Origin of the sequence: Pedobacter steynii, assembly GCF_001721645.1 — a bacterium.
Taxonomy (GTDB): Bacteria; Bacteroidota; Bacteroidia; order Sphingobacteriales; family Sphingobacteriaceae; genus Pedobacter; species Pedobacter steynii_A.
The window spans coordinates 1,326,442-1,441,784 of sequence record NZ_CP017141.1; the positions used below are offsets into that span (position 1 = coordinate 1,326,442).

At 40.6% G+C, this 115,343-nt stretch carries 111 protein-coding genes and 1 tRNA gene (1 of these 112 running past the window's edge); 70 read left to right on the plus strand and 42 right to left on the minus strand.

All coding sequences use genetic code 11. The features are described 5' to 3' along the window. From BFS30_RS05315 to BFS30_RS05325, 3 genes are all read right to left on the minus strand, one after another. Positions 1-291 carry the 5' end (the start) of an alanine dehydrogenase gene (locus tag BFS30_RS05315; RefSeq protein WP_069378320.1) on the minus strand. 936 nt of this gene lie to the left of the window's left edge, so 291 of the gene's 1,227 nt are visible here — the first part of the coding sequence; it begins with the start codon at positions 289-291; its stop codon lies off the left edge, out of view. Between the two features lie 62 nt (positions 292-353). Beyond that, positions 354-770, minus strand: a complete 417-nt coding sequence (tsaE, locus tag BFS30_RS05320; RefSeq protein WP_069378321.1) for a tRNA (adenosine(37)-N6)-threonylcarbamoyltransferase complex ATPase subunit type 1 TsaE — start codon at positions 768-770, stop codon at positions 354-356. A 71-nt stretch (positions 771-841) separates the two neighbouring features. After that, positions 842-2,398, minus strand: a complete 1,557-nt coding sequence (locus BFS30_RS05325) for a bifunctional response regulator/alkaline phosphatase family protein (protein ID WP_069378322.1) — start codon at positions 2,396-2,398, stop codon at positions 842-844. 104 nt (positions 2,399-2,502) lie between these two features. Between BFS30_RS05325 and BFS30_RS05330 the strand changes: the two genes are divergently transcribed. From BFS30_RS05330 to BFS30_RS28020, 8 genes are all read left to right on the plus strand, one after another. Further along, entirely contained in the window at positions 2,503-3,726 is a 1,224-nt protein-coding gene (locus BFS30_RS05330; RefSeq protein ID WP_069378323.1) for an HD domain-containing protein, read from the plus strand. A 120-nt stretch (positions 3,727-3,846) separates the two neighbouring features. Next, positions 3,847-4,920: a UDP-3-O-(3-hydroxymyristoyl)glucosamine N-acyltransferase gene (gene lpxD, locus BFS30_RS05335; RefSeq protein ID WP_069378324.1), complete on the plus strand. Its 1,074-nt coding sequence runs from the start codon at positions 3,847-3,849 to the stop codon at positions 4,918-4,920. Beyond that, positions 4,920-6,332 (plus strand): bifunctional UDP-3-O-[3-hydroxymyristoyl] N-acetylglucosamine deacetylase/3-hydroxyacyl-ACP dehydratase, encoded by a 1,413-nt coding sequence (locus tag BFS30_RS05340; protein WP_069378325.1) that lies wholly within the window; start codon positions 4,920-4,922, stop codon positions 6,330-6,332. The genes lpxD and BFS30_RS05340 overlap by 1 nt, the downstream gene beginning before the upstream one ends. Next, entirely contained in the window at positions 6,329-7,114 is a 786-nt protein-coding gene (gene lpxA / locus BFS30_RS05345) for an acyl-ACP--UDP-N-acetylglucosamine O-acyltransferase (protein ID WP_069378326.1), read from the plus strand. Before BFS30_RS05340 ends, lpxA begins: the two co-directional genes overlap by 4 nt. An 11-nt stretch (positions 7,115-7,125) precedes the next feature. Then, positions 7,126-7,740, plus strand: coding sequence for an ABC transporter ATP-binding protein (locus tag BFS30_RS05350; RefSeq protein WP_069378327.1), 615 nt, complete (start codon positions 7,126-7,128; stop codon positions 7,738-7,740). A gap of 157 nt (positions 7,741-7,897) precedes the next feature. Next, the gene (efp, locus tag BFS30_RS05355; protein ID WP_069378328.1) at positions 7,898-8,458 is read left to right on the plus strand and encodes an elongation factor P; all 561 of its coding nucleotides are present in this window, start codon (positions 7,898-7,900) and stop codon (positions 8,456-8,458) included. Between the two features lie 149 nt (positions 8,459-8,607). Next, complete coding sequence (locus BFS30_RS05360; protein WP_069382309.1) at positions 8,608-9,177, plus strand: 5-formyltetrahydrofolate cyclo-ligase; 570 nt, start codon at positions 8,608-8,610, stop codon at positions 9,175-9,177. Positions 9,178-9,264: 87 nt separating this feature from the next. Further along, positions 9,265-9,462, plus strand: coding sequence for a hypothetical protein (locus tag BFS30_RS28020; protein ID WP_208603036.1), 198 nt, complete (start codon positions 9,265-9,267; stop codon positions 9,460-9,462). A 260-nt stretch (positions 9,463-9,722) separates the two neighbouring features. Here BFS30_RS28020 and BFS30_RS05365 read toward each other — a convergent pair whose 3' ends face one another. Genes BFS30_RS05365 through BFS30_RS05380 form a run of 4 tightly spaced genes read right to left on the minus strand, consistent with a single transcriptional unit; the run spans position 9,723 to position 13,429 of the window. Further along, a complete protein-coding gene (locus BFS30_RS05365) occupies positions 9,723-10,694 on the minus strand; it encodes a formimidoylglutamase (protein WP_069378329.1) in 972 nt (323 codons plus the stop codon). After that, entirely contained in the window at positions 10,694-11,938 is a 1,245-nt protein-coding gene (gene hutI / locus BFS30_RS05370) for an imidazolonepropionase (protein WP_069378330.1), read from the minus strand. Before hutI ends, BFS30_RS05365 begins: the two co-directional genes overlap by 1 nt. Before the next feature lie 4 nt (positions 11,939-11,942). Next, positions 11,943-12,713 (minus strand): exodeoxyribonuclease III, encoded by a 771-nt coding sequence (locus BFS30_RS05375; RefSeq protein WP_069378331.1) that lies wholly within the window; start codon positions 12,711-12,713, stop codon positions 11,943-11,945. Positions 12,714-12,742: 29 nt separating this feature from the next. Then, positions 12,743-13,429 (minus strand): peptidylprolyl isomerase, encoded by a 687-nt coding sequence (locus tag BFS30_RS05380; RefSeq protein WP_069378332.1) that lies wholly within the window; start codon positions 13,427-13,429, stop codon positions 12,743-12,745. Between the two features lie 94 nt (positions 13,430-13,523). Here BFS30_RS05380 and BFS30_RS05385 point away from each other — a divergent pair, with 94 nt between their 5' ends. The 5 genes from BFS30_RS05385 to ygiD all read left to right on the plus strand — a co-directional run bounded on the left by BFS30_RS05385 (position 13,524) and on the right by ygiD (position 16,958). After that, complete coding sequence (locus BFS30_RS05385; protein ID WP_069378333.1) at positions 13,524-13,922, plus strand: HYC_CC_PP family protein; 399 nt, start codon at positions 13,524-13,526, stop codon at positions 13,920-13,922. Positions 13,923-14,032: 110 nt separating this feature from the next. Continuing rightward, positions 14,033-14,569 carry a heavy-metal-associated domain-containing protein gene (locus tag BFS30_RS05390; RefSeq protein ID WP_167353130.1) on the plus strand — a complete coding sequence of 179 codons (537 nt, stop codon included), beginning with the start codon at positions 14,033-14,035 and terminating at the stop codon, positions 14,567-14,569. Positions 14,570-14,576: 7 nt separating this feature from the next. Then, complete coding sequence (locus BFS30_RS05395; RefSeq protein WP_069378335.1) at positions 14,577-15,389, plus strand: hypothetical protein; 813 nt, start codon at positions 14,577-14,579, stop codon at positions 15,387-15,389. Between the two features lie 82 nt (positions 15,390-15,471). Then, positions 15,472-16,044 carry a YceI family protein gene (locus BFS30_RS05400; RefSeq protein ID WP_069378336.1) on the plus strand — a complete coding sequence of 191 codons (573 nt, stop codon included), beginning with the start codon at positions 15,472-15,474 and terminating at the stop codon, positions 16,042-16,044. Between the two features lie 86 nt (positions 16,045-16,130). Further along, complete coding sequence (gene ygiD, locus BFS30_RS05405) at positions 16,131-16,958, plus strand: 4,5-DOPA dioxygenase extradiol (protein WP_069378337.1); 828 nt, start codon at positions 16,131-16,133, stop codon at positions 16,956-16,958. 4 nt (positions 16,959-16,962) lie between these two features. Here the strand turns inward: ygiD and BFS30_RS05410 are convergent, their stop codons facing one another. Next, positions 16,963-18,363: an aldehyde dehydrogenase family protein gene (locus tag BFS30_RS05410; protein ID WP_069378338.1), complete on the minus strand. Its 1,401-nt coding sequence runs from the start codon at positions 18,361-18,363 to the stop codon at positions 16,963-16,965. A 145-nt stretch (positions 18,364-18,508) separates the two neighbouring features. Here BFS30_RS05410 and BFS30_RS05415 point away from each other — a divergent pair, with 145 nt between their 5' ends. From BFS30_RS05415 to BFS30_RS05440, 6 genes are all read left to right on the plus strand, one after another. Further along, positions 18,509-19,723 carry a hypothetical protein gene (locus BFS30_RS05415; protein WP_069378339.1) on the plus strand — a complete coding sequence of 405 codons (1,215 nt, stop codon included), beginning with the start codon at positions 18,509-18,511 and terminating at the stop codon, positions 19,721-19,723. 110 nt (positions 19,724-19,833) lie between these two features. Beyond that, on the plus strand, positions 19,834-21,477 hold the full coding sequence (locus tag BFS30_RS05420) for a M14 family metallopeptidase (RefSeq protein WP_069378340.1): 1,644 nt from the start codon (positions 19,834-19,836) through the stop codon (positions 21,475-21,477). Between the two features lie 11 nt (positions 21,478-21,488). Continuing rightward, positions 21,489-23,228 (plus strand): M14 family metallopeptidase, encoded by a 1,740-nt coding sequence (locus BFS30_RS05425; protein ID WP_069378341.1) that lies wholly within the window; start codon positions 21,489-21,491, stop codon positions 23,226-23,228. After that, positions 23,229-25,601, plus strand: a complete 2,373-nt coding sequence (locus BFS30_RS05430; RefSeq protein WP_069378342.1) for a prolyl oligopeptidase family serine peptidase — start codon at positions 23,229-23,231, stop codon at positions 25,599-25,601. Positions 25,602-25,740: 139 nt separating this feature from the next. Next, entirely contained in the window at positions 25,741-26,286 is a 546-nt protein-coding gene (locus tag BFS30_RS05435; protein ID WP_069378343.1) for a peroxiredoxin, read from the plus strand. Between the two features lie 78 nt (positions 26,287-26,364). Beyond that, on the plus strand, positions 26,365-26,949 hold the full coding sequence (locus tag BFS30_RS05440; protein WP_069382310.1) for a carboxymuconolactone decarboxylase family protein: 585 nt from the start codon (positions 26,365-26,367) through the stop codon (positions 26,947-26,949). A 353-nt stretch (positions 26,950-27,302) separates the two neighbouring features. Here BFS30_RS05440 and BFS30_RS05445 read toward each other — a convergent pair whose 3' ends face one another. From BFS30_RS05445 to BFS30_RS05465, 5 genes are all read right to left on the minus strand, one after another. After that, positions 27,303-29,891 (minus strand): phosphoenolpyruvate carboxylase, encoded by a 2,589-nt coding sequence (locus BFS30_RS05445; protein ID WP_069378344.1) that lies wholly within the window; start codon positions 29,889-29,891, stop codon positions 27,303-27,305. A 241-nt stretch (positions 29,892-30,132) separates the two neighbouring features. Further along, on the minus strand, positions 30,133-31,680 hold the full coding sequence (locus BFS30_RS05450) for a DHA2 family efflux MFS transporter permease subunit (protein WP_069378345.1): 1,548 nt from the start codon (positions 31,678-31,680) through the stop codon (positions 30,133-30,135). A gap of 4 nt (positions 31,681-31,684) precedes the next feature. Next, a complete protein-coding gene (locus BFS30_RS05455) occupies positions 31,685-32,728 on the minus strand; it encodes an HlyD family secretion protein (RefSeq protein WP_069378346.1) in 1,044 nt (347 codons plus the stop codon). 21 nt (positions 32,729-32,749) lie between these two features. Continuing rightward, complete coding sequence (locus tag BFS30_RS05460; RefSeq protein WP_069378347.1) at positions 32,750-34,063, minus strand: TolC family protein; 1,314 nt, start codon at positions 34,061-34,063, stop codon at positions 32,750-32,752. Continuing rightward, positions 34,060-34,680, minus strand: a complete 621-nt coding sequence (locus tag BFS30_RS05465; protein WP_069378348.1) for a TetR/AcrR family transcriptional regulator — start codon at positions 34,678-34,680, stop codon at positions 34,060-34,062. The genes BFS30_RS05460 and BFS30_RS05465 overlap by 4 nt, the downstream gene beginning before the upstream one ends. Before the next feature lie 126 nt (positions 34,681-34,806). On the opposite strand from BFS30_RS05465, the gene BFS30_RS05470 reads away from it, so the two are divergent. Genes BFS30_RS05470 through BFS30_RS05480 form a run of 3 tightly spaced genes read left to right on the plus strand, consistent with a single transcriptional unit; the run spans position 34,807 to position 38,137 of the window. Then, positions 34,807-37,314, plus strand: coding sequence for a glycoside hydrolase family 9 protein (locus BFS30_RS05470; RefSeq protein WP_157262879.1), 2,508 nt, complete (start codon positions 34,807-34,809; stop codon positions 37,312-37,314). A 55-nt stretch (positions 37,315-37,369) separates the two neighbouring features. Then, positions 37,370-37,552, plus strand: coding sequence for a hypothetical protein (locus tag BFS30_RS05475; protein WP_069378350.1), 183 nt, complete (start codon positions 37,370-37,372; stop codon positions 37,550-37,552). A gap of 30 nt (positions 37,553-37,582) precedes the next feature. After that, positions 37,583-38,137, plus strand: coding sequence for a DUF2911 domain-containing protein (locus tag BFS30_RS05480; protein WP_069378351.1), 555 nt, complete (start codon positions 37,583-37,585; stop codon positions 38,135-38,137). Between the two features lie 69 nt (positions 38,138-38,206). Here the strand turns inward: BFS30_RS05480 and BFS30_RS05485 are convergent, their stop codons facing one another. From BFS30_RS05485 to BFS30_RS05510, 6 genes are all read right to left on the minus strand, one after another. Continuing rightward, the gene (locus tag BFS30_RS05485; RefSeq protein WP_157262880.1) at positions 38,207-38,683 is read right to left on the minus strand and encodes an anti-sigma factor family protein; all 477 of its coding nucleotides are present in this window, start codon (positions 38,681-38,683) and stop codon (positions 38,207-38,209) included. Between the two features lie 5 nt (positions 38,684-38,688). Further along, positions 38,689-39,270: an RNA polymerase sigma factor gene (locus BFS30_RS05490; protein WP_069378353.1), complete on the minus strand. Its 582-nt coding sequence runs from the start codon at positions 39,268-39,270 to the stop codon at positions 38,689-38,691. Positions 39,271-39,322: 52 nt separating this feature from the next. Beyond that, positions 39,323-39,685 carry a DUF6249 domain-containing protein gene (locus BFS30_RS05495; RefSeq protein WP_237028715.1) on the minus strand — a complete coding sequence of 121 codons (363 nt, stop codon included), beginning with the start codon at positions 39,683-39,685 and terminating at the stop codon, positions 39,323-39,325. Positions 39,686-39,908: 223 nt separating this feature from the next. Further along, positions 39,909-40,334, minus strand: a complete 426-nt coding sequence (locus tag BFS30_RS05500) for a hotdog fold thioesterase (RefSeq protein WP_083251970.1) — start codon at positions 40,332-40,334, stop codon at positions 39,909-39,911. A gap of 2 nt (positions 40,335-40,336) precedes the next feature. Next, positions 40,337-40,843: a DinB family protein gene (locus BFS30_RS05505; protein ID WP_069378356.1), complete on the minus strand. Its 507-nt coding sequence runs from the start codon at positions 40,841-40,843 to the stop codon at positions 40,337-40,339. Continuing rightward, the gene (locus BFS30_RS05510; protein ID WP_069378357.1) at positions 40,821-42,038 is read right to left on the minus strand and encodes a sensor histidine kinase; all 1,218 of its coding nucleotides are present in this window, start codon (positions 42,036-42,038) and stop codon (positions 40,821-40,823) included. Before BFS30_RS05510 ends, BFS30_RS05505 begins: the two co-directional genes overlap by 23 nt. Positions 42,039-42,128: 90 nt before the next feature. On the opposite strand from BFS30_RS05510, the gene gltX reads away from it, so the two are divergent. The 8 genes from gltX to BFS30_RS05550 all read left to right on the plus strand — a co-directional run bounded on the left by gltX (position 42,129) and on the right by BFS30_RS05550 (position 51,681). Next, entirely contained in the window at positions 42,129-43,637 is a 1,509-nt protein-coding gene (gene gltX / locus BFS30_RS05515; protein ID WP_069378358.1) for a glutamate--tRNA ligase, read from the plus strand. Positions 43,638-43,709: 72 nt separating this feature from the next. Continuing rightward, positions 43,710-44,549: a neutral zinc metallopeptidase gene (locus BFS30_RS05520; protein ID WP_069378359.1), complete on the plus strand. Its 840-nt coding sequence runs from the start codon at positions 43,710-43,712 to the stop codon at positions 44,547-44,549. Between the two features lie 219 nt (positions 44,550-44,768). Continuing rightward, entirely contained in the window at positions 44,769-45,893 is a 1,125-nt protein-coding gene (locus tag BFS30_RS05525; RefSeq protein WP_069378360.1) for a hybrid sensor histidine kinase/response regulator, read from the plus strand. 17 nt (positions 45,894-45,910) lie between these two features. After that, positions 45,911-49,507 (plus strand): response regulator, encoded by a 3,597-nt coding sequence (locus tag BFS30_RS05530; protein ID WP_069378361.1) that lies wholly within the window; start codon positions 45,911-45,913, stop codon positions 49,505-49,507. A 28-nt stretch (positions 49,508-49,535) separates the two neighbouring features. After that, positions 49,536-49,904: a response regulator gene (locus tag BFS30_RS05535; protein ID WP_069378362.1), complete on the plus strand. Its 369-nt coding sequence runs from the start codon at positions 49,536-49,538 to the stop codon at positions 49,902-49,904. A 6-nt stretch (positions 49,905-49,910) separates the two neighbouring features. Next, positions 49,911-50,735, plus strand: a complete 825-nt coding sequence (locus BFS30_RS05540) for a CheR family methyltransferase (protein ID WP_069378363.1) — start codon at positions 49,911-49,913, stop codon at positions 50,733-50,735. After that, positions 50,732-51,295: a chemotaxis protein CheB gene (locus BFS30_RS05545; RefSeq protein ID WP_069378364.1), complete on the plus strand. Its 564-nt coding sequence runs from the start codon at positions 50,732-50,734 to the stop codon at positions 51,293-51,295. The genes BFS30_RS05540 and BFS30_RS05545 overlap by 4 nt, the downstream gene beginning before the upstream one ends. A 17-nt stretch (positions 51,296-51,312) precedes the next feature. Continuing rightward, positions 51,313-51,681, plus strand: a complete 369-nt coding sequence (locus tag BFS30_RS05550; RefSeq protein ID WP_069378365.1) for a response regulator — start codon at positions 51,313-51,315, stop codon at positions 51,679-51,681. A gap of 3 nt (positions 51,682-51,684) precedes the next feature. On the opposite strand, the gene BFS30_RS05555 is transcribed toward BFS30_RS05550, so the two are convergent. Next, on the minus strand, positions 51,685-54,123 hold the full coding sequence (locus tag BFS30_RS05555) for a TonB-dependent receptor (protein WP_069378366.1): 2,439 nt from the start codon (positions 54,121-54,123) through the stop codon (positions 51,685-51,687). 242 nt (positions 54,124-54,365) lie between these two features. Beyond that, complete coding sequence (locus tag BFS30_RS05560) at positions 54,366-56,051, minus strand: dipeptidyl-peptidase 3 family protein (RefSeq protein ID WP_069382311.1); 1,686 nt, start codon at positions 56,049-56,051, stop codon at positions 54,366-54,368. Positions 56,052-56,189: 138 nt separating this feature from the next. On the opposite strand from BFS30_RS05560, the gene BFS30_RS05565 reads away from it, so the two are divergent. Further along, complete coding sequence (locus tag BFS30_RS05565) at positions 56,190-57,023, plus strand: N-acetylmuramoyl-L-alanine amidase (protein ID WP_069378367.1); 834 nt, start codon at positions 56,190-56,192, stop codon at positions 57,021-57,023. 113 nt (positions 57,024-57,136) lie between these two features. Here BFS30_RS05565 and BFS30_RS05570 read toward each other — a convergent pair whose 3' ends face one another. Then, entirely contained in the window at positions 57,137-58,798 is a 1,662-nt protein-coding gene (locus BFS30_RS05570; RefSeq protein WP_069378368.1) for a glutamine--tRNA ligase/YqeY domain fusion protein, read from the minus strand. An 80-nt stretch (positions 58,799-58,878) separates the two neighbouring features. On the opposite strand from BFS30_RS05570, the gene BFS30_RS05575 reads away from it, so the two are divergent. The 7 genes from BFS30_RS05575 (at position 58,879) to BFS30_RS05605 (ending at position 63,873) form a co-directional block, all read left to right on the plus strand. After that, positions 58,879-59,298, plus strand: a complete 420-nt coding sequence (locus BFS30_RS05575) for a cobalamin B12-binding domain-containing protein (RefSeq protein WP_069378369.1) — start codon at positions 58,879-58,881, stop codon at positions 59,296-59,298. A gap of 3 nt (positions 59,299-59,301) precedes the next feature. Then, on the plus strand, positions 59,302-60,084 hold the full coding sequence (locus BFS30_RS05580) for an enoyl-CoA hydratase/isomerase family protein (protein ID WP_069378370.1): 783 nt from the start codon (positions 59,302-59,304) through the stop codon (positions 60,082-60,084). 176 nt (positions 60,085-60,260) lie between these two features. After that, a complete protein-coding gene (locus BFS30_RS05585) occupies positions 60,261-61,661 on the plus strand; it encodes a sigma-54-dependent transcriptional regulator (RefSeq protein ID WP_069378371.1) in 1,401 nt (466 codons plus the stop codon). A gap of 6 nt (positions 61,662-61,667) precedes the next feature. Further along, complete coding sequence (locus tag BFS30_RS05590; RefSeq protein WP_069378372.1) at positions 61,668-62,708, plus strand: AI-2E family transporter; 1,041 nt, start codon at positions 61,668-61,670, stop codon at positions 62,706-62,708. 65 nt (positions 62,709-62,773) lie between these two features. Then, positions 62,774-63,040, plus strand: coding sequence for a YtxH domain-containing protein (locus BFS30_RS05595; protein WP_069378373.1), 267 nt, complete (start codon positions 62,774-62,776; stop codon positions 63,038-63,040). Positions 63,041-63,062: 22 nt separating this feature from the next. After that, positions 63,063-63,446 (plus strand): phage holin family protein, encoded by a 384-nt coding sequence (locus BFS30_RS05600; RefSeq protein WP_069378374.1) that lies wholly within the window; start codon positions 63,063-63,065, stop codon positions 63,444-63,446. Further along, entirely contained in the window at positions 63,430-63,873 is a 444-nt protein-coding gene (locus BFS30_RS05605) for a hypothetical protein (protein ID WP_069378375.1), read from the plus strand. The genes BFS30_RS05600 and BFS30_RS05605 overlap by 17 nt, the downstream gene beginning before the upstream one ends. A gap of 59 nt (positions 63,874-63,932) precedes the next feature. Here BFS30_RS05605 and aspS read toward each other — a convergent pair whose 3' ends face one another. Continuing rightward, entirely contained in the window at positions 63,933-65,678 is a 1,746-nt protein-coding gene (gene aspS / locus BFS30_RS05610) for an aspartate--tRNA ligase (RefSeq protein WP_069378376.1), read from the minus strand. A gap of 119 nt (positions 65,679-65,797) precedes the next feature. On the opposite strand from aspS, the gene BFS30_RS05615 reads away from it, so the two are divergent. From BFS30_RS05615 to BFS30_RS05635, 5 genes are all read left to right on the plus strand, one after another. After that, complete coding sequence (locus tag BFS30_RS05615; RefSeq protein WP_237028716.1) at positions 65,798-66,370, plus strand: RNA polymerase sigma factor; 573 nt, start codon at positions 65,798-65,800, stop codon at positions 66,368-66,370. Between the two features lie 2 nt (positions 66,371-66,372). Beyond that, complete coding sequence (locus BFS30_RS05620; RefSeq protein WP_069378377.1) at positions 66,373-66,903, plus strand: hypothetical protein; 531 nt, start codon at positions 66,373-66,375, stop codon at positions 66,901-66,903. Next, positions 66,900-68,300, plus strand: a complete 1,401-nt coding sequence (locus tag BFS30_RS05625; protein ID WP_157262881.1) for a hypothetical protein — start codon at positions 66,900-66,902, stop codon at positions 68,298-68,300. Before BFS30_RS05620 ends, BFS30_RS05625 begins: the two co-directional genes overlap by 4 nt. Positions 68,301-68,401: 101 nt before the next feature. Beyond that, positions 68,402-69,181, plus strand: coding sequence for a TerC family protein (locus BFS30_RS05630; RefSeq protein ID WP_069378378.1), 780 nt, complete (start codon positions 68,402-68,404; stop codon positions 69,179-69,181). Positions 69,182-69,190: 9 nt separating this feature from the next. Next, entirely contained in the window at positions 69,191-70,246 is a 1,056-nt protein-coding gene (locus BFS30_RS05635; protein ID WP_069378379.1) for a nucleoid-associated protein, read from the plus strand. A 5-nt stretch (positions 70,247-70,251) separates the two neighbouring features. On the opposite strand, the gene BFS30_RS05640 is transcribed toward BFS30_RS05635, so the two are convergent. Next, the gene (locus BFS30_RS05640) at positions 70,252-71,151 is read right to left on the minus strand and encodes a bestrophin family protein (protein ID WP_069378380.1); all 900 of its coding nucleotides are present in this window, start codon (positions 71,149-71,151) and stop codon (positions 70,252-70,254) included. Positions 71,152-71,370: 219 nt separating this feature from the next. On the opposite strand from BFS30_RS05640, the gene BFS30_RS05645 reads away from it, so the two are divergent. Both BFS30_RS05645 and BFS30_RS05650 read left to right on the plus strand, forming a co-directional pair. Next, positions 71,371-72,900 (plus strand): MFS transporter, encoded by a 1,530-nt coding sequence (locus BFS30_RS05645; protein WP_069378381.1) that lies wholly within the window; start codon positions 71,371-71,373, stop codon positions 72,898-72,900. 10 nt (positions 72,901-72,910) lie between these two features. Then, the gene (locus tag BFS30_RS05650; protein WP_069378382.1) at positions 72,911-73,168 is read left to right on the plus strand and encodes a DUF6814 family protein; all 258 of its coding nucleotides are present in this window, start codon (positions 72,911-72,913) and stop codon (positions 73,166-73,168) included. Here BFS30_RS05650 and BFS30_RS05655 read toward each other — a convergent pair. Beyond that, positions 73,165-74,349, minus strand: a complete 1,185-nt coding sequence (locus BFS30_RS05655) for a class I SAM-dependent rRNA methyltransferase (RefSeq protein WP_069378383.1) — start codon at positions 74,347-74,349, stop codon at positions 73,165-73,167. The two genes, BFS30_RS05650 and BFS30_RS05655, sit on opposite strands and share 4 nt — an antisense overlap. Before the next feature lie 30 nt (positions 74,350-74,379). Further along, positions 74,380-75,015: a LysE family translocator gene (locus tag BFS30_RS05660; protein WP_069378384.1), complete on the minus strand. Its 636-nt coding sequence runs from the start codon at positions 75,013-75,015 to the stop codon at positions 74,380-74,382. Between the two features lie 283 nt (positions 75,016-75,298). Here BFS30_RS05660 and BFS30_RS05665 point away from each other — a divergent pair, with 283 nt between their 5' ends. The 3 genes from BFS30_RS05665 to BFS30_RS05675 all read left to right on the plus strand — a co-directional run bounded on the left by BFS30_RS05665 (position 75,299) and on the right by BFS30_RS05675 (position 76,797). After that, entirely contained in the window at positions 75,299-75,634 is a 336-nt protein-coding gene (locus BFS30_RS05665) for a tRNA-binding protein (protein ID WP_069378385.1), read from the plus strand. Next, positions 75,635-76,108, plus strand: a complete 474-nt coding sequence (locus tag BFS30_RS05670; protein WP_069378386.1) for a nucleoside deaminase — start codon at positions 75,635-75,637, stop codon at positions 76,106-76,108. It abuts the gene before it with no gap. A gap of 83 nt (positions 76,109-76,191) precedes the next feature. Then, positions 76,192-76,797, plus strand: coding sequence for a superoxide dismutase (locus BFS30_RS05675; protein WP_069378387.1), 606 nt, complete (start codon positions 76,192-76,194; stop codon positions 76,795-76,797). Positions 76,798-76,869: 72 nt separating this feature from the next. On the opposite strand, the gene BFS30_RS05680 is transcribed toward BFS30_RS05675, so the two are convergent. Together BFS30_RS05680 and fcl are read right to left on the minus strand one after the other, a co-directional pair. Further along, a complete protein-coding gene (locus tag BFS30_RS05680) occupies positions 76,870-77,802 on the minus strand; it encodes a hydrogen peroxide-inducible genes activator (RefSeq protein ID WP_069378388.1) in 933 nt (310 codons plus the stop codon). 147 nt (positions 77,803-77,949) lie between these two features. After that, a complete protein-coding gene (gene fcl / locus BFS30_RS05685) occupies positions 77,950-78,894 on the minus strand; it encodes a GDP-L-fucose synthase (protein WP_069378389.1) in 945 nt (314 codons plus the stop codon). A gap of 95 nt (positions 78,895-78,989) precedes the next feature. On the opposite strand from fcl, the gene trmB reads away from it, so the two are divergent. Genes trmB through BFS30_RS05705 form a run of 4 tightly spaced genes read left to right on the plus strand, consistent with a single transcriptional unit; the run spans position 78,990 to position 80,941 of the window. Beyond that, positions 78,990-79,640 carry a tRNA (guanosine(46)-N7)-methyltransferase TrmB gene (trmB, locus tag BFS30_RS05690; protein ID WP_069378390.1) on the plus strand — a complete coding sequence of 217 codons (651 nt, stop codon included), beginning with the start codon at positions 78,990-78,992 and terminating at the stop codon, positions 79,638-79,640. A gap of 24 nt (positions 79,641-79,664) precedes the next feature. Beyond that, complete coding sequence (locus BFS30_RS05695) at positions 79,665-79,991, plus strand: MGMT family protein (RefSeq protein WP_069378391.1); 327 nt, start codon at positions 79,665-79,667, stop codon at positions 79,989-79,991. Between the two features lie 43 nt (positions 79,992-80,034). Next, a complete protein-coding gene (locus tag BFS30_RS05700) occupies positions 80,035-80,376 on the plus strand; it encodes a carboxymuconolactone decarboxylase family protein (RefSeq protein ID WP_069378392.1) in 342 nt (113 codons plus the stop codon). A 4-nt stretch (positions 80,377-80,380) separates the two neighbouring features. Continuing rightward, complete coding sequence (locus tag BFS30_RS05705) at positions 80,381-80,941, plus strand: DNA-3-methyladenine glycosylase I (protein WP_069378393.1); 561 nt, start codon at positions 80,381-80,383, stop codon at positions 80,939-80,941. 15 nt (positions 80,942-80,956) lie between these two features. On the opposite strand, the gene BFS30_RS05710 is transcribed toward BFS30_RS05705, so the two are convergent. Next, a complete protein-coding gene (locus BFS30_RS05710) occupies positions 80,957-81,646 on the minus strand; it encodes a hypothetical protein (protein WP_237028717.1) in 690 nt (229 codons plus the stop codon). Between the two features lie 169 nt (positions 81,647-81,815). Between BFS30_RS05710 and polA the strand changes: the two genes are divergently transcribed. Next, positions 81,816-84,626 carry a DNA polymerase I gene (gene polA, locus BFS30_RS05715; RefSeq protein WP_069378395.1) on the plus strand — a complete coding sequence of 937 codons (2,811 nt, stop codon included), beginning with the start codon at positions 81,816-81,818 and terminating at the stop codon, positions 84,624-84,626. Between the two features lie 77 nt (positions 84,627-84,703). On the opposite strand, the gene BFS30_RS05720 is transcribed toward polA, so the two are convergent. The 3 genes from BFS30_RS05720 to BFS30_RS05730 all read right to left on the minus strand — a co-directional run bounded on the left by BFS30_RS05720 (position 84,704) and on the right by BFS30_RS05730 (position 86,953). After that, the gene (locus BFS30_RS05720; RefSeq protein WP_237028718.1) at positions 84,704-85,384 is read right to left on the minus strand and encodes a metal-dependent hydrolase; all 681 of its coding nucleotides are present in this window, start codon (positions 85,382-85,384) and stop codon (positions 84,704-84,706) included. A 17-nt stretch (positions 85,385-85,401) separates the two neighbouring features. Next, positions 85,402-85,707: a YbaB/EbfC family nucleoid-associated protein gene (locus tag BFS30_RS05725; protein WP_069378396.1), complete on the minus strand. Its 306-nt coding sequence runs from the start codon at positions 85,705-85,707 to the stop codon at positions 85,402-85,404. A 100-nt stretch (positions 85,708-85,807) separates the two neighbouring features. After that, a complete protein-coding gene (locus BFS30_RS05730) occupies positions 85,808-86,953 on the minus strand; it encodes a M28 family metallopeptidase (protein ID WP_069378397.1) in 1,146 nt (381 codons plus the stop codon). Positions 86,954-87,095: 142 nt separating this feature from the next. Between BFS30_RS05730 and BFS30_RS05735 the strand changes: the two genes are divergently transcribed. The 10 genes from BFS30_RS05735 (at position 87,096) to BFS30_RS05780 (ending at position 97,234) form a co-directional block, all read left to right on the plus strand. Continuing rightward, entirely contained in the window at positions 87,096-88,298 is a 1,203-nt protein-coding gene (locus BFS30_RS05735) for an NAD(P)/FAD-dependent oxidoreductase (protein WP_069378398.1), read from the plus strand. Between the two features lie 140 nt (positions 88,299-88,438). Further along, positions 88,439-89,005 (plus strand): hypothetical protein, encoded by a 567-nt coding sequence (locus BFS30_RS05740; protein WP_069378399.1) that lies wholly within the window; start codon positions 88,439-88,441, stop codon positions 89,003-89,005. A 374-nt stretch (positions 89,006-89,379) separates the two neighbouring features. Further along, entirely contained in the window at positions 89,380-90,084 is a 705-nt protein-coding gene (locus BFS30_RS05745; RefSeq protein ID WP_069378400.1) for an acetyltransferase, read from the plus strand. 13 nt (positions 90,085-90,097) lie between these two features. Next, positions 90,098-91,291 carry an argininosuccinate synthase gene (argG, locus tag BFS30_RS05750; protein ID WP_069378401.1) on the plus strand — a complete coding sequence of 398 codons (1,194 nt, stop codon included), beginning with the start codon at positions 90,098-90,100 and terminating at the stop codon, positions 91,289-91,291. Beyond that, positions 91,281-92,252, plus strand: a complete 972-nt coding sequence (argC, locus tag BFS30_RS05755) for an N-acetyl-gamma-glutamyl-phosphate reductase (RefSeq protein WP_069378402.1) — start codon at positions 91,281-91,283, stop codon at positions 92,250-92,252. The genes argG and argC overlap by 11 nt, the downstream gene beginning before the upstream one ends. Before the next feature lie 70 nt (positions 92,253-92,322). Then, the gene (locus BFS30_RS05760; RefSeq protein WP_069378403.1) at positions 92,323-93,459 is read left to right on the plus strand and encodes an aspartate aminotransferase family protein; all 1,137 of its coding nucleotides are present in this window, start codon (positions 92,323-92,325) and stop codon (positions 93,457-93,459) included. Continuing rightward, positions 93,456-94,418, plus strand: coding sequence for an acetylornithine carbamoyltransferase (locus tag BFS30_RS05765; protein ID WP_069378404.1), 963 nt, complete (start codon positions 93,456-93,458; stop codon positions 94,416-94,418). The genes BFS30_RS05760 and BFS30_RS05765 overlap by 4 nt, the downstream gene beginning before the upstream one ends. Before the next feature lie 89 nt (positions 94,419-94,507). Further along, positions 94,508-95,296 carry an acetylglutamate kinase gene (gene argB, locus BFS30_RS05770; RefSeq protein ID WP_069378405.1) on the plus strand — a complete coding sequence of 263 codons (789 nt, stop codon included), beginning with the start codon at positions 94,508-94,510 and terminating at the stop codon, positions 95,294-95,296. Between the two features lie 47 nt (positions 95,297-95,343). Then, positions 95,344-96,162, plus strand: coding sequence for a pyrroline-5-carboxylate reductase (gene proC / locus BFS30_RS05775; RefSeq protein ID WP_069378406.1), 819 nt, complete (start codon positions 95,344-95,346; stop codon positions 96,160-96,162). A gap of 4 nt (positions 96,163-96,166) precedes the next feature. Then, complete coding sequence (locus BFS30_RS05780; RefSeq protein WP_069378407.1) at positions 96,167-97,234, plus strand: M20 family metallo-hydrolase; 1,068 nt, start codon at positions 96,167-96,169, stop codon at positions 97,232-97,234. Positions 97,235-97,285: 51 nt separating this feature from the next. Here the strand turns inward: BFS30_RS05780 and BFS30_RS05785 are convergent, their stop codons facing one another. Next, positions 97,286-100,180 carry a S9 family peptidase gene (locus BFS30_RS05785; RefSeq protein ID WP_069378408.1) on the minus strand — a complete coding sequence of 965 codons (2,895 nt, stop codon included), beginning with the start codon at positions 100,178-100,180 and terminating at the stop codon, positions 97,286-97,288. A gap of 182 nt (positions 100,181-100,362) precedes the next feature. Between BFS30_RS05785 and argH the strand changes: the two genes are divergently transcribed. Further along, positions 100,363-101,694: an argininosuccinate lyase gene (argH, locus tag BFS30_RS05790; protein WP_069378409.1), complete on the plus strand. Its 1,332-nt coding sequence runs from the start codon at positions 100,363-100,365 to the stop codon at positions 101,692-101,694. 27 nt (positions 101,695-101,721) lie between these two features. Then, entirely contained in the window at positions 101,722-102,975 is a 1,254-nt protein-coding gene (locus BFS30_RS05795) for a pyridoxal phosphate-dependent aminotransferase (protein WP_069378410.1), read from the plus strand. Between the two features lie 61 nt (positions 102,976-103,036). Here the strand turns inward: BFS30_RS05795 and BFS30_RS05800 are convergent, their stop codons facing one another. Continuing rightward, the gene (locus BFS30_RS05800; protein WP_069378411.1) at positions 103,037-104,617 is read right to left on the minus strand and encodes a peptide chain release factor 3; all 1,581 of its coding nucleotides are present in this window, start codon (positions 104,615-104,617) and stop codon (positions 103,037-103,039) included. Between the two features lie 116 nt (positions 104,618-104,733). After that, the gene (locus BFS30_RS05805) at positions 104,734-106,107 is read right to left on the minus strand and encodes a DUF6600 domain-containing protein (protein WP_069378412.1); all 1,374 of its coding nucleotides are present in this window, start codon (positions 106,105-106,107) and stop codon (positions 104,734-104,736) included. A 297-nt stretch (positions 106,108-106,404) separates the two neighbouring features. Between BFS30_RS05805 and BFS30_RS05810 the strand changes: the two genes are divergently transcribed. Beyond that, positions 106,405-107,118, plus strand: a complete 714-nt coding sequence (locus BFS30_RS05810) for an SAM-dependent methyltransferase (RefSeq protein ID WP_069378413.1) — start codon at positions 106,405-106,407, stop codon at positions 107,116-107,118. Here the strand turns inward: BFS30_RS05810 and nadD are convergent. Genes nadD through BFS30_RS05825 form a run of 3 tightly spaced genes read right to left on the minus strand, consistent with a single transcriptional unit; the run spans position 107,115 to position 109,133 of the window. Further along, positions 107,115-107,687 (minus strand): nicotinate (nicotinamide) nucleotide adenylyltransferase, encoded by a 573-nt coding sequence (gene nadD, locus BFS30_RS05815; RefSeq protein ID WP_069378414.1) that lies wholly within the window; start codon positions 107,685-107,687, stop codon positions 107,115-107,117. The two genes, BFS30_RS05810 and nadD, sit on opposite strands and share 4 nt — an antisense overlap. Positions 107,688-107,696: 9 nt before the next feature. Continuing rightward, the gene (gmk, locus tag BFS30_RS05820; RefSeq protein ID WP_069378415.1) at positions 107,697-108,263 is read right to left on the minus strand and encodes a guanylate kinase; all 567 of its coding nucleotides are present in this window, start codon (positions 108,261-108,263) and stop codon (positions 107,697-107,699) included. A gap of 6 nt (positions 108,264-108,269) precedes the next feature. Continuing rightward, on the minus strand, positions 108,270-109,133 hold the full coding sequence (locus BFS30_RS05825) for a YicC/YloC family endoribonuclease (RefSeq protein ID WP_069378416.1): 864 nt from the start codon (positions 109,131-109,133) through the stop codon (positions 108,270-108,272). A gap of 288 nt (positions 109,134-109,421) precedes the next feature. Between BFS30_RS05825 and BFS30_RS05830 the strand changes: the two genes are divergently transcribed. After that, on the plus strand, positions 109,422-110,135 hold the full coding sequence (locus tag BFS30_RS05830) for a hypothetical protein (RefSeq protein ID WP_069378417.1): 714 nt from the start codon (positions 109,422-109,424) through the stop codon (positions 110,133-110,135). Between the two features lie 5 nt (positions 110,136-110,140). Here the strand turns inward: BFS30_RS05830 and rnc are convergent, their stop codons facing one another. From rnc to BFS30_RS05845, 3 genes are read right to left on the minus strand one after another with little or no spacing between them, the layout of a single operon-like run. Continuing rightward, positions 110,141-110,869, minus strand: a complete 729-nt coding sequence (gene rnc / locus BFS30_RS05835) for a ribonuclease III (protein ID WP_208603037.1) — start codon at positions 110,867-110,869, stop codon at positions 110,141-110,143. A 60-nt stretch (positions 110,870-110,929) separates the two neighbouring features. After that, positions 110,930-112,183: a beta-ketoacyl-ACP synthase II gene (gene fabF, locus BFS30_RS05840; protein ID WP_069378418.1), complete on the minus strand. Its 1,254-nt coding sequence runs from the start codon at positions 112,181-112,183 to the stop codon at positions 110,930-110,932. Positions 112,184-112,211: 28 nt separating this feature from the next. After that, positions 112,212-112,448, minus strand: a complete 237-nt coding sequence (locus BFS30_RS05845) for an acyl carrier protein (protein ID WP_008241990.1) — start codon at positions 112,446-112,448, stop codon at positions 112,212-112,214. Between the two features lie 158 nt (positions 112,449-112,606). Between BFS30_RS05845 and BFS30_RS05850 the strand changes: the two genes are divergently transcribed. The 3 genes from BFS30_RS05850 (at position 112,607) to BFS30_RS05860 (ending at position 114,731) form a co-directional block, all read left to right on the plus strand. Further along, positions 112,607-113,026, plus strand: a complete 420-nt coding sequence (locus tag BFS30_RS05850; protein WP_069378419.1) for an IPExxxVDY family protein — start codon at positions 112,607-112,609, stop codon at positions 113,024-113,026. Between the two features lie 139 nt (positions 113,027-113,165). Next, positions 113,166-114,596 carry a pyruvate kinase gene (pyk, locus tag BFS30_RS05855; RefSeq protein WP_069378420.1) on the plus strand — a complete coding sequence of 477 codons (1,431 nt, stop codon included), beginning with the start codon at positions 113,166-113,168 and terminating at the stop codon, positions 114,594-114,596. A gap of 47 nt (positions 114,597-114,643) precedes the next feature. After that, positions 114,644-114,731, plus strand: a tRNA-Ser gene (locus tag BFS30_RS05860). Between the two features lie 91 nt (positions 114,732-114,822). Here BFS30_RS05860 and BFS30_RS05865 read toward each other — a convergent pair. After that, positions 114,823-115,254 (minus strand): SRPBCC family protein, encoded by a 432-nt coding sequence (locus BFS30_RS05865; protein ID WP_069378421.1) that lies wholly within the window; start codon positions 115,252-115,254, stop codon positions 114,823-114,825. Positions 115,255-115,343: the final 89 nt, after the last annotated feature.

A 115,343-nucleotide genomic window follows, 5' to 3' on the forward strand; every position in this document is an offset into this window, starting at 1 on the left:
AATTTCCTTTTTATGAAAGGAAATCCTGGCACCCTGTTCACTGTAGTCATTATCGGAAAAATTAGCACCGACGCCGGCACCGCTTTCAATAATCACCCGATGACCATTGTTGATCAGTAAGGCAACAGACAAAGGGGTTAATGCAATTCTGTTCTCCTGAAAGGAAATCTCTTTCGGAATGCCAATATACAGACTGTTGTTTTTTTTATTTGTTTCTGACAATGTCTCTTTAGGCTGTATTAGCCCTTTTTGAGCAATAGAGGCCATTCCTTCACGTAATCCTGTAGCCATTTTATTTAATGATATTTGGATTGAAATTAAGCAAAATACCTGAAAATAAGCGTATTTGGAATTTATATTTTAGAAATTGACAGTAGTCTTTCATTTTCACCTGAAACTGTAATTTCTATTTTCAGATAATGATCAGGCAGAAGTTCCTGGACTCTTTCCGGCCATTCTATCAGGCAGATATGGTCTGAATAGAAATACTCTTCATAGCCGATATCATAGGCTTCCTGAAGGTTCTTGATTCTGTAAAAGTCAAAATGATAAATGTTTCTTTCTTTTCCTTCATATTCATTAACAATAGAAAAAGTAGGACTGGATACGACTTCTGTTACCCCCAACGCTCTGGCCAGAACCTTGATAAAGGTGGTTTTTCCGGCACCCATCTCTCCTTCAAAGATAAAGATGCGCTCGTCTGCGGCAAATGCCAGCACATCTATAGCGGCCTGATCCAGGTCTGCTAAATGATTAACCTCAATTTTCATTGGAATATATTGTTTCTTTAAAAAGATGAACCCATGTCCCGGGATATGGGTTCATCTGGTATATTATGATGTTATCTCGAGCTGTAAGTTGCCACCGGAATGATCATCTCTTCCAAGGAGATGCCCCCATGCTGGAAGGTTTCGTTATAGTAGTTTACGAACTGATTATAGTTGTTCTGATACACAAAATAACGGTCTTCTTTTGCAAAGATATAGTTCGAACTGATATTAATCTTCGGTAGTTGAGCTTCATGTGGATTTTTAATTAAGAACACCTCTTTGGCGTTATAGTTAAGATTCCGGCCTTGTTTATACCTTAAATTGGTATTGGTATTCCGGTCTCCGATAACTTTGCTCGGATGTTTTACCCGGATTGTTCCGTGATCCGTTGTGATGACTAATTTTACTTTTTTCTGTGAAATCTTTTTCAGTAACTCCATTAGTGGAGAGTGTTCAAACCAGGAAAGAGTTAAAGAACGGTAAGCGGCATCATCATTTGCAAGTTCGCGAATCATTTGCATATCTGTTCTGGCATGAGAAAGCATATCGACAAAGTTATATACGATCGCATTAAAGTCATTCTGGAGCAAATTATTGATCTGATCATTCAGCGCTTTGCCATCATCATAGGTCAGGATTTTATTGTAACTGAATTTACAGTCCTTACGCAGGCTTCTTTTTATCTGATCTGCCAAAAAGGCGCTCTCATGCATGTTTTTTCCACCCTCATCATCATCATTCTGCCATAGTCCCGGGAAGCGTTTCTCCATTTCCAAAGGCATTAACCCGGAAAATATGGCATTTCTTGCGTATTGCGTGGCAGTAGGAAGAATACTGGAATAAGTGTCTTCTTCATCTAAGCGAAAATGTTCGGTGATTAATGGGTTTATGATACGCCACTGGTCATATCTCAAATTGTCAATCAGGATAAAAAATACCGGAGTGTTGTTCCCATTGATTAAAGGGAAGGCTTTTTTCTTCAGGAGCTCGTTGGAAAGCAGAGGTGCTTTCCCTTTTCCATTTACCCAGCCCAGATAATGGTCTTCGATAAATTTGGAAAATTGTGCGTTGGCTTCTGATTTCTGCATGGTGAGGATTTCGTGCATTTGGGAATCATCTAATTTTTCCAGTTCCAGCTCCCAAAAAACAAGCTTTTTATAAACCTCTACCCATTCCTCATAACTCAGTTTGTCGTTTAGCGTCATTCCCAGACGACGAAAATCCTGCTGGTAGGCCATAGATGTCTTTTCGCTGACCAAACGCTTATTGTCAATGATCTTTTTAATAGTCAGCAATACCTGTTTTGGGTTTACCGGTTTGATCAGATAATCATCAATTTTAGAGCCGATCGCATCTTCCATTAAATTTTCTTCTTCACTTTTGGTAATCAGGACAACCGGAACGTCATTGCGGATATTTTTGATTGCCGTAAGGGTTTCCAGGCCTGTTAATCCGGGCATGTTTTCATCTAGAAATACCAGGTCAAAATGCTCTTTACCAAATGCTTCGAGTGCATCATTGCCATTTGTAAAGGTGGTCACATGATAGCCCTTCTCATTTAATAGTAATATATGTGGTTTTAATAAGTTAATCTCATCGTCGGCCCATAAAATTTTGGTTTCCTGCATTATTGTATTTGTATAATGTAAATTAATCTTTCAAAAAAGAAAGTTCCCTTTCTTAGTATGGATAAAAATAGCAATTTTTGTACCGTATAATTTATTTTTAAGGATTGAACAAAAAGAAAATCATAAATGATCCCGTATATGGCTTCATTAATATCCCCTCTGAATTAGTATTTGATCTGATTTCACATCCCTATTTTCAGCGGTTAAGATATATAAAGCAACTGGGCATGACCCATCTGGTGTATCCGGGAGCGTTACACACCAGGTTTCATCATGCCCTGGGTGCAATGCATTTGATGAGTCTGGCCATAGAAGTCCTTAGAAGTAAAGGTCATCTGATTAGTAAGGAAGAAGAGGAGGCTGCTACTATTGCCATTCTTTTGCATGACATCGGACATGGTCCGTTTTCCCATGCATTAGAGCACACACTTGTGAATGGGATTAAGCATGAAGATATTTCCATGCTGTTGATGGAGAAGCTGAATGTCGAGTTTGGCGGGAGGCTGACAGATGCCATAAATATTTTTAAAGGGGATTATCCTAAAAAATTTCTTCCACAACTCGTCTCCGGGCAGCTGGATCTGGATCGTATGGACTACCTGAACAGAGATAGTTTTTTTACAGGGGTAAGTGAAGGGGTGATCAGTTTTGACCGGATTATTAAAATGTTTAATGTCCTGGATGATCAGCTGGTGATTGAAGAAAAGGGGATTTATTCTATTGAAAATTTCCTGATTGCCAGAAGACTGATGTATTGGCAGGTTTATCTGCATAAAACTGTGGTTGCAGGAGAGTACCTTCTGGTTAAAATACTGGAGCGGGCTAAGGAGCTTTCCGGCCTTGGAACCGTTCTTTTTGCAACTCCGGCTCTTCAGCATTTCCTGAAAAATGAGGTAAAAGAGGAAGAGTTCTTCAGTTCAGAAATCCATCTGGCGCAATTTTCGAAATTGGATGATCAGGATATTTTTGCTTCAGTAAAAGTATGGGCTGATCATGAAGACCGGATATTGGCACAGCTTTGTCAGATGTTTATCCGGAGGAATCTTTATAAAGTAGAGATCAGTTCTGAAGCTCCGGATCCCGGCAGGCTTGCTCGGATAAGAGAAAACACAGCCGATCTGATGAACCTGAATGCGCAGGAGGTTTGTTACTTTGTTTTTACGGATGTCATTGAAAACAGAGCTTACAACGCAGGAAGCGGAAATATTAACATTCTAATGAAAAACAATACCATCATTGATATTGCGAAAGCATCAGATTTATCTAACTTAGAATCCTTAGACAAGACGGTAACCAAACACATACTATGCTATCCCAGAATAATTTAGCATTTTTTAACAAAATAATTAACTTTTAATCCCGTTTTTAGATTCTATATAGATCCGAGACTGGATGATAACCTAAATAGGTTTATTTGTTCATATCAATTTAACACTTAACTTTGTACGATGCAATTTACTGCCAAGCAGATAAGCGAATTTATAGATGGCACCATTGAAGGCGATGAAAACGCTAAAGTAACAGAACTTTCCAAGATAGAAAATGGGACAGCTGGGTCTTTATGTTTTTTGTCTAATCGAAAATATGAGAACTATCTATATTCCACAAAAGCTTCAATCGTCATTGTAGGGAATGATTTTTTTCCTGCTCAGGCCGTTGAAAGCACTCTAATTAAAGTCGCGGATCCGTACAGTGCATTTTCTGTTTTGCTGGAAAAGTACAATGAGGTAGTGAACCAAATGAACGTTCAGTCTGGAATAGAGCAACCGAGCTTTATTCATCCCTCGGCAAAAATTGGGAAAGATGTGTTTATAGGAGCATTCAGTTACATTTGTGAAAATGTAGTGATTGGTAACGGAACGAAGATTCAATCGCAGGTATTTGTTGGCGCTGATACTGAGATCGGAGAAAATTGTCTTGTTTTTCCTGGAGTAAAGATTTACAACAGAACAGTAATGGGGAATAATATTAATATTCACTCTAACACTGTAATTGGTAGTGATGGCTTCGGCTTCGCCCCACAGCCTGATGGTACTTATTCTAAAATCGCGCAGATTGGAAATGTAGTGATCGAGGATGATGTGGAAATCGGGGCAAATACGACAATAGATAGGGCTACGATGGGTTCTACATTTATCAGAAAGGGAGTGAAACTGGATAACCTGATTCAGATCGCCCACAATGTGGATGTTGGAGCGCATACGGTTGTTGCAGCACAGACTGGTATCTCCGGAAGCACAAGGCTTGGAGAGAATTCTGTGGTGGGTGGACAGGTTGGAATTGCTGGTCACCTTAGCCTGGCAAAAGGTACACAAATCGGCGCACAGGCAGGAATAAACTTCAACACAACAATAGAGAACAAACAATGGCACGGCAGTCCGGCTCAGCCTTTAAGAGACTGGATGCGGGCATCAGTGATATTTAAACAATTGCCAAACGTTGAAAAACGTATTGCAGTATTAGAGCAAACGATCACAGAACTAAAAGCAATAATTGAACAAAATAGCACAATAGCAAAATAATGAATGTTAAGCAAAAAACTATAAAGAGCGAAGTTTCAGTACAGGGTGTAGGCCTTCATACAGGGGCGAATGTGACGCTTACTTTTTGTCCGGCACCAGAAAATCACGGATTTAAATTTCAAAGAACCGATTTACCGGGAAGCCCTATTGTTGATGCTGATTGTGATAATGTTACCGATACTGCAAGAGGTACGACTATTTCTCAGAATGGAGCGAGCATCAGTACAGTAGAACACGTGATGGCTTCATTGGTAGGAATGGACCTGGATAACGTGTTGATGAAGCTTGACGGACCAGAAACCCCGATTATGGATGGTAGTGCTGTTTTATTTATGGAGGCTTTGGAGAGCGTTGGTATTCAGCAACAGGATATTGACAGAGAATATTTTCAGATTCCTCATAACATTACCTACACAGAGCCGGATAGAAAAGTTGAAATTGTAGCCATGCCTTTAGATGATTACAGGTTTACCTGTATGATCGATTATAACTCCCCGGTATTGGGAAGCCAGCATGCAGGAATTTCCAGCATTGCTGAATTTAAAAAAGAAATTGCTTCCTGCAGGACTTTTTGTTTCCTTCACGAATTGGAATATCAACTTCAGAATAACCTGATTAAAGGTGGAGATTTGAACAACGCCATCGTAATTGTAGATAAAGAAGTGACTAAAGAAGAGCTGGATCATCTGGCGAAAATCTTTAACCGGACTGCAATGGAGGTTGCCCCTCAGGGAATTTTAAATAATATGGAGCTGCGGTATCAGAATGAGCCTGCCAGACATAAATTATTAGATATGATCGGTGACCTTGCCCTGGTAGGGGTTCACTTAAAGGGACATATCATGGCTGCCCGTCCGGGACATGCCGCAAACGTTGCTTTTGCGAAAAAGATTAAAGCAGCAATTAAAAAGGAAAAAAATAAAAAAGTGCAGCATGTTTATGATCCATCGGTAAAACCACTTTATGATGTGGTACAGATTATGGATATCCTGCCACACCGACAACCATTCTTGTTTATTGATAAGATCCTGGAACTGTCTAAAACGCATGTTGTAGGGGTTAAAAATGTAACCATGAATGAAGAATTCTTCAAGGGCCATTTTCCTGGTGCCCCGGTTTTTCCTGGAGTGATCCAGATTGAAGCGATGGCCCAGACAGGCGGTATTTTAGTATTAAGTACAGTCTCTGACCCAAGAAATTATCTGACCTTATTTTTAAAAATTGATAATGTACGCTTTAGGGCGCAGGTATTGCCTGGCGATACCATTGTTTTCAGATGTGACTTAATGGAGCCAATCAGAAGAGGCATTGCACAAATGAAAGGTGTAGGAATGGTAGGAGGAAAAGTTGTTGTGGAAGCAGAAATGATGGCCCAAATTGTAAAAGTTAAAGAAAGCGAAACCGTATCATGATACAACCCTTAGCGTATATACATCCGCAGGCAAAAATTGCCGATAATGTAGTAATTGAGCCTTTTGCAGTCATACACAAGGATGTAGAAATTGGGGAAGGAACCTGGATCGGATCAAATGTTGTCATCATGGATGGCGCCAGGATTGGTAAAAACTGCCGGGTTTTTCCGGGATCAGTAATTTCCGGTGTTCCTCAGGATCTGAAATTTGCAGGAGAGGTGACTACGGCCGAGATCGGCGATAATACGACGATCAGAGAGTGTGTGACCATCAACAGAGGTACAAAAGATAAATGGAAGACGGTGATTGGCAGTAACTGCCTGATCCAGGCTTATTCTCACATCGCACACGACTGTGAGGTTGGCGACCATTGTATCTTTTCGAACAGTACAACCCTTGCAGGGCACATTACCATTGGAAACTATGTCGTTCTGGCCGGGCTGGTGGCGATTCATCAGTTTGTAAAGGTTGGATCTCATGCCTTCGTGACTGGTGGTTCATTGGTAAGAAAAGATGTCCCTCCATATGTTAAGGCTGCCCGTGAACCACTTTCGTATGCAGGGATCAATTCTGTTGGTTTAAGAAGGAGAGGGTTCTCTTCCGAAAAAATCAATGAAATTCAGGAGATTTACAGGGTATTATTTGTGAAGCATAACAATGTTACCAAAGCATTGGATATGATTGAAGCAGAGTTTGCACCGACAGAAATCCGTGATGAGATTGTAGATTTTATCAGAAACTCGAACAGAGGGGTAATGAAAGGCTTCGGTTCAGGGAGTTAATCGAAAAATTAATGAAGATCAGCTTAAGTAAGGCCGGCAGACGATTTAATCAGGAGTGGATTTTTCGAAATTTTGATTACGAATTTCAATCTCCTGGTAAATATGCCATCCTGGGACCTAACGGCTCCGGGAAGTCTACCTTACTAAGCTTAATCCTTGGCAGTTTATCTCCCTCGGAAGGAGGAATAAGCTATCATGCTGAAAAGACCATTGCAGTAGAAGATATTTATAAGCACCTGAGTTTTGCTGCGCCTTACCTGGATTTGATCGAAGAGTTTACACTCGAAGAGACGATAGACTTCCATTTCAAATTTAAAGGGCTGTACAACAACATGACTAAGGATGCGGTGTTGGCGCTGCTTGGTCTGGAGAAATCGCAGGACAAGGCCTTAAAATACTTCTCCTCGGGAATGAAACAACGGACTAAGCTCGTTCTGGCTTTCTGTTCCGACACCCCGATCCTCTTATTGGATGAGCCAACTTCTAATCTTGATCAACAGGGAATAAGCTGGTATTTGGAATTAATCGCCAATTTTACGGATAAAAGATTAGTCATCGTAGGGTCAAATCAGGAAGTTGAGTATTCGTTTTGTCAACATTTAATACAGGTCACAGATTATAAATAACGTTTTTTTATATTTGTCATCTGCCTTTAATGGCCTTTAAACGAAGAAAAACAAGAAATAAAATATTTTTTTAATTTACTATTGTAGGATTCATAAATAGTCTTTACCTTTGCGGCACGAAAAAGGGCCCAAATGGTCGGGCACAATTTCAAAAAAAATGGCAAAAGCATCGGACGTAAAAAGTGGGAATATCCTTCGGTTTAACGGAGAATTAATTCAGGTAGAAGAATTTCTACACCGTACTCCAGGAAACTTGAGAGCTTTTTATCAGGCAAAGATGCGAAACATCAAAACCGGGAAACTGGTTGAATATAGGTTTCGCACAGATGAGGAAGTAACAATTTGTCGTGTTGAGACCAATGATTACCAGTATTTGTACGAAGATGGCGATTTTTTGGTAGTAATGGACAACACTTCTTATGAGCAGTTTAACATTCCAAGAACTTTGTTTGGAGAAAGTGTTAAATTCTTAAAAGAAGGAATGAATGTAATCATCGCATTCGAAAGTGAAGAGCCGATTATGGCACAAACACCTTCACATGTAGAATTGGAGATTACGTATACAGAGCCCGCTGTAAAAGGCGATACCTCTACAAACGCATTAAAATACGCTACTGTGGAAACAGGAGTAGAAATAAAAGTCCCAATGTTTATCAACCAGGGCGATAAAGTCAAAGTTGATACCCGTACAGGGGACTATGTAGAAAGAGTAAAATAAGAATTTTCATAGTTTAGTTTTAGGTTTAGGTTGATTGTGGCTTCGGAGTGGTTCCCGAAGCCATCTTTTTTTACCCTCTTTTTTTTACCTTGGCATCTCAGCCATCCTTTTATGGTCATTTCTTAAATCCGGACATAAAGCGTAAAGTAATGAACAAGTCAGAAATCAGAAAAACAGTGCAGCGGCAACGGCGATTACTATCGGCCGAACAGGTTCATACACTTAGTGTTAAGTTGCTTGAACAGTTTGCTGAGCTGGACCTTTCCAGCGTGAAAATTGTCCATATATTTCTCCCAATTAAGCAGAAGCAGGAACCGGATACTTTTCTGATTATCGAATGGTTGAAAAAGTACTATCCTGAGATTAAGATCATTGTTCCAAAAGCTGATTTTGACACTGCTTTGATGACCCACCATTACTATGATGGCATCGCAGATCTGGCATTGAATGAATACCAGATTCTGGAGCCTCAAAAGGCTGCAATGCATACGGGCGAGGTGGATATGGTGATCGTGCCTTTATTGGCATTTGATAAAGATGGGTACCGTATTGGTTATGGAAAGGGCTTTTATGACAGGTTTCTGCAGGGAATATCGACGCAGAAGATTGGCCTGTCATTTTTTGATGAACTGAATGTGATTGACGATATAAACGAACATGACGTCAGGCTGGACAAATGTATTACACCAAATAGAATATATGTCTTTCCTGTAACGTAAAGCTATTTTTGCGGACCCTGTGGCAAGAGCCGCGAGGCATGGGTGGTTTGTAACGAGAATGCCACACAGGTTTCAGACGGACAAGCCATGTTTACCTACCAGCTGGATCAGGAATCCGAATATACCGTAGTGGCGAGTGAAGCAGGGAAGTTTTCACAGACGGAACGTGTCTCTACCAAGGGGCTAGACCGGAGCAAAACATTATATGTAGTCTTGAAATTAGGGTTAAGTGACATCAGTACGGGGCTACTTTTGTACTTAAAATATTCATTACGACTTCGATAAATCTAATATAAGACCCGATGCAGAACCGATTCTGAATAATCTGGTAAATATTATGATCAAAAATCCCACGCTCAGAATTGAATTATCTTCACATACAGATAGCAGGGGGAAAGATAACCGATGTGCAAATGGCATTAAATGTAGCACGAGGCAAACCGGCGTACTGAAATAAAAGTGCTGAAATATTAATCAGGGGAAGTTTCTGAATGGGGATTACCTAAAACAGCAGATTTAATCGGCTCTTTTAGGTAACCTCATTTTTATTTTTGGGCTTTGATAAAATCTGTCACCAGATAGGCAATGGCTTTTGCCGTTCCGGAGCTTTGTCTTCCATCGTTGAGCTGGACTGCACCTTCACAAACGTGCATATAAGCGAGTTTCTTTTCCAGGCTATGGATTATCCTTCGGATGTCATTAATATTGAATCCTGAGGGTGTAAATGCGCTGGATAAGATGTTTTCTACACAATCAAGATCGATTTCTAACCCAATTTCATTTTCCAGATTCTCCAGCAATGGCTGAAGCAAATCTGTTATCGGTTTATTACTCTTCAGTAAATCGTCGAAAAAGAGCGCGTTTATGTTTGAATGTGTTCTGAGCTGATCCAGAATTCCCGTGTTGTTGTAATTTTGGTGGAGCCCAAAAATGGCATAATTCTTTAAAAACCCATTTTTAATGGCGTAACTGAATCCATTTCCACTATGTCTTCCTGTGGCGGGCCTCAGATCTGCATGGGCATCGATGTTCAGCACATCAACAGGTTTTTGAAGCGCAGTTGAGTAGCCTTTAATAATCGGATAGGCATTGTTATGCCCCCCTCCAATAACAATAGGTACTTTCCCCGCCGAAATGATTTCTTTAATAACCGGATATACCTGCTCGTCTATTTGTACGACAGTGTTTTCAAGCGCGCTTATCGCTGTTTCCTCAGGTTCAGGGAAATTGAAATAGCCCAGGACCAACAACTCTGCACCTGACAGAAAGGAGCTGCTCTGAGTGTTCAAAATAGCTTTAAGTGCCGGCTGCCAGGCTGTCGCAGCACCGGCTATCCCATAATTTGCCCTTACACCGATATCTTCAGGGATCCCGAGTAATACAAAGCGGGCTGAAGAGGCTTTTAACTGCTCCAGAGATGAAATTACCTGAACTTTCTCGCCAAGTTTCATTTCCCCTTCACGTTGGTTTACCAAGGCAAGAATCTGCTCTTTTCCGTATATTTGTAGCCCTTCCATTATTGGATCTGACCGTTTAGAATGATGGTTTCAATTTGCGATTGACCGAAGCTGTAGGGCAGATAGGCGAGTGAAGGCATTGGTCTGGTGATAAACAGGTTTGCCCGTTTACCTTTTGCAATACTTCCGGTTTGGTCTGCCAGCTGCATTGCTGCGGCTCCATTTAAGCTACAGGCATTGATGGCTTCTTCCGGTAACATTTTTAGTTTGATGCAACCCAGGGATGCCACAAGGTTCATATTTCCGGAAGGGGTAGAGCCTGGATTGTAATCGGTAGCCAGGGCGACAGGAACATTTGCTTGAATTAATGTTCTGGCATTCGCAAATGGGATGCCCAGGTAGAAAGAGCAGGAAGGTAATAACGTCGCAATGGTATCCCCATTTGCCAATGCAGCAATGGCCGCATCGTCTGTTGCTTCCAGATGATCTACTGAAATAGCCTGGTGTTTTATACCGACCTGAACACCTCCGGATACAGAAAGCTGGTTGGCGTGTATTTTAGGGCGCAGTCCGTATTTTGCTGCGGCATTTAGCAACTGATCAGTTTCTTCCACAGAGAAAAAACCCTGTTCACAAAATGCATCCATATAATCTGCGAGCCCATCTGCAGCGATTTGTGGCAACATTTTGTCGATAATGAGTGAAATGTATCCTGCATGATCATTTTTATAGGCTAAAGGAAAAGCATGGGCGGCCAGAAAAGAAGCTTTAACAGGAATTGGAAAGCTTTCCTTTAGTCTTCTGATCACCCGTAACATCTTTAATTCGCTTTCTACTGAAAGCCCATATCCACTTTTAATTTCTACGGCTCCGGTTCCCTGTCTGATCATGTCATTTAACCGTACGGAAGCAGATTCAAACAATTCATCCTCGGTAGCCAGCTGGAGCTTTGCTGCGGAATTTAAAATCCCACCTCCGGCAGCAGCAATTTCTTCATAACTTTTTCCGGCAATTTTCATCACAAATTCTTCTTCCCGCGGAGCAGCGAAAACAATATGGGTATGAGAGTCACACCAGGAAGGAAATACAAATCCTCCGCTTGCAGAAACAGTTTTTACGCCATTGGGTAAGTGCTGCGGTAGCTGATCCATTTTTCCGTAATCCTGAATCAGGCCCTCTTCACAGAGCAGCCAGGCATCCTGAAGCTGGGGCAGCTTCGCCATTTCATTTCCTTTAAGCAGGAGGGTTTCTTTTGGATGTAATCCAATCAGTGTTCCGATATGAGTGATTAAAAGCGAAGACATTTAATTAAGGGTTTAGCTCTAATAAAATAGGACAATGATCAGAATGTACTGCATCAGCTAGAATGCTTACTCTTTTTAAGCGCTCCAGCATTGGCTGACTTGCCAAATGGTAGTCAATACGCCAACCCAGGTTTTTTGCCCTGGAATTTGCTCTGAAGCTCCACCAGGTATAGTGATGAGGATCCTTGTTAAAATGCCTGAAAGTATCTATAAATCCATTATTCAGGAATAATTCCATCCATTCTCTTTCTTCTGGAAGGAAACCGGAAGAGTTGGCATTGGATTTTGGATTGTGGATATCAATGGCGGTATGGCAGATGTTGTAATCCCCGGAGATAATCAGGTTAGGAACTTCCTTCCTAAGGTTTTCAATATAGGTGTCGAAAAAACGCATACACTCATACTTTTTAACCTGCCTGTCGTCTCCACTGGATCCAGACGGCATATATAGGCTCATTAAGGAGAACGTGTCAAAGTCGGCTCTTAAAACACGGCCTTCTTTGTCGATCCATTCTTCACCACAACCATATTCTACGTGATTAGGCTTTATCTTACTGAAAATAGCAACGCCGCTATATCCTTTTTTTTCTGCCGGGAACCAATAATGATGGTAGCCCAACTGTTCTATTAAGCCAATAATTTCAGGAATCTGGGAAGGTAAGGCTTTTACCTCCTGCAGACAAATCATGTCGGCATCAGTAGATTGTAACCAGCCAAAGAAATTTTTTGTTGTGGCAGATCGTATGCCGTTGACATTATAGGATATGATTTTCATTTGTGTATTTTTTATGATAATGGAGTCGATTAGGGAAGAAGTTCTTTCTCCAATCTTTTCGCTTCTCTTCGTTTTAAAACTGTAACTGTCATTTTTATATCCGTCACCGGGCGGTCGTTGCTGTCTTTTTCCAGCGCTGCAATTTTATCAACCAGTTCCAGGCCTTTCACAACTTCTCCATAAACAGTATAATTTCTGTCCAGGTGAGGAGTTCCGCCGATCGCTTTATAAATATCTCTTTGATAAAGTGGAATTTTAGCTTTCAAACGGTTTGTTTCTACGTTGTCCAATTGTTCGTCTGTGAATTTTTTTCCCTGAACCAGGTAGAACTGACTTCCGCTTGATGCTTTCTCCGGATTGTTGTCTCTTGCCGCTGCCAGGACTCCTTTCTTATGAAAAAGACTGTCCCGAAATTCCGCGGGAATGGTATAACCAACGGTTCCGTTTCCCAACTGTTCCCCCGGTTTAGCATTCCTGGAATCAGGATCGCCCCCCTGGATCATAAAGTCTTTGATAACCCGGTGAAATAAGGTCCCATCATAAATTTTCTTTTTTGTGAGTTTCAGGAAGTTGTCCCGATGTAAAGGCGTTTCATTGTAGAGCATAACGATGCATTCTCCCAGGTCTGTTTTTATTTTTACATATTGATGTTTTGGCTTCGCAGCATAGGTTAAGCTAAAGCATAAACAAAGGATAATGGTGTAAAATCTTTTCATTAATTAATGATATTTAGGGCTAAGTTAAGGTAAATCTGCTTTATTAAAAGCCGGACTCGTTTTATCATACAATTATGCTTATTTTTGTCAAAAGATGAAAGCAAGGCAAAAACTTACACTGGGCTTATGTGCATTTTACCTGATGAGTATCATCGGGATTGCATTGAATATGCATTTTTGTGGAGGTCAGCTTTCTTCTGTCCGCTTTACTGAAACCGCGAAATGCGGAGCCTGTAAAGGGGCTGAAAAAACAAAGAAAAACAGCGGTTGCTGTAAGGATACTTCTGTAGAAGCGAAAGTTAAAGACAGCCATGAAGCGGGAGTTAAAGTGGCCGTTCCAAAGGATTTTAGCCTGGAATTGTTTTTAGGTCCGATGATGTCGGATGCACTCCACTTTCTCTTGCCAAACCTATTCAGCAGAACTGAAAATAAAGCTCCGCCACTCTCATCGGTGCTTTCCCTTCACGCTTTCAATTGCGTATTCAGAAATTAAATCAGGAATAATTTATCCGCCATCACAGAAATAAACTGGGAGGGTTTTGACGTATATGCCTATGTGTGGCATGGCGTCCGATGTCTAATAAAAACATAAATTATATCCTTATGAATACGATCAAAAATTTAATCATACTATCCATTCTATTATTTGCAGGAAAAGTTTCTGCACAACATATTTCTTCGGCTGAGCTTCAGGTAACTGGCTTAACCTGTTCAATGTGTTCTCAGGCTACTGAAAAGTCTTTGAAAACGCTTGATTTTGTGGGGACTATACAGCCGGATTTAAATAAAAACCTTTTTGCGATTACTTTTAAAAAAGATAAAGCCGTAAATATTGACCAGATCAGAAAGAAAGTGGAGGACGCAGGATTTTCGGTTGGAAATCTAACAGCAGTATTCAACTTTAATCAGACTAAAATAGACGATCAGGGGCTCGCTGTGGCTGAACAAAATGTATATCAGTTTTTAAATGCAAAGAATCAAACCTTAAACGGAGCGGTAAAGGCTAGTGTGGTAGATAAAAACTTCATTTCCGGTGCGGCTTTTAAAAAGAAGGCAGCGCAGGTTAAATCAGCATCCTACGTCAGTGGAGCAGGATTGGTGAATGGGAAGAAAACCCGTATTTATCACTTAAGTATTTAAGGTTCTTATGAAGTATCTTAGGTTATTACTGATCCCCATTGTGATGGCTATGGGGTTCAATGTACAGTCTCAGGAACTATATGTTTTCTCTGAGCCAGCAAGCAATATGCCGGCTAAATCTATCGGCCTGAGGTTAACCAACGAAGGAATCTTTAATCCGGATTTCGCCAGTAGAACGATTCCGGAACTTATGGTTGGTTTTAATAAAAACCTGATGATCCATGTGCAGGGATTTTTTTCTGACATGGATGGACGATTTAAGGCTGAAGGAGTGAGCTTGTACGCCAAATACCGGTTTTTATCTGTTGATGATGTGAAAAGCCATTTCAGGGCTGCGGCATTTGGCAGAATCAGCAGTAGCAGCCGGCTTACCTACACGCAAGACATTAATCTTGAAGGTGATAACAGTGGCCTGCAGGCTGGATTGATCTTTACGCAGTTATTGCATAAACTGGCTTTATCGGGAACGTTTAGTTACACAAAGGCTTTTGAACGTCAGGAGAAGCAGCTAAATGGAAGCCCTCAACCAGATCAGATGCTGGGGTATAGCCTGTCGTCCGGATACCTTTTATTGCCGGTTGTTTACAAGAATTATAACCAGCCAAACCTAAACCTGTATTTTGAGGTCCTGGGCAAAACCAATCCTCAGAATGGAAGGTCTTATCTGGATCTTGCTCCGGCAGTCCAGGTAGTGATCAACAGCAGAACACGGATTGATTTGGGATACCGTTTTGAGGTAGCTGGAAATCTGGCAAACCGATACACCAGGAATATGTATCTGGCGAGGGTGGAGTTTAATTTCTTTAATGTGCTGAAATAGACCTGAATCTTATTTCTTATCATAGGTCAACAATCGCCACCCTTATTCGTTATAGATTTGTAAATCATTAACAAACAAGATTATGAAAAAGGTATTTTTATTCCTGGTTGCCATTTCAATCAGCGTTGCGTCTTTCGCACAAACAAAATGGACTGTTGATCCAATGCACTCTTTCGTGAATTTTTCCGTAAGACACATGGGGATTTCTTTTGTAGACGGTTCATTCAATAAATTTGATGGATCTGTAGAAGCGGCTAAAGCAGACTTAACAGATGCTAAAATCAATTTTACCGTTGATGTAAACAGTGTAGATACACGTGTAGAACCTCGTGACAATCACTTGAAAACAGACGACTTTTTCAATGCAGAAAAGTACCCTGCAATGACGTTTGAGAGCACTTCTTTCAAAAAGCTAAAAGGGAATAACTATGAGCTGAATGGTAAACTGACCATTCGTGACGTAACCAAGGACGTAAAGTTTAAAGTTGTTTTTGGAGGCACAACCAAAGATCAGCAAGGGAACACCAAAGCCGGTTTTGCAGCAAGTACCACAATCAATCGTCTGGATTATAACATCAAGTTTGATCCAACAGGTATGGGGGTAGGAAAAGACGTTACCATCTCTTTAAACCTTGAATTTGCGCAGGCAAAATAATCGATTCATATTTTAATAAAGTTCAGGTATTTGCTGACATTGATGTTTGCGAATACCTGAGCCTTGTTTTCATTTAACCAGTAATCATGTCAAACTTATCTCAGTTCAATGCATTCACCCGGGATTTACCAGTGAGTGAGCAGCTCATGCCAGTTTTATTTATGGGCCATGGCTCCCCCATGAATGGTATTGAAGACAATGAGTTCAGTGCTAAATGGGCAACAATGGCTAAAGATATTCCTGTGCCTACTGCGGTAATTGTTATTTCTGCTCATTGGTTCACCAGGGGCACCCACATCACCGCGATGGATTTTCCAAAAACAATTCACGATTTCGGCGGCTTTCCAAAGGCATTATTTGATGTAGCATATCCTGCTCCGGGAAAGCCCGGACTGGCATTGGAAACGAAGAAACTGATTCATAGTGCTGATGTTGGTTTAGACCATGACTGGGGCTTGGACCATGGTGCATGGACTGTCCTCAGACATATGTATCCTGAAGCCTCGGTTCCCGTACTTCAATTGAGCATCGATTATACCAAAGATGCCCGTTATCATTACGAGCTGGCAAAGGAGCTTTATGAACTGAGAAGGAAAGGAGTCTTGATTCTTGGGAGTGGAAATATAGTCCATAACCTCAGGATGATGAATTGGGAAATGATTAATGGAGGAGGGTATGACTGGGCATTGGAAATCAGTGATAAATTTAAAGACCTAATTCTAAATGATCATCATCAACCCTTAATGGATTACCAGACACTGGGAAAGGCCGCTTTACTGGCAATTCCAACACCAGAACACTACCTGCCACTGATGTACACCTTAGGATTAAAAAATGATAAAGAACAGGTCTCTCTATTTAACGATAAAGCAGTGGGTGGATCTTTAACCATGACTTCGGTAAGAATCGGTTAAAAGGTCACATGAGTTTTCTAAGCCATTTTAATACCCAACCCTTTTTCTCGTATGGGGGGTAGATGATATGACTCATATCCATGCTGGATTGGAAAACGACAGCTCTTTCGTGCGAAAAAGTTTTAAACCCGAATTGTCCATGGCAACTGCCCATTCCACTTCCGTTTACCCCCCCAAAAGGAAGTTTCGGATTACTGATGTGGATGAGTACATCGTTTACGCAGGCTCCTCCAGAGCTGGTGTTTTTGATCACCTGATGAATGGTTTTCTTATTTCTGCTAAAAATATACAGGGCTAAGGGCTTACTCATTTTGTTGACTATTTCGATCGCCTCTTCTATGGATTTATAAGTAATTAAAGGTAATACGGGACCAAATATTTCTTCCTTCATGATTTCCGCGTGTTCAGGGAGGTTTGTCAGCAACGTAGGATGTATTGTGTGGTTTAAAAAGTCGTTTTCGCCTCCGAGAGCTAACGCCGCACCTTTATCCAGCGCATCTGCAATCAGTCCGGCAATCCTGTTGAAATGTTTTTTGTTAATGATTTTCGCGTAGCTGGAAAGATCAATTTCTCCATTCCCGAGGAAAAACATTCTCTTTACAGCATCTCTATAATGCCTGATAAATTCTTCCTGGCTAGCAACAGGTAGGAGAATATAGTCGGGAGCGATACAGGTTTGCCCTGCATTAGTCAGCTTTCCCCAGGCAATCTTTGCTGCTGCCTGTTTGAGGTCGGCGGTCTCATCAATAATGGTTGGGGATTTTCCGCCCAGTTCCAGGGTTACAGAGCTCAGATTTTTTGAGGCGGCTTCCATTACAACCTTACCAATAGCGGTACTTCCGGTAAAAAAAATGTGATCAAAAGGAAGAGATAAAAGAATACCTGAAAGTGAAGCATCCCCTTCAAAGCAACAAACCTCCTCTTCGGTAAAACAATCGTCAATAACCCGGCATATAATAGAACTGGTTTCAGAGCTTAATTCGGAGGGTTTTAGAATGACACAATTTCCGGCAGCAACGGCTGAGATCAATGGAGCCATCATTAGCTGAAAGGGATAATTCCAGGGTGCAATAATGAGACAGACTCCTTTAGGCTCATAATAAATCCTGTTCTTTGCCATTAAGCCTGTAATTGTTTTCCCTACCGACAGGGGTTCCATCCAACTGCTTAGATTTTTTATAGCGAAGTCAATTTCGCTATATATAAAGATCACCTCCGTTATGGCTGATTCAAACTCACTTTTACGCAAATCACTCTTTAATGCTGCATAGATCTCTTTTTCAAATTTTTCTATACTGGCCTTTAATGCACTTAATTTATTAATTCGTTGTGTGACATTCGTGTTTCTAAGTGTATATTTATGCGCTTGCTGAGCTTTAAAAACGGAGTTGATCGTTTGTATCATAAAAGGACTTTAGGTTTATTTAAATATACAAAATGAAACGGTCTAATACTATAAGAAAGCTTTCCCGGCATATAAAAAATTATAGATTAATGAAATGATCTGGGGGACCAGGAAAGTCCGCGATTAAAAGAAATAAAATATACGGATGAAAAAAGGATGGTTTATTGTTTTTACAATTGTTTTATTTGCTCAGTTAGGCTATAGTCAAAAGGTTAAAACCGGTGTCCTGGTAATTGGAAATGGAAGTAATGCATTGGGAGCAGGTCTTCAATCTGCCATATCTGGGGTTAATACCATTATATTGATGGAAAATCAGGATTTTGAATTGAGTTCAGGGTATGAGCTGGATAAAAATTTGTCTTCCGGATTGGAAGCTGAATTTCTGAAAAGAATGAGAAAAGCCAAGGGAATTAGCGATAGCAGCAAGGTATATGTCGATCAGACAAGTGCTAATGCGGTGATTAAAACCTGGAGTGATAGTACCAAGAACCTGAAAATTATCAGAACAAGGGAGTGGTCGAAGCTGAAGAGAGCAGGAGGAGGCTGGAGTATTGAGTTAAACGATGGGAAAATGATAAAGGCAGCGGTATTGATCAATGCTGATGCTTCAGGGAAAGTTAACGAGGCCCTGATGTTGCCGAAAATAAAGGAAATGCAATGGAAGCGGTTAAACTATAATGATAACCTGTACAGAACCAGCGTTTCTTCAGGGTTTTTTATAGAAAATTCTACCTCGAATATGGTTTCTTTATATGATTTATTGATTCCAGGGCAGGAAAACCTGGTGGTTTTGAATTCAGATCAGGAAAGTATCGCTGCAGGGCAATCGGCAGGGGCAACGGCTGCCTATTCTGCATTCTTTGACCTCAAAATTTCTCAATCTAATCTGAAAAAAATTCAGGGAGAGTTGATCAGCTATAAGCTTTCAGTCATTCCGTTTGATGATGTGGTGTATACAGATAGCAATTGGAAAGCCGTTCAATTCTTAGGTTTGTCAGGCTTCCTGAAGGGACAACTTTCTTCTGGGAAATTGAAATTTATGTCAGATAGTAAGGTGAGTACAGAAGAAATAAAAGAACCTATAAAAGAATATTTTTACAAAGCTCAAATCTGGTTTGAAGATTATAAAGCTGTGCAGATGACCATCTCATCGACTTTGGATCTGGTTTGCAAAATCGGAAACAAATCTCCGGAAAATACATTGAATGAGGTAAAAAAGAAATGGAAAACCAGCTATGGTTTTAAGACTGAATTCGAGCCCTCGCGCGGAGTTACGCGCAGGGAGTTTGCTGTGTTGGTTTACGAATATCTAAATCCCTTTAACGTAAATATTGATCCGAAAGGACGGGTGATCAGGTAAAGCCTTTGTGATGGCTTTAAACGGCCTTGTAACATTTATAAAACCTTGTTGTGCTTTGGTTTATGTGATTTCTTTTTTCTATAAATTGCAGGAATAACCTAAACCTCAGTATGAAGAAACTTTACCTTTTAAAAGGATTTTTACTCTTATTTGCTGGCCAGCAAACGGTCTTCGCTCAAGCGGATTACAGCAGTAGTGAGCGCCTTGCGCAGAGAATCACAGCCCTTTCTAAAACTTACCCGTCCTGGATTAAATCGAGACCCCTGATCAAGACGACTTCGGGAAAAGAGGTCTGGATGATGACTATTGGAACAGGAAAAACGGAACAGAAGCCGGCAATTGCGTTGGTTGGGGGAGTAGAAGGAACCCATTTACTGGGAGTGGAAATGGCCATTGGTTTTGCCGAGCAGCTACTGGCAGCTTCGGGAACGGATAGTATCAGAAATCTCTTAAATAAACAGACTTTTTATGTGTTTCCGAACATGAGCCCGGACGCCACTGACCAGTACTTTTCAAAACTGAAGTATGCACGTAGTGGGAATGTCAGAAACATAGACCGGGATCGTGATGGGAAAACGGGGGAAGATGGATTTGATGATTTGAATGGCGATGGGAAGATCAGCTGGATGAGAATTGCTGATCCGACAGGTACATTCCGGCTAAATCCTGAAGACCCACGGTCGTTGATTCCAATCGATGTAACCAAGGGAGAGGAAGGGCAGTATTTATTAATGCAGGAAGGACTGGATAATGATAAAGATGGCGTCTTCAATGAAGATGGTGCTGAAGGGGTGCATTTTAACAGAAACTCCAGCTATAACTATAAGAATTTTATTCCGGGAGCTGGTGAATTTGCCGTTTCTGAATTGGAAAACCGGGCATTGTTTGACTTCCTTTACGATGCCTTTAATATATACGCGGTAGTTACGTTTGGGCCTCAAAATAATCTTTCCTGGCCAATACAGGTGAATCAACCAGGCTTGACCAAAAGAATTGTCAACAGCTGGTCCGAAAATGATGCGAAGGTAAACAGCCTGGTCTCTGAGCGCTATAATAGAATTATTGGAGCTAAAGATGCACCTAAAACCATGGCAGAAAGCGGAGACTTTTCTCAATGGGCGTATTTTCATTACGGACGATTTAGTTTTAGCACTCCTGGTTGGTGGCTGCCAAAATTGAAGCCGGATACAACAATTAAGCAAAAGAATGTTGGGATAGAAGATCCCGTTGCCGATTACCTACGCTGGGCAAAGGGAAAAGGCATTTCCAATACTTTTACAGAATGGAGAGTGGTTAGCCATCCTGACTTTCCGGGACAGAAGGTAGAAATAGGTGGGCTTGATCCTTTTGTTCTGTCAAATCCTCCATATCAGCTCGTAGATGGGATTGTAAAAAAACATACCGATTTTGTGTTGACTCTTGCTGCTATGGCTCCTCAGATTGATCTGGTTGGCCTTAAAACAGAGAAGATAGATGGAGGATTAAATCGCGTTTCTGTGAAAGTGGTCAACATTGGCACCTTGCCAACACTGACTAAAATTGGAGAAAAAAGTTATTTTCTAAAAAAAGTGGCCGTTAAGTTAAATATAGGCAGTGGCCAGTCTGTTCTGAGTGGTAGAAAAAATCAGTTGCTGGAGGTCATTTCAGGAAAGGGCTTTACGGAACTCAGCTGGCTCATCAAAGGCTCAGGTAAAATAAGCATCGAAGCAGGGAGTCCTTCTTCGGGAAGTAAGATGATTGATGTTTCCCTTTAATTCTGCGAATCATGAAAATGAAATATATAATGCTAATGGCGGCAGGGTTGGCTTGCAGCACGATTGTTAAAGCTCAAAAACCGGAAAATATTATTGCTGCGGTGGGTAGTCCATCCAATCCAAGAGTTCCGATCAGCTGGAACCGTTATTACGATTATACTGCTTTAACGGAACTCTGTAAAAAGCTTGCTCAGGCGCATCCTGATCTGATAAAGCTGGGGTCAATGGGAAAGTCCTTTGCAGGAAAAGATCTTTGGGTGATGACCATCACAGATCATAAAGTCGGGAACCCGGATCAGAAACCGGCGATGTATATTGATGGGAATATCCATTCCAATGAGATCCAGGGAGCTGAGTTTGCACTTTATACCGCATGGTACCTGGCAGAAATGTTTCAGCAGGGAAATGCTGCAGTAAAGACCCTGTTGGCGGAAAAGACTTTTTATATTGCCCCTACAATCAATCCGGATGCAAGGGATAATTTTATTCATAAAGCAAATAGCGCTCATTCCCCGAGATCAGGATTGCTGCCTATTGACAATGATCGTGATGGTGCTTTAAATGAGGATGGCTTTGATGATCTGGACGGAGATGGGCACATTGTGATGATGCGCAGAAAAAATATAAGCGGACGCTTTAAAGCAGATGCGACTGATCCCCGCAGGATGATCATGGTTGGTGCAGATGAGCAGGGAGAATATGAGCTGTTGGGACAGGAGGGAACTGATAATGATGGCGACGGATTGGTAAACGAAGATGGGGAAGGGTTTTATGATCCAAATCGCGACTGGGGATGGAACTGGCAACCAAACTATGTGCAGTCCGGGGCCTATAAATATCCTTTTTCGATTCCTGAGAACCGTGCAGTTGCAGAGTTTGTCCTGAAGCACCCAAATATTGCTGCTGCGCAGTCCTACCACAATAACGGAGGGATGATCCTGAGAGGGCCGGGAGCTATAGAGGATGTGGATACTTATAATGCGCTCGATGCCAGGGTGTACGATGCCCTTGGAAAGAAAGGGGAAGAATTGCTTCCCGGATACCGGTATCTGGTAGTTTATAAGGATATGTATTCTGTGTTTGGTGGAGAACTCGATTGGTTTTACGGGGGAAGGGGAATTTATACCTTTTCGAATGAGCTCTGGACAAATTATTCGCTTTACAATAAGACTGAGCCAGATAATAACCTGGCACAAGCACAACAATACACTTTTGATAAAGACCTGCTGATGAGAGATGCATTCATAGACTGGCACCCTCTTAAGCATCCTCAGTACGGAGATATAGAGGTTGGAGGGTTTAAAAAAACATATTCCAGGTTACATCCCGGATTTTTGCTGGAAAGTGATGCTCACAGGAATATGGCATTCAGTGTATATCATGCCTATCATATGCCAAAATTGCAGGTTACGGAGCTGGAAGTGAAAGATCTTGGAGCCGGACTTTCGCAGGTTACTGCAGTCGTGGCCAACGAAAGGATGATCCCGACACATTCCAGTCAGGATATAAAAAACAGCATTGAGATCCCTGATGTCGTATCTTTAAGCGGAGGAACAGCGATTGCTGCGATGATCGTCAATAACAGAGATTTGAATATCACCACAGAACAAAAAAGAGATGTGGCAAATATAAAAGTTGATAATATTCCTGGAAACGCTTACGTCACTGTTCGTTGGATTGTAAAGGGAGGGACAAAATTCACCGTAAATGTTTCCAGTAAAAAGGGAGGGCAGGCCTCAAAAACAAACTAAATGAAAAAAATAACAACACTATTTCTGCTTTTAGGAGCGGCTGCGCAAGCGCAACAAATTGCTCCACTTACTGTTGAAAAGATCATGAGTGATCAAAAATGGATTGGAGTAGCTCCAACGGGTTTCCGCTGGGCTGCGGATAGCAAGACTATATTTTTTGACTGGAATCCGGACCGTAAAGAAAAAAGTGAGGGATATCGGGTTAACATATTATCCGGAAAGCCAGAAAAGGTAGATGAAAAGGCCAAAGAGGTCGCAATCGGATTGAATTATATGTTTTCTGGTAATGGTAATGGTAATTTGGGAATCGCAGAGAAAAATGGAGATATTTACCTGTACAACTTAAAAATAAAGAAAGAGCAGCGCCTGACCCGAACACTGGAAAGAGAAAGCAATGCGCATTTCCTTGGGAATGGAGAAATCGCGTTCCAGCGTGCGGAAAACCTTTTTATACTGAACCTGAATACCAATGAGACGCGTCAGCTGACTAATTTTGTAAAAGGAAAACCGGCTGGTGTTAATGATAAAAAGATGCCTTTGGCCCAGGATACCTGGCTAAAAGCAGATCAGGCGAACCTGTTTGACATCATCAAAAAGAAAAATAAAGAAAATCTTCCGGCTAAAGGAATCTTTGATAGAACCAGCGATGCTTTAAAAGAGAAGTCTCTAAAGCCGCTGTATATTGGAGAAAAGCTGTTGACTGGCGTTACCGTAAGTCCTGATGCGAGATATGTAAGCTATAAGCTGATTACCGCTCCCTCAGGAGGGGTAAATACGATTGTTCCTAACTATGTGACTTCTTCAGGATATACAGAAGACATCGCGGCCCGTACGAAGGTGGGTGAACCAATGCCAACTTACGAAAGCTTCATTTACGATCAGCAGCGGGATACGGTGTATAATGTTCATACTGCACAGATTCCCGGGATAAAGGATCTTCCTGATTATGTAAAGGATTATCCAAAACAATTAGAGGAACGTAAAAAAAAGAACGAAGACCGGCAGGTAAACCTTAGTGGTCCGTTTTGGAATGAATCCGGAACAACAGCAATTCTGGTTGCTGACGCGCTTGATAATAAGGACCTCTGGATCCTTAAACTGGATGCAGCAACCGGTAATCTCAGCCTGATCGATCGTCAAAGAGATGAAGCCTGGATCGGAGGGCCTGGTATCGGATCCAGAAATATAGGATGGGTAGACAACAATCGGTTTTATTTTCAAAGTGAAGCCAGTGGCTATAGCCATCTTTATCTGGCCAACATCACGACCGGAGAAAAGAAACAGCTGACATCTGGAAAATGGGAAGTGCAAAAACTACAACTTTCCAAAGACAAAAAGACCTTTTATATTAGTGGCAATAAAGAACACCCGGGAATTACCCATTTTTACAAACTTGATGTAAATGGCGGAAACCTCATCCAGCTCACCAGTATGAAAGGCGGCAACGAGGTGACATTGTCGCCTGATGAAAAATGGCTGGCTATCAATTACTCTTATATGAATAAGCCCTGGGAATTGTATTTACAGCCCAATAAACCAGGAGCAAAAGCGGTTCAGATAACCAGCTCCTCTTCAAAAGAGTTTAATTCTTACAAATGGAGAGAGCCAGATATGGTATCCTTCAAAAACAGATATGGATCAGATGTTTATGCAAGAGTTTATCCGGCTGCTAAACCGCATCCAAACCGCCCTGCAGTTGTATTTGTTCATGGAGCCGGGTATTTACAAAATGTTCATTACTGGTGGAGCCAATACTCGCGGGAATATATGTTCAACAACCTGCTGGCAGATAATGGGTATACTGTAATTGACATCGATTATACAGCAAGTTCAGGATATGGCAGAGACCACCGCACCGGAATTTACAGGCATATGGGAGGAAAAGACCTCACAGATCAGGTAGATGGCGTGAAGATGCTGGTAGAGAAGTACAATGTAGATCCTAAGCATGTAGGGCTATATGGAGGCTCGTACGGAGGTTTCATTACCTTGATGGCCTTGTTTACCGAACCAGATGTTTTTGCCAGTGGCGGAGCGTTAAGGTCTGTTACTGATTGGGCACATTATAACCATGGCTATACCTCTAATATTTTAAATGAGCCTTATAATGATGAGTTGGCCTATAGGCGCAGTTCACCAATCTATTTTGCCAAAGGTTTAAAGGGGGATTTGCTCATGTGTCATGGCATGGTAGATGTAAATGTTCATTTCCAGGATATCGTGAGGCTTTCCCAGCGACTGATTGAATTGGGCAAAAACAACTGGGAACTGGCTGTTTATCCTGTTGAAGACCACGGTTTTGTGGAGCCTTCCAGCTGGACAGATGAGTATAAAAGAATCTTTAAGCTGTTTGAAGCCACATTAAAAAAGTAAATAGAGAGAAACTAAAACAGGATGATACATATATAGTTTTTGTCTATATGTATATCAGTATTAAGTATCTGTTATATCTTAAATTTGGTTGCATTTGAGGGGATATAGCCTTACCTTTGTGCAACGAAAAAAAAACATTATGATAAATATAGGTCAACAATTTCCATCATTCTCGAAAACCGCTGTAGTAAGCATAGAAAAAGGTAAAGAATTCGAAACTTTAACTTCTGATTCTTTAATTAACGACAACAACCAATGGACTTGTATGTTCTGGTGGCCAAAAGATTTTACTTTCGTTTGCCCTACAGAAATAGCTGAATTTAACAACAATTATGGCGAATTCCGTGACCGTGATACTACCTTAATCGGTGCATCTACGGATTCTGAATTTGTTCACGCAGCATGGAGAAATAATCACGACGATTTACGTGGTTTGAAATTTCCAATGTTAGCGGATACTTCTAAATCTTTAGCTGAGGCTTTAGACATTTTAGAACCAAATGAAAAAATCGCTTACCGTGCTACGTTCATCATCGATCCTCAAGGTATCGTTCGTTGGGCAAGTGTAAATGATTTAAGCGTTGGCCGTAACGTTAAAGAGGTAATCAGAGTACTTGATGCTTTGCAAACTGACGAACTTTGTCCTTGTAACTGGGAAAAAGGTCAGGAAACTTTAACTGTATAATTTACTGTTCCAAATAATGAGAATCCCTGTAAAATGCATTTTTGCAGGGATTTCTTTTACCCCAAAAATTTGAATATCATGAGTGAAGTGACAGAAACCATCCAGGAATTATTAGCCGTAGTAGGTCTTGATGCTGATTATAGAAATGAAAGCCTGGTTCTTTTAGAAAAAGGAAATTCAAGATATGTACGCGATTTGAAACTAAATTTCAGTAGTACTTTTACCTCAGGACATCTGACCGATAAGGAGTGTGCCCTGATTGCATTGAGCATTGCTGTAAATAACAATAATAAAGTACTTACAGAATTCTTCGAAAAATTGGCTTTAACCAAAGAAGCAACTGCTGAAGAGATTGCTGAGGCTGTAGGATGTGCCTCATTGCTAGCCTTGAACAATGTATTTTATCGTTTCCGTCATTTTACAGGGAAAGAGAAATATACGCAGATTCCTGCCCGTGTACGGATGCAAATTATGAGCAGTCCTGTAACAGGGAAAGAATTCTTCGAGTTGATGAGCATTGCTGTATCAGCGGTTAACGGCTGTGAAATGTGTGTGAATGCACATGAGAAATCTATCCTTGCTTTAGGCGCAACAGAAGAAAGAGTATTTGATGCGGTGCGTATCGCGTCTATCGTTACCTCAGCAGGTAAAGTAATTTACTAGTATTATGTGTTAAAGACCGGAATAATTTAGGTCTTATTTAAAAAAGAAGCATTACTATTCAAAGGCTGAAATCTTTTACGCTGAAGGAGCGCAAAATTTTCTAGGCCTTTTCATAGAACGCTTCTTTTTTTATAAAATGAAGTTCCTTGGAGGAAGGCTAACCCCAAGGGGCTACAACAGCAAAAAACAAACTTCCGCCAACATCTTATTGTTTAATCCTCTGATTTTGCCTTTAGCGAGCTCCAATAGAGAGAGAAGGATGTTATAAAAAGAACTACCCTTTGAAGACATTCGAATATTTGCCCTTTAGCAAAGGTTTGGGAATGAAAAGAGTAGTTCCTTTTTTTATAAGTTTAAGCGAGATTCCTACCCGCATTTACGATACCATAGACCGTTCTGATGGATAGTTTTTCCAGAGATTGTTGTTCCTCATCTGTAACTTCATTTTGCAACTGTTCCAAGGCATAATGCTGGATCAGGACTAATGGAAGTACGATCTTCTCCCTAACGGAAATAGAGCGCTTCTCAACCGGGTAATTCTCCATTAAGGTCTCATGTCCGGATAGTTTTAATAAGAGGGTTTTAGATAGCTCAAATTCCTCATAAAGCATCTTCCAGAAAGCCCCGTACTCTTTATCATTGGCAAAATGAGCAGTAATGGAGAAATCGGCTTTGCTCATAGACATCATGCAGTTGTCGATAATGGTTTTAAAGTATCCGGATTCCTGATAAGTCTTAACGACTTTATCCCAATTACCCTGTTTTTCCTGATTTTTCAATGCGGTACCAATACCATAAAAGCCTGGAATATTCTGTTTTAGTTGACTCCATGCGGTTACGAAGCCAATTGCTCTGAGGTCTTCCAGTTTTAAAGATCCTCCCGAGTTCCTTTTTACCGGTCTGCTGCTGATGGTAATTTTAGAAAGCAGGGTTAAAGGAGAGAATTTCTCCAGATAGCTTAGAAACAAAGGATGTTTACGCAGTGAAACATAAGAATCATAGCTTTCTGTGGCCATTTCATCCAGCAAGTTTTTATGTAATGGGTCTAAAAGGATATTGTGCTTTTCCTTCATTCCAGCGGAAATTCCGGCATTGATCATTTGCTCCATATTGAATTCTGCACTGTCGATAGAACCGTACTGAGAACTGATGGTTTGACCCTGGATGGTCAGTTGAATATTCTTGTTGGCAATTTCTTTACCCATAGAGGCATAGAAACGATGGGTTTTACCTCCTCCACGGGATGGGGGGCCTCCTCTGCCATCAAAAAAGGCGAGTTGTATCTGGTGCTGATCTGCAGTGGCGGTTAACGCTACTTTTGCATTAAAAATCGACCAGTTGGCCATTAAATAACCACCATCTTTGGTACTGTCAGAGAAGCCAAGCATGATGTGTTGCTTGCCGCCCCTGTTGGCAAGATGTTTTTTATAGAAAGAATGGCTATATAGAGTTTCCATAATTTCCGCAGCACCGGCGAGATCATGCACTGTTTCAAAAAGAGGGACAAAGTCTATACTTAACTCATCTTCTGTCCATCCGTTCCAAAGAAACAGTTCCATTAGCTGTAAAATATCGCTTGCCTGCTGGCAATTACTGATAATAAACCTATGGCAAGCCATTTCTCCGTTGCTTTGCTGAATTTGTTTGATTTCAGCAATGGTTTCCAAGGTGTCCTGTGTTAACGAGTCGGGTTGTTCTGTATAGTTTATCTTGGCACTTTTAAATACCAGCGCCTTGATTTTCTCTTCTTCATTCAGGCTGTCATAATTCTCAGGATATAAGGCGTTGATGGGTTTGTTGTTGCGGCAGTACGCGTGAACATCCCTAAGCACTCTGCTGTCCTGTCTGATATCCAAAGAGGCAAAGTGACTCCCATAAAGTTCTACCTTACGAATCAGGTCGGAAACGAGATCGGAGAATAGCCCGTCGTGGTCTTCTATTAGGGTAGTTTTTATTTTATTCAGATTTTCAATTAAAAAATCGGAAATGTTCTCGGTTTCTATATTGGGATCAAACGCGTTTTTGTAGAGCACATCATGTACAAGGGCAATATTATCTTCTACACCTCTGAAAGTAATGCGGCGCTTTAGGTTCCTGAAATCTCTGTAATAGCACCTGAATAGAATCTGACGGAGCATTTTGGATACCTGAATGGTAGAATCGGTATGGACATTTGGATTGCCGTCACGATCTCCTCCTGGCCAGAAGCCAAGTTCTATGATCTTTTTAGATTCCAGGTTATAGTCATTCAGGCTTTGATCGATTTCCGATTGAATGTTTGCTGCTGCGAAATAAAAGACGTTTTCAAGATACCAGGCCAGGCTTAATGCTTCATCAACAGGTGTTGGTGATTTTTTATTGAAAAAAGGCGTTTTCCCCAATTGCTGCAACAGTTGGTTAATGGTCGAAATATCATTGGTTTTTATTGCAGAAGTTAAATCGGTGATGATAGACAAGACGCTTCCAGGATAAAACTGGGTTGGGTGGGCCGTAAGGACCAGGCGGAGTGAAAACTCATCGATCAGCTTTTCTATTTTTTCGTTTAAAGGCTTGTTATCGACCCCCTTTTTCAGATAAACCAATAAAGCACTGTGTTCTTCATCTGCATTTAGTTTATTGAAGGAGGCATCTTCAACGGCATCAAACAATACGACCTGACGTTCAATATATTGAATGAAGCGGAAAAGTAAATCTATAATGTCCTTTTTGGAATTATTTTGAGTATACTTTTCAAAAAATGCGTTAATGATTCCTGCTGGTGTTTCGTGGTTCTTGACACCATCTTCACAATACTTAATGAATAGCGGAAGTAAAGTTCCGGTGTCTTTTACTTTGTAGAAGGGAAGGGTAAGGAAAAGGCTGTTATAAAGTTCAAATCTGGATATAACTTCATTGTTAAAAACAGATTCTCTCTGACCTTTTGCGCGTTGTTTCTGCATCATTTTTTTTAGATCATTTTTTCGAGCTTAAAGTACCAAAAATGATCCAAAAAACTGCGAAAAGACTCAATTAATTAATTTGATATTTTTCGCAGTTTTCTGTAACTTAGATTCATAGAGGTTAAACAAATCCTTTTAAAAGTATGTGCGGATTTTGAGGCCCAGGTGCCCTGAATGAAGTAAAATTAATTGTTATTTTTTTGGGCAAAACAGGCGTTAAGATTAATCTTAACGCCTGTTTTGATTAATGGACATCTGCCGGAATGGCGACATTTTTCTTGAACTTCTGTAAATATAACAAGGGAATTGAACACAATAAGACCAATCCGGCAACCCAATAAGCATCGCTATAGGTCAGTAATAAACTTTGTTTGGTTACTGTCCCTTCGATGGCTTTGGTAGCCAGCACTTTAGCGTCCAGGTAATTGTACCCTTTCGCCATGAAGTTATGTATGAAGCCGTTAAAGCGGTCGGTAAAGGCAGGGTTATATTCGTTGACATTGACTAGTAAATTACTGCGGTGAAAGCCCTGACGAACATGAATAAGTGTTGTTAAAGCTGCAATACCGAAGGACCCTCCCAATTGTCTCATCATATTATTTAACCCCGATCCCTGTCCGATTTCAGCCCCTTTAAGGTCCTGGATGGCCAGTGTGGTTAAAGGCACAAATAATAAAGCCATACCGATACCTCTGATCACCAGTGGAAGGAAGAAATCTCCGGTCCCAGATTGCAGAGTGGATTTACTTAACATGGAACAGAACACAAAGAAAAGGAACATTCCGATCGTAGCCATAAACTGGGCTGGAACATTTTTTTTTAGCATAATTCCAATAAATGGCATCATTACAATCGTACACAGACCTCCAGGGAAGAGCAATTCTCCTGTTTGGAGGGCTGAGAATCCCAATAAATTCTGACAGAAGATGGGGAACACGAATACTGAGCCATATAAACCAAAGCCCAAAATAAAGGAAGTGAACATCCCTACTGAAAAGCTTCTGTGACGCATGATTTTAAAGTTCACAATCGGATGATCCGTACTCAATTCTCTCCAGATAAAGAGTAATACTCCCAATACCGATGTCACTGCAAGGGCCGTGATGTAAGGTGTAGCAAACCAATCCTCGCTCTCTCCTTTTTCCAATACAGTCTGTAAGCTACCCACCGCTACGGCAAGAAGTAAAATTCCCCACCAGTCTACCGGCATCCCTTTTCCATCTTTAGGCGTTTCCCTGACAAAAGCGTAGGTACAGTAGGCAGCGATAATGCCTATAGGTATATTTACATAAAATATCCATGGCCAGGAGCTGATTTCCAGGAGATAGCCACCAATAGTTGGACCTACCGTTGGACCAACCACAGCGCCTAATCCAAACAAAGCTGTGGCAATCCCAACGTCCTCACGTGGCCAGGTTTCGATTAATATAGCCTGTGCAGTAGAGATTAGCCCGCCGCCAGCAATTCCCTGGAGGATTCTGAAGGCGATCAATTCCTCCAGATTGGTGGCATTTCCACAAAGGAAAGAGGCAATAGTAAACAGGATGATAGAAAAAAGAAAATAATTTTTTCGTCCGAAGCGGCTGCCCAGCCAGCCAGACATGGGCAGTACAATTACGTTAGCAACTGCATAACCGGTAGACAACCAGGCCACATCCTCAAGGGTTGCACCTAAGTTTCCCTGTATCTGGGGTATAGCAACATTTACAATGGTGGTATCAATCAACTCCAGTAAGGAAGCTGTGATCACTGTAAACGTAATAACCCATTTTTTTAAACCTTTCTCGGCCATTTTTCTAATCTTTTGTAGACACAGAAACCTTAACACTCATTCCGGGACGTAGTTTGGCCAGAATATCTTTCGGTGCATTGGTAATCTTGATTTTTACAGGAACGCGTTGTACCACTTTTACGAAATTACCCGTGGCATTATCGGGAGGAAGAAGAGAGCCTTTTGCCCCTGTTATAGGAGCGAAGTTGTATACTTCACCCTGAACATCAGCATTAGGATAGGCATCAACTTCTATCTTTACCTTTAATCCCGGGTTGATATCTTCCAATTGAGTTTCTTTAAAATTTGCGGTTACATAAATGCTATTGTCGTTTACAATAGAAAATAAAGACTGGCCAGCCTGAACAAGCTGACCTTTTTGAACATTCTTTTTGGAAACAATACCTGTTGCGGGAGCTTTAATGTCTGTATAAGACAATTGGAGTTTGGCAAAATCCACATCAGACTGGCGTTGGGTAACGCCATTATTGCTTACCGCTAATTGAGATTGTGTAGTCCCCACTTGCTTTACCGCAGCAGTATACTGGTCATTTGCAGCGGTGAAAGCAGCTTCGGCAGATTCTTTCTGTGCTTTTGCCTGGTCAAATTGTTGCTGGGTAATAGATCCGTCTTTTACCAGATTGGCATAACGGGCATAATCTTTTTGTGCCAGGGAAAGCTTTACTCTTGCTGCTTCAATATTAGCCTTGGCAGTGCTGGTATTGGCTGCTGTAGCTGCAATTTGTGATTGAGAAACTCCAACACCCGCGGAGGCACCCAATTGTCCGGCCTGAGCTTGTTCAAGCTTTACCTTATAATCGCTATCATCCAGCTTCACCAGGACGTCTCCTGCATGTACCAGGGTGTTTTCTTCAAAATTGATGTCTTTCACGTATCCGCCAACGCGAGCAACCACCGGACTGATATCTCCATCAATCTGTGCATCATCGGTGTCTACGTGCTTGCTGTAGTAAATGTATTCTTTGATACCAAATATAGCCCCGATTACGATTAATACGGCTAATATGATGGGGATTACTATATTCTTCTTTTTCTTTTCAGTTGTCATTGGAGTTTGTATTAAGGTTTTTTATTCGGAAATTTTTCCTGTGGATTTTAATAGGGTATAATAGGCTAGTCCGGCATCTGCTTTCGCCAGTTCGAGATTGATTTTAGCCTGGTATAGTAAGGTTTCAGCATCAATCCTGTCGATGGCTGAAGCCACATTGTTTTTATATTTCGACGCCAGTAATTTATCATTCTCTAGTGCCTGTGCAATAGAGGTCTCTAATACCTTAATCTTATTTATTGCTAGCTGATAGTTCTGATAATTTCTGTTAATCTCTGTTTTTACCTGATCAGAGAATATGTCTTTTTGAATGGCAACATCCTTCTGCTGGATATGGGCATCAGTTATCTTGTGCTTATTGGTCCAAAGCGTTCCGATATTCCAGGAAACATTAGCTGAAAGTGTCATAGGCATGATAAATTGGTTTGTCGGTGGAATAAATTTTCCACTCGGATTAATGTAATACAGATCAGCGCCTACGCCAACCGTGGGTAGAGTGTTTGCTTTTACGGATTTGATATTTATATCTGCAACCTTATTTCTGATGTCAAACTGTTTCATTTCCTGGCGATTGGTGAAAGCAATGTCCAGGTAGCTGGTCAATGTTCCAACAGTCTTAATACGTTCATTTGGATCTGCCGGAATCACTTCGGTATCTTCATTAATGCCCAGTAGAATATCCAGGTTATAATTGATGATTTTCCGGTTATTTTCGATTTCCATTTCCGTCAGGGAAACATTGGCTTGCTGAAGCTGGAACCTTAATACGTCATTTTTAGTGACGATGCCCTGGCTGAAGAACCTTTCAGCCTGCTTAAGCTGGCTGGCAATAGATTCCAGATTCTGAGCAACGACTTTTTTACTTTGAAGAATCTTAAATAAAGAGTAATAGGTATTGATCACCGCGTAGCTGATTTCTTCTTTATCTTTATCGGCATCCAGACGAGCTACTTCAGTAAGCAGGCGGGTAGATTCTTCTGCGTACTTTAACTTTCCGCCACCGTAGAGCAGTTCTTTAACGCCCAAAGTTCCTATAAATGCATCTGCGCGATTTGGAAGATGTATCGGATTTGCCCCGCCAATACTCAGCTGATTGGTTGGAATCTCTGCATGGTTATAAAGAAAAGAAGCTTCTGCAGTTGGGAGCGCGTTGTCTTTTGCCATATTTAACTTGGCAATTGATTCATCGATCTTGTTTTGTGAACGCTTCAGGTTCTTACTGTTCTCAATCCCGAGCTGTATGGCCTCGGCTAAGGTCAGATTTTTTGTGCTTTGAGCGTATAACATACCTGGCAGGAGCAATGTTATGGCACTTAGTTTAATTCTACTTATCATTTTTGGGGTGTTAAATACATAGTGAGAAGATCCTTGAGATGGGCAATCAAACGAATAGTAATGACTTCTCTATCTTCTGAATTGTTGATGTCCAGACTGGTTCCATACGTGATTTTTGATGGAGAAATGGCCACGTGACTGATCGTACCCATTAAAGTGGCAATGAGCATCCGTACGTCCACAGGTCTGAAGCTACCATCGTCAATACCATCAGTGATGATTTGTTCAATAACGATGAGGTTACTGGCAATGGTGTTTTTTACTTTCAAAAACATCTCAGGGCGCTGAGAAAGGGAGAGTTCCCTGTGCATCATTTTATGGAGGCCATGGTTGCAAAGGATGCGTCTGGCATAGCCTTCAATTACTTTCAGTAATTTTTCCATTCCTGATAGTTTATCCTGACTAATGCTCATCAGCTGGCTATTGAAATCAATTATTCTTTGCGACATGATCTCCATGAATACGCCCTCTTTAGATCCAAAGTAGTAATTGATCATCGACATATTCGCCCCGGATTCCTTGGCGATCTGGCGAGTAGAAGTCCCTTCGTATCCCAATTCTGTAAACAGCCTTTCAGCAGCTTCCAGAATGTTTGCCTTTTTATCTATTTTTTCCATTTGTTTATTTGACAGGACAAAATTAATCAATCGATTGATTAATGATGAATATTTTCTTTTTCATTATCAATTATTTACCAAATGCTGACAGATTGTGTATTTTTAAACTGGCTAAATCAAAAACTGATGTATAGACGAAATCGATGTTTTTTAACTATTTATATAGGTTTTGTTGCCTTAATTCTATTTTCTTCATATAGGAACGGGCTTCGGCAGGAAAAGGAAACCTGGATCAGAATAAATCTTGTTGGTTATCAGTCAAAATCAATTAAAGTAGCGGTATGGGTTAGTAAAACAGACGATCCCCCGGAAAGTTTCGACTTGATAGACAAGAATAGTGGTACAGTTGTTTATCGCTCAAAAAAAATACATTGTTTTGGAAAATATGGTCCTTTCAGTAATTCCTGCCGACTGGATTTCAGTGAATTTAAGCAATCCGGTCGTTACCAGCTTAAAGTTGGAGGGGTGTATTCTCCGGAAGTGATCATTAATGATGAGGTATACCGGAATACTGCTGACTTTGCTTTACGATATATGCGTCAGCAAAGGAGTGATTTTAATCCCTACCTAAAAGATAGTTGTCATACCAAAGACGGCTACACGATGTATGGACCGATGCGGGATAGCACTCATATAGATGTTAGCGGTGGCTGGCACGACGCCTCCGACTATTTACAGTATGCAACAACTTCAGCAAATGCGACCTATCACCTGCTTGCGGCTTATCGTGATTTTCCTGCTGTTTTTAGAGATCAATACCAAGCAAACGGCTTGAAAGGGATTAACGGCCAGGCAGATATATTGGATGAGGCAAAATGGGGGTTAGATTGGCTGCTTAAAATGCATCCAAAAAAAGACTGGTTGTTCCATCAGATTGCGGATGACAGAGACCATAAGGGCTTACGCTTACCTAATAAAGATGAGGTTTCTTATGGAAAAGGAAAAGAAAGACCAGTCTATTTTGCTACAGGAAAAGTCCAGGGACTGGGTAAATTTAAAAACAGGTCTGATGGCGTCGCATCTGTGGCTGGGAAATTCAGCAGTGCGTTTGCACTGGGCAGCAAACTTTTTGATCAGCAAGATCCTCGTTATGCAAAATTGCTCCTTAGCAAATCTATGTCAGCTTACACTTTAGGGCTAAAGAAGCCGGGCGTACAGCAAACTGCCCCCATGGGGGCACCTTATTTTTATGAAGAAGACAACTGGACCGACGATATGGAGCTGGCTGCGGCCAGCCTGTATCAAAAAACAGCCCGAAAAAAATATCTGAAACAGGCTGTTGATTTTGCTGGAAGGGAAAAAGTCAGTCCATGGATGGGAGCCGACACCGCTAGACATTATCAATGGTATCCTTTTCACAATTTCGGACACTATGAAACGATAAAGACGGAAAGGATAAAAAAAGATACCCTTAGTGCTTATTATAGAAAAGGCCTGGAAAAAGTATGGAGTAAAGCGAAAAACAATGCATTTTATAGAGGAATACCTTTCATCTGGTGCTCAAATAACCTGACCAGCGCTTTTGCTATTCAAAGCTATTTATATTTTAATCTGACAGGGGATGAGACTTATGAGGCGCTGGCGCAGGCAAATTTCGATTGGCTATTTGGTTGTAATCCCTGGGGCTCCTCTATGGTTTATGGTCTGCCAGAATGGGGAGATACTCCCGAAGATCCACATTCTGCATTTAGCTATCTACAGGGGTATCCTCTGGACGGAGGCATGGTAGATGGACCTGTCTACGGTCGTATTTATAAGAACCTGATCGGAATAAAACTATATCATCCCGATGAATACGAAGCATTCCAATCGGATCTTGCCGTTTATCATGACGATTTCGGTGATTATAGTACAAATGAACCTACTATGGATGGTACTGCAGCTCTGGTTTATTTGCTGGCGGCATATGATCATCGCACGATTTCTTCCAATCTAAAATTTAGCCTTGATCAGGGGGCCGTAATCAGAGGCGATTCCTCAAAAAAACAATTGGCACTGATATTTACAGGACATGAGTTTGCAGATGGATTGGAAGAAATAAGTACTGTCCTGGAAAGACAGAGGGTGAAAGGATCTTTCTTTTTTACAGGCGCTTTTTACAATAATCCTGAATTTGAAAAAGGCATCAGGAAGTTGTATAGACAACAGCATTATCTGGGACCACATTCTAATGCACATCTGTTGTATGCGGACTGGAAAGAAAGAGATCGTCTACTGATTGATAAAACGACATTTGAGAACGATCTAAGAGCTAATTATAAAGCAATGGCCCGGTTTGGTATTTCTAAGGCTCAGGCAAAGTTCTTTTTGCCTCCCTATGAATGGCATAACCAGAAAGTGAGTGGCTGGACTGAGGAAATGGGCCTGGTATTAATCAATTATACGCCTGGGACGAGGTCAAATGCAGATTATACCTGGCCAGAAATGGGAGCACGTTATGTGGAAACTAAGAAAATCTATCAATCGATTATTGATTATGAAAAGGAGCAATCCTTAAATGGATTTCTGTTGTTGACTCATGTTGGAACGGATGAAAGAAGAAAAGATAAGTTTTATTCTCAGCTGGAACGCTTGATCCATTATCTTAAAGAAAAGGGATATCAGCTGGTGACTATTCCAGATTTGTTGAGATAGTCGTGCTTTCTATTTTGAAATAAATCAATATCTTTGGGGCCTAAGTATTAAAAAGATGACTAAACAAGAAGATAACAACAGTTTTGATTGGGTTTATTACGTTTTAGGCCTGGTTTTCGGCATTTTAACTGCGGCAATAATTTCAGGTGGCTTTCTATGGTCTGTTTTAGGAGGCATTATTGGATTTATTTTCGGTGCTGTTTTCTTAAATGGCATTGTTAAAGGACGTCAATATTAATTTTCTGTTACTGAATAACCTCATTTTTCAATGAAGAAATTAAGCTTTATAGCTGTTTTCGCATTGTTTTCTTCCTTTGCTGTTGCACAGGATGCAAAACTACCTGCCTTGGATTCTAGCCCGGCGGACATCGTTTATTATCCCCTAAATGCGGCAAAGGTAAAAGATGATTCCAGCCCTTCAATTAAGGTGATTTATTCAAGACCGAGTAGAAAAGGACGTGAAATTTTTGGTGTACTGGAACAATTTGGAAAAGTATGGCGCCTGGGAGCAAATGAATGCACCGAAATCAGATTTTTCAAAAATGTAGTAATTGGAGGCAAAAAAATTAAGGCGGGGATCTATAGCTTATATGCCATTCCGGAAAAAGATAAATGGGTAATCATTGTTAATAAGCAAACCGATCGTTGGGGTGCTTATACCTATAATGAAGCAAAAGATGTAGTGAGAGTAGAGGTCCCGGTTAAAACTTTGTCACAGCCAGTAGAAGCATTATCTATGACTTTTGTCCCTCAGAACGAGGGTGCTAATCTGGTCATTGCATGGGATAAAACAACGGTTGAGCTCCCTGTAACGATCAAATAGAAACACTAAAATATAGGAGAGGCCCGGTAAAATGATACCGGGCCTCTTTCATTTAAGGGCGTTTCAACCTTAAGCTCTTCTCCTTCTAAGCAGACTATCTACAAAAACCAATGCCAGAAGCAGGTCGATAAAAAGAAACCCTTTAATAAAGGCAGGGGTTACATATTTCGTGAAATCGAGTTGTTCGGTCTGGAATGTAGTTTTGAAATCCAGATCTGGCAATGTAAAAGTGCTATTACTGAATACATAAACGAGAATAGCCACAATCGTACAAACAAAGAAAGACATGATGCTGTAAATGATGCGCTTATCTACCTTTGTCTTTAAGGCTACAGGGGCGATTTCCAGCTTAACTTGTTCCATTACGTTCCTGGTGAACGACATGGAAGGCTCTTCGAGATCCATTCCGTTCATCTGCTCATCAATCGCAAGAAGTTCCTTATATAAAGAACTGTAAACGGGATCAGAGGCTATTTTAGCTTCCACAGACAGGGTCTGTTCAGGGCTGGCGTTGCCATCAATATAATCCCAGATTTCTTCTTCCATCGTTATCATAATAACTCCTTTACTTCATCTTTTAACAAATATTGTAATTTATCTTTTAGTCTGATTCTTGCCCGATGTAGTTTTACTTTCACGGTATTACTTTCCACGTTTAACGTTTTTCCGATCTCTTCCAGACTTTGTTCACCCTGGTAAAATAAGGTGATGATAGCGGCATCATCAGCAGATAACAATGATATCGCCTGATTCAGGTATACATAGCCTGACCTTTTTTCAACTATATCTGCATTATAATCAGAAATGTGATTTTCCAGCTGGATAATGCTTTCCTCCTCGTCTATTGATTGGACATCAAGGCGCTTTTTACGTAAAAAACTCATCGACGTGGTGTAAGTAATTGTATATAGCCAGGTAGAGAATTTAGCGGTTTGCTTATAAGTTCCAAGAGCACGGTAAGCCTTAATGAAACAATCTTGAGCAATTTCTTCGGCATCTTCCCTGTTCTTGGAAAAACGCATGGCCAACGTAAATACAAAGCGCTGATGACGTTTTACCAGCTCGGAATAAACCGCGGTATTTCCTGACAGGACTTCAGTAATTAAATCGATATCCGATTGCTTTTGCTGCATATATTTTTAAGACGCGCGTCTTTTTTAGAGAGGTTTCTGGGATGAAATGGAATTAGAGTAGATCTTTTTGTTTATCCAGCCAGCTTTTTTCCACTGCATAAGAAAGAATGAGACCGAAACCTCCAAAGATGCTTAAACAGCCAAAGTAAACCGCAACGCTTTCGTCTTCATTTATTCCCATTGCCCTCACTGTAAATAAGGCGATTAATAATCCTAATCCCAGGCCAACCAATAGCAATCCGAATTTTAAACTAAGGAAAGGTTTTGGCGCGCTCGCCCTTGGTCTGGAAAGACCAGGCTCTAATCCACGCTCAATCATGGCCATTTTTTCTTTGTTCGACATATACCTAAGTCCAAATACTAAGGCAGTGGCACACACAAACATGGTTACTGGTACTATTACTTCTGCTCCCATTTTATTTTCAATTTAATTGTTAAAGATCTGTTTTTTTGAACTGATGTTCTGTAAGCTATGACCACATGAAAATCAATCAGGTTACAGTCTTTGTTAAAAAAAATGAAATAGACTCTAATTTATTTAAAAGCTAGGGGAAAACAATTGTTACAGCGCTTCTTAAACGTAAATTAAAGGGGGGTTGTAGGAGATTAAAAATAAAAAGCCGGAAATTTTCCGGCTTTTATCCTTGAGGTTTGGGAATTACTGCAACCGTTAAACGGCTGATGCAATTCATTTTACCTTTGTCGTTATAGATTTTGATTTCCCATACATGAGTTTTAGCCCCAATATGAAGAGGCTTACAAACTCCGGTAACCAATCCGCTTTTGACAGGTCTTAAATGGTTGGCATTAATTTCCAGCCCTACCGCCATATATTTTTCCGGATCAATACACATATAAGACGCGATGCTTCCAAGCGTTTCTGCGAGTACTACTGAGGCCCCACCATGCAGGATCCCGGCCGGCTGATGTGTGCGCTCATCCACAGGCATAGTTGCGGTCAGAAAATCAGCACCAATTTCTGTAAATTGTATGTCCAGTAAGCCGCCAAGATGATTCGTGGGACGATCATTTAGTTGTTCGGGCGTAAATTCGGAGAACCACATCATCAGATATACCTTTCTTTAAGGACGAGTGTATGGTGCATCAGATGGCCGGCAATTACAAATAATAAAGCCCTTACTGTAATTTGGCGATCAGAAGCGGTGCCACTTCTATCCAGTTCATGTTCATTTAAGGATTTGAAAAGGTATAGGTTTGCTTTTCTGAGCAAAGCGAATTCCTCGGATAAACTAAGAAGGCTGCGGTCAGAAAAATGTGCATTTGCCACATAATCGTCTTCCTCAAAACCAGGCAATGCATGTTGTTCCCCACGTGCGAAACAGGTTAATCGGTACACCAGTATGCGTTCGGTATCAATGATATGTCCTGCCATCTCCTTAATTGTCCATTTACCTGGTTGATAGGCATAATCAGCCTTTTCGATCAGGTCATTAAGGAAGTCAGGAAATTCTGTAGCCTGCTTTTCCAATATTGCCAGGATGTTGTCTCCTGAAATTTTACTAATGTAAGTTTCCGCCCAGGCGGGATACTCATGTATTTGAGGTCGGTTCATAAGTAATACTACTTTTTAAGATGATTCTGAATGTTGTGCCTTTTTCCAGTTCGGAGTCTTTGACAAAGATTTGCCCGTTGTGGTAGTTTTCGATAATCCTCTTTGTCAGAGAGAGCCCGAGGCCCCAGCCCCTTTTCCTGGTGGTATATCCGGGTTGGAATACCGCATCGAATTTAGAGCGGGCGATGCCTCTTCCGGTATCTGTAACATCAATAAATACCTCTTCTTTGGTAAGATTTTCTATGATGTTAATATTAATGGAGCCTTCATTTTCAATTGCATTTGCTGCGTTCTTTAAAAGATTTTCTATTACCCAGTCAAATAGAGGAACATTGAGTAAAGCCCGTACCTGCTCGTCACCGGTAATGGTGAAAATAATCTTATCTGAGGTGCGCAATTTAAAATACGCTACAAAGTTATAAATCACCGTATAGACGACATGATCTTCTACTATAGGCTTGGATCCGATTTTAGAAAAACGGTCTGTAATAACCTCCAGGCGCTTGATGTCATTCTCCATTTCAGCAATCAAGGGGTCATCCTCTGCATTAAAACGGGATTTGATCAGCTCTACCCAGGCCATAAGCGACGAAATTGGTGTGCCCAACTGATGTGCAGTTTCTTTGGCCATACCTACCCATACCTGGTCCTGTTCTGCTTTTCTTGCTGAACTGAAAGCCACATAAGCGGTAAGCAGGAACAATCCGATTACACCAAGTTGTATGTAGGGGAAATAGCGAAGCTGAGTTAAGGTCGGCGAATCTTTATAATAAATATACAACCTGCTACCATCAAGACCGATAATTGGTGTAGGTGGATGTTGCTCTTTCATGATTTTTAGCTCTCTGACAAAATAGGCGGGATCATAGGTTTCCCCATCCTTTTTTTGAAGGCCATAATTGGTTTTCGTAGAATCCAGACCCTGATAGGTAAGAATATTTCCTTCGGCATCAACAATGATAATCGGGAGTTTAGTATTGGTTCGGATCAGGTCGATGAGGTCTGTTGTATTCTCATCGTCGTACATCGCCATTGTCTTTTCTGTAACCTTTACATAGAGCTGGAATTGCATTCGCTCTTCACGTTCCATCTTTTTTACAAAAAAATCGCTATATAAAACGGATGCTGTGCCAATCACGATGGCAAAGAACAATAAGAAGAATTTCCAGCGGCGCTTTTTTTCGTATGGATTCATAGGTTATGAGGGCAAATTACAAAATAGCATTCAAAAATTGATGAATAGAAAGGTAACGCGGTAAAAAATATATCTTTGCAGATCGTAATTATGGAAAAGAAAGTAAGAGTAAGATTTGCCCCCAGCCCTACAGGCGGGTTGCATTTGGGTGGTGTACGTACCGCTTTGTTTAATTATTTGTTTGCTAAAAAACACAATGGGACTTTTATCCTTAGGGTAGAAGATACTGATCAGACACGTTTTGTGGAAGGTGCAGAGGAATATATCGTTTCTTGTCTGAAATGGTGTGGAATGTCGCCGGATGAAAGTCCGGAGTTAGGCGGGCCTTTTGAACCATATCGCCAGAGTGAACGTAAAGCCACTTACAAACAATATGCAGATCAGTTAATTGCTGATGGTTATGCTTATTATGCTTTTGACACTCCAGAAGAACTGGATGCGAAACGTAAGGAGATTCCTAATTTTACTTATGGATTGGCTACTCGTGGGCAAATGAGGAACTCGCTCACTTTAACGGAAGGCGAAGTTGCAACTCTTCTGGCGGAGAATACTCCACATGTGGTGAGGATAAAAATGCCGGCAGATGAACTGGTTTCTTTTACGGACCTGATCCGGGGCCATGTTAGCTTCGATACGAATCTGGTAGACGATAAAGTTCTACTGAAAGCAGATGGAATGCCTACTTATCACCTGGCAGTTGTTGCAGATGATAAAGCGATGGAAATCAGTCATATCTTCAGAGGAGAAGAATGGTTGCCGTCAGCTCCGATACATATTTTACTTTGGAGGTACCTGGGATGGGAAGATGTGATGCCGCAATGGGTACATTTACCACTGATCCTGAAGCCGGATGGAAATGGAAAATTAAGCAAGCGCGATGGAGACCGTCTTGGTTTTCCTGTGTACGCACAAAACTGGACAGATCCTAAAACCGGCGACCTGACCAAGGGGTTCAAAGAGCTTGGTTTTATGCCGGAAGCTTTTGTGAATTTACTGGCTATGCTTGGATGGAATGACGGGACAGATCAGGAGCTATTCTCTATGGCCGATTTAATAGATAAGTTCTCAGTGGAACGGATTAGTAAGGCCGGAGCTAAGTTTGACTTTGAAAAAGCTAAATGGTATAATCATGAATGGATTAAACAGAGCGATGCCATACAACTATTGCCTGAAGTAAAAAATGCATTTGTAGCTCAGGGGATAGCAATAAAAGATGATGTTTATCTGGAGCAGGTGATTGACCTGATTAAAGATCGTTGCAATCTCTTAACGGATTTTATTCCACAAAGTGCATATTTTTTTATTGCACCTCAGGAATATGATTTGCCGGCAGTAAAGCCAAAATGGAATGCAGAGAAGGCGGCTTTTTTTACTGCGTATACTTCCTTGATTTCGGAAGGATTATCCGCACTAGAACTGGAAGAAAAGTTCAAGGAACTGGCTGCAACACATAATTTCAAGCCGGGAGAACTAATGCTGCCGTTTAGAGTTATGTTGGTAGGGGGCAAGTTTGGACCCGGAGTGTTCGACATTTCGGTTGCACTTGGAACTACTGAAACCATCGTAAGAATCAATAATGCATTAACAGCATTTGAATAATCCCGTATTTTTCGTTTAAATTGGTATAACAATTGTCCCAGATTTTTGTAAACCAATTTAAACGAAATTTATATGCAGTGGTTCGGTAAAGGAAGTGGTAATATTGAAGACCGACGCGGGATGAGCAGCGGCGGTGTGATTGGAGGAGGAGTAGGTATCATTGTTGTGATACTCGGGCTTCTTTTCGGACAAGACCTGACTGGGCTGGTTAGCCAGTTGCCGGTAGCACAAGAGGTACAGGGAGAAGCTAAGACCGGTGATCCAACAGATAAAGAAGGAAAATTTGTAGATGGTGTATTAGAGTCTACTAATCAGGTTTGGGTTCAACAGTTTGCGCAAATGGGTAAAGAATATGAAAAACCTGTTTTAACTTTGTTTACCAATAGCGTCCAGTCTGCATGTGGAAATGCAAGTGCTGCTGTAGGCCCGTTCTATTGTCCTGGTGACCATAAAGTATATATTGACCTGAGTTTCTATCAGGATTTACAAAATCGTTTTGGAGCTGCGGGTGATTTCGCCCAGGCTTACGTTATTGCCCATGAAGTAGGACACCACGTTCAAAATCTTCTAGGAATTTCGGAGAAAGTACAGCGGGCAAGAGCTCAGCTGAGTGAAAAAGAATACAACCGTCTATCGGTTAAGTTGGAACTACAGGCAGACTTCTTTGCCGGGCTTTGGGCAAACCATGCGCAAAACTTAAAGGACTTCAAATTAGAGGAAGGAGATCTTGAAGAGGCCTTAACCGCCGCAAATGCTATCGGCGATGACAAATTGCAAAAACAAGCTCAGGGAGAAGTTGTACCAGATGCATTTACACACGGTACCTCCGCGCAGCGTATGTACTGGTTTAAGAAGGGGTTTGAGACCGGAGACATCAGACAAGGAGATACTTTTAATTCCAGCCAGCTTTAATATAGCCGGATATACTTGCTTATCATTCTGAAATTCCATCATATAAAGTCTTATGATGCGTTTAATTTGAAGATAAGCGGCAAGCTATTTGCAAGTTTTTTGATATAAAAGAAGTCTAAACACCTTTTATTCTTCAAACTTGTATAACTTTAGCACTAAACTATTGCACAATTATGCATTGGCAACTGAACGATTCAGTCGCCTTATTTATTTTTAATAATGATACTAATTGTAGATGATACCCCCGAGAACCTGATCTCACTAAAAAAGGTTCTGGAGAAAAATAATTTTGAAGTAGATACCGCATCATCAGGAGAAGAGGCCTTAAAAAAAGTTCTGAAAAATGAATACGTACTGATTATTCTGGACGTACAAATGCCTGGGATGGATGGCTTTGAGGTAGCAGAAGCTATTTCAGGCTATAGTAAAGCAAGAGAAACAGCGATTATCTTTCTTTCGGCGGCTAATACTGAAAATAAATTTATTACCAAGGGGTATTCCTCAGGCGGGCTTGATTATATTACCAAGCCTGTTGATATGGACATTCTGCTTTTGAAAGTAAAAACATTTTACCGCATTTATGAGCAAAGCCGGAAGCTGATCGAGATCCAGAAGGCGTTACTGGACGAAATTGAATTTCGTAAGCAGGCCGAAAGAAAAAAAGATGAATTTATCAGTATCGCCAGTCATGAACTGAAAACACCTTTAACCAGTGTTAAAGGATATGTACAATTGCTGGAAAGGAGCATAGAAAAAGGCGACGTTCCTACTTTAAAAAAACATCTGGTGAAAGCTCAGATCCAGCTGGAAAAACTGAATGAGCTCATCACCGATTTGCTGGATATCTCAAAAATTGAAAGTGGAAAGTTGAAATTCAACAAGCAACCTTTTATGATAGATGCTTTACTTGATAGCGTCACAGAAATCATTCACCAGTCCAATCCCGAATTTAAGATCATCAGAACCGGAACTGCCAGAAAGGAAATCTGTGCAGATGAGATGCGGATAGAGCAGGTTATCATCAATTTCTTAACGAATGCGATTAAGTATTCTCCCGGCACCAGTGAGATCCACATCAAAGTGGAGGAACGTGGGGATCATATTTATGTAGGTGTTAAGGACTTTGGGATTGGCATTGATGCCGATCAGCAAAAAAACGTATTTGAAAAGTTTTATAGGGTAGAAGAGACCGCCATCCATTTCCAGGGATTAGGAATCGGACTTTATATCTCTGCTGAAATCATTAGAAGACATGATGGTGAAGTAGGGGTTCAGAGTATCCCTGGGGAAGGTTCAGAATTTTATTTTAGTATTCCACTATACTCCACATCCGAGACGGATTAAAACTATAAACCCTTAGTATGCAAAATAAGCAAAAATCTTTAAAAGGAAACCTGCGCGTTGGATTGGGACTGTCATTACTGTTATTATTTATTAGCTCGCTTGCTTCGTATAATAGTATCAGGAACCTGATCCGGAGCGGCGAGACAGTACAACATAGTAATGAGGTGATCTCGGGTTTAGAAGAAGTCATTTCCACGCTGAAAGATGCAGAAACTGGTCAACGAGGATTCCTGCTGACAGATGACGAGACTTTTTTAGAACCTTATAACGGAGCTAAGGAACGCTCAATAACCCTGTTGACAAATGTTGAAGCGCAGACAATTGATAATCCTGTTCAGCAGAAAAATATAAAAAAGCTGGAAGAGATCATTAAAGAACGGTTAAAGATCCTGGAACAAACTATTACTGTTAAAAAGAGGGGGGGGAATGTTAGTGTTGCGGAGCTATTGAACGGCAAAAACTATATGGATAGTGCCCGTTCGATCATTAAAAGCATGGAAATGGAAGAGAAACGGTTATTGGATGAGCGTACTGCGGATTTGAATAAAATAGCCGGATATACGCCAATTCTGATCGTTTTTGCCGCCTTATTAGCGATATTGATTACCATTTTCTTCTATCGGAGGGTTTCTTCTGATTTCAACGAACGACTGAAACTGGAAGAGGAACTAAAAGATATCAATAAAGAAATTGAACGGAGAGTAAAAATGATCCGAGATCTTGCCGCACAAATTTCTAAGGGAGATTATCATGTGAGGTTGGATCAGGATCAGAAAGATGATCTTGGAAAAGTTGCCGTTTCGCTGAATGCTATGGCAGAATCTTTACAGTATTCTTTTGCACTCCTGGAAGATAAAGAGTGGTTGCAATCCGGTATCGCAAGTCTGAATGACCAGATGGTTGGGGAAAAAAGTATTCCTGAACTGGCAAATGATATTTTAGAAAGTATCGTTGAACGGACTCAGAGCCATGTTGCTGCTTTTTATCTTTTAGAGGAAGAGTGCTATCTGAGTCCTGTGGCAGGTTATGCATTGTTGGATTTTGAATCGAAAAACCGCCTGAAACTGGGTGAGGGGTTGGCCGGGCAGGTCTGGAAATCGGGAAAACAGATCCTGCTCAATGAGATTCCCGATGAAGAACTCACCATCAGCTATGCGGCAGGGAATACCAAACCACGTAATGTAGTTGCAGTACCCGTTTTTCGTAATGAAGAAGTGGTGGGCGTGATAGAACTAGGGTCTTTAAATACCTTTTCTCCGTTGCAGCTGGAATTTCTTCAGAACATTTCGGTCAATATTGGGATTGCAATTCATGTTTCCCAGAACCGGAAAAAATTACAGGAATTTCTGGAAGAAACTCAGGCACAAGCCGAGGAGCTGCAGGCGCAGCATAGTGAATTGGAGGGTTTAAATGCAGAACTGGAGGCACAAACTCAAAAAATCCAGACTTCTGAAGAGGAGTTAAGGGTGCAGCAGGAAGAATTACTGCAAAGCAACCAGGAGCTGGAAGAACGAACCAGCTTGCTGGAAGAGAAAAACCAGCTGATCCAGGAAAGAAACATGGACATCCAGCATAAAGCAGAGCAGCTGGAACAAAGCACAAAATACAAATCGGAATTTCTGGCGAATATGTCTCATGAATTGAGAACACCCTTAAATTCGATTCTCTTGCTGTCTAAATTGATGTCGGATAATAAAGAACTGGACAAAGAATATATCGAATATGCAGATGTAATTCAGAGCTCAGGTCAGGGATTACTGGCGTTGATTGATGAAATCCTTGATCTTTCCAAGATTGAAGCAGGGAAAATGAAATTAGAGTTTGCAGAAGTCAGTATGACTGAAGTCTCTACGGATATGCGCTCTTTGTTTTTACCTTTGGCAGAAGACAAAAAATTACAACTGATTGTAGAGACAGAGGAGAACCTTCCCAATATCCATACGGATAAAATGAGGCTGGAACAGGTGCTTAAAAATTTGCTTTCCAATGCGATTAAATTCACTGGCAAAGGAAAAGTAAGCCTGACGATCAGAAAGGATGATTCCAATAAATTTGTACTGTTTAAAGTAACTGATACAGGAATTGGCATTCCTGCCGATAAGCAAAACCTTATTTTTGAAGCCTTCCAACAGGCAGATGGTTCTACCCGCCGCAACTTTGGTGGTACCGGACTAGGCTTGTCTATTAGCAGGGAATTGGCTAAACTTCTGGGAGGTGAGATTGAACTAAGCAGTAAAGAACATGTCGGTAGCGAATTTACCCTTACCTTACCTATACATCAGTCGGACGCGATCAGCTCTGGTGTGGAAGAGGAGCTGATAAGTAAGGTTACTTATGTGGAGAAAGCAGTTGAAGAACCGGAGGAACGGTTTACCGTTGATAAAATCCCTCAGGAAATTGAAGACGATAGGCATAAAATCCAGCCTGGAGATCAGGTTATCCTGATCATTGAAGACGATACGAATTTTGCTAAAACACTCTTGAGCTTCACCAGAAAGAGAAATTATAAAGGGATTGTGGCAGTCAGAGGTGATGTAGGGATTGAATTGGCAAATCTTTATAAGCCCCTCGCCATTCTCCTTGATATCCAATTGCCTGTTAAAGACGGTTGGCAGGTGATGGAAGAGTTGAAAGCAAACCCTGCTACCAGACCTATTCCAGTACACATTATGTCTTCTCTGGAAGTAAAGAAAGAAAGTCTGCTAAAAGGAGCTGTTGATTTTATCAATAAGCCTGTGGCCCTGGAACAGATGAAACAAATCTTTCAGAAATTGGAATATGCCTTGAGCAGATCTCCGAAGAAAGTATTGATTGTAGAAGAAAATAAACAGCATGCGGAAGCATTGAGTTACTTTTTGAGCAATTATAACATCCAGACAGAGGTCGTCAATAATGTGGGGCAAAGTATTGGTGCGTTGCATAAAAAAGAGGTGGACTGCGTAATTCTGGATATGGGCATTCCGGATAAGAATGCTTATGAAACTTTAGAAACGATTAAAAAAAGTGAAGGACTGGAAAACTTGCCCATTATTATTTTTACCGGTAAAAATTTATCTAAAGGAGAAGAGATCCGAATTAAACAGTATGCAGATTCTATCGTTGTAAAGACCGCACATTCCTATCAGCGAATCCTGGATGAAGCGGGGCTTTTCCTACACCTTGTGGAGGAAAAGCAGACGGAGATGAAATCTAAAAAACCGATTTCAGATAGGCTGGGAGGACTATATGAGGTCCTTAATAACAAGACCGTGCTAATTGCTGATGATGACGTCCGGAATATTTTTTCTCTTACTAAAGCGCTCGAACAGCATAAAATGAAAGTGTTGGCAGCGACGGATGGAAAAGAGGCGCTCCAGATCCTTAAAGAAAACCCATTGGTAGATATTGTGCTCATGGATATGATGATGCCGGAGATGGACGGATATGAGAGTACAAGGGAGATTAGAAAGATAAATGCCTATAAACAATTGCCTGTTTTAGCTGTTACAGCGAAAGCAATGATGGGAGACCGGGAAAAATGTATTGCCGCCGGAGCCTCTGATTACATTTCCAAACCTGTTGATATTGATCAGCTGATCTCCTTACTCAGAGTTTGGCTTTATGATAAAGTTTAAATAGAATGCTCACCGTATTTTAAAATATATGGCCGATAATAAAATATTAATAGTTGACGACGATAACAGGAATATTTTTGCCCTGTCTGCAGTGCTAAAAGCAAAAGGATATAAATGCTTATCTGCCACTGGAGGAGAAGAAGGCCTTGATCTTTTAAAAAAAGAAAAGGGAATTGCTGTGGTATTAATGGACATGATGATGCCGGGAATGGATGGTTATCAGGCAATGGCCGAAATGAATGACCACCCGGAGTTGAAAGATATTCCGGTCATTGCTGTTACAGCGCAGGCAATGCTTGGCGACCGGGAGCGATGTATTAACGCCGGAGCGGTTGGCTATGTCTCTAAACCGATAAATGTAGAGGAATTAACGAAACTGCTTACTCAGTATATCTAATCTGATTTGGAATTACCCGTTATTAATGATGAACAAATTGAAATCCTGCTCTCAGATCTTCTGGAGCAATATGGTTACGACTTTACCGGATATTCCAGAGCTTCTTTAAAAAGAAGAATCATTCGGCTTTATGCGCTGGATAAAGCCCTTAGTTTTGCGGAATTCAGGTATCAGGTTAATAATGACCCTGGTTATTTTAAACGATTTGTAGAACAGATTACGGTGAATGTGACGGAAATGTTTAGGGACCCTCAGTTCTTTAAAGCATTGAGAGAGATTGTTCTTCCAAAACTAGGTACTTATCCTTTTATCAGAATCTGGCTGGCAGGCTGCTCGACGGGCGAGGAGGCATATTCCATTTCCATTGTTTTAAAAGAGCTGAACCTGCTGCATAAATCACTGATTTATGCCACAGACTTAAACCCTGCAGTTTTGGAAAAAGCAGCACAGGGAATGTTTGCTCTTGGGCAGATGAAACAGTATTCCGAAAATTATATTGCAGCAGGAGGGATAATGGATTTTTCTACGTACTATAGTGCCAATTATTCGCTTGCTAAATTTGATGAAGAGCTGAAGAGCAAAATTATCTTTTCTACACACAATCTGGTCTCGGACCATTCTTTTAATGAATTTCAGCTGATTCTTTGTCGTAACGTTCTGATTTATTTTGACAGAGATCTTCAAAATAATGTACTCGAGTTATTTGATCAGAGCCTGGAAGATCTTGGATATCTGGCCCTTGGTACAAAGGAAACAATTGAATTTTCAGGCATTAATAAAAAGTATAAAAGGTTGCCAGCCAATAAAATATGGAGGAAAATTAGCTCATGAGGAAATGTGAAGCATTTATTATTGGAGGATCAGCAGGAAGCCTGGACGTACTTTTAAAGGTGCTTCCTGATATTCGTCCTGATATTTCTTTTCCCATAATCATTGTGATTCACAGAAAACATGGTGCCGATTCCCTTTTGCCTGATCTTTTGTCATCCAGAACAAAACTCATTGTAAAAGAGGTGGATGAGAAAGAAAAAATTGTGGCGGGAACTATATATGTTGCCCCCTCAGATTACCACCTATTGGTAGAGATGGATCGCACATTTTCTTTGGATTACTCTGAAAAAGTAAACTATTCCAGGCCTGCAATAGATGTAACTTTTCAAACCGCTGCAGAAGCATATAAAAATAAACTGGTCTGTTTGCTGCTTTCGGGTTCAAATGCCGACGGAGTAAAAGGACTGAAGACGGTAAAAGCATGGGGAGGAGAGGCTGTAATTCAGGATCCTGAGTCTGCTCAGGTCGCCTATATGCCTGAACAGGCAAAGAAACATGTTGAAATAGATCGCATTTTACGCATAGAAGATGTTGCAGAATTTATAAATTTACTGCGATAGATCATAAAAAAGAATAAATGGGGAATTCAAAAAAGGTTTTTGTATTTGATGATAACGCGGATATATTGGAGTTATGTACAATTATTCTGGAAGATGCAGGATTTGAAGTTAAGACGTCATCGACTTCCAATCAGATTGTTGATCAGGTGATGGCCTGTATGCCGGATATCATCTTTATGGATAACTGGTTGCCTGATGTAGGCGGAATAGACGCCACCAGAGAATTGAAAGGACACCCGACCTTAAAAAACATTCCTGTAATTTACTTTACGGCCAATAACGATGTAAAGTCATTGGCCGAACAGGCGGGCGCTGACGGGTATCTCTCAAAACCCTTTGATATCCAGGAGCTGGAAAATATCATCAATAAGCACCTGGGAATATAGTCTTTAATTTTTCATTCTACCCTTTTCTTCTTCTACACCTGTAGCTCTTCTTCTGGCCGGTTTAAGCTCATTCTTGCCAAATTTATAGGAGAAGGTTATTCTTGCTACACGGGTTTCATTTTTCTGGTTAAGCTGATAGCTTAGCCCCGGATAGGTACTTCCTAAGCGGGTAACCTGAGTATTAAACACGTCACTCAGCGCTAGCTTTATATTGATTTTTTTATCCATTAGTGATTTGCTCATGCCGATATCAAAGCTATGGCGCTCACCAATGGTTAAAGTCCCATATTCCAAAGGAGATTCATACCTGGCACTTAATTCTGCATTCAAATCTGGATTGATGATAAAAGTATGTTGTGACTTGATTACAAAAGAGGTTTTGGAAGTATTTAATGGTTTTCCAGCAAGGTCAGGAGTATTAAATTTTAAATGAAAAACGTTGAGATTGTTATTGGTTTGCCACCATTTAAAAATGTTGACAGGTATATTAAGATTTGCTCCGTAAACGATGTTTTCGGCCAGGTTGGCATTGGTCTGAAAAAGCGCTTTTTTTTCTTCATTTGGCAAAAGGACTTCAGTAATCACATCTTTTACAAGGCTGTAATTCAAGCTAAGCGAATAACGTTTTAGGGTATAGTTAGCTTCAAAGTTGTGGGTATACTGCGGATTAAGAAAAGGATTCCCCTGATTATAAGTGTATTGATCAAGATAATAGACAAACGGATTCAGGGCATCGTAACTTGGACGGTCTATTCTTCTACTATAGGATATGCCTATTGTCTGATCTTTTGTTAAAGTTTGGTTGATGAATACACTTGGAAAGAAATCCAGATAGGACCTTTTAGTAATTTTGTTTTCTGTAATCGAATTGCCCTTAGAATTGGTCTGTTCTGCTCTTAACCCCAACTGAATGCTGGTTGTTTTAAATTGCTTGCTCAGGTTAAAATAGGCAGCATTCACGTTTTCATCATAAATAAACTGATTGCTACGTAGTGGGTCATTTTGCCACTGACTTTCTTTAAGCTCTTCAGCAATAAAGTTATTGTCGGTTTCTACAGCGCTGCTTTTTATCCCGGTTTCGAGCTTTAATGTTTTGCTGAGGGGTAAAGTATAATCTACTTTAAAAGCTTTAATGTCAATTCTGGAAGGGCTTTGGTTTCTTAAGAAACTGGTTGGCTTTAGTTCCCCGCCATTGGCGTATATAAACCGATTGATATAATTTGCATCATCACCTGAATGGTAGCGTGAATAATCCAGGTCAACGGTGATTTCCTGTCCGGAAGTATCCAGGACTGATTTGTAATTCAGGTTATAAGCGTAATTTTGATAGTCGCTTTTAATAAGGTTCCTGGCTAATACGGCTGAGTCTGGCTGGAGGAAAGAGCGGCCGATCCAGGTATTGTTATCCATCATATCATTTGATGTATTTGCATAACCGCTGAATAAAATGCCCAGGGTATTGTTCTTATTCAGGAAGATATCCATTCCTGCTTTGAAATTGTTGCTGTTATTCTTTCGTACATCCCTGGAAGATTGTGCAAAATAAGTTTTTGCTGCCTCTTGCCCTGAAATACGATCGATGGTCATGGTTTGGTTTCTTTTGGTACCGCCAAAATTATAGTTCCCAAACAGATTTATCTTTTCTGATCTGTGGTTTAAGTTCAGGCTGGCATTTTCGTTTAGATTTTTACCATAGCCCAATGTTCCTGAAACGTTTCCATTGGTTCCGCCGTTTTTACTTTTTCTAGTCTTGATATTGATAATGCCGGAATTTCCTGATGCCTCATATTTTGCAGATGGATTGGTGATAAGTTCAATGCTTTCTATTTGTGAGCTTTGCATGCTTCTCAACAGATTACTTACGTCTGCATTACTCATATAAGTTTGTTTTCCATCTATCTGAATCAGCACCCCTTGTTTGCCTTGCATAGAAATATTGTCATTCTGGTCTACGGTCACTCCAGGCGCTTTTTGCAGCACTTCTAAAGCAGTGCTTCCGGTCATTAAGCTGCTGTTCTCTACATTCATGACCAATTTATCTGTTTTGCGTTCAAATAAAGGTCGTGCAGAGGTGATTTTTACTTCACTGAGGTCTTTGCTACCTGAGCTCAAACGGAGGTCCTGAAGCGTGATATTTATGTTTTTCGCATCTACTTTAAAAAGAGCACTTTTTGAAGTAGAATAACCCATGAGGGAAGATTTTATATAATAGTTTCCAGGATTTATCTGAAGAAAACGGAATTTTCCAAAAGCATCGGTAATTGCGGATTTTACAAGAGTGGAGTCCGCTTGATTAAACAAAGCCACTGTAGCGTAATCTAACGGCTTTTTCTGATCATCAGTTACCGCTCCGCTTATAGTGGCCTGAATAGTGTTATCTTGTCCTAGAGCTACTCCTGATCCTATAAAAAGAAATAAAAGATTTAAATAAAGTGTTTTCATGAGTTCTGGTTCAGTTAAGAAAGCACATGAAAATCCCAATAGTGTAAAATTACACATCAAATGACGAAGAAAAATCAGGTCTGTTTGAAAACGGATTGTTTCCAGTTGCTTTCAAGTATAAGACGATAGCAAAGTCTAAAGGTTACAATCAATTGGTGTTTTTGTAAAAATAAGGCTCAATATAGCAGAAAAGCCTCCGGTGATTTTAACACAGAAGGCTCCTTTAAAAATGATATCGGAAGTTATTTTACACCGAGAACATCTACTCCTTGTTCAAAAATTACATCTACCGGAATACCTTTTTGAGTCAGGCGGTCTAAATCTTTCTGAAGTTCAGGACTGATCACTGCTTTTTCTTTTTGTGTCTTCTCTACAGCGACTTTATCTCCGTTCCCCTGAAGTGTAATGATCAGCTTGCTTAACTTATTCATTGCAGCCTCGAACTTAGTAAAGTCTACTTTATAGGTGCCGTTTGCATTACGGATGAATGCTCCGTTCTCTTTAAAGAAATTGAAACATTGCATATTGGCTTTTCCATGTGCACTGGCAGCACCAAATCTAACTGAACGAAGAATTCCAGCCATATAAGTCGTATAAAAGGTCTTGATATCGCCGCCTTCCAGTTCTCCTTTTTTAAGTAATCCGGTAACCATATACAGGCCTAATACGTCAGCTTTACCTTCTTCCAGCCATGAGTATTGTTCCTGTAGTGCTTCTTTTACAAAGCCTTTTCCAGTAATGGTTTTTTTGATCCCCAGACCGTGTGCCACCTCATGGAACATGACATTAGAAAAGAAAGCATCGAAATTAACGTATTGTTGTTGGTCTTTATCGATTAACTCTTTTGCAATTGGAACGAGGATTTTGTCAAATTTTGCTTTCATCGCATTTTTTAACTGAGAGCGTCTGGTTCCCTTTTTTTGCTGAATGATTTCATCATTAGGAAGGTTTACCGCAATGGTTTTGGATCCGGCATTACAATCACCTGCATAATAAACAACATCGTAAGCGTTTAATTCCGAATCTGTACCTGGTTTTTCTTTTTTATACTTGGCCTCAACAGGCAGGCCCTCCTGCAACTGCGGTAACATGCTGACATATTTTGCAAGCCGTTTGCTCCATACTTTATCCTTCACCAATACATAAGCTTCATAAGAAGCTCTGGCATTGAATAATTTATCTTCATAGTTCTCAATTGGGCCGATAATAATATCGAGATTGTTGGTTTTCATATCTAACCAGGCGTAATCACTTGCAGTATAATCATCGGATACCAGTGCATCAGCACGTAAGTTCAGGTATTTTTTAAACCCAGCATCTTCAGCAAGCAATGCGGCCTGTTTAAGCAAAGAAGATGCATTTTGTAATTCCGATGCATATAAGACATGATAAGGAATAGAAGTCAGTTTTCCTGTACTGTCTTTTTTGACAACAGAATATTGACCGAGTTTGTCTTTTACATCTGATTTCTCCAATTCTGCTTTTGTCATTCCTGCAGGATAAAAGCTAGCAGCATCCGGTTTAGCTCCAATGCCTGGAATAAATGGTTTATCTCCATTTAACCGATCCCATGGACCATAGTTGATCCAAACAAAAGCTTTTGTTTTTTCATCCTTTATGGTACTTAATAAGCTGTCCCGCTGTGGATATGCCTGTTTCCAGAAAAGCTCATCCATGATTTGAGCGGCCTGGATTAGTAAAGGTAAAATCTTACGTTCGTTGGCCGATAATTCATTTAGATTAGTACTCAGCTTAACTTTTTCATAAATCGCGATCCTCTCATTTACATACCGTTGCAAACTATCTTCGTTGGAATTGATTTCTTTGGCTGAGGTATTGGTATTTCCCTGGGGATTGCTGCAAGAAGAAATTCCTGTCACAAGGGCGCATCCGGCAATAATAAGCGTTACTTTGCTTAAGTTCTTCATATTGAATTTTCGTTTTTTTATCGACTGCAAAGCTACATCAATTGCCCGCATTTTGTCGTTATCCTTTTGTTGTTCTCCTAATAAGATGGCAACTAAATTAGTAAAAAATAGTAATTTCACCACTTCTATACTTCTATTATGATACAACCCCACAAATTTACAAGAAGCAGCCTGCTTATTTTTCCTATGTTCCTGCTGGCCGCCTGTTCTTCGAATAAATATGCCGCGACAAATAAAATATATAAGAATCAGGCAAATAGTTTTGCAGAGATGGTAAAGGCAGCGCCTCCGGCCAATCAAACCGTTGCGACATTAGAGCCTTCACTACAGTCCTGGGTCGGTTCTGTTAACTTTGGTATCCGCAGGCCCAATTTTGTCATTATACACCACACCGCGCAGGATTCTTTGGATCAGACTGTAAAAACCTTTATCAACAAAAAGGCAGGAGTGAGCGCGCATTACGTGATTGGAAGAGATGGTAAGGTGGTTCAGATGGTGAATGATTACCTTAGGGCCAATCATGCAGGTGTTGGGAAATGGGGAAATGATTCGGATCTGAATTCTTCTTCTATCGGAATTGAGCTCGATAACAATGGAAAGGAACCCTTTGCAGATGCCCAGCTGAGAAGTTTGGTGGAACTTCTTGCGGCGCTAAAAAAACGATATAATATCCCTGCTGCTAATTTTATAGGTCATTCGGATATTGCCCCAAGAAGAAAAATAGATCCTTTGAATTTCCCATGGAAAGTCTTAGCTAAAAAAGGCTTTGGCTTATGGTACGACGATGTGTTGGAAATGCCTCCGGTAGATTTTAATGCAGAACTGGCATTAAGAGTCATTGGTTATGATGTAAGTAATCTTGCTTCGGCAACTGTAGCTTTTAAAATTCATTTTGTGCAAACAGATATCTCTCCTGTACTCACACCTACAGATAAGCTGATCTTATATAATCTATACACGAAATATTTATAGATTCGCTCTGATTTGGCTAAGGATCAGACTGTAACCAGGGACATAAAAAATCCGGATCAGAGTTTTTTCTCCGATCCGGATTTTCAATAAAATAGAACATTTATGATATTAGTCTACTTGTTTCCTTTTGCCCAGGCATCTTTTAAGCCAACGGTCCGGTTAAATATCAGGTGTTCAGAAGTAGAGTCCTTATCTACACAATAGTATCCTTTTCTAATGAATTGATACCTAGAGTCGATATCTGCATTTGCTAAATAAGGTTCTATATAGGCCTGCTTAATAACGTCAATGCTATTTGGGTTCAGGTAATCCTTAAAGTCTCCTTCTTCTGAATCCGGAGATTCTACAGTAAACAAACGGTCATAAGTTCTGATTTCTGCATTTTTCGCATGTTTCGTGCTTACCCAGTGAATGGTTCCTTTAACGTTAATGCCACTGGTATCTTCACCACTTTTAGATTCAGGAATATAGGTGCAGTGTATTTCAGTTACCTTTCCTTCCGGATCTTTGCGGAAGTCTTCACATTTCACGATGTAAGCATGTTTCAGTCTTACCGTTGCACCGGGAGCCAATCTGAACCATTTTTTTGCCGGTTCTTCCATGAAATCCTCACGTTCAATCCATAATTCATTGCTGAAAGGAATTTCTCTGATGCCGCCTTTGTCGTCTGCTTCAGGATTATTTTCTCCATGAAGAATTTCTTCCTGGCCATCAGGATAATTGGTAATGATGAGTTTAATCGGGTCTAATACCGCCATTACCCGGTTTGCCGTTTTATTCAAATGTTCACGAACACAAAATTCAAGTAAACTCAGTTCGATCAGATTTTCTCTTTTGGCAATTCCGATTCTTTCGCAGAATTCACGGATACTTTCCGGGGTGTAACCTCTTCTTCTCAATCCGCTGATGGTCGGCATACGTGGGTCATCCCATCCGCTAACCACACCTTCATTTACCAGTTGCAGTAACTTTCTTTTACTCATCACTGTATAAGAGAGGTTCAAACGGGCAAACTCATATTGTTTTGAAGGAAAAATTTCCAGGTGCTCAATAAACCAATCATACAATTCCCGATGAGAGACATATTCAAGAGTACAAATAGAATGAGTAATGGTTTCTAGGCTATCACTTTGCCCATGGGCAAAATCATACATCGGATAGATGCACCATTTGTTTCCTGTACGGTGATGCTCGGCATGTTTGATGCGATAAATAATCGGATCGCGCATGATCATATTGGGACTGGACATATCAGCTTTGGCCCTTAGAATGCGGGCCCCATCTGCAAATTCACCAGCTTTCATGCGGGCAAAAAGATCCAGATTTTCTGCAATACTGCGGGAACGATATGGACTGTCTTTGCCTGCTTCAGTCGGTGTACCTTTTAATGCTGCAATTTCCTCCGCGCTGCTGTCATCTACATAAGCAAGACCTTTTTCGATTAGCTGAACCGCAAAATCATATAACGTGTCGAAATAATCTGAGGTAAAAAGCTCATTTTTCCATTCAAATCCAAGCCATTTAATGTCTTCCTGCTGGCTGTCTACATATTCGGTTTTTTCCGTTATCGGGTTGGTGTCATCAAACCTAAGGTTTGTATAACCTCCATATTTTTTAGTCAGACCGAAGTTCAGGCAGATTGCCTTCGCATGTCCGATGTGCAAATATCCATTGGGTTCTGGCGGGAAACGGGTAATTAACGTTTCGTATTTTCCGCTGCTTAAATCGTTCTCAATGATCTCCTCAATAAAGTTCAATGATCTTTCCTCACTCATAAAAACTGTAAATTTAGTCTTCAAAGTTAACATAAAAGCGCTAATTTACTTACATTTACAGCCTACTATTCGTATATTTTATGAGCAACACATTAAACAGACCTATCAGGGTTTTAGTGGCTAAAGTTGGATTGGATGGGCATGACAGAGGAGCTAAAGTAATCGCTACTTCCTTAAGAGATGCCGGAATGGAAGTGATTTATACCGGATTGCGCCAGACCCCGGAGATGGTGGTAAACACAGCTTTACAGGAAGATGTTGATGCGATTGGTGTATCTATTTTGTCGGGTGCTCACATGACTGTCTTTCCTAAAATTGTTGAAATCATGAGACAAAAAGAGGTCAAAGATGTTTTGCTTACTGGCGGAGGAATTATTCCGGAAGCTGACATGAAAAAACTCAAAGATATTGGAGTGGGTGAGTTGTTCGCCCCGGGTACTACCATGGAAACCATCGTAAATTATATTACAGGTTGGGTCGTCGAAAACAGAAACTTTTAGATTATGGCATATCAGAATATCTTAGCAGAAATAAGGTCACAGGTGCTTTATGTGACCATTAACAGAGAATTAAAGCTGAATGCTTTAAATAAAGAAACTTTAGCCGAATTGGCAGATGTGATTGCTTTTGCAGCGCACAATGATGAGGTAAGAGCAGTTTTGCTGACTGGAGCAGGTGAAAAAGCCTTTGTAGCAGGAGCGGATATCTCAGAGTTCGCTGCCTATACCGCTGAACAGGGAGAAGTTTTAGCCAGAAATGGACAGAATAGCGTATTTGATGCCATAGAAAACTGTCCGAAACCAGTTATTGCGGCGATTAATGGATTTGCTTTAGGAGGCGGACTGGAACTGGCTATGGCCTGTCATATTCGTGTAGCCTCAGAAAATGCCCGGTTGGGATTACCTGAAGTCTCATTGGGGTTGATTCCCGGATATGGAGGGACGCAAAGACTGACTCAATTAGTTGGAAAAGGAAGGGCGATTGAAATGATCACCACTGCTGATATGATTACCGCCGCACACGCAGAAAAAATTGGATTGGTAAACCATGTGGTCCCTGCTGCTGAATTGTTATCAAAAGTGGAAGAAATTCTGGCAAAAATAAAACTACGGGCCCCATTGGCAATTGCCAGTGCGGTAAAAGCAGTAAATGCATCCCTTCTTTTTGATGAAAATGGATTTGAAACGGAGATCCGAGAATTTGGTAAGTGTTTTGATACAAATGATTTTAAAGAAGGTACAACTGCTTTTTTAGAAAAAAGGAAACCAGCGTTTTTAGGTAAATAAACCTTGTTTATAGTTCATCTAAAGCCCATTGAATACCATTTCGATGGGCTTTTGTTATAGCCAAAAACTGACCTTTTATTAGGTCAGACAATTTAAAAGTGTAGAAAATATTTCCCATACTAAAAAATGTATTTATATTTATCTTATTATTATGCAGTAAACTATTTTATTTCCCTATGAGAAAAATATTAATTGTTGATGATGAAATAAACATTGGTTTATTACTATCTAAGTTTTTAACCCGAAATTCATTTAGTGTCTCAACAGCTACAAGCGGTGTTTCCGCGATGGAATATCTGGCAAAGGAAAGTTATGACCTTGTGCTGTGCGACTATCGTTTAGAAGATACCGATGGGAAGGAGATGCTAATCAAAATTAAGGAAAGTTATCCAAGCACCGGTGTCATTATTATCACTGGTTATTCTGATATTAAGCTGGCTGTGGAACTCATCAAACTGGGAGCCTATGATTATATTACGAAGCCACTTTATCCGGATGAAATATTAAATACCATTAATAAAGCGATAGACACACAAACCGCTTTAAACGAAAATAGAGTAGAGACACCGGCAGAAGCTCCAAAGCAAAAAGGGAGCAAGCAGATCTATAACCAGACGGATAATTTCGTCGCAGGGCAAAGTACAGCATCCAAAGAGCTTTTAAAACAGATTCAGTTAGTAGCCCCAACTGCATATAGTGTAATTCTTACCGGAGAAAGCGGAACCGGAAAAGAATCGGTGGCAATGGCTATTCATCTAAACAGTCCAAGAAAAAATAATCCTTTTGTGGCAATGGACTGCGGTTCCTTAACTAAGGAGCTTGCGGGAAGCGAATTTTTTGGTCATGAAAAAGGATCTTTTACCGGGGCCCTTTATACCAAAATTGGCCATTTTGAAATGGCAAATGGGGGTACACTCTTCCTGGACGAAGTGGGAAATCTTTCCTATGAAATTCAAGCTGCGTTGTTGAGAACAGTTCAGGAACGTAAAATTAAAAGAATCGGAAGTACAAAAGAGATTGATCTCGATGTAAGGATCATCGTCGCGACCAATGAAAACCTGACAAATGCCATTCAGAAAGGCCGGTTCAGAGAAGATTTATACCACCGTTTTAATGAATTTTCGATTAGTCTTCCGCCATTGAGTCAGCGTGGACGTGACATTATGGTCTTCGCCAATACTTTTTTAGAAGTAGCTAATCAGGAACTGAACAGAAACGTACAGAGTTTTTCTGAAGAAGTCGAAGAGTGCTTCTTAACTTATAACTGGCCGGGAAATGTGAGGGAATTAAAGAACGTGGTAAGAAGAGCAACCCTGCTCACGGAAACACAGGAAATTCAGTTAAAAGCTCTTCCTCTGGAGATCTCTACCTATGCAAAAGCGTCTGCTATGGAGAGCTCGATTTCGCGTACGGAGAAACCAAGAGATTTGAAGAATGCAGCCTTAGAGGCTGAATATGAAGCAATATTGAAGGTATTGAGAGAGGTGAACTTTAATAAAACCAAGGCAGCGAAAATCCTGAACATTGATAGGAAAACGCTCTATAATAAAATGAGGGCGATCAATCTGGAAACCTAAACGCCAATGTCATTATTTACCTACAAACAAAGGAATAACATCACCCTGTTGATTATCATTGTTCTGGGGTGCTTAATTGCATATTCCTTACAGGGGATATTTAGCTCTATTCTGGGGACATTGGTATTGTATACGATTTTGCGACCGGCATTTCTATACCTGGTAGAAGAGAAGAAATGGAATAAACGCCTTTCTGCTCTCCTCTTGTTGTTTGTTTCGATATTGGTGATTATCCTTCCTTTCTACGCCCTGAGTGCAATGGTGATTGAAAAGATCGCGGAATTGCAAAGTGACCATATTTATTTTAAGAACCTGATTTTTAAAGTAAAACACCTGGTTCCTATGGGGAGTGATTTCCAGAACCTGGTTGAAGAGGGACTAAAGAAGGCAGGGACCTGGGCAACCGAACTTTTTCCTTCCCTGATATCCGGTGCGTTTAACATCGTTTTAGGACTCCTGATCATGTACTTTCTGCTTTACTTTATGCTGGTAGAAAGAGAGAAATTTGAGCGCTCTTTATTAAAATATGCCCCATTTCGCGAACAGAATGCTTACCGTTTTGCGGAAGAACTTCGAAATACGACTTATGCAAATGTGCTTGGACAGGGCTTGATCTCTGTTGTACAAGGCGGACTGGTAAGTTTGTCGTTCTATGTTCTCGGTTACTCAGATCCTTTATTCTGGGGTGTCATGACCACTTTTATCTCTTTTGTCCCGGTATTAGGGCCTCCGGTCATCTTTGTTCCTGCAGCGCTCCTGCAAATGGCCAATGGAAATAGTTTTGGTGCCTGGGCTATGCTGATTTTCGGATTTGTAGTCATTATCAATATTGATAACGTTCTTCGTTTTATGATTGCGAAAAAAGTCGGCAATATTCATCCCATTATCACTGTAATTGGCGTAGTTATTGGTATACCCTTATTTGGAATATTAGGTCTGGTTTTTGGTCCATTGTTATTGTCGTACTTCATATTGTTGATAAAAATATATGAAACAAGCGCAATGGCATCCGAAAGATTGGAAAGAATTAAAACAATTTCTGAATAGAAATAGTTATAATCATTATATTCCAGAGTCAATAAAGGAAATGTTAAACACAAAATTTAAATGTCATGAATGATAATTCAAAAGTATTAATTGGGCTATTGGCCGGTTTAGCTGCAGGTGCGGCATTAGGATTACTGTTTGCTCCGGAAAAAGGAAGTGAAACAAGAGATAAGCTGAGTCAGTCATTAAAGGATCTTGGGGATGCGATTAAGGACAAAGCAGCAGATGAAATCAATAATCTGGGCAGCCTGAAAGATAAGGTAGTTAGCTCGGTAAAAAATAAGCTTCGTCAGACTGAAGAAGAGTTTGCTGATGATGTAGAACACGCATAAGTTACCCCTAAAACCAAAGACAATGCAGGAAAATAAAGAAAAAGATCTGGAGGACCTGGTAGAGGATGCTAAAGGTTATGTCAACACCCGGTTAGAATACACCAGGTTATATCTGGTAGAACGGGGTTCCAAGATGTTTGCCGATATCGTTACCAATGCTACTGTTGCCATCTGTTTTCTTCTGGCTTTCTTGTTTGGTACCTTTACTTTAGCGCTGTTTTTATCGGACGTTTTGGGTAGTTATACAAGAGGTTTCGGCTGTGTTGCTTTGATTTATATCTTATTAGCCATGATCGTTTATTTTATGAAAGAAAAATATATCGAAAAGGCGATAATTAACTTTACAATCAGACGCTATTTTAACAAATTAGCAGATAAGGAAGAGGACGATGAGCAGAAAGTATAACATCAATAACCTGGAGGATCTGCATCAGCAAGTGCGTTTACTTAAAGCCGAATACCGCTTTAAGGGGGATGCGTTGGTAGGCGATTCTAAAAAATACCTTCATCAGTTTACCTTAGGTGCTTTTATTAAAAAGTATGCAACACCTTCTGCATTTCTTAAAATAGACGACAAGTTTAACATTAGCAGTAAAGTGATGTCACTGATCCTTCCTTTGGTGATGAACAGCACCTTTTTTAAAGGCTCTGGCATCGTCACTAAGGCTTTGGTAGGATTAGCCTCAGGAAAGGTGGGGAAGTCGCTGGATGCAGAGCATCTGTCTGCGATCTTTAATTCCGTAAGGTCCTGGTTCAGCAAGTCAAAGAAAAAGAAAGAAACTGATCCGCTTGATGTGGATTATGGCATTCCGCCAGATAGTGAAACCTATTAACAAAAAAAGGAAGCACAGGCTTCCTTTTTTTGTATCTGAATATTTTATCAGGCACCGTATTAAACTGTTGTTTTGATTTTTAGTTCATTTAACTGTTTATCGTCAATAGTGGAAGGGCTGTCAATCATAACATCTCTTCCTGAGTTATTTTTAGGGAAAGCAATAACATCACGTATGCTCTCTAATCCTGCAAAAATAGAACATAACCTATCGAAACCAAAAGCAATTCCACCATGTGGAGGAGCACCGAATTCAAATGCATCCATCAGAAATCCAAACTGCTTTTGGGCTTCTTCAGGAGAGAATCCAAGATGTTTAAACATCAGGGCCTGCAAGGTTCTGTCGTGAATACGGATAGAACCACCACCGATTTCTGTACCATTTACTACCATGTCGTACGCATTTGCCCTTACTTCACCTGGCCTAGTGTCTAATAAGGCAATGTCTTCCGGTTTTGGAGAAGTAAAAGGATGGTGCATCGCATGGTAACGCTCAGATTCCTCATCCCACTCTAAAAGAGGGAAATCGAGTACCCAGAGTGCACTATATTTATTTTTATCACGTAAACCTAAGCGGGTACCCATTTCCAGGCGCAGTTCGCTTAATTGTTTGCGTACTTTATCCTGTACTCCGGCCATAATCAATACTAAATCTCCTGGTTGGGTATTCAGGGCTGCAGACCATTTTTTTAATTCTTCTTCATTATAGAATTTATCTACAGATGATTTTAATGAACCATCTTCATTATGCCTCATATAGATCAGCCCTGTTGCGCCGATTTGTGGACGCTTAATAAAGTCAGTCAGTTCATCAACCTGCTTACGTGTGTATAATGCGCAACCTGAAGCGTTAATCCCGATCACCAGTTCAGCATTGTCAAATACGGGGAAATCTTTGCCTTTGACCAGATCTGTCAGTTCTACAAAACGCATATCAAAACGGGTATCCGGTTTATCTGAGCCATAAAAGCGCATGGCATCTGAATATTGCATTCTTGGTACTTCAGGAAGATCAAAACCTTTAATGTCTTTAAATAAAGTACGGATCAGGCCTTCAAAAGTATTTAAAATATCCTCTTGTTCGATGAAAGACATTTCACAGTCAATCTGAGTGAATTCAGGTTGCCTGTCTGCGCGTAAATCCTCATCTCTGAAACATTTTACAATTTGAAAATAACGGTCAAAGCCAGATACCATCAATAATTGCTTAAAGGTTTGTGGCGATTGGGGAAGGGCATAAAACTGTCCTTCGTTCATTCTGCTTGGTACCACAAAATCTCTTGCACCTTCTGGCGTAGACTTGATTAATACCGGAGTTTCTACTTCAATAAAGTCAAGGTCATCTAAATAACGACGAACAGCCTGGGCCATTTTATGACGTAAAACCATGTTGTTACGGATGGGATTTCTACGTAAATCTAGGTAACGGTATTTCATACGCAAATCATCACCGCCATCAGTTTCATCATCAATCATGAATGGAGGTAGTTTTGCTGCGTTTAGTATTTCCAGAGCAGTGATTTTGATTTCTACTTCACCCGTAGGCATTTTCAGGTTTTTGTTAGAGCGTTCTACGACTAAGCCGCTGGCTTTAATTACAAATTCCCTGCCCAGGCTACGTGCTGCCTCGCATAATTCCCGGTTGTCGTCCATATTGAAAACCAGTTGGGTGATCCCGTATCTGTCGCGGATGTCAATAAAAGTCATTCCTCCTAAATCTCTGGATTTTTGTACCCAGCCGCACAAGATTACATTTTCGCCTAAATTCTCAATAGTTAGAGCTCCGCAAGTAGTTGTTCTTAACATTATTAAAAGTATTAAGTAGCAAAAATATTGATTTTGAACCGGATATTTCAACCCACAATGAATTTAGCTTGGTATATTGAAAATATTTTTATTTCTCATGCAACGTTTCAAAAAATTGATTGTCATTTATAGCGAACTGGAAAACATTGGAAACTGTATACATTGATAAACACGTATCACTCGTAAACGAGTGCCGGCAGGGAAATCGGAAAGCACAATTTGAAATTTACAAATTGTACGCAAAGGCTATGTATAATGTGGCATTGAGGATTGTCAATTTTGGCGATGAAGCGGAAGATGTATTACAGGAGGCCTTTTTGGATGCTTTTACACGAATAGAAAATTTTAGAGGAGACACTACTTTTGGCCTCTGGCTAAAACAAATCGTCATCAATAAATCTATTAATTACCTCCGGAAACGTAAAGTAGAATTTGTGAATATTGAAGAAGTGGATGTGATACAGGAAAGTGAAAATGAGGAGGAGGAGCTGGAATGGAGAGTGGAGGAAATCAGAGAAGCAATTACACAACTTCCAGACAGATACAGGGTGGTCTTAACGCTTTATCTTTTTGAAGGGTATGATCATGAAGAGATCGCCCATATTCTAAAGATCTCAGAAAGCACTTCCCGCACGCAATATATGCGCGCAAAAATAAAATTAAATGGCTTATTAGTAAAGAGAGGAGTATAAAGATGAGTAATAGGGGTATTGAAGAGTACATCAAAGAACACAAGAAGGAGTTTGATTTTAAAACACCTTCAGATCAGCTATGGGGCAGAATAGATGCCGCGCTTGATAAAGAAAAAATAAAAAAAAAATCAGCAATGCCATTGTGGTTAGGTATTGCAGCGTCCTTGATCCTGATCATGACGGTTACTTTTATCTATACTTATCGTAACCATAATCAGGAGTTGGAAATAGCAGATATCAATCCGGTTTATGGAAAGAAAGAATTGAAATTTGCCAGTCTGATTGAAGAGAAAAAAGACAGCTTACAGGTATATGCCAAGAAGAATCCGGTGCTCTATGCCCGTTTTAGCGAAGACCTGAATAAGCTTGATCAGGATTATGAGCAGTTAAAGAAAGAGCTGCAAAATAGCCCGAATCAAAAAGTAGTGGTGAAAGCGATGGTGAAAAATCTGGAATTGCAATTGCAGGTCATTAACCAACAGTTATCTATCATCAATGAAGTTAATCAGTATAAAGAGGAAAATCAGATATGAAAAAATTAATTTTAGGATTGACCGGCCTGATGTTGGTATCCAATCTAGGCCAGGCACAGTCTGTTAAGACAGAAATAAAACATTCATCAAGTGTTTCTGTCGGGAGTTTGGTTAAACAGAACCTCTCCGTAAATTCTAATACAGCTTTAGCCAATCTGTCGGTAGGTAACTCTGTTCCAATCTCAGCATTGAGCCCCCTTGCACCAATTACAAACGTAACTGCAGAAGCCCCTTTGTCTGTTTCTGTCATGCAAGGAGTTCAGGACGAAAAACAGGGTGCTGATGATCCGATGCGTTCCAAGACTTTCTCCAGATCGTTTACGCTGGATGGTAGCGATAAGATTAACCTGAGTAATAAATATGGAACAATTCTGATCAAAACCTGGGATAAAAAAGAGATTAAAGTGGATGTTGATATTAAAGCCTATAGTAAAGATGCAGGTGATGCCCAGAAACTGTTAGATGAAACGACGATTGAGGCCGGTAAAAGTGCAGATCTTGTTTCTTTCCGGACCATTATAGGAACACGTGATGGCCGTTATGGCAGTAGCACCAGAAATGGAAAGCTGATTTGGAGAAGGGAAGTACGGGTGAATTATGTGGTTTATATGCCTGCATCCAATGATTTAAGTGTAAGTAACACCTACGGAGGGCTGACTATGGGAAACTTGTCTGGGGCACTATATGCAAAGGTACAGTATGGAGGCTTTGTGGCGGGAACATTGAACAACAGCAATAATTATATTTCTGTACAATATGGCAGCGCAGAAATTGAGGAACTGAATAAGGCGGTAATTAAACAGCAATATGGCTCCGGACTGACAGTTGGAACGATTGGAACATTAGATCTGGATGCGCAATATACAACAGTGAATATCAAAACGATCAAAGGAAATGCTACGGTTAAGCAACAATATGGAAAAGGGTTGAATATCGGCGCTGTTAATAATCTGGAACTGGATGCACAATATGTAAATGTCAACCTTGGAACAATCCACGGAAATGCGACGGTTAAACAGCAATACAATAGCATTTCCATCGGATCGGTTAATAAGCTAAACATACGAGCACAGTATGCAAACGTGAAACTAAATAATCTGAAAGGCGACGGGAACTTTGATCTTGACTACAATAAGCTGTCTATAGAGAACATTGGAGCCGGATGTAAAAACCTAACAGTAAATGCAGACTATGCCTCCGTTTCTTTAGGCTTTGATACCGGCTATCATGCTGACTTTGATGTACAGACGCGTTATGGAGGCTTCAGTCCTGGTAGCGCCAGCTCTAAACAGATAGGAGATGGGGATACTTCCAAGCATTATGCCGGTAAAATCGGTAATGGTGGAGGTGGAACCATCAATATCAAGGCCGACTATGGTTCAGTATCGTTCCGCTAAAAGCGGCCGTTTTTATTTCCTCGAAAACATAATCAGAAAAAGCTTGTTGATAAATTCAGCAAGCTTTTTTATATCTTAGCAACTTGATTTATTTTTAGAAAATGGAATTTTTAAACAGTCCTGAAGCCTGGATATCACTCATTACTCTAACCATATTAGAGATTGTTTTGGGAATTGATAACATTGTTTTTATATCCATCCTTGCAGGTAAACTTCCCATAGAACAACAGAATAAGGCGCGTAAGGTTGGGTTAGGCCTAGCCATGATTACAAGGATATTGTTGTTACTGTCCCTTACCTGGGTGATGAAATTGACCGCTCCTTTATTTAATGTGGGCGATTGGATCGGTATCAGTAATGCTGAATGGCTGGAAAAACTGGCCATCTCAGGGAGAGACCTTATCCTGATTATTGGAGGACTATTCCTGATTTATAAAAGTACACATGAAATTCATCAGAAACTGGAAGGAGAGGAAGAGGCAGGCATAAAAGGAAAAGTTCATTCTTTTGTCGGAATTATCGTTCAGATCCTGATCCTTGATATTGTATTCTCTTTAGACTCTGTAATTACCGCCGTAGGGATGGCTGATCATATCGAGATCATGATTGCTGCGGTAGTCATCGCTGTTGGAATCATGTTGTTGTCTGCATCGGCAATCAGTGATTTCGTAAATAAGCACCCTACTGTAAAAATGCTGGCCTTATCCTTTTTATTATTAATCGGTGTTTCTCTGTTGGCAGAAGGCCTGGATCAACATATCCCTAAAGGTTATATCTATTTTGCTATGGCATTTTCGGTATTGGTAGAGATGCTGAACCTGAAAATGAAAAAAGGAAAGAAACCTGTTGAACTTAGAAATACCCCGCACGAAAACAAGTAAAAATACCGCATGATTTCTTTTTTTGAGGCCTCTCTGGCCGAATTATCTATACACCGTATTGGGAACAAGTCTCAGGATGAGTTCTATGTGTTGTCTGAAAAATCGATTCCGATCAAAGACAATATGCTGAGTAATTTATTACAGCAGTATTTTCTTGGGCCTTATGCCAAAGTAAATGAAGTGTACCGTTTCTTTCACCCAAATAATGACCTGAACCTGAATGAAGTTTATCATTTTGCTGATCGCATATTTGAAGATGGCACTACTTTTCATGAAAATAGTATGGAAATGGCCAAATACTTATATGATGTTTCCGGACATCCAAAGATCAAACCGGGTGAGTTATACCTTGCCTATTTTGAAAATGTGCAGATTGAAGGTGAGCTTCATGATGCTATTGGGATCTTTAAATCTGAAACCAAAGAATCCTTCCTGAAAGTCTTCCCTGAAGAAGGTGGATTTGGGCTAGGATATGAAGAAGATGCGATTAATATCAATAAACTGGATAAAGGCTGTCTGATTTTTAATGCCGATAAAGAAGAAGGTTACCGTGTAGCAGTAATTGATCAGACCAATAGAAGTGCAGAGGCGGTTTATTGGAAAGATGAATTCTTAAAATTAAAAATCAGAAACGATAACTTCAATCAGACCAGTAGCGTTCTTGGTGTCTACAAAAACTTCGTAACGGAGAAACTGGACCAGGAGTTTGACATTTCAAAAGCAGATAAAATTGACCTGTTGAATAAGTCAATGAAATATTTCAAGGAGAAAGAAAGCTTTGACTTGGAAGAGTTTTCGAACGAAGTGATTGGCAACGCGGAGGGGATTGAGTCTTTCAAAAGCTATAAAAAGAGTTTTGAGGAAGAGTTTGATACCCCAATTGCAGATACTTTTGATATTTCAGGGGCTGCGGTGAAAAAACAGGCCAGGGTCTATAAAAGTGTTTTAAAACTGGATAAAAACTTCCACATCTACATTCATGGTGATAAAGAATTGATCGAAAAAGGTTTCGATGATGATAAGTCGATGAATTATTATAAAGTATATTTCAGAGAAGAAGAGTAGTCCTTTTAAAGGACATACTCATCATTGATTGGTTTTACAGGCTCGGGGATTTCTGATTCTCCGAGCATTTCCAGCAGATTGATCTCTATGGTTCTTGTAATCTGATTTAAAGGAATGGCAGCAGAGTTATTTTCAAAAGGATTAATCAGCCCCATTCCGTTAATTTGGGTGGAAACAAATACAAACCCGAGTAGCCAGCCAATAAAAATCGACCAGTACTCTACATAAGAACTGATCACCAGGGTAATGGATACTACAAACAGCCAGATAAACACTTTAGTGAGATAGGTATAGGTAGTTGGAAATATGGTATTCTTAATCCGCTCCGACATCCCCATTTGATTGGAAAAATTAACCAGCAATTCATTAAGTTCCATGAAACGGAATCCGTCGATATAGCCCTTTTTTGAAAGTAACTGCAGGTCTCGTGATTGAATATTCAGAATGGCATTATGCATGTTGCTGTGTTGCTGGATTTCGTGTAACTCCTCTTCTGTCAGATATTTACTGTAGATATTGTCGTCGTAATTACGAAGCGCGCCTTTTAGCGTGTATAAAAAGGCGATATGTCTGCAAATCATCTTTTTTATCAGGGGTTTAGAATCTTCGTGTTCGTCCACGTAATTGATCAGACTTCTGGCCCAGGAGCGGGAATCGTTGACCAGCATTCCCCAGATTTTACGTGCTTCCCACCACCGGTCGTAAGCCTGATTATTATTAAATCCAATAAAGAAAGCAATTGCGGTCCCCAGAACGCTGGGGATAATTGCCGGAATGTCGAGGTTATGTGTAATTAAAAATTCACGGGCAAAATAGGTGATTGTACAGGAGACAATCATAATTAAATCGACCTGCCAGGTGTTGATCAGTATTCTACTGAGCTTGATGTGTTGGGCAATGAGCATGTTTATCGGGGTTGATGTTTTGATTTCAATTTACAAACAAAAGCTACAATTTGTTTGGCTTGCTTAAAATATCTTTTCTGGCTTCGGTTGAAGCGCTTCGCTCCGGACTTCTCTATCATGGTGAATGGGGATCAGATTTTTCTTTTTTCTGTAACACCCTGAGAGATAATTGAGAATAAATAGTAGATTTATTTCTGAAGCCAAATATTCCCTTAACGTATGAGCAAGGAACTACAAAAAAACAACATCTTCAAAGTCATCGGTGCCTCTTCTCTGGGTACTTTGATTGAATGGTATGATTTCTATATTTTTGGCAGTCTGGCCACGATTATCGGGGCGCAACTTTTTCCGGCAGATGCCGGAGCTTCGGCATTGATCAATACCCTGGCAATTTTTGCTGCGGGTTTTATTGTCAGGCCTTTCGGAGCGTTGGTGTTTGGCCGTCTGGGTGATTTAATTGGCCGTAAATATACTTTCTTACTCACCCTGGTCTTAATGGGTGGTTCGACCTTTTTAATTGGCCTGATTCCTTCTTATTCCAGTATTGGTTATGCTGCACCTATATTGGTGCTGATTTTGCGGTTGGTGCAAGGACTGGCACTTGGAGGAGAATATGGAGGAGCAGCAACTTATGTAGCTGAACATGCTCCTGCAAATAAAAGAGGTTTTTTTACCAGCTGGATACAGACGACAGCCACGGGGGGCTTGTTTCTTTCGTTAGGTGTGATTGTACTGACTAAAAATCTGATCGGAGCTTCAGCATTTGCCGATTGGGGCTGGAGAATTCCTTTTCTATTGTCGATTTTGCTGGTGGGTGTTTCCATTTATATCCGGTTAAAAATGCACGAATCCCCAATGTTTACCAAATTGAAAACAGAAGGAAAGGTGTCTAAGAACCCTTTAAAAGAGAGTTTCAATAATAAGACGAACTTTAAAATGGTGCTGCTTGCGCTGTTTGGTGCCACGATGGGTCAGGGAGTGATCTGGTATACCGGTCAGTTTTACGCGCAATCCTTTATTGAAAACACTTGTAAAGTCGATTTTAACGACTCCAGATATATCCTGCTCTGGGCAATTGCTTTTGCAACCCCATTTTTCGTCATTTTTGGCTCCTGGAGTGATAAAGTCGGACGCAAATGGATCATGCTCCTGGGAATGTTATTGGGTATCCTTTTCTACCGGCCCATTTATCAGGTTTTTCTGGACGATACTGACTTTACTAAAGTCACTCAGCAGGACATTCAGGCCATTTCAGATCCGGTAGTTACCCGCACGCTAATGGATGGAACCAGAGATAGCTTAATCTCCACAAGCGCCAATGTGACTTTATTATCTGGCTCCTCTTATCAAAGAATCCAGTCACATATCAAATTTGAAGAAAAGGGAAAGACAGCAGCAGTACAGCCGGATCAGTTTAAGGATAAAAAATTATCGACTGTCGTGTTCTGGAAATTTGTAGCCCTGGTTTTCTTCCAGATTCTGCTGGTGACTATGGTTTACGGACCTATTGCCGCATTTTTGGTGGAATTGTTCCCTACCAAAATCAGGTACACCTCTATGTCTCTTCCTTATCATGTCGGAAATGGTGTTTTTGGCGGGCTTGTTCCTTTTATTGCAACACTGATCGCCAGTTTCTCAGGATCTACCCCCTTATCCGGTTTATGGTATCCTATTGGAATCGCTAGCCTGAGTTTTATTATTGGTGCAGTTTATCTGTCCAATAAAAAACCAGCTGAAACAGAAGCTTAAATAAAAAACTATGAACGGATTAAAAAAAGGATTAGGACTATTTTGGATGATACTTGGCCCGGCCTCCATCATCTGTATGTTTTTGCAGGCTTACGAAAAAGTAGGCCTGGCCGCAGAAGGGGTTCAGAAAACAAATACTGCCTTGCAGTGGGGAATTATTTTGTTCATTTTCATCCCGATCAGCGCAGGCCTGGTGATTTTCGGCTATTATGCGCTGAAAGGGGAGTATAGTCAATTGCCTTCCGGCTCAGAAGAATCAACGGATTAAAGAACTCTTAGCAATAAGCCTTTAAGGTATTCCCCTTCTGGAAAGGACAATCTTACAAGATGGTCTTCCGGTTGATGAAACTGCTTGATGATCTGAACTTCTTTGCCTGCATCTAAAGCTGCCCAGGCAATAATTTGCTTGAAGGTCTCCATGTCTACTGCACCAGAGCAGGAATAGGTTGCAAGTATGCCGCCTTTTTCCAATAAAAGCATACCGAGCCTGTTCAGGTCTTTGTAAGCTCTTGCAGCTCTGTCTAAAGCTGAACGGGAGGGTGCATATTTAGGTGGGTCTAATACTACAATATCAAACTTCTTCCCTTCTTCTTTAAACGTCCGAAGTTGTTTGTTTACATCAGATTGGATACTCAATTGCTGTGTGGCGTCAAAGCCGTTTAATTCCAGGTTATGGGCTAAAGTTTCGATAGCAAGGGCAGAGCTGTCTACACTGGTTACATGTGCCGCACCCTGCTTTAAGCTGTTTAACGTGAAACCCCCGCTATAACAGAAACAGTCCAATACGGTTTTATCTTTAGAATAAGAAGCTAAAATCTCACGGTTATCTCGCTGATCACAATAAAAGCCAGATTTCTGCCCGTCAGCAATATTGATGTGGTAGGCAATTCCGTTTTCTCGTACTTCAATAAATTCAGGAGGTGTTTCTCCCCATAGCAGGCCTTGAGTTGCTTCCAGGTTTTCATGTTTACGAGCACCGGCATCGCTTTTATCGAAGATTCCTCTTGGGTTTAGTTCTTCTTTTAAAAGCTCAATAATTTCTTCTTTTGCATTTTCCATTCCTGCACTTAGGATTTGTAAGGAAAGGAAATCGGCATATTGATCTACAATCAGACCAGGAAGAAAATCCGCCTCACTAAAGACCAGGCGACAGGTATTGGTATCTGCATTAAGTAAATGTTTTCTCGAAGCAATGGCATTGCGGAGTTTCTCCTGATACCATTTTTTGTCGATAACCTTGCTTTCATCCCATTCCATTAACCTTAGCGCTACCCTCGATTGATCGTTGTAATATGCATAGGCAAGAAATTCAGCACTTGCCGAACTAACCTTAACGATTTCACCATTTAACGGTTTACCCTTAATTTTATCAATCGCTCCTGAAAAAATCCAGGGATGGTGTAGCATTGCAGCCTTTTCTTTTCCTTTTTTTAGTGTTACATCAATCATGCTGCAAAGTTAGAAAAAACAATGTTCTTTTTACTTTTCCTTACTGATGGCCATCTTAAGGGCCAATGCCAGCAGCACGCTGGCCATAAACCATTTCTGGATTTTTACCCAGGTTGGATTTTTTGCAAAAAATAAGGAAACCTGAGCCGCGGTTAAAACAATCAGAAAGTTGACGGTAAAGCTAATGCTGACCTGTGTAATGCCCAATTGTAAGCTTTGAAGGAATACGGAACCATATTCTGGTTTGATAAAATAAGGGAAGAAGGATAAATAAAAGACAGCTACTTTAGGGTTAAGTACAGTAGTCAGAATACCGATTTTAAATAATTTAGCTGGTTTGTCATTGGCGAGATCGGTCCGGGTTTCAAAAAGCCCTTTGCCATTGGGTTTAATTGCCTGATAAGCTAAATATAGCAGATAAAAGACACCCAGTGTTTTAATGGTCGAATAAACAAAAGGAACGGCAAAAAGAACGGCAGTTAGACCGAAAGAGACCAGGATGATGTGAAAGAGAAAACCACACATAATTCCTGCCAAAGAAATTAATCCTGATTTTCTGCCTTGAGTAATCGAACGGGAAATTAAATAGATCATATTTGGACCAGGACTAATCACAAGTACAAGCGCAGCCACAGCGAAGTAGGAAATTTCTTTAAGGGGGATCATGTCGGAGCTATTTATAGTTAATAGAGATCAGATGTAACATTGTTCAGAGAAAAGTGACGATGATCAAAAATACAGAAAATAAAGTGATTCCCAATTCCTGGGGAATGACTGAACCTTAGCCAGCTGACTCCTGAGTTCCCTGAGATAAAGGTATGCAGAAAGGCACTGCTTCATGGATTAAATAAGGTGCGTTGTCATGGGTTTATGGAATTGAATTAGCATGATTTCAGGATTGGAACAGGCTAAAACATGGAGTTTTAGCAATAAATTGTAATTTTAGCGCATGGAAGAAATAAACTGGAATGATTTTGAGAAGGTCGAGCTGCGTGCGGGGACTATCCTGGAGGTCTTCGATTTTCCGGAAGCAAGAAAACCAGCCTACAAAGTAAAAGTGGATTTTGGTGATTTTGGTGTAAAAATGAGCAGTGCTCAGATTACGAAACACTATTCTAAAGAAGAATTGGTCGGACAGCAAATCGTGGGAGTGGTTAATTTTCCTAAAAAACAAATTGGAAAATTCATGTCTGAATTCCTGGTGACAGGCTTTGCAGATGAAAATGGTGATATTGTGTTAACCGCGTTAAATGGTACTGTGCCAAATGGCAGTAAATTGGTTTAAATGAGTTATTATAATTTTTCAGAAGAAAATAATCCGGTAGCTGAGGATGAGCATTACATGCGTTTAGCTCTGCAGGAAGCACAAAAAGCCTATGATTCAGAAGAAATTCCGATAGGAGCTATTGTGGTTTGTAAAGGACGAATTGTTGGCCGCGGACATAACCTGACAGAGCAGTTGAACGACGTAACTGCCCATGCAGAGATGCAGGCATTTACAGCAGCCTCGCAAACTTTAGGTGGCAAATATTTAAAAGATTGCACTTTGTATGTAACCATTGAGCCCTGTGTAATGTGTGCAGGAGCAAGTTATTGGACACAGATCGGTCGATTGGTATATGGTGCTACTGAACCTAAAAGAGGTTTTACTTCTAAAAACAGCCAATTGCTCCATCCGAAAACTCAACTGGTCGGCGGTGTGCTGGCAACGGAGTGCGGAGCCTTGATGACGCGGTTTTTCGCAAATAGAAGAGGCTAAACTTGACAAAGTATTGAACAAAAATTAATGTTTGAATGTTATCTTTGTATTAGAAACAAGTTTTAACCTTAAAATAAAATAATATGGCTTTTGAATTACCTGCGTTACCTTACGCAACAGATGCACTAGAACCGCATATTGATAAACTTACAATGGAAATCCACCATGGTAAGCATCACCAGGCATACGTTACCAACTTAAATAAAGCTTTAGAAGGTAAAGCGGAAGCTAGCCAAAGCATCGAAGAAATTGTTAAAAACATCTCTAAGTTTCCTGCTGCAGTAAGAAACAATGGTGGTGGTCACTATAATCACTCTTTATTCTGGGAAGTTCTTGCTCCAAACAAAGGTGGTGAGCCTAAAGGAGAATTAGCAGAAGCAATCAATGCTGCTTTCGGTTCTTTTGCAGATTTTAAAACTAAATTTGCTGAAGCTGGTGCAACCCGTTTCGGTTCAGGATGGGCTTGGTTAATCGTTACTGCTGACAATAAATTAGCGGTGACTTCTACACCAAATCAAGACAATCCTTTAATGGATATTGCTGAAGTTAAAGGTACTCCTGTATTGGGTATGGATGTATGGGAACATGCTTACTACTTAAAATATCAAAACAGACGCCCTGATTATATTTCGGCTTTCTGGAATGTAGTAAACTGGGATGCTGTTGCAGAACGCTTCAAAAAAGCATAAATAAGCAATGCTAAACAAATAAAGCCTGTGAGTTCATCACAGGCTTTATTTGTTTAGTGATTTTTATAAGATTTAAATACCTACAACGTCTTTTCTTTTCTTCTGCTTCATTGTCTTTGGGATAATGGCCAGAATCTCTTCTTTTAAAGCGTTGAGCATTCTTTTCTTAATGAAATTTTTATGGGTCACAAGGCTGATTTCCCGGACCGGTTCAGGAGATCTGAAATAACGGACTTTGCTCAATTGTTTGTTCGTCAGCTCAGCTAAAGCCAGCTCTGGCAGGAGGGTGGCGCCATTGTTTACATCAACCATCCGGATCAATGTTTCTACACTTCCGGTATTATATGTTAATCCCTGCAAACGACTGTCTTTGGTAGAACGACAGATATTCAATACCTGTGAACGCATACAATGTCCTTCATTTAATAGCCAGATGTTTTCGTCTTCCAGATCATCTGCATCTATGGTTTTCTTTTTAAATAGCTTGCTGTTTTTGCTGATATAGGTGACAAAATTCTCGTAATATAGTGGAAACTCAGCAACATTGCTGTCGGCCAGTGGAGTAGCTAATATTCCGCAATCTAAAACTCCTGTCTTCAGGTGATGAATGATGTCTTCGGTTGTATATTCCCAAATCAATAGTTTGAGATCCGGGAACTTTTCCATCATTCCAGAGATCACTCTTGGTAGAAGATAGGGAGCTACAGTTGGGATAATGCCCACTTTTAATTCTCCTACCACATCATGTTGCTGGCTGCTGATGATCTCTTTAATTTTCTGGCTTTCCTGAAGGACTAATCTCGCTTGTTCAATGATCTGAGCACCGATCTCAGTAGGTATAACGGGCTGTTTGCTGCGGTCGAAGATTTTTACATTCAGCATTTCTTCCAGCTTTTGTACCTGCATACTCAAAGTTGGCTGGGTCACAAAACACTTTTCTGCAGCGCCAACAAAGCTTCTGTAAGTGTCTACTGCCACAATGTATTCCAGTTGAACTAGGGTCATATAGTTAAAGTTTATTTACTTTAACAAATGTATCAATTTTGACTATAATAAAAATGGTGTAGGTGTCAAAAAAAGATGTTTTTTGACTGGGTAAATTCAAAAGAATCTCCACATTCAATGCGGAGATTCTTTATTTAGAAAAATGCGCTAGGCCACTGGATTTTCCTGATGTTTATTCAGAAAGTCCTGATAAGCAAGCTGAATGCCCTCTTCCAATTCTATATGATGTTTCCAGCCAAGGTCATGTAACCTGGAAACATCCATTAATTTTCTTGGTGTACCATCTGGTTTGCTGCTGTCGAAAGTTAGTTCCCCTTCAAATCCGATCACTTTTTTAACCAGTAAGGCAAGGTCTTTTATACTAAGGTCATGTCCGGTCCCAATGTTCAGAAATCCTCCATCATTGTAACTCTGCATCAGAAAGTAACAAGCTTCAGCCAGGTCATCAGCAAAAAGAAACTCCCGAAGAGGGGAACCTGATCCCCAAATGATGACTTCAGCCGATCCGTTTTCTTTAGCTTCATGAAATTTACGAATCAATGCAGGTAAAACATGTGAATTCTGAGGATGGTAATTGTCATTGTATCCATATAAATTAGTCGGCATCACGGAAATAAAATTACAGTGGTATTGCGCCCTGTAGGCATCACACATCTTAATTCCTGAAATTTTTGCAATAGCATAAGGCTCATTGGTTTCTTCCAGTAATCCGGTAAGCAGGTACTCTTCCCTTAAAGGCTGAGGAGCCAGTTTCGGGTAAATACAGCTTGAGCCTAAAAACATTAGCTTTTTAACTCCTGTTCTGTAAGACTGATGAATGACGTTGTTTTGTATAGAAAGATTTTCAAACAGGAAATCAGCTCTGTAAGTATTATTGGCGACTATACCACCAACTTTTGCTGCTGCTAAAAATACATATTCCGGCTTTTCAGCCTCAAAGAAATCCGTCACAGCCTGCTGATTACGTAAATCGAGTTCAGAAGATGTTCTGGTCAGAAGATTGGTGTATCCTTCTTTAACCAGTTTGCGATAAATCGCTGAACCTACCATACCCCGATGACCGGCTACATATATTTTTGCGTTCTTTTCCACTTAGAGATTCTATTATACCTACAAAAATACGAAATAGTTAGCATCATCTTTAAGAGACTGATTTAATTGTATTTTTGCATAAAAATATTTTAGTAGTGGGTAAAGATAAATTAAGAAAATTTGCAGAGATAGACACTTTTGCCAATGTATACCAGATGGAAGAGGGAAAAGTTCTGCAGGGTAAATGGGCTTCTGAACATTTTAAAAATGACCAGCCGATTGTACTTGAACTGGCTTGTGGTAAGGGAGAATACGCTGTAAATATGGCAAAGTTCTTTCCGGAAAAGAACTTTATAGGCATTGATCTCAAAGGAAACCGAATCTGGAGAGGAGCCAGAACCGGAGTAGATGAAAATATCAATAACCTGGCCTTTTTAAGGATTCAGATTGAGGATATTGCAGAATACTTTGGAAAAGGAGAAGTAGATGAAATCTGGATTACTTTCCCTGATCCTCAACCTCAGGATAGCAGAGAGAAGAAAAGACTAACCTACGATCGTTTTTTGGATATGTATAAGGCCTTTTTAAAACCAGGAGGCAAAATCAACCTGAAAACAGATAATGACGGGTTATACGCCTATACCGTAGAAAAAGTAAAAGAGCTAAATTTAATCTGTCATAAAAAAACAGATCATCTGTATACTTCGGCATTTTATGATGACGTTTTGAAGATTAAAACACATTATGAAAGAATTTACTTGAAACACGATAAAAACATTAACTATATCCAGTTTTCTTTTGAATAATTAACCAGCAAAAAGGATCGCAATATGGAACAATCATTTTATGACCAGGTTTTTGAATTGGTAAGGCTGATTCCGAAGGGGAGGGTTTCTTCCTATGGAGCAATCGCTAAAAGTCTGGGCGCGGGTGGCTCTGCACGTATGGTTGGCTACGCAATGAGTAATGCAGGTGCCGCGCATCCACCCATACCTGCCCATAGGGTAGTCAACAGTAGTGGGTTGCTGACCGGAAAGTTTCATTTCAAAACACCAGAATTGATGCAGGAGCTGTTGGAAGCAGAAGGAATAAAGGTGAAAAATGATAAGGTTCAGAATTTCAAATCTTTGCTTTGGGACCCTTTGCTGGAATTATAGCGACTGGTACAAACAGAAACATTGACTTATTTATAATTTTAATATGGGGAAATTAGTAGAAGAATTTAACGACTATCGTACCAGAATGAACGATAGAATTATGGAAACCTCCAATACCAATATCAAGAGGTTTTTTGCTTTAGATACCACAACATATGCTGATGGAGCCCTGAATGTGAAAACGAAAGAAATGTTAGGTCTCGTTGCTTCTATGGTCTTGCGTTGCGATGATTGCATTAAATACCACCTGGAAAAATGCTTCAACGAAGGGGTCAGTAATGAAGAAATCAATGAAGTCTTTATGATCGCCAACCTGGTAGGTGGGTCTATCGTAATCCCTCATTACAGAAGAGCAGTAGAGTATTGGGACGAACTTAGCCTTTAAAAAAATGAATGAGGTAATCAGATGTGGGTGGTGTGGAACAGATCCGCAATACGTAAAATACCATGATGAAGAATGGGGGAAACCTGTTTACGATGATCAGACCTTGTTTGAATTTTTAATTCTGGAAGGGGCTCAGGCAGGGCTCAGCTGGATTACTATTCTGAGAAGAAGGGAAAGCTACAGGGCCGCTTTCGCTGGTTTTGATGTCCAAAAGGTGGCGGCTTTTACCGGGGCCGATGAAGAGTGCTTAATGAATGATACCGGGATCATCAGAAACCGCCTGAAAGTTAAAGCTGCAATTAATAACGCACGTCTTTTCCTCGCCATACAAGAAGAATTCGGCTCTTTCTCAGACTATATATGGGGTTTTATTCCTGACAGAAAACCAATTGTAAATAGTAGAGCTTCCCTGAAAGATGTTCCTGCCCGTACGGAAATCTCAGATGCCATTAGTAAAGACATGAAAAAACGTGGATTTAAGTTCTTCGGAACAACGATCTGCTATGCACATATGCAGGCCACAGGTATGGTAAACGACCATATTGAGGGCTGCATTTCCAAATAAATTTTTTAAACGGAGCTATTTATGCACCGCATTGTAAGCAGTAACAAAGGCCCTGATCAGCTTCCCATCAAAGCTTTCTGTGGCCTTTATTCTTTCCGCTAGGTCCTCATCGTTGCTTAGCTTTTGTAACAATATATTTTTGATGTGCTGGGTCTTTCCTTCAGAGTTTCCTCCTTCAACAGGTAACTCAGACATTGGACCGGTACCAACTTTCTCAATGAAAAATGTACTCGGCATTACCCTTTTAACCGGAGCTTCCTGACGACGACCTCCGCCAATACTGATACCCCCTCCAAAGCCTACTCCACCAAAACCGCCGCTTCCAGCCCCAATACCAATGCTTGGAGTAATGCGGCGTCTTTTCGGTTCTGGAACGTCTACGCCTGTGCTACCTCCAATGGCATACAGGTTAACAGCTCCCTGTTCGAGTATTTTAAAGAAGCGGTGCTCCATTTTCTTTTTGATGATGATAGGCTTACTGACATAAGTTTCTCCATTCCATACAAATTCCTGAATATCAGTAGCCCTATACTGTACAACAGATTCATCTTCTTTAGTCAGAACCACATTGGTATAGTCTGTTGCCTGTATAGTCCCACGAAGAAAATTGCCAGGTGCAATGACCACAATATCTTGTGCTTTCAGTCCGATTCCGGCAATCAGCAGGAACATGACCATGGTAAATGTTTTTATGGTGCGCATCATGCTCAAATAACGGAAATTATTTGTTGTTGTTATGGATAATGACAAACAATTATTTAAGTATTAGTACCTTTATCCGAAGCCTTGAAAGCGCTGCCTGATCTTTAATGAAATTCAGTCGTCTTTTCACGGCAGCACATAAAATAACGATATTAAAAAACAATATATTCCGATGAAAAAACTTTTTCTTCTTGACGGCATGGCTCTCATATACAGGGCGCATTTTGCATTGAGTAAAAATCCCAGGTTTACCTCTACAGGCATTAATACATCGGCTGTAATGGGGTTCGCCAATACCTTAATGGAGGTGCTCAAAAAAGAAAAACCAAGTCATATTGCTGTGGTTTTTGATACCGAAGCCCCAACCGAAAGACATACCGATTTTGAAGCTTATAAAGCCCATAGACAGGCCATGCCAGAGGATCTTTCTGCAGCTCTGCCTTATGTGTTCAAACTGATTGAGGGGTTTAATATCCCGGTTATCACTAAAGATGGCTTTGAAGCAGACGATATTATTGGTACGCTGGCTAAAGAAGGGGAAAGACAGGGCTTCCAGGTATATTGCATGACACCTGATAAGGATTTTGCCCAACTGGTGTCGGACAACATCTTTATCTATAAACCTGCCAGGATGGGTAATGAAATGGAAATCCTCGGTGTTGCAGAAGTGCTTGCTAAATGGGAAATAGAAAATGTAACTCAGGTAATTGATATCCTTGGCTTATGGGGAGATGCGGTAGACAATATTCCTGGAATTCCAGGAATTGGAGAAAAAACGGCTAAGTCGCTGATTAAACAATATGGTTCGATGGAGAACATCATCGCCAATTCTCATGAGCTGAAAGGTAAACAAAGAGAAAATGTGGAGGCCTTCGCGGAACAGGGAATGATTTCTAAAAAATTAGCTACAATCATTCTGGACGTTCCGGTAGAATTTAATCCGGATACCTTAATCCTGGAAGAACCAAGCAGAGAATTGCTGGAGCCACTTTTCGCGGAACTGGAATTCAGAACCATTGGCAAAAGGGTTTTTGGTGAAGGATTTAGCGTAACTGAGGCCAAAGGCAATGTTTCACAGCAAATAGACCTGTTTGGGAATGTGGTAGACCAGCCGGCAGGAAAAACAGCTAATTTTGTTGCACCTCCTTCGTTTGAAGAGAGCGAACCTTCAAAAACAATAGAGAATACAATACATGATTATCAGTTGGTAGATACTCCGGAATTGCGGAAATCACTGATTGCTTTTCTATCAGATCAGGACAGCATTTGTGTAGATACTGAAACCACAGGAACGGATGCCAATCTTGCTGAACTGGTCGGTCTTTCTTTCAGCACCAAACCCGGTGAAGGGTATTATGTCCCCCTATCGGCAGAAAGAGAAGAAGTCCTGCCGATTCTGGAGGAATTCAGAAGCGTCCTCGAAAATGAGAAAATTGCCAAAATCGGCCAGAATATCAAGTATGATATCCTGATACTGAAATGGTATGGAATTTCTATCAAAGGAACGCTATTTGATACCATGCTGGCCCATTATTTAATTGACCCGGATACCAGACACAACATGGATGTGCTGTCAGAGAATTATCTGGGGTACTCACCGATTTCTATTACCAAACTGATTGGTCCGAAAGGGAAGAATCAGGGAAATATGAGAGATGTTCCGGTAGAACAGGTAGTCGATTATGCTGCGGAAGATGCTGATGTTACGCTACAACTGGCTAATATCTTTAGGCCAATGCTAAAAGACCTTAATGCAGAAGAACTGGCAAGGGATGTAGAAAATCCATTGGTTTATGTGCTTGCTGATATTGAAAAAGAAGGCGTAAGAATTGACATTGATACCCTGATCAACTATTCTAAAGAACTGGAAACAGACATCCGTAAGTTCGAACAGAATGTATACGATAAATGCGGACTAACCTTTAACCTGGCCTCACCAAAACAGTTGGGAGAAGTTTTGTTTGACAAGCTTCAACTGGATCCTAAAGCTAAGAAAACCAAGACAGGGCAGTATCAGACTGGTGAAGATGTATTGCTGGCATTAGCACATAAAAGTGATATTGTACAGGATATATTAGATTTCCGCCAGTTGCAGAAACTGAAGTCTACCTATGTTGACGCGCTTCCATTGTTGGTAAATCCTAAAACCGGCAGGGTACATACCAGCTACAACCAGGCGGTAGCAGCAACCGGAAGGCTCAGTTCTAATAACCCCAATCTGCAGAACATCCCGATTCGAAGTGACCGTGGCAGGGAAGTGCGTAAAGCATTTATTGCAAGAGATGAGCATCATGTATTGCTATCTGCAGATTATTCCCAGATAGAACTTCGCATTATTGCCGACATCAGCAAGGAAGAGAATATGCTGGATGCATTCAACAAAGGGATCGACATTCATACTGCAACTGCAGCAAGGGTATATGGAATTACAATTGAAGAAGTAACACCTAACCAGAGACGAAATGCGAAAGCGGTGAACTTTGGTATTATTTACGGACAATCTGCCTTTGGTTTATCTCAAAATCTGGGAATACCAAGGAAGGAAGCTGCGGAAATTATAGAACAGTACTTTACACAGTATCCCGGAATTAAGCGATATATGTCTGATACGATGAATTTCGCCCGAGAAAATGGTTTTGTAGAAACAATTTTGGGAAGAAGAAGGTATTTAAGAGATATTAATTCTGCCAATCAGACGGTCCGTGGTTTTGCAGAACGAAATGCCATTAATGCACCAATACAGGGCTCTGCGGCAGATATGATTAAGGTAGCTATGATCAATATACACAAGGATATTCTGGATCAGGGATTACAATCTAAAATGACAATGCAGGTGCATGATGAGTTGGTGTTCGATGTTTTAAAGACAGAGGTAGAAGCGATGAAAAAGATCATTACACATCGGATGAAAACAGCAATTAAGACTACCGTACCGATTGAAATTGAAATTGGTGAAGGTGTAAACTGGTTGGAAGCACACTAAATAAAGATAAAAGCCATATCTGCTAAAAGATTTCAGAATCGAATAGCAGATATGGCTTTTTTAAGACCTGTTGTTTTTTAAAGGTCTATTGTCTCTCCGATTGCTGGCAGCAAGAGGGTTTTATTTTCTCTGTTGAATTTTGCCAGCGCTTCATTTGTGTCGATTTCTATGACAGGGAAGGTGTTGTAATGAACACCAATAACTTTATCACATTCAAAATATTTTGTAGCAATTAAAGCGTCATCCACATCCATGGTATAATTTCCTCCAATAGGAAGGATTGCATAATCCAACTGATACAGATCTGCAAGAAGCTTCATTTCTATTGTTAATGAAGTATCCCCTGCGAAATAAACAGTTTTTCCTGCGGTTTCCAATACGAATCCGGCTGGATTACCACCATAACTGCCATCTGGCATAGAGCTGGAATGTGCGGCCCAAACCATTCTTAATTTTCCAAATTCGAATTTCTGAGCCCCGTAATTCATAGAATGTGTGTTTTTTACTCCCTTTGACTCAGCCCAGTCGATCACTTCGGGCATTCCAATTACCTGGGCATTGGTTTGTGCAGCCAAAGCAACCAGGTCAGCAACGTGATCGCCGTGGCCATGACTTACCAGGATGTAATCGGCTTCAATCTTACTGATATCGATGTGCTTGGCCAGTTTATTTGGGCTGATAAAAGGATCAAAAAGAAATTTTCTGCCTCCTGCTTCCAATAAAAAGCAGGACTGGCCGTAATAAGTGTATTTCATCATGATGATTAAGGTTAAAATTATTGGCCAAACATTCCTCCAAGGCCACCAAGCATGTCTTTTGTTGCAGCTTGCATTTCTGTTGCAGAAACAATGTCTGCCTGACTAAGCACTTTATTAATGGCAGTAAGGAGTAGTTCTTCTAATTCTTCTTTATCTGCCTGCTTGTAGAACTCTTCATCGATTTCCACTGCAGTAATGGCCTTGTTTGCAGTCGCAGTAATACGTATCGCTCCACCTTCCACTTCTCCAAAAACAGAAACGGTATCTAATCTCTTCTTTATTTCATCGGCCTTTTGTTGTGCGGCCATTAGCTTATCAAACATAATGTGTCGTTGTTAATGTATTTATAAAACGAAATTAAGGCAATTTGGTTTAAAGAAATAACATTGTTTAAAGATTTAGAGAAGAGATCGCGCCAGGGTATCATTTCATGAGCTCCTTATGGAAATCAACAAATAGCCTGAAAAGATCTTCATATTCAGTAAAGGGTAAAGTAAACGCGGCATCATTTACATCATGATATGCACTAATTCCTCCCTGTGTGTAGAGAAAAAACGCAGGAACGCCTTTTTCTGTAAAAAAATAATGATCGCTATTGGCCGCTTTACCCCTTGGATTTATTTTCACGAGGTATTTTTTTTCTTCATTGATTTTTTGAAGTAGAGTAAATTCTTTAAGATGAACGGTTGCATTGACTACAGTAATGCCATTTTCACCTGTCCCAACCATATCAACATTGGTCAGGAACCGGATTTTACGTAAATCCAGAAGGGGATGTTCTGTAAAGTATTTCGATCCCGCCAGACCATCCTCTTCTCCTGCAAAGCAAAGGAAAGCAATACTGTAAGGTTGGGGATGACGGGCATAATAACGGGCAAGGGTCAATAATAATGAAACCCCGCTGGCATTGTCATTCGCTCCAGGAAAATAAATGTCAGCACCCATCCCTCCTAAATGATCGTAGTGAGCGGTCATAACGAGGATGGAATCAGATTTTGAAGTTCCTTTAACTAGTCCGCAGATATTGCTCGCCTGGAATTCAGGCTGGAGCCGATTCTCAATGTCCAGCTCAATGTCCTGAGGTTTTCCTGATATAGCGGTTTTTAATACAGTGATTCCGGTATAGTCTGATTGTTCAGGAGCAACAGACCAGGTTAGTTTATCGCTCAGGAGCAGGATGATCCGTTGTTCCGGATGGATAAAAGTGATGCTGTCTTTTTGATATAGCCGGGCCCGCCCCTGAAGTCCCTTACTTTCCGGCATCACCACGAATTCTTTTCCCGGGATCAGCGATTTCCCATTGAGGCGGACCGCCATTTTTCCAGGAAAGGTATTTGCCGGGTAGGAAAAATGTTGTTTAAAAGTTTTTCCATTCATTGGGCTTAGACCGTAGGCCTTGAATGAAGAACTGATAAAATCTGCCGCCTTACTCATCCCATCTTTGGTATATCCACGGCCCCACATCGTTTTTGAAGTCAGCGTATCCAGTATTTTTCTTGCTGTTCGGATGTCCTGTGATAAAACCGGGTTTGCCTGGAGAAGGAAAAGAATAAACAAGTACTTTTTCATTCGGATATAGAATTAATCTGTGGTCCTAGCCTGGCCCTGGGTTCGTAAATTGTAAATATATAAAATTGAAACCCGATGATGATTAAAACAGATTGGTAAAAATGTTGTTATTGGAGGTACTGATATACTTAACCCTTTTTATATGGATATTCGCTCAAATGAGCCGTTTTGGTTGGTGAAAAATGGATTGCTGTATACTTACCCCTCTCTTAGAGATCACCTGAGTTGTGACATCCTTATCGTAGGTAGCGGAATAACAGGAGCCTTAATGGCTCATTCATTTGTAGAAAAAGGATATGATACGGTGCTGATTGATAAACGGGAAATTGCAAATGGGAGCAGCTCTGCTACCACCTCAATGCTTCAATACGAGATCGATGTGCCCTTGCATGAATTGATCGATATGATCGGGGAACAAGGAGCTGTTGCGAGTTATAAAGCCTGCCGGGATTCAATTGACCGGTTACAACAACTGGTGAAGGATGTTGATTCCCCTTGTGGCTTTGAGCAAAAAGATTCCCTCTATTTTGCCAGCAAGTCAAAAGATGTTAAGTGGCTTAAGAAAGAATTCGATGCCCGGAAACGCGCTGGTTTTAAGGTTCAATGGCTCGAAAAAAAAGAGATTAAGCAAAAATATGGACTGTTGACTGAGGGAGGTATTCTGTCTTCAGATGGTGGGAGTGTAGATGCTTTTTGTCTGGCTCATGACCTGCTTCACTACAATACCAAAAGAGGACTTCGTGTTTTTGACAAGACAGAGCTGAAAAAAGTGAAGTACGAAAAGGATAAGGTATTGGCAGAAATTGCAACCGGGGCGGTCATTACAGCAGGAAAGATAGTTTATTGTACCGGATATGAAACCCAGGTAATGCTTCCGGAGCGAATCGTTAATCTGAAGAGCACTTATGCGATGGTAAGTGAGAAAAATGAGGCCTTGCCAGCTTCAATCTCAGATACGCTGTTCTGGAATACGGATGCACCTTACCTTTATATGAGAACCACTGCTGACGGTCGCTTATTAGTAGGAGGAGAAGATGAAAATTTTAGAAATGCATTGAAGAGAGATGCATTGCTGGGACGGAAAAAAGATAAACTTGTGAAAACAGTTGAAAAGTTTATGCCAGGGCTTCGCTTTATCGGGGATTTCTGCTGGTGCGGGACTTTCGGGGAAACCAAAGATGGGCTTCCTTATATTGGGGCACACCCGAAATTTCCAAATTCTTACTTTGTACTGGGTTTTGGGGGGAATGGAATTACATTTTCTGTACTTGGAATGGACATCATTCCCGAGATGATCAGGGATGCGCCGAGTTTGCTGTCACATTATTTTAGATTCGGAAGGTAACTGTTTGTTTATCAGTTTGAATTGTTCTTATTTTCTAAGGATTTATGCGTGTTTTCTCAGATGAAAAGATAACGAAAACTTAATATCTTGTGCCGTTATTTTTTAATGTGACGCCTATTTTTGAACTAAAATATCAAACCATGAACAAGCAATTTTTAAGATTATCAATCGTCGCGCTGGGCTTGCTTAGTTTCGCAGCCTGTAAAAACAAAGACAAAAAAACAGGAGATGCAGCTGATAGTACTTTGGCTACGCAAACAACCGAAACTGCTGCATCCACCACACCTGCTCCTGTAGGGAATGAGCCTTTGGCTTATATGATTACGGCGAGTCCGGATTCTGCACTTTTAGGTAAAAAAAGTGAAGCCCTGATTAAAATTCTGGAGAGCAAAGGTGTTGCATTGCAAGATGCTGATGGAAAGTCCAGTGGAATGCAAGTGACCATTAAGCTGAGTGTGACAAATAAAAGTACGGTAGGAAAAGAGCAGTATTTTACGGTCAATTATTCTGATGCAAGGTTACAATTGGATAATAATACTTCTGTAGCACCGGAAGGAGGAACAGGTTCTTCCAGTCCTCAGCCGGAAACTACCTCTGAAGCGGAGTGGACTTTTAAGGTTCCTGCAAATGCTAAACCGAAGAAACTGAGCCTTTTTATGGACGAAACAAGGGTCGCTGTCGACCTCAGGGTAGAAGAAAAGAAATAATCATAAACCTGCTGTGTAAACAGCAGGTTTTTTTTTGAACAATTTTTCACCGAATAATGTAAAAAAATTAAAAACATATTGCACAACTCAATATTTATTTAAACCTTTGCGCCTCAACTATTTTAAAGAATTATTAGACACAGGAAATGATCAAGCAAATCATACATAAACTTTCTATTTTAGAAGCAAAGAATATTGCTTCCGAAAGTCTGTTTATTGAACGCTTGCGACCCATATTTGCTGTGACCACTAATCGGCAAAATTATACGCCACGGATTTGAATAATCACTGAGTAGCAACTCAGCCCATTTCCTTAGAGGATTGCCTCTTAAAAAACAATTAATCAGAACATTTATTTTTTCGTTAACCTATTAATGAATATAAACGATTTTATAGTGCAGGTTGCACTTCCTGAACATCGTGTCTTTGCAGAAGAAATTTGTGAAGAAATGGCCGAATCGGCCAAAGCACGTGGTACAGGTATCGCTAAACGCTCTCCGGAGTACGTTGCAGGTAAAATTTCAGATGGGAAGTCAGTTATCGCTTTCCATAAAGATGGAACCTGGGCAGGTTTCTGTTATATCGAAACCTGGAGTCATGGACAATTTGTGGCCAACTCCGGCCTTATCGTTAGTCCACGTTTCCGAAAGGCGGGACTCGCACATGCCATCAAAGAAAAAATCTTCGAGCTTTCCAGACAAAAGTATCCAAAGGCAAAAATCTTTGGCCTGACTACCGGTCTGGCAGTAATGAAGATCAATTCTGATCTTGGCTATGAGCCGGTTACCTATTCAGAACTGACTCAGGATGAAGATTTCTGGAAAGGCTGTCAGAGTTGTGTGAACTTTGAAATCCTGACAATGAAAGAGCGGAAAAATTGCATGTGTACAGCAATGTTGTATGATCCTGCAACACAGAAGCACGATGTCGCCAAGAAGTTTGCAGAAGAACTGGAGAAAAAACCAAAATTGTACGAGCGTTTTATGCGCATCAAACAAAGATTGGTGTTAAAGCCTAAACCTTCGGGTAAGGGAGGATTAAAACCCCTGTTATTATTGTTTACATTTTTATTTAAATAGCTGTTATTTTAAGATGAAGAAAAAAGTTGTTTTAGCTTTTAGCGGAGGTTTAGATACTTCGTTTTGTTGTATTTATTTGGCACAGGACCGTGGACTGGAAGTGCATTCTGTGATCGTTAATACCGGTGGTTTTTCTGATGAAGAACTTCAGGAGATCGAGAAACGTGCTTATGCCTTAGGAGTAGCTTCTCATGCGGTAGTTGATGAAACTACCAATTATTATGATGGCTGTATTAAATACCTGGTGTTTGGGAATGTATTGAAAAATGCAACCTATCCGCTTTCTGTGAGTGCAGAGCGTGTGAGCCAGGCAACTGCAATTGCAAATTATGTGAAAAAAATCGGCGCAGATTATGTAGCTCATGGTAGCACAGGTGCCGGAAATGATCAGGTACGTTTCGATATGATTTTTAACATCATTATCCCTAATGTAGAGATCATCACTCCAATCAGAGATTTGAAATTATCCCGCGAAGCGGAAATAGAATATTTGGCTGCACATGGTGTAGAATATAGTGCTGAAAAAGCAAGATATTCTATCAATAAAGGTTTATGGGGAACTTCAGTAGGAGGAAAAGAAACTTTAACTTCCAATGAAACTTTACCGGAAGAAGCATGGCCAACCCAGGTTTCAGTACACGAGCCACGTAAACTGGAACTGACCTTTGAAAAAGGAGAACTGGTGGGGATTGATGGAGAGACATTAGCCCCGGTTGCGGCGATTCAGAAATTACAGGCGATCGCGCAGCCTTATGGCATTGGAAGAGACATCCATGTGGGTGATACCATTATCGGGATTAAAGGCCGCGTAGGCTTTGAAGCTGCAGCACCTATGGTCATCATCAAGGCACACCATACCTTGGAAAAACATACCTTAACCAAATGGCAGCTTTCCTGGAAAGAGCAACTGGCCTCTTTTTATGGCAACTGGCTGCATGAAGGTCAATTTCATGATCCCATCATGCGTAACATTGAATCCTTTTTAGCAGATACGCAGAAAACAGTGAGCGGAAAGGTCTTTGTTGAATTGTTACCTTACCGTTTCCAGATCATTGGTATCGAGTCTGCACATGATCTGATGAGCAATAAATTTGGTAGCTACGGCGAGATGAACAACGCATGGAGTGGTGAAGATGTAAAAGGCTTCTCTAAAATTTTTGGCAATCAGGTCATGATCTGGCACAAAGTGAACAGCAATGAAGGTTAAAGCAGGAATCATTGGCGGTGCCGGCTATACCGGTGGAGAAATGCTTCGATTGCTGGTCAACCACCCTTCAGTAGAAGTTGCTTTTGTGCATAGCAACAGCAATACGGGAAACCTGATCTCGGACGTCCATACGGATCTTCTGGGAGATACAGACCTTCGCTTCACCGGAGAATTATCTGACGATATTGATGTCCTGTTTTTATGTGTTGGACATGGCGATGCAAAGAAATTTCTGGCAGCTAATCCTATCGCTGCAGGAATAAAAATCATTGACCTGAGTCAGGATTTCAGACTAAAAGCCGCAGCAGGACAAGACTGGGTATACGGTCTTCCGGAGTTGAACCGCGAACGCATTAAAACAGCAAGCTTTATTGCTAATCCCGGTTGTTTTGCAACCTGTATCCAGTTGGGTTTATTGCCACTGGCGGCAAAAGGTTTACTTAAAAACGAAGTGCACATCAATGCAACTACAGGTTCTACAGGTGCAGGCCAGAGTCTGGCCGCAACTTCTCATTTTAGCTGGCGTAATAATAACCTTTCTGTATATAAGGCTTTTGAACATCAGCACCTGAATGAGATCGGAGAAACCTTATTGCAACTGGATGCGAATTTTAATGAGGTGCTGAATTTTATCCCGCAACGTGGAGATTTTACCAGAGGGATCCTTGCAGCTATGTATGTGGAAAGTGACCTGACGGCAGAAGAAGCACAAACCTTATATGAGGACTATTATGCGGAACACCCATTTACTCATGTGAGTAAGAAAAATATAGATTTGAAACAGGTGGTGAACACCAATAAAGGACTGGTTCATGTTGAAAAACATGGTAGTAAGCTCTTTATCGTGAGCGTCATTGATAATTTGTTGAAAGGGGCAAGCGGGCAGGCAGTGCAAAACATGAACTTGATTTTTGGACTGGAAGAGCGGCAAGGCCTGGCGCTTAAGGCAGCCGGGTTTTAATCCCCCCTGCTGTACCGGATTTATCCAGAACCGTTTTTAATCTTTTAATCAACAATTCAATCTCAAAAAAATGAACTTATTCGACGTATATCCGTTAAACAATATAGAAATCGTTAAAGCCGCAGGTAGTACCGTTTGGGACGCCGATGGTCAGGAATATTTAGACCTCTATGGTGGTCATGCAGTGATCTCTATCGGTCATACGCATCCTCATTATGTGAAACGTGTAACCGATCAATTGAATAAAGTAGGATTCTATTCTAATTCTGTGAAGATTCCTTTGCAGGTCGAGCTGGCTGAAAAGCTGGGTAAAGTATCGGGCAAACCGGATTACCAGTTGTTCCTTTGTAACTCAGGGGCTGAGGCGAATGAAAATGCCTTGAAACTGGCTTCATTCTATAATGGAAGAAAAAAGGTGATTGCCTTTAAAGGTGCTTTCCATGGCAGAACTTCATTGGCCGTCTCTGCAACGGATAACCCAAAAATTATTGCTCCGGTAAATGAGACGGACAACATTATATTCCTCCCTCACAATGATGAAGCTGCATTGGAGCAGGCATTTGCTGCTTTTGGAAATGAAGTGGCAGCAGTAATCATTGAAGGGATCCAGGGGGTTGGCGGAATCAAAGAAGCATCTGTTTCTTTCCTTCAAAAAATCCGTTCCCTTTGCGATCAGTACAATGCGCTTTACATTGCTGATAGCGTACAGTGCGGTTATGGAAGAACGGGGAAATTTTATTCTCATGATGAGGCCGGCGTAGATGCGGATGTTTACACCATGGCTAAAGGAATGGGAAACGGGTTCCCGGTAGCAGGAATCTCCATCTCTCCTAAATTTAAGCCATGGCACGGTATGTTGGGTACTACCTTCGGTGGAAATCACCTGGCTTGTGCAGCTGCATTGGCGGTACTGGAAATTATGGATCAGGATCAGCTGATGAAAAATGCAGAAGAGGTGGGTACTTATCTGATCAATGAACTGAAGAAAATCGAAGAGGTAACTGAAGTGCGTGGACGAGGCTTAATGATCGGAATTGAACTTCCTGAAAGCTTATCAAATGTAAAAAAAGACCTGTTGTTTAAGCACCATATTTTTACCGGAGAAGCTAAACCGAATGTAATCAGACTTTTGCCGGCTTTAAATTTAAGTAAAGATCAGGCAGATCAATTTTTAAATCAGTTTAAAATTGCGCTAAATCAAAGATGAAACAATTCACTTCAGTAAATGATGTTGAAGACATCAGCCAATTGGTAGCCTCCGCATTGGCACTAAAAGAAAGCCCTTATGCACATCAGAATCTGGGCAAAAATAAAACCCTGGGTCTGGTTTTTCTTAACCCTAGTTTACGCACGCGCCTGAGTACTCAAAAAGCAGCATTGAATTTGGGAATGAATGTGATGGTAATGAACATGGATAAAGAAGGCTGGGCGTTGGAAACTCAGGATGGTGTGGTCATGAATGGCACTACAGTAGAGCATATCCGTGAAGCTGCAGCGGTAATGGGGCAGTATTGTGATGTACTGGGCTTACGTTCTTTTCCTAAGCTAATCAGCAGGGATGAGGATTATAATGAAGATTTCTTTAATAAATTTATTCAGTATTGTGGCGTTCCGGTAGTGAGTCTGGAAAGTGCAACACGTCACCCTTTGCAAAGTCTGGCGGATCTGGTAACGATTAAAGAAACCTGGAAAGGAACAACAAAGCCTAAGGTAGTATTGGCCTGGGCTCCACATATCAAAGCTTTGCCACAGGCAGTTCCGAACTCCTTTTCCGAATGGATGTGCAGGGCACAGGCTGAAGGAATGCTGGATTTTACCATTGTACAGCCTAAGGGCTATGAGCTGAACGAAGATTTCACTCCGGGTGCTAAGATCAGCCATAATATAGATGAAGCCTTGAAAGATGCTGATTATATTTACGTGAAAAACTGGTCCAGCTATAAGGAGTATGGAAAAGTACTAACTTATCCTGAAGGGTGGATGCTAACCAATGAGCGGTTAAAGGTAACCAATGATGCAAAAGTAATGCACTGCTTGCCTGTTCGCCGTGACCTGGAGCTTTCCTCAGAAGTGCTGGATGGACCAAATTCACTGGTCATTCAGGAAGCCGGAAACCGGTTATGGGCCGCACAGGCCGTACTGAAAGATGTACTTGAAAGGTTATAAATTATAGGGATGCCGGATTAAAGCCAGCATCCTTTTTTGTTATGCCTGAATCTTCTAACGGAAGGTCTCAGCAGTTATAAAACGTAAAAATGAAGAAACTAAGTGTAATTAAGATTGGCGGAAATGTAATTGATAATTCTGAGAAACTGCATCAGTTTTTACTTGACTTTAATGCCCTTCCGGGAGATAAGATTTTAATTCACGGTGGCGGAAAGATTGCGACAGAATTGGGGGTTTCTTTAGGGATTGAGGCTAAAATGGTAGATGGCCGCCGGATTACAGATATAGAAACCTTAAGGATTGTAACGATGGTATATGCCGGACTAATCAATAAGAACATGGTGGCTCAGTTACAGGCAAAAGGCTGCAATGCAATTGGGTTAACAGGGGCCGACGGGAACATCATCAGAGCCGTAAAACGTCCGGTAAAAGAGATTGATTATGGCTTTGTTGGAGATCTTGATGGAGCTTCGGTTTCATCAGCTACGCTGGATAGCTTGCTTAGGGCAGGGTTAACACCGGTCTTGTGTGCAATTACTCATGATGGAGAAAGTCAGCTTTTGAATACCAATGCAGACACCATCGCTTCTGCTGTGGCAGTAGCCATGTCTTCATTGTATGAGACCGTATTGGTGTATTGCTTTGAAAAAAGAGGCGTGATGCGGGATGTAGAAGACGACAATTCTCTTGTTCCTGAAATCAGGATGCAGGAATTTGAAAGCTTAAAACAGGAAGGGGTAGTTTCAGGAGGAATGATCCCCAAATTACACAATGCCTTTGAGGCGATAAAAAGCGGTGTTTCTGCTGTATACATCGGTAAAGCAGATGAATTACCGCAAATTAATGATCAGGGCTTTGGAACCAGGCTGATCATTTAATTACCTTTGAAAACCACCCGATCAATAACAACCAAACTACATAGAAGATGAAACAGTTTAAAGGCAGCATTGCCATTTTAGGAAGCGGAAATATTGGCATTTCTTTGGCCAAAGGACTAGTGAAAGCAAATTATGCTTTGCCTAGTCAGATCAGTTTAACCAGAAGAAATATAACCAATTTAAACCCCTTTGCTGAACAAGGCTTTGGCGTGAGTAATGATAATGCTGCGGTTGTTGCCGCTTCAGATGTCATTGTGCTTGCGGTGTTGCCACAACAGTTAAATCAGCTTTTGGATCAGATTCGTCCGGTTGTGGATGTCAAAAAACACTTGTTCATTTCCGTTGCCTCCGGCGTCAGCTGTGCGGACATTAGAAATAAACTGGGAAATGAGACGCAGGTGATCAGGGCTATGCCAAATACTGCGATTGCAATTGGACAGTCTATGACCTGTATTGCGACAGATAGTGCTTCTTCTGAATACATGGAAGAGGTGACCAGAATGTTTGAAACCGTGGGCTCAGTGGTAAAGATCAATGAAGACCTGATGACCTCGGCCACAGCTTTGTGTGCCTGTGGGATTGCGTTCTTCCTGCGTGCAATAAGAGCAGCTTCACAAGGTGGTGTAGAAATTGGCTTTCATGCAGATGAAGCCTTGAAAATGGCCGTTCAGACGGCAAAAGGGGCGGCAGATCTGCTCTTGCAGATGCAGTCTCATCCTGAACAGGAAATAGATAAAGTAACTTCGCCGAAAGGCTGTACCATTGCCGGATTAAATGAGATGGAGCACAATGGATTTAGCTCCTCTCTGATCAAAGGCATCAAGCTATCGGCAACAAAAGCCGGAGCTTTATATACCAAAGAATAAAATTATGATAGAACAACTGCAAAAAGATAGTTTAGAACTGTTGAAACAACTGATTGGGATCTCTTCCTTTAGTAAAGAAGAGGATAAAACGGCTGATGTGATCGAACAGTTTTTGCAGCAACGTGATATAAAAACGCAGCGCAAGCTGAATAACATCTGGGCCTACAACAAATATTTTGATCAAAAAAAGCCAACATTGCTTTTAAACTCACATCACGATACCGTAAGGCCGAATACCGGTTATACACGCGATCCTTACGCTGCAATTGTTGAAGATGGTAAATTGTATGGACTGGGGAGTAATGATGCGGGAGGATGTCTGGTTTCGCTTATAGCGACCTTTCTTTATTTCTATGATCAGAAAGATTTAGGTTATAACATTTGCCTGGCGACAACCGCAGAAGAAGAAATCTCCGGAAATAACGGATTGGAATGTGTGCTGCCCGATCTTGGAGAACTGGAGTTTGCGATTGTAGGAGAGCCTACCTTAATGAACCTAGCCATTGCAGAACGCGGTTTACTGGTATTGGATTGCGTGTCTACAGGGAAAGCGGGGCATGCTGCTAGGGAAGAAGGAGATAATGCAATTTATAAAGCATTGAAAGATATCGAATGGTTCCGTAATTACCGCTTTTCTAAAGTTTCGGAAATGTTTGGACCACTGAAAATGTCGGTGACGATTATCAATGCGGGCTCTCAGCATAATGTCGTTCCTGCGACCTGTACTTTTACGGTAGATGTTCGTGTAACAGATGCCTACAGCAATGAAGAAGTTTTAAAGATTATCAGAACGAATGTGGATTGCGAAGTTACTCCGCGCTCCATTCGTTTGAAGCCCTCTTCTATTGATAAAGAACATCCTTTTGTACAATCCGGAATTGCCTTAGGAAGGACTACTTATGGTTCCCCAACCACGTCGGATCAGGCTTTGTTGAGTATCCCTTCTGTAAAAATCGGCCCGGGAGATTCTGCCCGTTCTCATATGGCAGACGAATATGTGTTTGTCAATGAAATCGAAGAAGGAATCCAGCTTTATATTGACATGTTAAAACCGGTAATTAAGGGGAAATAGCAATCTTTGCTTAAATAAAAAAAGGGCTGATCCTTAGGATCAGCCCTTTTTTTATTGTTCTTCTGCTTTTTCAAAAGCTCGTGCTTCCAGGTGTTTTTCCATATCTAAACGGTTGACTCCTTTAGCCCACCATTCTGGTGCCGGCTTGTCCTTTAGCATATAATCAAAGTATTCCATCATGCGAACTGCATAATCTTTACGGTTTGGTATTTTTGCAATACCATGGTTTTCTCCACGATAGGTGATCATTACCACCGGTTTATTCAACCTTCTCAGTCCATTGTAGTATTCAATACCTTGGGTATAATCTACCGCACCGTCTTTATCATTGTGTAACAACAACAAGGGGGTCTGTACTTTTTTGATGTGATAAACCGGAGAGTTACGGGCAAAAGCATCCCAGTTGTCCCAGTAACCTGGAGTTAACCGACCCTGACTCGCCTCGAAAATTGCCTGGTTGGTGCCTCCGCTATTCCAGTAAATCAGACTATACATACTGATCATGTTGGTTAACGGTGCTCCCGCAGCAGCAGCTTTAAAAATATTAGTCTGAGTAATCAGGAAAGAGGTCTGATATCCTCCCCAGGAATGTCCATGAATGGCCACCCGTTTTTCATCAACAATACCGGTTCCAATCGCAGCTTTCACCGCCGGAACGACACAAGCCACAGCAGACATACCGGGATCATTCAATTTGTATTTGATATCCGGCATCAGGACAGCATAACCATTGCTGGTGTACATCGATTTGTTAAATCCACCTCCAGGAAATCCCGGCATGGTATAGGCATTTAGTTCATCGGTTAAGCGCTCATAGATATAAGTGATGGTAGGATAGCTTTTTCCTTCCTGATAATTTGCAGGAAGGTATAGGGCTGCCTGCAAAGAATCTCCGTTTGCGCTGACATAGTTGATCAGTTTTACGCCCGAAGACCAGGCATACTTCTCCTGATCAGGTGTGTTTTTAGTAACCTGCTTTGCATTGGCCAGGTTCGCTGTAGTACTGATGTATAGCTCAGGCGACTTTTCATTGTTCTGCTTACTGTAAACAAATACATTCCCATCACTGGCTTTATTGAAACTGCCATATCCGTTATCATCCATAAACAAAACCTTGATGCTGCTCTTCCCGGCTTCAAGAAGGCCGATTCCTGTTTTTTTATTGACGGAATTAAAAACTGCAAAATATTGATCCTTGCTCAGGTCTGTCCCTTTATCTTTTGGATAGATGGAGAATTTGCCCTGTACATCCTGTTTTTTACTTTTCCAGTTATCGGAAAGGGAGATGGCTGATTTTCCATCAGCACTGATGCGCCAAAGGTCATAGTTGTCTTTAATCAATACATATCTGGAATCTGATGACCAGCCAAAATTGGGGGTAGATGGCTTGACAACGTTATGGTCATCCAGCTCATCTATAAAGGAAGCCTTGATTTTCTCCGTCAGGTTATATTGCTGCTGGGTTTCCAGATTGATGCTATAGAAAGCGCCATCTTTATTAAAACTTGCCCATTTACCATTGGGGGCAAAACTAAGTGTGCCTCCGCTGGAAGTATAAAACTTTTCAAAAATCCGTTTTTTTATGCCTGTTTTCAGGTCGATGAGGTAAATATCGGTATAGCTTTGACCGTCAAGGTTACTCATTAATTCATATCCAGAATTGTCGTAACCGATGGCATATAGGTGCTGTGGTGCAACAACAACATTTTTTAAACTGCTGTCTGCCAGTTGACTGAACTTCTGGTCTGCAATGCGGTAAGAACTCAGGAAGCTGTAGTTTTTGTCTCTTGTTTCCTGAGTCTGCTGGGCAGATTGAAGACGTTTGTCCTGCCAGTTCCATATGATCATATCCGGCTTTTCTATATCTGCCTTGGCTGCAGGTTTGCCTTCAGCTTTTCCTTTGGCAAGGCTGTCGGTTTTTGTCTGAGGTTTTGCTTTAGCCTGATCCGCTGGTTTTATTGCAGATTTATCTTTTGAAGCGCTGTCAGCTTTCTTTTCAAAGGTATTGATGCCAAAAAACAAAGTCCCCTGGTCTTCTGACCAGTAAGGTGTTCCATTTCCGCTGATGCCCATGTTTTTTGGGAAATTCTTGCCGTCAATACCGGTATAGGAAACTTTATTGGTTTGCTCGCCCGCAATTTTATTGATGCCGATTACTGTAAAAACATCTTCTTTATATTGCTCGTTTTTATTGGATTTAAGTAATGCAAAAGCAGTTCCGTTTTCATTCCAGTTGATGCTTTTGTAATTTGCTTTATCATTTTCAATCGCAGTGATCAGGCCGGTTTTCATATCTCGGATAAAGACTCCGTTCCCATTCTGTCCATTGGCATCAATGGTGTAGGCCAGGATATTTCCTGCCTTATTGAATGAATATTCTGCTACATTTCCCAGGTTATAACTTTTTTTGCTGCTCAGGTGATAGAGTAAAAGGTCTGTCCCTTTTGGGGCATCTTTGTCTTTTGAGGCATTTTCCGGGGCGGTAAATTGTATGGCCAGCCATTCTGATGATTCTCCGGAGAAACTAAATGTCTTCACTTTCTCAAAAGTAGTTTTCTGATTGCCAGGTAAAGAAAGGAGAACCAATTGGTCGTAAAGGGGCTTCATGGTTTTCTTTGCAGATTTTACCTCTGCCTCTTTTGCCGACACTTTAAAAGCAGCATACCTGGAATCTTTTGAATAAATCACCGTGGAGGTGCTTGCTCCGATAGGATAATTGAAATTTGTGGTGTCTGAAACTTTACGGATTACGGTTTGAAGGTCACCTTCAGTGGGACCTTTTGCCCAGGACAACCACTGTCCGTTAGGAGATAGTGCATAACTATTTCCTCTGATAAAATTCCATTTGGAAACATCTTTCCAGGTCAGACCTGGTTTTTGCTGCGCATGGAGGCTTGCTCCATAGGGTAAAAGTAACAGCAGAAGTGAGTATTTGATTCTGTTCATTATAGTTTGGGGGTTTTCTGCTAAAATATTGTTTTAGTTGAATATATTTTGAATATAACAACAATATTATGCAATGCTGTTGCGTTTATTCGGCTTGCTGGTTTATCCTTCATTCTATCGTAATTATTGTATTTTTGCAAAATACCGCTAAGCCCTAAGGGACCTAAATAATAGATTGATAAATGAAGATTTGGCAAAAAAACGTAGACGTAAATAAGGATATAGAAACTTTTACCGTAGGCAAAGACAGGGAGCTGGATTTGCAAATGGCAGCTTTTGATGTTTTAGGCTCTCTGGCCCATGTTGAAATGCTGGAAAGTATCGGATTGCTGACCGCTGAAGAACTGGCAGATATTCAAAAAGAACTTAAAAATATCTACGCAGATATCGAAGCGGGTAAATTCACAATTGAGGATACCGTAGAAGATGTGCACTCCCAGGTGGAATGGCTGCTGACACAACGTATTGGAGATGCCGGTAAAAAGATCCATAGCGGACGCTCCCGTAATGATCAGGTTCTGGTGGATTTGAAACTTTATTTCAGAAGTTGCATCGAAGAGATGGTTGGAAATACAACTGCGCTTTTCACACAGCTGATCGAATTGAGTAACATCCATAAGGACAAATTGCTTCCAGGATATACCCATCTTCAGATTGCTATGCCCTCTTCTTTTGGACTATGGTTTGGTGCTTATGCGGAAAGTCTGGTCGACGATATGGAGCTAATGCTGGCTGCTTATAAAATCTGTAATAAAAATCCATTGGGATCTGCTGCGGGCTATGGTTCTTCATTCCCTTTAAACAGGACGATGACCACTCAGTTGCTGGGCTTTGAAAACCTGAACTATAATGTCGTTTATGCGCAGATGGGAAGGGGTAAAACGGAACGTATTCTTGGACAGGCGATGTCCTCAGTCGCCGCTTCTTTAGCAAAAATGGCTATGGATGTCTGCCTTTTTATCAATCAGAATTTCGGCTTTATCAGCTTTCCGGACGAACTGACTACAGGATCGAGCATTATGCCGCATAAAAAGAATCCGGATGTTTTTGAGCTGATCCGCTCCAGGTGCAATAAAATTCAGGCTTTACCGAATGAAATTGCCATGATGACGACCAATCTGCCTTCCGGATATCATCGCGACCTTCAACTGTTGAAAGAAAATCTTTTCCCGGCAATTACCTCGCTGAATGAGTGTCTGGAGATGACTACCTATATGCTGCAACACATCAGAATCAAAGATGATATTCTGGCAGATAAAAAATATGCTTATCTATTTAGCGTTGAAGTGGTGAATGAACTTGCTTTAAAAGGGGTTCCTTTTAGAGAGGCCTATAAAATCGTTGGTGAAACGATAGAAAATGGCACCTTCTCCCCTTCTACTAAAGTGAACCACACACATGAGGGAAGTATCGGGAATCTATGTAATCCGGAAATTGAAGAGATGATGGCAGAGATCCTGTCGCAGTTTAAATTTGAAAAAACTAACGCTGCAATTGAGAAATTGCTGGCTTAACCGAATAATAAATATAAATCAAAAAAAATGAATGTATCAGTATTAGCAAACACACTTATCGGCTCGGAAATCATTAAAATTGGAAACGAAGTAAATGAACTGAAACGAAAGGGTGCCGAGATTGCGAATCTGACCATCGGTGATTTTGACCCTTCAATTTTTCCAATTCCGGCAGAATTAAGAGATGAAATTATTGATGCTTATCATCATAATCATACCAACTATCCACCTGCAGATGGTATTTTAGCTTTACGTGAAACAGTGGTAGAGATCCTGAAAACCAGGTATGAACTGTCCTATACCACTCAGGATATCCTGGTAGCTGGCGGATCACGCCCTTTAATATATGCGACGTATCTGGCATTGGTAGATCCGGGAGATAAGGTGATTTATCCTGCGCCATCCTGGAATAACAATCACTATTGCCATCTTTCTTCGGCCAAAGGGATTGCAGTAGAAACGACTGTTGAGAATAATTTTATGCCCCCAGCGGAGCAGCTGAAGCCTCATCTGAAAGGAGCAACGTTACTGGCCCTCTGTTCTCCTTTGAATCCTACAGGAACGATGTTTAGTAAAGAACAATTGGAAGAAATATGTGACCTGGTTATCGAAGAGAATGACAGTAGAGGGGTAGACGAAAAACCACTATACATCATGTATGATCAGATCTATTCATTGCTGACTTTTGGAAAGGAGCATCTCAACCCGGTAAGTCTGCGTCCGGAGCTTAAAGATTTTGTAATCTACATCGATGGGATTTCTAAGTGTTTATCTGCGACAGGAGTACGCGTAGGCTGGGCATTCGGACCTGAAAAGATTGTGAGTAAAATGAAGGCCCTGCTTGGTCATATCGGTGCCTGGGCACCCAAAGCAGAACAGGTTGCGGTAGCTAAATACTTTAAAAATAATGGACTCGTGGATCAGTTCCTGACTTCGTTTAAAAAACAGGTTCAGGAAAGCCTGGATGCACTTTATAATGGATTTCAAGAGTTAAAAGCAGAAGGCTTTGCCGTAGATGCAGTTGTTCCGATGGGGGCGATTTACCTGACACTTAAAATTGATTATATTGGTAAAACAACACCTTCAGACGATTTGCTGAAAAACAGCGCCGATGTAAACTTTTATCTGATTAAAGAAGCACAGACAGCATTGGTTCCGTTCTCGGCCTTCGGAACAGATGAATCTATAGCCTGGTTCCGTGCATCGGTTGGGGGTTGTTCCCTGAGTGATATTCAGAAAATGATTCCAAGAATTAAAGAAGCATTAAACAAATTGAAATAGCAGGTTATAGCTATAAAAAAGCGGCCAGGTGTAAAATTCTGGCCGCTTTTTTATTGGTAGTTTATTTAAACTCCGATGTTTTGTGGAATTCAATATCCGGATAGTCACGCATGGTCATATTGATCATGAAATCATTATCGGCAAGAAATACCGGATTACCATCTTTGTCTTCTCCGATATGTTGTTGTTTCCGTTTCAGGAATTCTTCCAGTTTCTTTTTATCGGTAGCAGTTACCCAGTTAGACCTGCCATAACTTAAGGTACGGAAATGTGCTTTTGCACCATATTCATGCTCCAGACGGAAAGCAATCACCTCAAACTGAAGTTCACCTACTGCACCAATGATTTTACGGTTACCGGGCTGGGCAGTGAACAATTGAGCGACACCTTCTTCTGTAAGCTGCTGTATGCCTTTCTCCAGCTGTTTTGTACGCAGTGGGTCTCTGTTCTCTACTTCCTTAAATATTTCAGGAGAGAAGCTCGGAATGCCTTTAAATTGTAATTGTTCACCTTCTGTAAGGGTGTCACCGATTTTAAAGTTTCCACTATCGTATAATCCGACCACATCTCCTGGCCAGGCTTCTTCAACAATGCTTTTCTCATTGGCCATGAAATCCATTGGATTGGAGAATTTCAGTTTTTTATTCTGACGGGTATGGAAGTAAAATTTGTTGCGTTCAAATTTACCGGAACAGATCCTTAGGAATGCAATACGGTCGCGGTGTTTCGGATCTAAGTTCGCATGTATTTTGAATACAAAACCGGTAAAGTTCTTCTCATTTACCATCACTTCCCTTTGTTCTGCCTCTCTGCTTTTCGGGCTGGGCGCAATTTGAACAAAAGTATCTAACAGTTCTTTGATACCAAAGTTATTGATGGCACTGCCAAAAAATACCGGCGCAAGTAATCCTTCAATGTACATGCTTTTATCAATCTGTCCATATACGCCGTCTACTAATTCCAGATCAGATTTTAATCCATCCAGTTCTTTTGGCTTTAGGAAGTTGTTTAGATTAGGATCGTTCAGGTCGCTGACTTCAATAACAGGTGCACTGATTTTTGTTTTGTCTGCTTCAAAAAGATTCAGGTGTTTGTTGTAAATGCTGTATACCCCTTTAAAAGTATGTCCCTGACCAATAGGCCAGGAGAGTGGACAAAGACTAATGTTTAGTTTGCTTTCAATCTCGTCAAGAAGGTCAAAAGCATCTTTTCCTTCCCTGTCCATCTTATTGATAAAGATAATTACGGGGGTATTCCGCATTCTGCAGACTGCCATTAACTTTTCCGTCTGTTCCTCCACACCCTTTACACAGTCAACGACTAAAATTACACTATCTACCGCAGATAAAGTACGGTAAGTATCCTCGGCAAAATCTTTGTGACCAGGAGTATCTAATATGTTGATGCGTTTCCCGCTATATTCAAAGCCCATTACAGAAGTAGCGACAGAGATTCCACGCTGTTTCTCAATTTCCATGAAATCGGAGGTGTTGCTTTGGTTGGCCTTATTACGCTTTACCGCTCCGGCTGTGTTTATTGCTCCTCCAAAGAGTAAAAACTTTTCTGTAAGTGTAGTTTTTCCTGCATCGGGGTGACTGATAATAGCGAATGTTTTTCGTTTTTCTATTTCTGGGTGAATCATAAAGAATTAAGCCTGTTGTGCTTGATGAGGCTGCAAAGATAAATATAATATATAAAAGAGGGCTAAAAAGAAAAACCGGCCATCATATGGCCGGTTTTATATAACCTGGACAGGAATTAACCCCTTCCCGATCTGGATGATCTTCCACCTTCAGACCCTCTGCTACCTTCAGAGCGGGCAGGTGGAGCGCTTTGTCTCTCCTGTCTTTCCATTCTCTGTGGCTGAGCCTGAGGCTGCTGACGTTCTTGCCTTTCCATTCTTTGTGGTTGTGAACGTTCTTGTCTTTCCATCCGTTGAGGTTGCTGGCGCTCTTCACGCTGCGGTTGCACGGGTATTTGTTGAGGAGCGGGCTGTACCTGTGGTATAGTTTGAGACCTATCCTGACGGCCTTCTCTGTTTGAGCTGCTTCTGTCTGGTCGTGTAGGCATCACCACTGGGTTTCTTTCAGACGTATTTTCCGATCTGTTATTTTCCCTGGAAGTTCTTCCTTCTCCTCTGTTTCCGGAATTATAATCTCTTGAAGGATTTACTGTTCCCTCAGTACCGCGATTTATCCGGTTACTACGGCCGGCAGCAGAGTTTCTTTCCTCAATTGATCCACGATCCATTCTTCCTCCTGAACGGTCAATATTGGTATTTCTATCCACACCATTATTGCCCCGGTCGGTTCTTGACATCCGGTTTCCTGCTTCAGAACCATTGGCTCTGGTTAAATTGGCATCCCCGCGAACTGAGCTCCTAGGTGCCTGAACGCTTCCGCGGTCTGCCCTTGAAGATCTTGGGTTATAGATGTTCAATTCATTTCCTCTGATTTCACTTCTGCCCGATCTGCTGGTTCTGTTGACATTGTAAACGGTAACATCCCTTCTGGTTGCACGTCTGATGTCATCAGCTCTCGGTCCGGTGTAATAAGTACGTCTGTTGCGTTCGTAAGTATTATTGATAATAGTGGTATTGTGAATAATGGTCACGTTTCTGCGGGAGTAATATCTTGGGAAACTGTCGTAATAGATATTCCGTTGAGGGATAAAAACCCACCAATTGTCCGGAATTCCAAAATTGATATTAATATTTATGCTTGGCCCCATCGGTGCCCAGCCATAATATCCGCCACCGCTTCTCCAACTTACCCATGCCGGTCCCCAAACGGTATCAGGAATCCAGATCCATTGTCTGTAACGGTTGTATACCCATCTTCCATAGTGGAAAGGAGCCCAGCCCCAGTCGTAATTGGATACCCAGGTATTGCCATATTCTGTCATTGCCCATCGTCCATTGCTATAATAAGGTCTGAAATCGTCCTGCTCTACATCTGGTCTCCATACATACCCGTATTGAGGGTCCTGGATCCAGGTGCCATAAGGAGAAAGCTCATCATAAAATGACTGGAGCGAAATGTCGTCGTCTTGTGCCATAACGCGCTGCGTGGTTCCGGTCATCAGGAGCATGAGCCCCAGCACAATTGCCGGTAATTTGATTAAGTTTTTCATTTGTGTGTGTTTAATTTACCTAACGCTTTTTATATAACAATTTGAGTTCCAAAGAATGATAAAAGTTTAAACTACTTTAGGAATATTACATTCCAATTATGCGACTTAGCATAATTATATTGGTTTAAGAGCGGAATATGCCAATATTTAATGGGGGGAGGGAGGAAGGTAATTTACAAAAAAATATTTAAATATCCGGGATTAGGTCTACATATCCCGCTTAAAATGGAATATTAAATGTGCGGAGTTGCTCTTTCCAGGAAATTATTTTCTTCTTTTGTAAACAAAACACAATTTATGCAAAAAGGTACTTTATTCCTTATCCCTGTTCCTCTGGCAGAAAATGCTGCCCAGAAATCTTTTACTCCTTTTTTAGGCGAGACGATCAATGCTATAGATACCTATATCGTTGAAAATGAAAAAACAGCCAGAAAATTTTTAAAAGAAGCCGGGTTGAAGTTGCCACAGAGCGAACTGATCATCCATGACTATGGCAAGCATCAGCGAAACGCGTCATTAGCCCCCTTTTTTAAAGAGTTGAATGCGGGTAAAGATGTAGGTTTAATGAGTGAGGCCGGATGCCCCGGCGTAGCTGATCCTGGAGCAGAAGTGGTGGCAGAAGCGCATAGAAGAGGAATTAAAGTGGTTCCGCTGGTAGGACCAAGCTCCATCCTTCTGGCATTAATGGCGTCCGGATTTAATGGACAAAGTTTTACTTTCCATGGGTATTTGCCGATTGATAAAGTTCAGAGAGGGAAGCGCATTAAGGAACTCGAGCAACAGTCTTTGACTAATAAACAAACTCAGTTATTTATAGAAACACCTTTCAGAAATAACCATTTGCTGGAAGATGTCCTGAAAAACTGTTCCGCACATGCAATGCTTTGTGTAGCCTGTAATATCAATGCGGAAGAAGAATACATCAAGACACAATCTGTTGCGCTTTGGAGAAAAGAACGCATTGATCTACACAAAAAGCCGGCTATTTTCCTGCTTTACAGACCTTCTTAACGGTACATGTTTTTATTGTCCATAAAGGACAGTACTTTATCCGGAACAAAATATTGAACATTTCTTCCTTCCTTTAATGCTTTGCGAATAAAGGTGGAAGAAATGTCCATTTGAGGGGTTTCTGTAATCGTAATGGAAGGATGGTTTTCCCATTCGCTCAGGTCTACACCAGGCCGCGGATAAACGTAGATCTGGTAATTCTTTAACAGGACCTCATAATTCTTCCATTTTTTGAGAGAAGAGAGGTTATCCGCCCCCATGATCAGAACAAATTCTTTTCCAGGATACTTTTCCTGTAGAAAGGCCAGCGTGTCTACGGTATAAGAGGGTTGAGCCAGACCAAATTCAATATCACTTACTTTAATATGATCGGAGCTCTCTGTAGCTAGTTTAGCCATTTCAAGCCGGTCGTACATATTGGTCAGGCCATTTTTATTCTTCAGGGGATTATGCGGTGACACCACCAGCCATACTTCTTTAAGCCCGGTAAAGCCAGCCATGTAGTTGGCAATGATCAGGTGGCCAATATGGATGGGATTGAATGAACCAAAGAATAGCCCTGTTTTCATTTTTATTGCTTATTTAATAAAGTCGCCTACCAGTTTTTCGGCTTCTTTACAAGCGGTTTCCAATTCAAAGTTTTTAAGGATCACATCAAACTTTTCTGCATAGTTCAACTCTTTTTCCGCCTTTATAAAACGTTCCTGAAGTTTTTCCGCACTATCAGTCCCCCTACCTGTTAAACGTTCTTTTAACACCTCTAAAGAGGGCGGCTGAACAAATATAGCTAATGCATCGTCTTCATATTTACGCTTAAGACGCAAACCGCCTTCTACATCAATATCGAAAATGACATGCTTTCCGGTATTCCAGATTCTTTCTATTTCAGACCTTAAAGTACCGTAAAAAGTACCATTGTAAACCTCCTCAAATTCCACAAACTCCTGATGAGCTACTTTGTGAAGAAAATCTTCTTTTGAAATAAAATAATAGTCTTTTTCGTGTTCTTCATCACCCCTTGATTCCCTTGTTGTTGCGGAAATAGAGAAGCTTAGTGTCGGAAATTTCTTTAGCAGGTGTTTAACAATTGTAGTCTTGCCTGCTCCTGAAGGTGCCGAAAATATAATGAGTTTACCTTGTGTCATGCGTACTTATAAAACGTTTAATAGTTGTTCCTTAATTTTTTCCAGCTCTTCTTTCATCCCTACTACCAATTGTTGTATCTGTGCATCATTTGCTTTAGCACCCATAGTATTGATTTCTCTGCCGATCTCCTGAGAGATAAAACCGAGTTTTTTGCCGTTGGCATCTTTGCTTTTCAAAGTCTCGGTGAAATAATCACAATGACTTTTCAGGCGTGTTTTTTCTTCTGTAATGTCTAATTTATCAATGTAATAGATCAATTCCTGTTCTAAACGATTCTGATCTACATTTATTTTTCCTACATTTTCTTCCAGAAACTGGTTCAGGCGTGCCCTGATCTGAGGGATTCTCAGTGGCTCCAGAACTTCAATCTGAGCAAAAAATTGCAGTATATTTTTAATACGAAGCTCCAGATCTGTCTTTAAAACATTTCCCTCTGTATGTCTGAACTGATTAAAGTTTTCCAGTGCTTTATTGAAAGTGCTGTACAAAATATCCCAGTCATTTTCATTTACTTCTTCTTCCTGGTAGCTGATCACCTCCGGAAAGCTCAATACCGCCTGTAAAAGGTTGGTCGAATTGGCACCCAAATCAACATTAATAGCCTCCAGCTGTTTGTAATATTTACTTAATAATGCAGCATTGATGGTTGCTCCCTTAAGGTTTTCTTCGCCGCGATCAATATTTATGGAAATACTTACTTTTCCGCGCTCGATTTCTTTGCTACAGATGTTCCGTAATAACAACTCCTTTTCGGAGAAAGCCCTTGGAAGTTTTAGATTGAGCTCTAAAAACTTGCTGTTTAAAGACTTAATCTCTACTGCAAACTTAATGTTTTCATGATCAGTAGAGGCCAGGCCAAAGCCTGTCATTGATTTTATCATGTGCAAAGATATAATTTATTGTTAAAATGATTAAACCTATGTTGCTTAATGATGTACGGAACACTGTCGATTTTGTTTTTTTATGCCAGATTTACAATAGGATTGAAAAAATAAGACAACTTTTTTAGCTTATTGTTGTTAGAATATTACAGTCAAAAAACGAATGGAGCCCTTGGCTTACGATTAAATGAGCCGGTACTTTTGCAACATTTTTTAACTTTTTTTAACTCATTGGATTGCAAAACATTGGTTAAGTTTACAAAAAATCTATATATAATGAAGCCTCATCATCTTATCACATTGGCATTCAGTGTGTTTTTCCTAGCTTTTACACCAGCTGCTTTTTCCCAAAAGGAATTTTTACTGAGGGGAGTGGTAAAAGAGCGGGGAACAAATAACCGGATACAATTTGCACAGGTAACCAATAAAAGAAATGGATTTACTGTATCCACCAGTGATTTGGGATTGTTTCAGATCAGGGCATCAGTAGGCGATAGCCTTTTAATTGTTAAAAGTGAATTTTCCGATGAAGAAGTAGGCGTGTTTACAACTGCAGACGTATCTGTTTACTTATCCAGGGGAACAACATTGAGAGAGGTCAATATTCTTGGACAAACAAAAAAACAGGAGCTGAATGATATCAAAAGAGACTTTAAAAGAAATGGTTCCTTTTATCAAGGAAAACCTCCGGTATTGGCCTATTTCTTTCAGCCGTTGACTGCTTTTTATGAGTTATTTGGCCGGACACCGGGAAATGCAAGAAGATTCGGAAGGTATTATAACAACGAAATTAAGCAGTCGCAGGTAGATGGCTTTTTTAATGAGTACCTGATTCAGAATACCACCGACCTTAAAGGTAAGGACCTGGAAAAATTCATGCTGGATTACAGACCTGATTATGAGAAATCCAGAAACTGGGCAGAATATGATGCGATAAAATACATCAAAGATTCCTATAAAAAATATACGGATACACTTAGAAAAAACTAAAAAGATTAAATGGATAATGCTTCACAGGCTTTCTCTGCAGCCAGCTTTTCCGCATTCTTTTTATTGTAATCCCGGCCAAGGCCATAGCTTTCGCCCTCAACAACGGCACTGATGGTGAACAGCTTGGCGCTTTCTCCTTCGCTGTTTTGTACCATATCAAATGAAATATCTTTGCCATGGCGCTGACACCATTCGATGAGCTTACTCTTAAAATTGGTTTCTGTTAATTCCAGGGTGTGGATGTCAATATACGGCTTGATGATCCTTTTAAGCAGAAAATCTTTAGTGAAATTGTATCCCTTGTCCAGATAGACGGCCCCTACTAATGCTTCAAAAGCATCCCCAAGCATGGAATGATGTTTGGTTTGGATATTGACTGCTTTCTGGTCGAACACCATCAGCTGGTCAAAGCCCATTTTCCTGGCAAGTTGATTTAAATTCGCTCTGTTGACGATTTTAGAACGCATTTCCGTTAAAAAACCTTCTTCTTTATAAGGATAACTTTTAAATAGCAACTCTGCAATTACAGAGCCTAGAATTGCGTCCCCAAGGAATTCAAGACGTTCATTGCTGCTTCTGCTTCCATTCTTCAGAATTTTTGCAACAGATCTGTGCCTGAATGCCATTTTGTATAAAACAGTATTTCCAGGAACAAAGCCTAAAATGTTCTTTAGCTTTTTTATAAAGACCTTATCTGTTGAAAAATAAAGCTTATACAGGTCGAATAATGGCATTAATTGTTACAAAAATTATAGGAGACTAATTAAATAGTCTCCTTATACAGAAACTAATTCTTATTCTTCGTATTTTTTGAATATCACAGATGCATTATGACCACCGAAACCAAAAGTGTTGCTTTGAGCAGCGCGAATGGTACGTTTTTGTGCCTTGTTGAATGTGAAGTTTAATTTAGGATCACACTCAGGATCATCAGTAAAGTGATTTATTGTTGGTGGAACTACATCATTTTTTACCGCAAGAATTGCAGCAATAGCTTCAATAGCACCAGCAGCACCAAGTAAATGGCCTGTCATTGATTTTGTCGAACTGATGTTTAATTTGTAGGCGTCTTCACCAAACAAATCTACAATTGCCCTACTCTCAGAGATGTCCCCAAGAGGGGTAGAAGTACCATGGACATTGATGTAATCAATATCTCCGGTAGATAAACCTGCATCATTCAAAGCATTTGTCATTACCATTCTGGCACCAAGTCCTTGCGGATGAGGTGCGGTAATATGGTTGGCATCGGCGCTCATTCCGCCACCGACTAACTCGGCATAGATTTTCGCACCACGCTTTTTCGCATGTTCCAGCTCTTCCAGGATAATCGTTCCTGCACCTTCACCGGCAACAAATCCATCTCTGTCTTTGTCAAACGGTCTGGAAGCAGTTTTCGGATCGTCATTCCTGGTTGAAAGGGCATGCATTGCATTAAATCCTCCAATTCCCGCCTCGTTGATGATGGCCTCAGAACCTCCGCTGATGATCACGTCACACATATTCAGACGAATATAGTTGTACGCATCAATCATGGCATTCGTGGAAGAAGCACAAGCAGAAACGGTAGCGAAATTTGGACCACGTAAACCATATTTTATGGAAATGTGACCTGGAACAATGTCAATAATTACTTTAGGAATAAAGAACGGATTTATGCGAGGTGTACCGTCGCCTAAAAAGAAGTTCTTCATTTCATCCTGAAATGTTTTAAAACCGCCAATACCAGAACCCCAGATAACGCCTATACGGTTGGTGTCAAGTTGAGAAAAATCAAAATTACCATCCTTTACAGCCTCATCTGTTGCTACTAAAGCGTATTGAACAAATGGATCTAACTTGCGGGCTTCTTTTTTATCCAAAAAATCTTCAGGATTGAAGTTTTTAAGCTCACATGCAAACTTCGTCTTGAACTTTGATGTGTCAAAACCTGTAATAGGGCCAGCGCCGCTCACGCCATTCAGCAAACCATCCCAGAACTCCGGGATCGTATTGCCTATTGGAGTGAGCGCACCTAACCCTGTAACTACTACTCTTTTTAATTCCATTTATACGGATTATACGGAGACCGTATTTTTACTTAACGTTTTTCTCTAAGTAAGCAATCGCTTGACCAACAGTACCAATAGTTTCAGCCTGATCATCAGGAATCGCTACATTGAATTCTTTTTCGAACTCCATAATAAGCTCTACTGTATCTAAAGAATCCGCACCCAAGTCGTTAGTGAAAGAAGCCTCTGGTGTAACTTCGTTTTCATCCACACCTAATTTTTCAACGATAATAGCCTTAACTCTTGAAGCAATATCAGACATAATGTTTATAATTTAATGGTTAAATAATTCAGTGCAAAGAAAAATAAATATTTACACATTTCAAATGTTTTTATTTCTCTTCCAATTTTAATGTTTTTATTTTGAACATCAATGTAAAATTAGTTTTATAATTTTGTATTCCCCTAAAAAAGTGTGTTTTGAACAAAACTTATTTGAAACTATCGTTAGATCTGGACTTCGTTTTAATCGCTATTACGGCTTCTTTAAAGGATTATATGCTCTGCCACAAAATAAATGCAAGCCTGAATTTTGATTTCGAAAAGATTGATGATCATGAGGTTTACTTCAATATTGATGAGAATCCATTGGCCTTTTCCAAGTATTATTTTTTTGTGGAACAGGGTGAAATTGAATATTATATCATCAACAACAGAAATGCGGAAGGATTTTTAATTCCGGAAATGAATAGGGTCGATTTTTTTATGATTATTCATCAGTATATTGATAAAGAAGACCTTAATTTTATTATCTCCGGATTGAATAAACTGGCTGATATTCAGGTTGCTGCGCAGATAGATCCACGTAAGTTGAGGTCCCGTGAAAATTTGGTAATGTAAATTTTATATTGAAGGTGTATTAAATACACTATATTTGATTTTGCAACATTCAGAAAAAAAATATTAATAACCAGGCCAACATTGGTTTTTTACATCAAAACCTTCATTTTGTTGGTCCATATAAATTTAAGTAACCAAAATGAAACCATTTCATTCTAGAACAAAAATCGTAGCGACGCTCGGTCCTGCTTCAGCCAAACCAGAAGTTTTATTTAGCATGTTTAATGCCGGACTGGACGTATGCAGATTAAATTTTTCGCACGGTTCTCAGGCAGATCATCAGGAGGTATTGGATACCATCCGCAGTCTTAATAAAAAACACAATTATAATGTTGGTATCCTTGCTGATTTACAAGGACCTAAGATTAGAATTGGAATGGTGAAAGATGGTGGTATTCACTTAGTTAACGGAAACAGAACGGTCATCACCACTAAGGAATGTATCGGTAATGAAGAGCGTATTTACATTACTTATGACACCTTCCCGAAAGACGTAAAAGCGGGAGAAATTATCCTTCTGGATGATGGTAAACTGCAGATGAGGGTGATCGAAACCAACCTTGTTGATGAGGTGCTTTGTGAGATCGTTCATGGTGGAATCCTGACTTCAAGAAAAGGTGTAAACTTACCAAATACTAAAGTTTCTATCCCTTCTCTTACTGTGGAAGACCGTAAAAATTTAGAGTTTGTTCTCGAAAACGATGTAGAATGGATCGGACTCTCTTTTGTGCGTAATGCAGAAGATATTGTCGAACTGAAAGATATTATTCAGCAAAGAGGTAAAACTGCCCGTGTAATCGCTAAAATCGAGAAACCTGAGGCAATTGCAAATATTGATGAGATCATTGCAGTATCTGACGGAATCATGGTTGCCCGTGGTGACCTGGGAGTGGAAATGCCGATGGAAGAAGTTCCATTGTTGCAAAAAATGATCGTTCAGAAATGTAGAGCGGCCTCGAAACCAGTAATTATTGCAACTCAGATGCTGGAAAGTATGATCACTACACCAAGACCAACACGTGCTGAGGTGAATGATGTGGCGAATTCTGTTCTTGATGGTGCGGATGCAGTAATGCTAAGCGGTGAGACTTCAGTAGGTGAATTCCCGCTTATTGTTATCGAAACAATGCAGAAGATCATTCAAAATATCGAGGTGAACAACTATCCGTTCCATCCGGAAAAGTTCCTTAAACCGAAATCTGAAAGCTTCCTGAGCGATGCAATTTGCGATACTGCTTGCTTTTTATCAAAACAGACGAATGCAGTGGGTATCGTTTCTATGACCTTAAGTGGCTATACAGCTTTTGAAATCTCTAGTCACAGGCCTAAAGCATTAACTTATATTTTTACCAGTAACCTGGCATTGTTAAATACAGTGAGCTTGTTATGGGGTGTTCAGGGCTTCTATTATGATAAATTTGAAAGCACTGATGAAACTATTCAGGATGTAAATAACCTGCTTAAAAAGCATAAAATGATCAAAAAAGGCGATGTGATCATTAACACGGCGGCCATTCCAATGGAAAGAAAAGGGAAGACCAATATGTTAAAAATTACGGTTATTGATTAAAATATTGTAGCATTCAATTTTTTTTCTACTTTTGCAATCCGCAAAAAGGAGAGGTGTCCGAGTGGTTGAAGGAGCACGCCTGGAAAGTGTGTATACCTCAAAAGGGTATCGAGGGTTCGAATCCCTCTCTCTCCGCAGATTAGTAAAATGTAGCAAAAGCGCTTTAGACTTAATGTCTAAAGCGCTTTTATTTTGGAAAGAGGTTTATTACAACTGGATATAATTTTTAATCCGATAATGACTCGGTATATTTTTTAAAATTATCCAGGATGGCTTGCCAACCACCTTTCTGCATTTCGATTGGATTGGTGCTTTCCGCTTCGAAAGTCTCGCTGATGGCAGTACTGTTCCCATTTCCGTTAAAAGTAATTCTTACCTTTCTATTGTCCCCAAGTGTATAGGCTATGATTTCGTTAACTTTTATCTCATCATAAATACCTTCAAAATCAAATCCGAAACTTCCGTCTTTAGCTTCCATTCTTGACATGAACTTACCACCTGTACGGATATCGTTTTCTGCTTTAGGCGTATGCCAGTCTTCAGAAGCGCAGTTCCATTTTACAATATGTTCCGGAGAAGTCCATGCATTCCAAACGGTTTCTACTGGTGCGTTTACGGTCGCTTCGACTGTAATGTTGACCTGATTTGTTGTATTCATCTTGTTCGATTTTAATTGAATGATTCTGGTTAATAATTGAATGATGTAAAATTAGCAGGACTTTCCCGGATGGGTGATAGGTGGAAACG

What these genes read in the sequence shown, in the direction of transcription:
- tsaE (WP_069378321.1), bottom strand. Translation starts at nt 770, where the DNA reads ATGAAAATTGAGGTTAATCATTTAGCAGACCTGGATCAGGCCGCTATA.
- BFS30_RS05325 (WP_069378322.1), bottom strand. Translation starts at nt 2,398, where the DNA reads ATGCAGGAAACCAAAATTTTATGGGCCGACGATGAGATTAACTTATTA.
- lpxD (WP_069378324.1), top strand. Translation starts at nt 3,847, where the DNA reads ATGCAATTTACTGCCAAGCAGATAAGCGAATTTATAGATGGCACCATT.
- BFS30_RS05340 (WP_069378325.1), top strand. Translation starts at nt 4,920, where the DNA reads ATGAATGTTAAGCAAAAAACTATAAAGAGCGAAGTTTCAGTACAGGGT.
- lpxA (WP_069378326.1), top strand. Translation starts at nt 6,329, where the DNA reads ATGATACAACCCTTAGCGTATATACATCCGCAGGCAAAAATTGCCGAT.
- BFS30_RS05350 (WP_069378327.1), top strand. Translation starts at nt 7,126, where the DNA reads ATGAAGATCAGCTTAAGTAAGGCCGGCAGACGATTTAATCAGGAGTGG.
- efp (WP_069378328.1), top strand. Translation starts at nt 7,898, where the DNA reads ATGGCAAAAGCATCGGACGTAAAAAGTGGGAATATCCTTCGGTTTAAC.
- BFS30_RS05360 (WP_069382309.1), top strand. Translation starts at nt 8,608, where the DNA reads ATGAACAAGTCAGAAATCAGAAAAACAGTGCAGCGGCAACGGCGATTA.
- BFS30_RS28020 (WP_208603036.1), top strand. Translation starts at nt 9,265, where the DNA reads ATGTTTACCTACCAGCTGGATCAGGAATCCGAATATACCGTAGTGGCG.
- BFS30_RS05365 (WP_069378329.1), bottom strand. Translation starts at nt 10,694, where the DNA reads ATGGAAGGGCTACAAATATACGGAAAAGAGCAGATTCTTGCCTTGGTA.
- hutI (WP_069378330.1), bottom strand. Translation starts at nt 11,938, where the DNA reads ATGTCTTCGCTTTTAATCACTCATATCGGAACACTGATTGGATTACAT.
- BFS30_RS05375 (WP_069378331.1), bottom strand. Translation starts at nt 12,713, where the DNA reads ATGAAAATCATATCCTATAATGTCAACGGCATACGATCTGCCACAACA.
- BFS30_RS05380 (WP_069378332.1), bottom strand. Translation starts at nt 13,429, where the DNA reads ATGAAAAGATTTTACACCATTATCCTTTGTTTATGCTTTAGCTTAACC.
- BFS30_RS05385 (WP_069378333.1), top strand. Translation starts at nt 13,524, where the DNA reads ATGAAAGCAAGGCAAAAACTTACACTGGGCTTATGTGCATTTTACCTG.
- BFS30_RS05390 (WP_167353130.1), top strand. Translation starts at nt 14,033, where the DNA reads ATGAATACGATCAAAAATTTAATCATACTATCCATTCTATTATTTGCA.
- BFS30_RS05395 (WP_069378335.1), top strand. Translation starts at nt 14,577, where the DNA reads ATGAAGTATCTTAGGTTATTACTGATCCCCATTGTGATGGCTATGGGG.
- BFS30_RS05400 (WP_069378336.1), top strand. Translation starts at nt 15,472, where the DNA reads ATGAAAAAGGTATTTTTATTCCTGGTTGCCATTTCAATCAGCGTTGCG.
- ygiD (WP_069378337.1), top strand. Translation starts at nt 16,131, where the DNA reads ATGTCAAACTTATCTCAGTTCAATGCATTCACCCGGGATTTACCAGTG.
- BFS30_RS05410 (WP_069378338.1), bottom strand. Translation starts at nt 18,363, where the DNA reads ATGATACAAACGATCAACTCCGTTTTTAAAGCTCAGCAAGCGCATAAA.
- BFS30_RS05415 (WP_069378339.1), top strand. Translation starts at nt 18,509, where the DNA reads ATGAAAAAAGGATGGTTTATTGTTTTTACAATTGTTTTATTTGCTCAG.
- BFS30_RS05420 (WP_069378340.1), top strand. Translation starts at nt 19,834, where the DNA reads ATGAAGAAACTTTACCTTTTAAAAGGATTTTTACTCTTATTTGCTGGC.
- BFS30_RS05425 (WP_069378341.1), top strand. Translation starts at nt 21,489, where the DNA reads ATGAAAATGAAATATATAATGCTAATGGCGGCAGGGTTGGCTTGCAGC.
- BFS30_RS05430 (WP_069378342.1), top strand. Translation starts at nt 23,229, where the DNA reads ATGAAAAAAATAACAACACTATTTCTGCTTTTAGGAGCGGCTGCGCAA.
- BFS30_RS05435 (WP_069378343.1), top strand. Translation starts at nt 25,741, where the DNA reads ATGATAAATATAGGTCAACAATTTCCATCATTCTCGAAAACCGCTGTA.
- BFS30_RS05440 (WP_069382310.1), top strand. Translation starts at nt 26,365, where the DNA reads ATGAGTGAAGTGACAGAAACCATCCAGGAATTATTAGCCGTAGTAGGT.
- BFS30_RS05445 (WP_069378344.1), bottom strand. Translation starts at nt 29,891, where the DNA reads ATGATGCAGAAACAACGCGCAAAAGGTCAGAGAGAATCTGTTTTTAAC.
- BFS30_RS05450 (WP_069378345.1), bottom strand. Translation starts at nt 31,680, where the DNA reads ATGGCCGAGAAAGGTTTAAAAAAATGGGTTATTACGTTTACAGTGATC.
- BFS30_RS05455 (WP_069378346.1), bottom strand. Translation starts at nt 32,728, where the DNA reads ATGACAACTGAAAAGAAAAAGAAGAATATAGTAATCCCCATCATATTA.
- BFS30_RS05460 (WP_069378347.1), bottom strand. Translation starts at nt 34,063, where the DNA reads ATGATAAGTAGAATTAAACTAAGTGCCATAACATTGCTCCTGCCAGGT.
- BFS30_RS05465 (WP_069378348.1), bottom strand. Translation starts at nt 34,680, where the DNA reads ATGGAAAAAATAGATAAAAAGGCAAACATTCTGGAAGCTGCTGAAAGG.
- BFS30_RS05470 (WP_157262879.1), top strand. Translation starts at nt 34,807, where the DNA reads ATGTATAGACGAAATCGATGTTTTTTAACTATTTATATAGGTTTTGTT.
- BFS30_RS05475 (WP_069378350.1), top strand. Translation starts at nt 37,370, where the DNA reads ATGACTAAACAAGAAGATAACAACAGTTTTGATTGGGTTTATTACGTT.
- BFS30_RS05480 (WP_069378351.1), top strand. Translation starts at nt 37,583, where the DNA reads ATGAAGAAATTAAGCTTTATAGCTGTTTTCGCATTGTTTTCTTCCTTT.
- BFS30_RS05485 (WP_157262880.1), bottom strand. Translation starts at nt 38,683, where the DNA reads ATGGAAGAAGAAATCTGGGATTATATTGATGGCAACGCCAGCCCTGAA.
- BFS30_RS05490 (WP_069378353.1), bottom strand. Translation starts at nt 39,270, where the DNA reads ATGCAGCAAAAGCAATCGGATATCGATTTAATTACTGAAGTCCTGTCA.
- BFS30_RS05495 (WP_237028715.1), bottom strand. Translation starts at nt 39,685, where the DNA reads ATGGGAGCAGAAGTAATAGTACCAGTAACCATGTTTGTGTGTGCCACT.
- BFS30_RS05500 (WP_083251970.1), bottom strand. Translation starts at nt 40,334, where the DNA reads ATGTGGTTCTCCGAATTTACGCCCGAACAACTAAATGATCGTCCCACG.
- BFS30_RS05505 (WP_069378356.1), bottom strand. Translation starts at nt 40,843, where the DNA reads ATGAACCGACCTCAAATACATGAGTATCCCGCCTGGGCGGAAACTTAC.
- BFS30_RS05510 (WP_069378357.1), bottom strand. Translation starts at nt 42,038, where the DNA reads ATGAATCCATACGAAAAAAAGCGCCGCTGGAAATTCTTCTTATTGTTC.
- gltX (WP_069378358.1), top strand. Translation starts at nt 42,129, where the DNA reads ATGGAAAAGAAAGTAAGAGTAAGATTTGCCCCCAGCCCTACAGGCGGG.
- BFS30_RS05520 (WP_069378359.1), top strand. Translation starts at nt 43,710, where the DNA reads ATGCAGTGGTTCGGTAAAGGAAGTGGTAATATTGAAGACCGACGCGGG.
- BFS30_RS05525 (WP_069378360.1), top strand. Translation starts at nt 44,769, where the DNA reads ATGATACTAATTGTAGATGATACCCCCGAGAACCTGATCTCACTAAAA.
- BFS30_RS05530 (WP_069378361.1), top strand. Translation starts at nt 45,911, where the DNA reads ATGCAAAATAAGCAAAAATCTTTAAAAGGAAACCTGCGCGTTGGATTG.
- BFS30_RS05535 (WP_069378362.1), top strand. Translation starts at nt 49,536, where the DNA reads ATGGCCGATAATAAAATATTAATAGTTGACGACGATAACAGGAATATT.
- BFS30_RS05545 (WP_069378364.1), top strand. Translation starts at nt 50,732, where the DNA reads ATGAGGAAATGTGAAGCATTTATTATTGGAGGATCAGCAGGAAGCCTG.
- BFS30_RS05550 (WP_069378365.1), top strand. Translation starts at nt 51,313, where the DNA reads ATGGGGAATTCAAAAAAGGTTTTTGTATTTGATGATAACGCGGATATA.
- BFS30_RS05555 (WP_069378366.1), bottom strand. Translation starts at nt 54,123, where the DNA reads ATGAAAACACTTTATTTAAATCTTTTATTTCTTTTTATAGGATCAGGA.
- BFS30_RS05560 (WP_069382311.1), bottom strand. Translation starts at nt 56,051, where the DNA reads ATGAAGAACTTAAGCAAAGTAACGCTTATTATTGCCGGATGCGCCCTT.
- BFS30_RS05565 (WP_069378367.1), top strand. Translation starts at nt 56,190, where the DNA reads ATGATACAACCCCACAAATTTACAAGAAGCAGCCTGCTTATTTTTCCT.
- BFS30_RS05570 (WP_069378368.1), bottom strand. Translation starts at nt 58,798, where the DNA reads ATGAGTGAGGAAAGATCATTGAACTTTATTGAGGAGATCATTGAGAAC.
- BFS30_RS05575 (WP_069378369.1), top strand. Translation starts at nt 58,879, where the DNA reads ATGAGCAACACATTAAACAGACCTATCAGGGTTTTAGTGGCTAAAGTT.
- BFS30_RS05580 (WP_069378370.1), top strand. Translation starts at nt 59,302, where the DNA reads ATGGCATATCAGAATATCTTAGCAGAAATAAGGTCACAGGTGCTTTAT.
- BFS30_RS05585 (WP_069378371.1), top strand. Translation starts at nt 60,261, where the DNA reads ATGAGAAAAATATTAATTGTTGATGATGAAATAAACATTGGTTTATTA.
- BFS30_RS05590 (WP_069378372.1), top strand. Translation starts at nt 61,668, where the DNA reads ATGTCATTATTTACCTACAAACAAAGGAATAACATCACCCTGTTGATT.
- BFS30_RS05595 (WP_069378373.1), top strand. Translation starts at nt 62,774, where the DNA reads ATGAATGATAATTCAAAAGTATTAATTGGGCTATTGGCCGGTTTAGCT.
- BFS30_RS05600 (WP_069378374.1), top strand. Translation starts at nt 63,063, where the DNA reads ATGCAGGAAAATAAAGAAAAAGATCTGGAGGACCTGGTAGAGGATGCT.
- BFS30_RS05605 (WP_069378375.1), top strand. Translation starts at nt 63,430, where the DNA reads ATGAGCAGAAAGTATAACATCAATAACCTGGAGGATCTGCATCAGCAA.
- aspS (WP_069378376.1), bottom strand. Translation starts at nt 65,678, where the DNA reads ATGTTAAGAACAACTACTTGCGGAGCTCTAACTATTGAGAATTTAGGC.
- BFS30_RS05620 (WP_069378377.1), top strand. Translation starts at nt 66,373, where the DNA reads ATGAGTAATAGGGGTATTGAAGAGTACATCAAAGAACACAAGAAGGAG.
- BFS30_RS05625 (WP_157262881.1), top strand. Translation starts at nt 66,900, where the DNA reads ATGAAAAAATTAATTTTAGGATTGACCGGCCTGATGTTGGTATCCAAT.
- BFS30_RS05630 (WP_069378378.1), top strand. Translation starts at nt 68,402, where the DNA reads ATGGAATTTTTAAACAGTCCTGAAGCCTGGATATCACTCATTACTCTA.
- BFS30_RS05635 (WP_069378379.1), top strand. Translation starts at nt 69,191, where the DNA reads ATGATTTCTTTTTTTGAGGCCTCTCTGGCCGAATTATCTATACACCGT.
- BFS30_RS05640 (WP_069378380.1), bottom strand. Translation starts at nt 71,151, where the DNA reads ATGCTCATTGCCCAACACATCAAGCTCAGTAGAATACTGATCAACACC.
- BFS30_RS05645 (WP_069378381.1), top strand. Translation starts at nt 71,371, where the DNA reads ATGAGCAAGGAACTACAAAAAAACAACATCTTCAAAGTCATCGGTGCC.
- BFS30_RS05650 (WP_069378382.1), top strand. Translation starts at nt 72,911, where the DNA reads ATGAACGGATTAAAAAAAGGATTAGGACTATTTTGGATGATACTTGGC.
- BFS30_RS05655 (WP_069378383.1), bottom strand. Translation starts at nt 74,349, where the DNA reads ATGATTGATGTAACACTAAAAAAAGGAAAAGAAAAGGCTGCAATGCTA.
- BFS30_RS05660 (WP_069378384.1), bottom strand. Translation starts at nt 75,015, where the DNA reads ATGATCCCCCTTAAAGAAATTTCCTACTTCGCTGTGGCTGCGCTTGTA.
- BFS30_RS05665 (WP_069378385.1), top strand. Translation starts at nt 75,299, where the DNA reads ATGGAAGAAATAAACTGGAATGATTTTGAGAAGGTCGAGCTGCGTGCG.
- BFS30_RS05670 (WP_069378386.1), top strand. Translation starts at nt 75,635, where the DNA reads ATGAGTTATTATAATTTTTCAGAAGAAAATAATCCGGTAGCTGAGGAT.
- BFS30_RS05675 (WP_069378387.1), top strand. Translation starts at nt 76,192, where the DNA reads ATGGCTTTTGAATTACCTGCGTTACCTTACGCAACAGATGCACTAGAA.
- BFS30_RS05680 (WP_069378388.1), bottom strand. Translation starts at nt 77,802, where the DNA reads ATGACCCTAGTTCAACTGGAATACATTGTGGCAGTAGACACTTACAGA.
- BFS30_RS05695 (WP_069378391.1), top strand. Translation starts at nt 79,665, where the DNA reads ATGGAACAATCATTTTATGACCAGGTTTTTGAATTGGTAAGGCTGATT.
- BFS30_RS05700 (WP_069378392.1), top strand. Translation starts at nt 80,035, where the DNA reads ATGGGGAAATTAGTAGAAGAATTTAACGACTATCGTACCAGAATGAAC.
- BFS30_RS05705 (WP_069378393.1), top strand. Translation starts at nt 80,381, where the DNA reads ATGAATGAGGTAATCAGATGTGGGTGGTGTGGAACAGATCCGCAATAC.
- BFS30_RS05710 (WP_237028717.1), bottom strand. Translation starts at nt 81,646, where the DNA reads ATGATGCGCACCATAAAAACATTTACCATGGTCATGTTCCTGCTGATT.
- polA (WP_069378395.1), top strand. Translation starts at nt 81,816, where the DNA reads ATGAAAAAACTTTTTCTTCTTGACGGCATGGCTCTCATATACAGGGCG.
- BFS30_RS05720 (WP_237028718.1), bottom strand. Translation starts at nt 85,384, where the DNA reads ATGATGAAATACACTTATTACGGCCAGTCCTGCTTTTTATTGGAAGCA.
- BFS30_RS05725 (WP_069378396.1), bottom strand. Translation starts at nt 85,707, where the DNA reads ATGTTTGATAAGCTAATGGCCGCACAACAAAAGGCCGATGAAATAAAG.
- BFS30_RS05730 (WP_069378397.1), bottom strand. Translation starts at nt 86,953, where the DNA reads ATGAAAAAGTACTTGTTTATTCTTTTCCTTCTCCAGGCAAACCCGGTT.
- BFS30_RS05735 (WP_069378398.1), top strand. Translation starts at nt 87,096, where the DNA reads ATGGATATTCGCTCAAATGAGCCGTTTTGGTTGGTGAAAAATGGATTG.
- BFS30_RS05740 (WP_069378399.1), top strand. Translation starts at nt 88,439, where the DNA reads ATGAACAAGCAATTTTTAAGATTATCAATCGTCGCGCTGGGCTTGCTT.
- BFS30_RS05745 (WP_069378400.1), top strand. Translation starts at nt 89,380, where the DNA reads ATGAATATAAACGATTTTATAGTGCAGGTTGCACTTCCTGAACATCGT.
- argG (WP_069378401.1), top strand. Translation starts at nt 90,098, where the DNA reads ATGAAGAAAAAAGTTGTTTTAGCTTTTAGCGGAGGTTTAGATACTTCG.
- argC (WP_069378402.1), top strand. Translation starts at nt 91,281, where the DNA reads ATGAAGGTTAAAGCAGGAATCATTGGCGGTGCCGGCTATACCGGTGGA.
- BFS30_RS05760 (WP_069378403.1), top strand. Translation starts at nt 92,323, where the DNA reads ATGAACTTATTCGACGTATATCCGTTAAACAATATAGAAATCGTTAAA.
- BFS30_RS05765 (WP_069378404.1), top strand. Translation starts at nt 93,456, where the DNA reads ATGAAACAATTCACTTCAGTAAATGATGTTGAAGACATCAGCCAATTG.
- argB (WP_069378405.1), top strand. Translation starts at nt 94,508, where the DNA reads ATGAAGAAACTAAGTGTAATTAAGATTGGCGGAAATGTAATTGATAAT.
- proC (WP_069378406.1), top strand. Translation starts at nt 95,344, where the DNA reads ATGAAACAGTTTAAAGGCAGCATTGCCATTTTAGGAAGCGGAAATATT.
- BFS30_RS05780 (WP_069378407.1), top strand. Translation starts at nt 96,167, where the DNA reads ATGATAGAACAACTGCAAAAAGATAGTTTAGAACTGTTGAAACAACTG.
- BFS30_RS05785 (WP_069378408.1), bottom strand. Translation starts at nt 100,180, where the DNA reads ATGAACAGAATCAAATACTCACTTCTGCTGTTACTTTTACCCTATGGA.
- argH (WP_069378409.1), top strand. Translation starts at nt 100,363, where the DNA reads ATGAAGATTTGGCAAAAAAACGTAGACGTAAATAAGGATATAGAAACT.
- BFS30_RS05795 (WP_069378410.1), top strand. Translation starts at nt 101,722, where the DNA reads ATGAATGTATCAGTATTAGCAAACACACTTATCGGCTCGGAAATCATT.
- BFS30_RS05800 (WP_069378411.1), bottom strand. Translation starts at nt 104,617, where the DNA reads ATGATTCACCCAGAAATAGAAAAACGAAAAACATTCGCTATTATCAGT.
- BFS30_RS05805 (WP_069378412.1), bottom strand. Translation starts at nt 106,107, where the DNA reads ATGAAAAACTTAATCAAATTACCGGCAATTGTGCTGGGGCTCATGCTC.
- BFS30_RS05810 (WP_069378413.1), top strand. Translation starts at nt 106,405, where the DNA reads ATGCAAAAAGGTACTTTATTCCTTATCCCTGTTCCTCTGGCAGAAAAT.
- nadD (WP_069378414.1), bottom strand. Translation starts at nt 107,687, where the DNA reads ATGAAAACAGGGCTATTCTTTGGTTCATTCAATCCCATCCATATTGGC.
- gmk (WP_069378415.1), bottom strand. Translation starts at nt 108,263, where the DNA reads ATGACACAAGGTAAACTCATTATATTTTCGGCACCTTCAGGAGCAGGC.
- BFS30_RS05825 (WP_069378416.1), bottom strand. Translation starts at nt 109,133, where the DNA reads ATGACAGGCTTTGGCCTGGCCTCTACTGATCATGAAAACATTAAGTTT.
- BFS30_RS05830 (WP_069378417.1), top strand. Translation starts at nt 109,422, where the DNA reads ATGAAGCCTCATCATCTTATCACATTGGCATTCAGTGTGTTTTTCCTA.
- rnc (WP_208603037.1), bottom strand. Translation starts at nt 110,869, where the DNA reads ATGCCATTATTCGACCTGTATAAGCTTTATTTTTCAACAGATAAGGTC.
- fabF (WP_069378418.1), bottom strand. Translation starts at nt 112,183, where the DNA reads ATGGAATTAAAAAGAGTAGTAGTTACAGGGTTAGGTGCGCTCACTCCA.
- BFS30_RS05845 (WP_008241990.1), bottom strand. Translation starts at nt 112,448, where the DNA reads ATGTCTGATATTGCTTCAAGAGTTAAGGCTATTATCGTTGAAAAATTA.
- pyk (WP_069378420.1), top strand. Translation starts at nt 113,166, where the DNA reads ATGAAACCATTTCATTCTAGAACAAAAATCGTAGCGACGCTCGGTCCT.
- BFS30_RS05865 (WP_069378421.1), bottom strand. Translation starts at nt 115,254, where the DNA reads ATGAATACAACAAATCAGGTCAACATTACAGTCGAAGCGACCGTAAAC.